At 59.0% G+C, this 115,343-nt stretch carries 99 protein-coding genes, 1 tRNA gene and 1 pseudogene (1 of these 101 running past the window's edge); 51 read left to right on the forward strand and 50 right to left on the reverse strand.

Annotated features, from left to right (window positions below; translation table 11 throughout):
• The first annotated feature begins 161 nt into the window (after positions 1–161).
• Complete coding sequence (locus L1071_RS12715) at positions 162–602, forward strand: low molecular weight protein-tyrosine-phosphatase (protein WP_246975432.1); 441 nt, start codon at positions 162–164, stop codon at positions 600–602.
• 162 nt (positions 603–764) lie between these two features.
• Entirely contained in the window at positions 765–1,691 is a 927-nt protein-coding gene (locus L1071_RS12720) for a LysR family transcriptional regulator (protein ID WP_246975434.1), read from the forward strand.
• Between the two features lie 63 nt (positions 1,692–1,754).
• Here L1071_RS12720 and L1071_RS12725 read toward each other — a convergent pair whose 3' ends face one another.
• The 5 genes from L1071_RS12725 to L1071_RS12745 all read right to left on the reverse strand — a co-directional run bounded on the left by L1071_RS12725 (position 1,755) and on the right by L1071_RS12745 (position 9,135).
• On the reverse strand, positions 1,755–3,317 hold the full coding sequence (locus L1071_RS12725) for an aldehyde dehydrogenase family protein (protein ID WP_246975437.1): 1,563 nt from the start codon (positions 3,315–3,317) through the stop codon (positions 1,755–1,757).
• Positions 3,314–4,216, reverse strand: coding sequence for an NAD(P)-dependent oxidoreductase (locus tag L1071_RS12730; protein WP_246975439.1), 903 nt, complete (start codon positions 4,214–4,216; stop codon positions 3,314–3,316). Before L1071_RS12730 ends, L1071_RS12725 begins: the two co-directional genes overlap by 4 nt.
• Before the next feature lie 176 nt (positions 4,217–4,392).
• On the reverse strand, positions 4,393–5,562 hold the full coding sequence (locus tag L1071_RS12735; protein ID WP_246975441.1) for a M20 aminoacylase family protein: 1,170 nt from the start codon (positions 5,560–5,562) through the stop codon (positions 4,393–4,395).
• Between the two features lie 28 nt (positions 5,563–5,590).
• Positions 5,591–6,889, reverse strand: a complete 1,299-nt coding sequence (locus tag L1071_RS12740; RefSeq protein ID WP_246975443.1) for a DUF3100 domain-containing protein — start codon at positions 6,887–6,889, stop codon at positions 5,591–5,593.
• A gap of 212 nt (positions 6,890–7,101) precedes the next feature.
• Positions 7,102–9,135: a right-handed parallel beta-helix repeat-containing protein gene (locus L1071_RS12745; protein WP_246975445.1), complete on the reverse strand. Its 2,034-nt coding sequence runs from the start codon at positions 9,133–9,135 to the stop codon at positions 7,102–7,104.
• A 500-nt stretch (positions 9,136–9,635) separates the two neighbouring features.
• Between L1071_RS12745 and L1071_RS12750 the strand changes: the two genes are divergently transcribed.
• From L1071_RS12750 to L1071_RS12860, 23 genes are all read left to right on the forward strand, one after another.
• Positions 9,636–10,991: an exopolysaccharide biosynthesis polyprenyl glycosylphosphotransferase gene (locus L1071_RS12750; RefSeq protein WP_246975447.1), complete on the forward strand. Its 1,356-nt coding sequence runs from the start codon at positions 9,636–9,638 to the stop codon at positions 10,989–10,991.
• A gap of 362 nt (positions 10,992–11,353) precedes the next feature.
• Positions 11,354–12,520: a polysaccharide export protein gene (locus tag L1071_RS12755; RefSeq protein WP_246975450.1), complete on the forward strand. Its 1,167-nt coding sequence runs from the start codon at positions 11,354–11,356 to the stop codon at positions 12,518–12,520.
• Between the two features lie 90 nt (positions 12,521–12,610).
• Positions 12,611–14,809, forward strand: coding sequence for a polysaccharide biosynthesis tyrosine autokinase (locus L1071_RS12760; protein WP_246975452.1), 2,199 nt, complete (start codon positions 12,611–12,613; stop codon positions 14,807–14,809).
• Positions 14,810–14,964: 155 nt separating this feature from the next.
• The gene (locus tag L1071_RS12765; protein ID WP_246975454.1) at positions 14,965–16,092 is read left to right on the forward strand and encodes a glycosyltransferase; all 1,128 of its coding nucleotides are present in this window, start codon (positions 14,965–14,967) and stop codon (positions 16,090–16,092) included.
• A 117-nt stretch (positions 16,093–16,209) separates the two neighbouring features.
• The gene (locus tag L1071_RS12770; protein ID WP_246975456.1) at positions 16,210–17,199 is read left to right on the forward strand and encodes a hypothetical protein; all 990 of its coding nucleotides are present in this window, start codon (positions 16,210–16,212) and stop codon (positions 17,197–17,199) included.
• Between the two features lie 74 nt (positions 17,200–17,273).
• Positions 17,274–18,236: an acyltransferase family protein gene (locus tag L1071_RS12775; RefSeq protein ID WP_246975458.1), complete on the forward strand. Its 963-nt coding sequence runs from the start codon at positions 17,274–17,276 to the stop codon at positions 18,234–18,236.
• 93 nt (positions 18,237–18,329) lie between these two features.
• Positions 18,330–19,475, forward strand: a complete 1,146-nt coding sequence (locus L1071_RS12780; RefSeq protein ID WP_246975460.1) for a glycosyltransferase — start codon at positions 18,330–18,332, stop codon at positions 19,473–19,475.
• 11 nt (positions 19,476–19,486) lie between these two features.
• Positions 19,487–20,506, forward strand: coding sequence for a polysaccharide deacetylase family protein (locus L1071_RS12785; RefSeq protein ID WP_246975462.1), 1,020 nt, complete (start codon positions 19,487–19,489; stop codon positions 20,504–20,506).
• Between the two features lie 172 nt (positions 20,507–20,678).
• The gene (locus tag L1071_RS12790; protein ID WP_246975464.1) at positions 20,679–21,824 is read left to right on the forward strand and encodes a glycosyltransferase family 4 protein; all 1,146 of its coding nucleotides are present in this window, start codon (positions 20,679–20,681) and stop codon (positions 21,822–21,824) included.
• Positions 21,824–22,945, forward strand: coding sequence for a UDP-glucose 4-epimerase GalE (galE, locus tag L1071_RS12795; RefSeq protein ID WP_246975669.1), 1,122 nt, complete (start codon positions 21,824–21,826; stop codon positions 22,943–22,945). The genes L1071_RS12790 and galE overlap by 1 nt, the downstream gene beginning before the upstream one ends.
• 264 nt (positions 22,946–23,209) lie before the next feature.
• Positions 23,210–24,304, forward strand: a complete 1,095-nt coding sequence (locus L1071_RS16275; protein ID WP_246975466.1) for a glycosyltransferase — start codon at positions 23,210–23,212, stop codon at positions 24,302–24,304.
• A gap of 258 nt (positions 24,305–24,562) precedes the next feature.
• Positions 24,563–25,885 (forward strand): lipopolysaccharide biosynthesis protein, encoded by a 1,323-nt coding sequence (locus L1071_RS12805; RefSeq protein ID WP_246975468.1) that lies wholly within the window; start codon positions 24,563–24,565, stop codon positions 25,883–25,885.
• 113 nt (positions 25,886–25,998) lie between these two features.
• Positions 25,999–27,768 (forward strand): hypothetical protein, encoded by a 1,770-nt coding sequence (locus tag L1071_RS12810; RefSeq protein ID WP_246975470.1) that lies wholly within the window; start codon positions 25,999–26,001, stop codon positions 27,766–27,768.
• Between the two features lie 188 nt (positions 27,769–27,956).
• Entirely contained in the window at positions 27,957–28,829 is an 873-nt protein-coding gene (locus L1071_RS12815; protein ID WP_246975472.1) for a decaprenyl-phosphate phosphoribosyltransferase, read from the forward strand.
• A complete protein-coding gene (locus tag L1071_RS12820; RefSeq protein ID WP_246975474.1) occupies positions 28,814–29,797 on the forward strand; it encodes a lysylphosphatidylglycerol synthase transmembrane domain-containing protein in 984 nt (327 codons plus the stop codon). Before L1071_RS12815 ends, L1071_RS12820 begins: the two co-directional genes overlap by 16 nt.
• Positions 29,794–31,095 carry an FAD-binding oxidoreductase gene (locus tag L1071_RS12825; protein ID WP_246975477.1) on the forward strand — a complete coding sequence of 434 codons (1,302 nt, stop codon included), beginning with the start codon at positions 29,794–29,796 and terminating at the stop codon, positions 31,093–31,095. The genes L1071_RS12820 and L1071_RS12825 overlap by 4 nt, the downstream gene beginning before the upstream one ends.
• A complete protein-coding gene (locus L1071_RS12830) occupies positions 31,092–31,847 on the forward strand; it encodes an SDR family oxidoreductase (RefSeq protein ID WP_246975479.1) in 756 nt (251 codons plus the stop codon). Before L1071_RS12825 ends, L1071_RS12830 begins: the two co-directional genes overlap by 4 nt.
• Entirely contained in the window at positions 31,844–32,482 is a 639-nt protein-coding gene (locus L1071_RS12835) for an HAD-IB family hydrolase (RefSeq protein WP_246975481.1), read from the forward strand. Before L1071_RS12830 ends, L1071_RS12835 begins: the two co-directional genes overlap by 4 nt.
• A gap of 9 nt (positions 32,483–32,491) precedes the next feature.
• Entirely contained in the window at positions 32,492–33,712 is a 1,221-nt protein-coding gene (locus L1071_RS12840; protein WP_246975482.1) for a hypothetical protein, read from the forward strand.
• Between the two features lie 276 nt (positions 33,713–33,988).
• The gene (locus tag L1071_RS12845) at positions 33,989–35,998 is read left to right on the forward strand and encodes a sensor domain-containing diguanylate cyclase (RefSeq protein ID WP_246975484.1); all 2,010 of its coding nucleotides are present in this window, start codon (positions 33,989–33,991) and stop codon (positions 35,996–35,998) included.
• A gap of 36 nt (positions 35,999–36,034) precedes the next feature.
• Entirely contained in the window at positions 36,035–37,279 is a 1,245-nt protein-coding gene (locus L1071_RS12850; protein WP_246975486.1) for an NAD(P)/FAD-dependent oxidoreductase, read from the forward strand.
• Between the two features lie 126 nt (positions 37,280–37,405).
• Complete coding sequence (locus tag L1071_RS12855; RefSeq protein ID WP_246975488.1) at positions 37,406–38,605, forward strand: ABC transporter substrate-binding protein; 1,200 nt, start codon at positions 37,406–37,408, stop codon at positions 38,603–38,605.
• 4 nt (positions 38,606–38,609) lie between these two features.
• Entirely contained in the window at positions 38,610–40,730 is a 2,121-nt protein-coding gene (locus tag L1071_RS12860) for a methyl-accepting chemotaxis protein (RefSeq protein ID WP_246975489.1), read from the forward strand.
• An 85-nt stretch (positions 40,731–40,815) separates the two neighbouring features.
• On the opposite strand, the gene L1071_RS12865 is transcribed toward L1071_RS12860, so the two are convergent.
• The 6 genes from L1071_RS12865 to L1071_RS12890 all read right to left on the reverse strand — a co-directional run bounded on the left by L1071_RS12865 (position 40,816) and on the right by L1071_RS12890 (position 49,094).
• Positions 40,816–42,387 (reverse strand): glycoside hydrolase family 43 protein, encoded by a 1,572-nt coding sequence (locus L1071_RS12865; RefSeq protein ID WP_246975491.1) that lies wholly within the window; start codon positions 42,385–42,387, stop codon positions 40,816–40,818.
• 46 nt (positions 42,388–42,433) lie between these two features.
• Complete coding sequence (locus L1071_RS12870) at positions 42,434–43,831, reverse strand: MFS transporter (RefSeq protein WP_246975493.1); 1,398 nt, start codon at positions 43,829–43,831, stop codon at positions 42,434–42,436.
• 50 nt (positions 43,832–43,881) lie between these two features.
• The gene (locus tag L1071_RS12875) at positions 43,882–44,775 is read right to left on the reverse strand and encodes an SMP-30/gluconolactonase/LRE family protein (protein ID WP_246975495.1); all 894 of its coding nucleotides are present in this window, start codon (positions 44,773–44,775) and stop codon (positions 43,882–43,884) included.
• A 77-nt stretch (positions 44,776–44,852) separates the two neighbouring features.
• Positions 44,853–46,259 (reverse strand): sugar porter family MFS transporter, encoded by a 1,407-nt coding sequence (locus L1071_RS12880; RefSeq protein WP_246975497.1) that lies wholly within the window; start codon positions 46,257–46,259, stop codon positions 44,853–44,855.
• A 44-nt stretch (positions 46,260–46,303) separates the two neighbouring features.
• Positions 46,304–47,041: a D-xylose 1-dehydrogenase gene (xylB, locus tag L1071_RS12885; RefSeq protein WP_246975499.1), complete on the reverse strand. Its 738-nt coding sequence runs from the start codon at positions 47,039–47,041 to the stop codon at positions 46,304–46,306.
• 205 nt (positions 47,042–47,246) lie between these two features.
• The gene (locus L1071_RS12890) at positions 47,247–49,094 is read right to left on the reverse strand and encodes a DUF3413 domain-containing protein (protein ID WP_246975501.1); all 1,848 of its coding nucleotides are present in this window, start codon (positions 49,092–49,094) and stop codon (positions 47,247–47,249) included.
• Between the two features lie 309 nt (positions 49,095–49,403).
• Between L1071_RS12890 and L1071_RS12895 the strand changes: the two genes are divergently transcribed.
• Positions 49,404–50,594, forward strand: a complete 1,191-nt coding sequence (locus tag L1071_RS12895) for an ROK family transcriptional regulator (protein ID WP_246975503.1) — start codon at positions 49,404–49,406, stop codon at positions 50,592–50,594.
• A 48-nt stretch (positions 50,595–50,642) separates the two neighbouring features.
• Here L1071_RS12895 and L1071_RS12900 read toward each other — a convergent pair whose 3' ends face one another.
• The 14 genes from L1071_RS12900 to L1071_RS12965 form a co-directional block, all read right to left on the reverse strand.
• The gene (locus L1071_RS12900) at positions 50,643–51,926 is read right to left on the reverse strand and encodes a TRAP transporter large permease (RefSeq protein WP_246975505.1); all 1,284 of its coding nucleotides are present in this window, start codon (positions 51,924–51,926) and stop codon (positions 50,643–50,645) included.
• Between the two features lie 12 nt (positions 51,927–51,938).
• Positions 51,939–52,406, reverse strand: a complete 468-nt coding sequence (locus L1071_RS12905) for a TRAP transporter small permease (protein ID WP_246975507.1) — start codon at positions 52,404–52,406, stop codon at positions 51,939–51,941.
• Between the two features lie 95 nt (positions 52,407–52,501).
• Positions 52,502–53,488, reverse strand: a complete 987-nt coding sequence (locus tag L1071_RS12910) for a C4-dicarboxylate TRAP transporter substrate-binding protein (RefSeq protein ID WP_246975509.1) — start codon at positions 53,486–53,488, stop codon at positions 52,502–52,504.
• Between the two features lie 38 nt (positions 53,489–53,526).
• Positions 53,527–54,663, reverse strand: a complete 1,137-nt coding sequence (locus L1071_RS12915) for a mannitol dehydrogenase family protein (RefSeq protein WP_246975511.1) — start codon at positions 54,661–54,663, stop codon at positions 53,527–53,529.
• Entirely contained in the window at positions 54,660–56,300 is a 1,641-nt protein-coding gene (locus L1071_RS12920) for a UxaA family hydrolase (RefSeq protein ID WP_246975513.1), read from the reverse strand. The genes L1071_RS12915 and L1071_RS12920 overlap by 4 nt, the downstream gene beginning before the upstream one ends.
• Positions 56,297–57,343 carry a zinc-binding alcohol dehydrogenase family protein gene (locus L1071_RS12925; RefSeq protein ID WP_246975515.1) on the reverse strand — a complete coding sequence of 349 codons (1,047 nt, stop codon included), beginning with the start codon at positions 57,341–57,343 and terminating at the stop codon, positions 56,297–56,299. The genes L1071_RS12920 and L1071_RS12925 overlap by 4 nt, the downstream gene beginning before the upstream one ends.
• Before the next feature lie 110 nt (positions 57,344–57,453).
• Positions 57,454–58,503, reverse strand: a complete 1,050-nt coding sequence (locus tag L1071_RS12930) for an ABC transporter substrate-binding protein (protein ID WP_246975517.1) — start codon at positions 58,501–58,503, stop codon at positions 57,454–57,456.
• Between the two features lie 106 nt (positions 58,504–58,609).
• The gene (locus L1071_RS12935) at positions 58,610–59,368 is read right to left on the reverse strand and encodes an ATP-binding cassette domain-containing protein (RefSeq protein ID WP_246975519.1); all 759 of its coding nucleotides are present in this window, start codon (positions 59,366–59,368) and stop codon (positions 58,610–58,612) included.
• A gap of 11 nt (positions 59,369–59,379) precedes the next feature.
• A complete protein-coding gene (locus L1071_RS12940) occupies positions 59,380–60,357 on the reverse strand; it encodes an ABC transporter permease (protein WP_246975521.1) in 978 nt (325 codons plus the stop codon).
• Positions 60,354–60,692, reverse strand: coding sequence for an L-rhamnose mutarotase (locus L1071_RS12945; RefSeq protein WP_246975523.1), 339 nt, complete (start codon positions 60,690–60,692; stop codon positions 60,354–60,356). Before L1071_RS12945 ends, L1071_RS12940 begins: the two co-directional genes overlap by 4 nt.
• Positions 60,693–60,726: 34 nt before the next feature.
• The gene (locus tag L1071_RS12950; RefSeq protein WP_246975525.1) at positions 60,727–61,506 is read right to left on the reverse strand and encodes an SDR family oxidoreductase; all 780 of its coding nucleotides are present in this window, start codon (positions 61,504–61,506) and stop codon (positions 60,727–60,729) included.
• Complete coding sequence (locus L1071_RS12955; RefSeq protein WP_246975527.1) at positions 61,503–62,363, reverse strand: amidohydrolase family protein; 861 nt, start codon at positions 62,361–62,363, stop codon at positions 61,503–61,505. The genes L1071_RS12950 and L1071_RS12955 overlap by 4 nt, the downstream gene beginning before the upstream one ends.
• Before the next feature lie 43 nt (positions 62,364–62,406).
• Positions 62,407–63,249 (reverse strand): fumarylacetoacetate hydrolase family protein, encoded by an 843-nt coding sequence (locus tag L1071_RS12960; RefSeq protein WP_246975529.1) that lies wholly within the window; start codon positions 63,247–63,249, stop codon positions 62,407–62,409.
• 138 nt (positions 63,250–63,387) lie between these two features.
• The gene (locus tag L1071_RS12965; RefSeq protein WP_246975531.1) at positions 63,388–64,128 is read right to left on the reverse strand and encodes an SDR family oxidoreductase; all 741 of its coding nucleotides are present in this window, start codon (positions 64,126–64,128) and stop codon (positions 63,388–63,390) included.
• A gap of 160 nt (positions 64,129–64,288) precedes the next feature.
• On the opposite strand from L1071_RS12965, the gene L1071_RS12970 reads away from it, so the two are divergent.
• Positions 64,289–65,044, forward strand: a complete 756-nt coding sequence (locus L1071_RS12970; RefSeq protein ID WP_246975533.1) for a FadR/GntR family transcriptional regulator — start codon at positions 64,289–64,291, stop codon at positions 65,042–65,044.
• 34 nt (positions 65,045–65,078) lie between these two features.
• Here the strand turns inward: L1071_RS12970 and L1071_RS12975 are convergent, their stop codons facing one another.
• The 5 genes from L1071_RS12975 to L1071_RS12995 all read right to left on the reverse strand — a co-directional run bounded on the left by L1071_RS12975 (position 65,079) and on the right by L1071_RS12995 (position 70,984).
• Positions 65,079–66,524 carry an FAD-binding oxidoreductase gene (locus tag L1071_RS12975; protein ID WP_246975536.1) on the reverse strand — a complete coding sequence of 482 codons (1,446 nt, stop codon included), beginning with the start codon at positions 66,522–66,524 and terminating at the stop codon, positions 65,079–65,081.
• Between the two features lie 35 nt (positions 66,525–66,559).
• On the reverse strand, positions 66,560–67,816 hold the full coding sequence (locus L1071_RS12980; RefSeq protein WP_246975538.1) for a TRAP transporter large permease: 1,257 nt from the start codon (positions 67,814–67,816) through the stop codon (positions 66,560–66,562).
• The gene (locus L1071_RS12985) at positions 67,813–68,295 is read right to left on the reverse strand and encodes a TRAP transporter small permease (protein ID WP_246975540.1); all 483 of its coding nucleotides are present in this window, start codon (positions 68,293–68,295) and stop codon (positions 67,813–67,815) included. The genes L1071_RS12980 and L1071_RS12985 overlap by 4 nt, the downstream gene beginning before the upstream one ends.
• A 101-nt stretch (positions 68,296–68,396) precedes the next feature.
• The gene (locus tag L1071_RS12990; RefSeq protein ID WP_246975542.1) at positions 68,397–69,461 is read right to left on the reverse strand and encodes a TRAP transporter substrate-binding protein; all 1,065 of its coding nucleotides are present in this window, start codon (positions 69,459–69,461) and stop codon (positions 68,397–68,399) included.
• 206 nt (positions 69,462–69,667) lie between these two features.
• Positions 69,668–70,984 carry an L-fuconate dehydratase gene (locus tag L1071_RS12995; RefSeq protein ID WP_246975544.1) on the reverse strand — a complete coding sequence of 439 codons (1,317 nt, stop codon included), beginning with the start codon at positions 70,982–70,984 and terminating at the stop codon, positions 69,668–69,670.
• A gap of 297 nt (positions 70,985–71,281) precedes the next feature.
• Between L1071_RS12995 and L1071_RS13000 the strand changes: the two genes are divergently transcribed.
• Both L1071_RS13000 and L1071_RS13005 read left to right on the forward strand, forming a co-directional pair.
• Positions 71,282–72,811: a UxaA family hydrolase gene (locus L1071_RS13000; RefSeq protein ID WP_246975546.1), complete on the forward strand. Its 1,530-nt coding sequence runs from the start codon at positions 71,282–71,284 to the stop codon at positions 72,809–72,811.
• Between the two features lie 82 nt (positions 72,812–72,893).
• Entirely contained in the window at positions 72,894–73,862 is a 969-nt protein-coding gene (locus L1071_RS13005) for a GntR family transcriptional regulator (protein WP_246975549.1), read from the forward strand.
• Positions 73,863–73,908: 46 nt separating this feature from the next.
• Here the strand turns inward: L1071_RS13005 and L1071_RS13010 are convergent, their stop codons facing one another.
• The 6 genes from L1071_RS13010 to L1071_RS13035 all read right to left on the reverse strand — a co-directional run bounded on the left by L1071_RS13010 (position 73,909) and on the right by L1071_RS13035 (position 80,172).
• Positions 73,909–74,817, reverse strand: coding sequence for an NAD(P)-dependent oxidoreductase (locus L1071_RS13010; RefSeq protein WP_246975551.1), 909 nt, complete (start codon positions 74,815–74,817; stop codon positions 73,909–73,911).
• A gap of 13 nt (positions 74,818–74,830) precedes the next feature.
• Positions 74,831–75,898, reverse strand: coding sequence for an Ldh family oxidoreductase (locus L1071_RS13015; protein ID WP_246975552.1), 1,068 nt, complete (start codon positions 75,896–75,898; stop codon positions 74,831–74,833).
• On the reverse strand, positions 75,895–77,400 hold the full coding sequence (locus L1071_RS13020; RefSeq protein WP_246975554.1) for a tripartite tricarboxylate transporter permease: 1,506 nt from the start codon (positions 77,398–77,400) through the stop codon (positions 75,895–75,897). Before L1071_RS13020 ends, L1071_RS13015 begins: the two co-directional genes overlap by 4 nt.
• 7 nt (positions 77,401–77,407) lie before the next feature.
• A complete protein-coding gene (locus tag L1071_RS13025; protein WP_246975556.1) occupies positions 77,408–77,875 on the reverse strand; it encodes a tripartite tricarboxylate transporter TctB family protein in 468 nt (155 codons plus the stop codon).
• Between the two features lie 13 nt (positions 77,876–77,888).
• Positions 77,889–78,866: a tripartite tricarboxylate transporter substrate binding protein gene (locus tag L1071_RS13030; protein ID WP_246975558.1), complete on the reverse strand. Its 978-nt coding sequence runs from the start codon at positions 78,864–78,866 to the stop codon at positions 77,889–77,891.
• Between the two features lie 172 nt (positions 78,867–79,038).
• A complete protein-coding gene (locus L1071_RS13035) occupies positions 79,039–80,172 on the reverse strand; it encodes an iron-containing alcohol dehydrogenase (protein ID WP_246975560.1) in 1,134 nt (377 codons plus the stop codon).
• A 214-nt stretch (positions 80,173–80,386) separates the two neighbouring features.
• Between L1071_RS13035 and L1071_RS13040 the strand changes: the two genes are divergently transcribed.
• The 4 genes from L1071_RS13040 (at position 80,387) to L1071_RS13055 (ending at position 84,343) form a co-directional block, all read left to right on the forward strand.
• Positions 80,387–81,292: a LysR family transcriptional regulator gene (locus L1071_RS13040; RefSeq protein WP_246975562.1), complete on the forward strand. Its 906-nt coding sequence runs from the start codon at positions 80,387–80,389 to the stop codon at positions 81,290–81,292.
• Positions 81,293–81,388: 96 nt separating this feature from the next.
• Positions 81,389–81,862, forward strand: coding sequence for a hypothetical protein (locus tag L1071_RS13045; RefSeq protein WP_246975564.1), 474 nt, complete (start codon positions 81,389–81,391; stop codon positions 81,860–81,862).
• A gap of 75 nt (positions 81,863–81,937) precedes the next feature.
• Positions 81,938–82,939, forward strand: coding sequence for an NAD-dependent epimerase (locus L1071_RS13050; protein ID WP_246975566.1), 1,002 nt, complete (start codon positions 81,938–81,940; stop codon positions 82,937–82,939).
• Positions 82,940–83,002: 63 nt separating this feature from the next.
• On the forward strand, positions 83,003–84,343 hold the full coding sequence (locus L1071_RS13055) for a UDP-glucose dehydrogenase family protein (protein ID WP_246975568.1): 1,341 nt from the start codon (positions 83,003–83,005) through the stop codon (positions 84,341–84,343).
• 99 nt (positions 84,344–84,442) lie between these two features.
• Here the strand turns inward: L1071_RS13055 and L1071_RS13060 are convergent, their stop codons facing one another.
• On the reverse strand, positions 84,443–85,519 hold the full coding sequence (locus L1071_RS13060; RefSeq protein ID WP_246975581.1) for a glycosyltransferase: 1,077 nt from the start codon (positions 85,517–85,519) through the stop codon (positions 84,443–84,445).
• 28 nt (positions 85,520–85,547) lie between these two features.
• Positions 85,548–86,252: a hypothetical protein gene (locus L1071_RS13065; RefSeq protein WP_246975583.1), complete on the reverse strand. Its 705-nt coding sequence runs from the start codon at positions 86,250–86,252 to the stop codon at positions 85,548–85,550.
• 148 nt (positions 86,253–86,400) lie between these two features.
• Between L1071_RS13065 and L1071_RS13070 the strand changes: the two genes are divergently transcribed.
• A complete protein-coding gene (locus tag L1071_RS13070; protein WP_246975585.1) occupies positions 86,401–87,813 on the forward strand; it encodes a mannose-1-phosphate guanylyltransferase/mannose-6-phosphate isomerase in 1,413 nt (470 codons plus the stop codon).
• Here the strand turns inward: L1071_RS13070 and L1071_RS13075 are convergent.
• From L1071_RS13075 to xdhA, 9 genes and pseudogenes are all read right to left on the reverse strand, one after another.
• Complete coding sequence (locus tag L1071_RS13075; protein ID WP_246975587.1) at positions 87,798–89,132, reverse strand: ATP-binding protein; 1,335 nt, start codon at positions 89,130–89,132, stop codon at positions 87,798–87,800. The genes L1071_RS13070 and L1071_RS13075 overlap by 16 nt on opposite strands.
• Before the next feature lie 14 nt (positions 89,133–89,146).
• A pseudogene (locus L1071_RS13080) lies at positions 89,147–89,497 on the reverse strand (response regulator); the annotation flags it as partial.
• A gap of 56 nt (positions 89,498–89,553) precedes the next feature.
• Positions 89,554–90,165, reverse strand: coding sequence for an SDR family oxidoreductase (locus L1071_RS13085; protein ID WP_246975589.1), 612 nt, complete (start codon positions 90,163–90,165; stop codon positions 89,554–89,556).
• Positions 90,166–90,263: 98 nt separating this feature from the next.
• Positions 90,264–91,490, reverse strand: coding sequence for an FAD-dependent urate hydroxylase HpxO (hpxO, locus tag L1071_RS13090; protein ID WP_246975591.1), 1,227 nt, complete (start codon positions 91,488–91,490; stop codon positions 90,264–90,266).
• A 47-nt stretch (positions 91,491–91,537) separates the two neighbouring features.
• Positions 91,538–92,920: a uracil-xanthine permease family protein gene (locus L1071_RS13095; protein ID WP_246975593.1), complete on the reverse strand. Its 1,383-nt coding sequence runs from the start codon at positions 92,918–92,920 to the stop codon at positions 91,538–91,540.
• A 138-nt stretch (positions 92,921–93,058) separates the two neighbouring features.
• The gene (gene guaD / locus L1071_RS13100) at positions 93,059–94,417 is read right to left on the reverse strand and encodes a guanine deaminase (RefSeq protein ID WP_246975595.1); all 1,359 of its coding nucleotides are present in this window, start codon (positions 94,415–94,417) and stop codon (positions 93,059–93,061) included.
• A gap of 52 nt (positions 94,418–94,469) precedes the next feature.
• Positions 94,470–95,348 carry a xanthine dehydrogenase accessory protein XdhC gene (xdhC, locus tag L1071_RS13105; protein ID WP_246975597.1) on the reverse strand — a complete coding sequence of 293 codons (879 nt, stop codon included), beginning with the start codon at positions 95,346–95,348 and terminating at the stop codon, positions 94,470–94,472.
• Positions 95,345–97,765 (reverse strand): xanthine dehydrogenase molybdopterin binding subunit, encoded by a 2,421-nt coding sequence (gene xdhB / locus L1071_RS13110; protein WP_246975599.1) that lies wholly within the window; start codon positions 97,763–97,765, stop codon positions 95,345–95,347. Before xdhB ends, xdhC begins: the two co-directional genes overlap by 4 nt.
• Positions 97,749–99,191, reverse strand: a complete 1,443-nt coding sequence (gene xdhA / locus L1071_RS13115) for a xanthine dehydrogenase small subunit (protein ID WP_246975601.1) — start codon at positions 99,189–99,191, stop codon at positions 97,749–97,751. Before xdhA ends, xdhB begins: the two co-directional genes overlap by 17 nt.
• 237 nt (positions 99,192–99,428) lie before the next feature.
• Here xdhA and L1071_RS13120 point away from each other — a divergent pair, with 237 nt between their 5' ends.
• The 3 genes from L1071_RS13120 to L1071_RS16230 all read left to right on the forward strand — a co-directional run bounded on the left by L1071_RS13120 (position 99,429) and on the right by L1071_RS16230 (position 100,805).
• Positions 99,429–100,115: a TetR/AcrR family transcriptional regulator gene (locus tag L1071_RS13120; RefSeq protein WP_246975602.1), complete on the forward strand. Its 687-nt coding sequence runs from the start codon at positions 99,429–99,431 to the stop codon at positions 100,113–100,115.
• A complete protein-coding gene (locus tag L1071_RS13125; protein WP_246975604.1) occupies positions 100,112–100,543 on the forward strand; it encodes a hypothetical protein in 432 nt (143 codons plus the stop codon). Before L1071_RS13120 ends, L1071_RS13125 begins: the two co-directional genes overlap by 4 nt.
• Before the next feature lie 127 nt (positions 100,544–100,670).
• Positions 100,671–100,805 (forward strand): hypothetical protein, encoded by a 135-nt coding sequence (locus tag L1071_RS16230; protein ID WP_281504592.1) that lies wholly within the window; start codon positions 100,671–100,673, stop codon positions 100,803–100,805.
• A 58-nt stretch (positions 100,806–100,863) separates the two neighbouring features.
• Here the strand turns inward: L1071_RS16230 and L1071_RS13130 are convergent, their stop codons facing one another.
• Together L1071_RS13130 and L1071_RS13135 are read right to left on the reverse strand one after the other, a co-directional pair.
• Positions 100,864–101,067: a hypothetical protein gene (locus L1071_RS13130; protein WP_246975606.1), complete on the reverse strand. Its 204-nt coding sequence runs from the start codon at positions 101,065–101,067 to the stop codon at positions 100,864–100,866.
• A gap of 145 nt (positions 101,068–101,212) precedes the next feature.
• Positions 101,213–101,289: transfer RNA gene (locus tag L1071_RS13135), tRNA-Pro, on the reverse strand.
• Between the two features lie 248 nt (positions 101,290–101,537).
• Here L1071_RS13135 and L1071_RS13140 point away from each other — a divergent pair.
• Positions 101,538–101,921 (forward strand): CidA/LrgA family protein, encoded by a 384-nt coding sequence (locus tag L1071_RS13140; RefSeq protein WP_246975608.1) that lies wholly within the window; start codon positions 101,538–101,540, stop codon positions 101,919–101,921.
• On the forward strand, positions 101,918–102,646 hold the full coding sequence (locus tag L1071_RS13145; protein ID WP_246975610.1) for an LrgB family protein: 729 nt from the start codon (positions 101,918–101,920) through the stop codon (positions 102,644–102,646). Before L1071_RS13140 ends, L1071_RS13145 begins: the two co-directional genes overlap by 4 nt.
• 122 nt (positions 102,647–102,768) lie before the next feature.
• On the opposite strand, the gene L1071_RS13150 is transcribed toward L1071_RS13145, so the two are convergent.
• Positions 102,769–104,214, reverse strand: coding sequence for an SLC13 family permease (locus L1071_RS13150; RefSeq protein ID WP_246975612.1), 1,446 nt, complete (start codon positions 104,212–104,214; stop codon positions 102,769–102,771).
• Positions 104,215–104,414: 200 nt separating this feature from the next.
• On the opposite strand from L1071_RS13150, the gene L1071_RS13155 reads away from it, so the two are divergent.
• The 12 genes from L1071_RS13155 to L1071_RS13210 form a co-directional block, all read left to right on the forward strand.
• On the forward strand, positions 104,415–104,882 hold the full coding sequence (locus tag L1071_RS13155; RefSeq protein WP_246975614.1) for a DUF2489 domain-containing protein: 468 nt from the start codon (positions 104,415–104,417) through the stop codon (positions 104,880–104,882).
• 21 nt (positions 104,883–104,903) lie between these two features.
• Positions 104,904–106,058 (forward strand): amidohydrolase, encoded by a 1,155-nt coding sequence (locus L1071_RS13160; protein ID WP_246975616.1) that lies wholly within the window; start codon positions 104,904–104,906, stop codon positions 106,056–106,058.
• Between the two features lie 262 nt (positions 106,059–106,320).
• Positions 106,321–107,202 carry an OmpA family protein gene (locus L1071_RS13165; RefSeq protein WP_246975618.1) on the forward strand — a complete coding sequence of 294 codons (882 nt, stop codon included), beginning with the start codon at positions 106,321–106,323 and terminating at the stop codon, positions 107,200–107,202.
• A 265-nt stretch (positions 107,203–107,467) separates the two neighbouring features.
• Positions 107,468–109,363 (forward strand): threonine--tRNA ligase, encoded by a 1,896-nt coding sequence (gene thrS / locus L1071_RS13170; RefSeq protein ID WP_246975620.1) that lies wholly within the window; start codon positions 107,468–107,470, stop codon positions 109,361–109,363.
• 37 nt (positions 109,364–109,400) lie between these two features.
• The gene (infC, locus tag L1071_RS13175) at positions 109,401–109,940 is read left to right on the forward strand and encodes a translation initiation factor IF-3 (RefSeq protein ID WP_343315931.1); all 540 of its coding nucleotides are present in this window, start codon (positions 109,401–109,403) and stop codon (positions 109,938–109,940) included.
• Between the two features lie 82 nt (positions 109,941–110,022).
• Positions 110,023–110,217 (forward strand): 50S ribosomal protein L35, encoded by a 195-nt coding sequence (rpmI, locus tag L1071_RS13180; RefSeq protein ID WP_040243463.1) that lies wholly within the window; start codon positions 110,023–110,025, stop codon positions 110,215–110,217.
• 52 nt (positions 110,218–110,269) lie between these two features.
• Positions 110,270–110,623 carry a 50S ribosomal protein L20 gene (gene rplT / locus L1071_RS13185; protein ID WP_040243460.1) on the forward strand — a complete coding sequence of 118 codons (354 nt, stop codon included), beginning with the start codon at positions 110,270–110,272 and terminating at the stop codon, positions 110,621–110,623.
• 294 nt (positions 110,624–110,917) lie between these two features.
• Entirely contained in the window at positions 110,918–111,937 is a 1,020-nt protein-coding gene (gene pheS / locus L1071_RS13190) for a phenylalanine--tRNA ligase subunit alpha (RefSeq protein WP_246975624.1), read from the forward strand.
• A gap of 26 nt (positions 111,938–111,963) precedes the next feature.
• On the forward strand, positions 111,964–114,345 hold the full coding sequence (gene pheT, locus L1071_RS13195; RefSeq protein ID WP_246975626.1) for a phenylalanine--tRNA ligase subunit beta: 2,382 nt from the start codon (positions 111,964–111,966) through the stop codon (positions 114,343–114,345).
• Between the two features lie 28 nt (positions 114,346–114,373).
• Positions 114,374–114,682: an integration host factor subunit alpha gene (gene ihfA / locus L1071_RS13200; protein WP_040243453.1), complete on the forward strand. Its 309-nt coding sequence runs from the start codon at positions 114,374–114,376 to the stop codon at positions 114,680–114,682.
• 162 nt (positions 114,683–114,844) lie between these two features.
• A complete protein-coding gene (locus L1071_RS13205; RefSeq protein WP_246975628.1) occupies positions 114,845–115,306 on the forward strand; it encodes a flavodoxin domain-containing protein in 462 nt (153 codons plus the stop codon).
• Positions 115,306–115,343, forward strand: the start of a protein-coding gene (locus L1071_RS13210; RefSeq protein ID WP_246975629.1) for a hypothetical protein. The gene runs 340 nt beyond the window's last position; the window shows 38 of its 378 coding nt (coding positions 1–38); its start codon is at positions 115,306–115,308; the stop codon falls past the right edge of the window. Before L1071_RS13205 ends, L1071_RS13210 begins: the two co-directional genes overlap by 1 nt.

Genomic DNA, 115,343 nt, shown 5'->3' on the forward strand with positions numbered 1-115,343 from the left:
GGTAATGAACGATATTTTAGACGGCTCCTTTTGGGGCCGTTTTCGTTTGTGGCCGGGGATGAGTGCGACCATGCTTGGCTGGCGAGGTTTTTCATCTTCCTGTTGGAGCGCCTTGGCGTCACGATAGGGCGTTGTGCAAAGCTAAATGGGGCTCGGCATTGATGTTCAAGCGTATTCTGGTGGTGTGTACGGGCAATATCTGTCGTAGCCCGGTGGCGGCGGCGCTGTTGCAGCGGGAGTATCCTGAACGAACGATTACCACCGCAGGGCTTGGTGCGCGCGTGGGCGAGGGCGTCGAAGCGCATTCCCGCGCATTGGCGGAGGCCGATCAGCCGGAACTTGCCAAGGCGCTCAAGGCGCACTCGGCACGCCAGATCGATGAGACGATGCTGCGCGAGTCGGATTTGATCCTGGTGATGACGGAACGCCAACGCCGCGCGGTGGGCGAGTTGTTACCCTCGGCATTCGGCAAGACCATGCTGTTCGGGCGCTGGCTGGCCAACCCTGAGATCTCCGACCCTTACGGCAAGAGCGACGAGGCGTTCACGCATATTCATAGGCAATTGGTTAACGCGGCCGAGGCCTGGGCGGGAAAGTTGTAGATCCGATTTCAAATAATGTTGTGATGAATGAATAACGGCCCCTTTTTGGGGCCGTTGTTGTTTGTGGGGCGAGCGTCGGTACCAGCGTGGCGATGACGGCGGTGCCTGACACTGAGATACTGTGGTTAGCGTTCCGCCAGGCAACCGATCGGGTTATGAGCAATGGATATTCCCCACCAACGGTTAGTGTACTTCCAGGTAACGATCGAGGCGGGGTCGGTACGTCAGGCGGCTGCGCGGCTGGACATTGCGCCGTCGGCGGTCAGTCGCCAGCTTTCATTGATCGAGGAGGCGCTTGGTGCGCCGCTGCTGGAGCGTTCGCGGCAAGGTGTGGTACCGACGTCGGTGGGAGAGATGCTGCTGGATTACTGCCGCAAGCGCGCGGCACTCGATGATAACTTCAGTGAGGCGCTGGATGCCTACCAGCGGCTGGAAACCGGTCATCTCTCGCTGACGGTCGGGGAGGGTTTCGTCGGGGATCTTCTCGATACGCCGTTGCGGACGTTTACCGAGCGGTATAGCGGTGTCCGTCTCGATGTGGATACGGGCAGTACCAGCGACATCATCGAGGCGGTAGTCGAAGACGAGGCCCATATTGGCTTGATGTACCACGAGCGGCTGCATCCGCAATTGCGTTTCTGGCATTCCAGCCGTCAGCCGCTGGTGGCGTTGATGTCGCCCGCGCATCCTTTGGCGGCTATCGAGAACGAATTGTCTCTCGCTGCGCTCAGCGAGCACTCCATGGCATTGTGGCGCACCGGCCACGGGGTGCGTCAGTTGGTCGATGAGGGCTTTCGCGAGGCGGGCTTGGGGCAGCACGTCACGATGCAGACCAATTCGCTTTCGGTGCTGCTGCATGCGGCCAGGTCGGAGCTCACCCTCACGCTGCTGCCGGCCTTTGCGGCTGCTCGGGAACTAGAGGACGGGGCGCTCGTGGCTCGCGCCGTCGATTGTGAACGCTTTCGTCAGGCGCATGCGCATATCATCACCCGGGTCGGGCGACGCATGCCGAAGGCAGGCCTGCAGTTATTGCGGCATCTCGAGCGCTGGATGCGGGCATTCAACTCGCGGCGGGGAACCGGCCATTGAAGTTGGCGAGAAACCAAGTTCATGACCGGCAGCCAGATGCGCCTGACTGCCGGTTTGTCGTCGTCAGCCCACGCCGCTGCCATAGCCCATGGCGACGCTGGCGGTAGGGGCGGTTTCCACCCATACGCTCTGTGCCACGGTGTATTCCTTGAGTCCTTCCAAGCCGCTGGAGCGCCCGAAGCCGCTGTCGCCGAAACCACCGAATGGCGACATGACGTTGATCGCCTTGTAGCTGTTGATCCATACCGTGCCCGCTCGCAGGCGAGCCGCGACGCGATGGGCGCGAGCCGGGTCCTGGGTCCAGACGGCGCCGGCCAGGCCGAAGCGCGTGGCATTGGCCATCCGTACGGCGTCTTCTTCGTTATCGAACGGCATGACGACCAGCACCGGGCCGAACACTTCCTCGCGGGCGATCGCCATCTCCTCGGTGACGTCCGCCAGGACCGTGGGTGCCAGGAAATAGCCCTCGGCTTCTCCCGGCAAGTCCGCCGGGCGTTGCCCGCCACACAAGAGACGCGCGCCGTGCTGGCGGGCCGTCTCGATCATAGAGGTGATGTGCTGATACTGCTTGGCGTTCTGTATCGGGCCCATCTGGGTCGCTTCGTCGCTGGGCAGCCCCACGTGGATCTCGCCCGCAGCGCGCGCCAGACGCTCGCAGACCTCTTCGAACGCCTCGCGCTGTACCAGTAGGCGAGACCCCGCGACGCAGCTCTGACCCGCGGCGGCGAAGATCGCCGCCTGGGCTCCGGCCACGGCATCGTCGAGCCGGGCATCGTCGAACACGATGTTGGCCGACTTGCCGCCCAACTCCAGCACGCTGGGCACCAGACGTGTGGCGCCGGCCTGGGCGATGCGTCGGCCACTCTCGGGGGAGCCGACGAATACCAGTTTGCTGATGCCGTCATGGCCGGTGAGTGCCGCGCCCGTGGTGGGTCCGACGCCGTTGACGATGTTGATCAGTCCCTTGGGCAACCCGCTGCGTTCCATCAGCATGACAATGGCCACTGACGAGAAGGGCGTCATTTCCGACGGCTTGAGCACGGCCCCGTTGCCGGCGGCGATCGCCGGCGCCAATTGCCAGGCACAGGTGAACATGGGCGCGTTCCACGGCGTGATCTGACCGACCACGCCATACGGCACATGGCGAACATAGTTGAGGTGCGAGGTGGGTACCGGAATCACCTCGCCGTGCTGCTTGTCGCACCAGCCGGCGTAGTACTCGAACATCTCGCGGACCTTGTTCACCTCGCCCCGGCAGTCGCGAATGGGCTTGCCCGCGACCACGCTTTCCAGTTGAGCGAGGGTCTCTTCATGGCCGCGTAGCGCCCAGGCCGCCATCGTCATGCGGCGGCCACGCTCGCTGGCGGTCAGCGACATCCATTCCTGCTGGCCGAGGGTGGCCGCTTCCACGGCGCTGGCCACTAGCTCGGCGCCGGCATCGAGATAACCGATCAGCGGCAGTCCGGTCACGGGGTCGAGCAGCTCGATACGCTCGCCTTGGCCGGGTGCCAATTCCCCCGCGACCCAGTTGCTCAGGGGCGTGTCGGCATTCGTGTCGGCCTGCATGCCCAGCGTGGCCAGCAGCTCGGTGACGCGCTCGACGGCTGTGGTATTGAGAGCGTTCATCGTGTTTCCTCCTGATTGGAGAAGGGGGCATCCGTTTGCGCCAGGGCCAGGATGGTGTCGGTGATACGATTGAAATCGGCACTGTCGGGTAGGCCGGCCGGATCGTCATGCCAGCGCGCCACGACCTGCTCCAGCAGCTCCAGCGGGAGCTCCATGTGGTGGGCCGCGTCGCGCGCCAGGCGTAGGTCCTTGCGCATCAGGCCGGTCGTGAACCCCGAGTCGAAGGCGTCGGAAAGAATCCACTTGGGGAAGTTGACCTCGCTGACGGCACTGCGCCCGGAGCCACTGTTCAGCCCGGCCAGGCAGGCCGCCGGGTCCACCCCGGCGCGGGCCGCCAGGGTGACCGCCTCGGCCGTGGTGAGCAGGTGGGCCGCGCAGAGATAGTTGTTGGCCAGCTTGACCACATGGCCGCTGCCCGCTGGGCCGACGTGGGTATAGCGCGCCGACATCGCCTCGAGCATGGGAGCGAGCCGCTCGATGGTGGCCGGCTCCCCGCCCAGCAGCATGCCGAGGGCGCCGGACGCCGCGCCCGCCGGGCCGCCGCTCACCGGCGCGTCGAGCCACTCGATGCCGGCCTCGACTACCTTCTGGGCTAGCTCGCGAGTGACGGCCGGATCGCTGGTCGTGGTATCGACGATGACGCTGCCCTTCGGGGCGAGCTGCAGGAGCCCGGGCGAGGCTTCGATGACCTCGCGGACATGGGTCGAGGTGGGTAGCGAGAGCAGGTAAACGTCGGCCTCGGGGAGGGTGTCCAGGCGCGTGACGTTCAGCCCGCGGGCCGCCAGGGAGTCCCGCGCCGCGTCGTATACGTCCGTCCCCGTGACGGCGAAACCGGCGGCATGCAGGGTCATCGCCATGTTGCCGCCCATCTGTCCTAAACCGATCACGACTATGTTCATGTCAACTCCAGATTTGTCGTTGTTGCGAAGTGTTCGTTCGAGTATTGGTTGTTTGCGTTGAGTCGTTTGTACCGAAAACGGGCATCGGGGCCCCGGGCCATGCCCCGCAAGGCATGGCAAAAATGCATGGAAAAACGTATGGCAAAAGCGTGCGGTCGTTGGGTGTGGCCGCCGTGTCAGCGTTTGTCCCGTTCGCACTCGTCTAGAAGCGTTCTCGCCAGCGCCGTCCAGTACGCCACCCCAATGGGCGCCAGGGCATCGTTGAAGTCGTAATGCGGGTTGTGCAGCGCCGCGCTGTCCTCGCCGTTGCCCAGCCAGATATAGGCGCCTGGGCGCTGCTGGAGCATGAAGGCGAAATCTTCCGATGCCATTGAGGGGGGCAGGTTGCGGTGGACCCGGTGAATGTCCGGCAGCGCTTCCAGCACCTCGGCACAGCGCGCGGCGTGTGCGGGAGTGTTGAAGGTGGCCGGATAGCGCGATTGGTAATCGATGTCGGCCTCCAGACCATGGAAGGTGGCCATGGCCGCGATCGCCTGCCGAAAACGTGTTTCGAGGTGGTCGCGCAGCTCGGGATCGAAGCAACGCACGGTGCCGCACAGCTCCACCGTTTCGGGCATGACGTTGTAGGCATCTCCGGCGTGAAACTGAGTCACGCTCATCACGGCGGTCTGGTGCGCTGGGGTTTCCCGGCTGACGATGCCTTGCAGTTGATTGACCAGTTGGCAGGCCGCCAATACCACGTCCTTGCCCAGGTACGGCATAGCGGCGTGGCAGCCGTGACCCGTGAGCGTCACGCGGAAGACATCGAAGGCCGCCATGACCGCCGTGTCGTGGACGGCGGCTTCGCCGACCGCCATGCCCGGCCAGTTATGCACGCCGTAGACGGCTTCCATCGGGAAACGCTCGAACAGGCCTTCCTCGACCATGACGCGCCCGCCGCCTTCGTTTTCTTCCGCCGGTTGGAAGATGAAATACACCCGGCCGGCAAAGTCGGGCGCTTGGGCGAGTGTACGAGCGGCGCCCAGCAGCATGGTGGTATGGCCATCGTGGCCGCAGGCGTGCATCTTGCCGGGCGTCGTCGAGGCATGGGCGACATCGTTGGCTTCGCGCACGTCCAGGGCGTCGATATCGGCCCGCAGCCCGATGGCACGTTCGCCGCCATGGCGACCGTCCACCCAGGCGACGACACCGGTGCCGCCGCCGAGGCCGGTGACCTTGTCGATACCGGCGTCCTCGAGAATCTCGACGATGCGCGCGCTGGTGCGATGTTCCTCGAACGCGGTTTCCGGCTGGCGATGGAAGGCATGGCGCCATTCGCGCAACAACGCGGGGGTGGTGGTCGTCATCAGGGTCTCCTTGTCTCCTTTCATGGCGTTACAAAAGCGCCTGGGCCACGATGGCCGAGCCGATGAAGGTACCCGTGAACACCAGCAGCGACACGATGATCAGCTTCCAGCCGACCTGGCGGAACATGGTGAACTCGCGGGGCGAGAGCGCCAGACCTGCATAGGCGAGTACCGGCGTCACGATGGCCAAAAAGCTCACGGATTGAAGCTGCGCCACGATCCAGGCGTTGCCGGGGAACCAGGGCAGGGTCACGGCGATGCTGACCAGCGATACCCAGGCCACGCCGGGCAGATAGAAGGGCGCGAAGCGCGTGATGAGAAGCCCCAGCATGGTCATGGCGTAAAGGATCACCATGCCCGGCAAGGCCTCCAGGAGGGAGCCGCCGTTGATGGTATTGCTGACCCAGGCCACCACGCATACCACGGCCATCACGATGGCGGTCTGGCCGAGGTGACGCTCGGGACGCTCTTCCTCGCTCGGGGCCGTGGCAACGTCAGGCTCGGCCGTCGCCTTGACGCCTGTGGATGTCGCCATGCGCCGGCCGGAACACCATTTGAAGATGCGTTCTGCCACCGGCAAAGCGATGAACAGCGAAATATACAGGCCGGTGGCGTAGGTCAGCAGGTTGCTGGCGCCGGCAAAGGCCAGTAGCTCATCGCGCATTTCCGGCAGGGCCCCGGCAATGGCGCCCGAACAGGCCGCGACCATGCTGCCACTGCCCACGCCGCAGGCCATGGCCAACGCGCGGGGATCGAAGATATCGAGCGTCGTCAGGTAACCGGCCATGAGCGCGAACCACAGGGTGCCGAACATGGTGCCCACGACATAGACCCCCATGACGCCGATGCCTTCGGGGCCCTTGAGTCCGTATTTGTCGGAGATGATGGCGATGTTGGGCTCGCGTGCGATGGAATACGTCGCGCCGATGGCTTCACGGCCCATCTTCAGCACGAGTACTGCAAACGGCATGGCGATCAGCATGGTGCCCAGGTTCCCCAACTCCTGCAGGACCAGGGCAGGCCCTGCGCTGAGTATCTGATCGATGGCAGGCCCGATCGTGGAGCCGAACCGAGCGATGAAGGGCATGATCGACAGCAAGATGATGGGCGCCGCTGCCGTACTCAGCTTCACCGGCATCAGCCGCGAGGTCGCCGAAAAGAGGTGAGGATTGACCAGCAGGCCGATGATGAATGCATAGAACAGCGGCAACAGCAGTAAACTGCCTGGCCCGAGGGGGATCTTGATGATGCCGATGGCTTCCGAGACCAAGGAGGCAACCGCCACCATGACGTGCAAGCGCCAGTCGAGGAGGAGGGAGAGTTTCATGGTGTTGTCCTGTTTTTGTAATAAACGGATTTGTAATTGCGGAAATGGTGCGGCAGTCGCCGGTGGACCCTGCCCATCCCCGTCAACTCGAGTATCGAAGTGGATAGTGTTCGAATAAAAGGAGAGAAGCGTTCTAATTAATAGCGGCCCCTTTTTGGGGCCGTTTTCGTGTGTGGGGTGGGGCGTTTGTGGAGCGAGATTTAGCCACGGTGTCAGCCGTCGGCCATAAGGCTGTCATCGTGTTCGAAGGCGCTGAGGGTATTGAGGGTGGCGTTTTTGCGATTGCCGTACCCGGTCAGCGCTGCTTGCGGTGGGCGCTGCAGGGTGCGTATCGCGGGGGTGTCGGTGGCGTGGCCGGTGTTCTCGAAGGTACAGTCGCGGAAGGTCAGGAAGTTGCTTTCAGGAGCGAGGAATACGCCGGGCGCAGCGTCTAGGGTAATCATGTGGCCGTGCTGGGCGAGGTCTTTCTTGAAGCGGCAACGTTCGAAGCGCACTACATGCCGTGCATTGCGCTTGTCGCTGTTGTGCAGGTAGAGATGCCCGCCACCGGGGGTGAAGTCGAACCGGCAGTGGCGGTAACGGTGATGCTGCGTGGTGTCGAAGATATCGAAGCGCGGTACGCCGTCACCGAGTCGGCAGGCGTCTACATCGAGCGTCTCGAAGGCTTTGATCCAGCCGGCGGGGATCTCGCAGTCGTTGAGGCTGATGCGTTCGGCCGGGACATGAAAGAGCCGTGCATGGGTGCCGCTCAGCGTGAAGTCGCGCAGGTGCGATTGGCCGATGAGTTTGCAGCCCACGGGAGCATCGGTGTCGCTGTGTCGGCTCTGGAAATTGGCAAGATGCAGCTCGCCTTTGAAGCCACCCGCCGCGACAATCGAGGCGTAACTAGCGCGTACGCTGTCATGGCGCTTTTCGTTGAATACGTGCCAGGTTTCGTCGAGGTGGCGGATATCGATGTGTCCGCCCCCTTCCAACGCCAGGGTGCTGCCACTGCGTCGCGCGCCACGTAGTTCCGTGGTAATGCGCTGACCGGTGAGACGGCTGGTAGGGAGCGTCATTTCGATACAAAATCCCTTGTCGACCGCGCGTGCCTGGCAGGCGTCGACGGCATGCCGCACGGGCACGTCGTTCAGGTCGCTGAGCAAATATCCTACGGCCGTGGTCTCGGCGATACAGCCGCGTAAGGTAAAGTGTCCGGTGCCTAGCGAGGGCGTGCGTCCGGTGGTGGCGACGAATCCATGGTGTGGGGTTTCGCGAGAGCGGCAGTCGATGAAGCGCACCGCGTGGCTATTTTCGGCCCAGTAGCCAGCGTTGTATTCAGCGTCACCATAATCGACGCTGGCGTGATGGCCGTTTTCGGCGAGGCAGTCGATGAAGTCGATGCGCTCGCTGAGCATGTGTTCCGGGCTCTCGCCGTAGGTGTCGGCAACGAAGCCGATACGCGTAAAGTCGCGTGCCTGGCAGCGTTCGACGAGGCCGTCATGGGAGTCGGCGATGAAGATGCCGTCACCGTAATTGCCACGTGCATGCTCAACAATGACATCGCGGAGCACGAAATTTCGTGCTCCAACGCGGAGACAGGCGAGAGGGGAGCGGCGGCAGATGACGTCGTGGACGGTGACGTCGTGGCCAATGAGGTCCAGAGGTAGACAGCCGGTAAAGGCGTCATAGTTGGAGACGCTCCAGCGCTCGGGATCGTCGCTGACATTACCCTCTAGGGTCATGTCGGAGAGAGTAGTGCCATCATCAATCTCAACCAGTGCACCGTAAGTGTCGCTGGTATAACGAATGATTGTTCGCTTGATGCCTGCCCCGGTCACGCGGACGCCCTTGAAGCGTAACCCGGTACCCGAAGAGGCGTAGTCGCCCTCAGGAAAAATGACATCACGCTGCTGGCTGTTGGCGGCCTGTGCGAGACGCTTCAAGGCGGCGTGCTGATCGCTGCCATCCCCGCGCGCGCCGAACATGCCGGGCGTCAGTGCGTCGTCGAGGCGTCGCAGAAAGCGCCCGTCGGCCTGGTCGTGGGCACGAAAGCAGGTACCGCCGTCTTCCTCGCGTTGTTCATTGGCGTACCAGATGAAGCTCCCCCCGCCGAGTGTTTCCCCCGCGTGGTACCCGGCGACCTGGATATGTTGTCCATCTTTAAGGCGGGCAACGTCCAGTGCCTGCATCTCGGCGATGGAGTCGGCATGCAGCGTCTCTGCTCCCTCCTGCGTTGTTTTTCCCTTCTTGTCTCTTTTTTCCATACCTGACGCGTGTTTTTCCATGCCGGCCGTGTGAGTCGACAATAGACCGGAGGCGGTCACGGTCAGTACAGCGCCCCCTTGGAGTAGGCGAGTTAAGAGTCGTCTTCTCGAAGTGTTCATGTGATCCCCCTGACATAATCGCCTAGCTTAGATGAGATTTCGTCGGGTGATACGGTGAAAGTTTTACTTCCCGGTGGCGTATTTTCCTCATGTTTATTTGTTTTAGGTTGTTTTTCGTTATTTGTGGTGAGTGCGTGATGAGGGATGTTGATAATGTTTAATGAGTCGGCTTGGTGTTGATTGATTATGGCGCTTTAAGTATAAGGTGCGACTGGCTTTTGACGTACGGTTTTGGCGCTTCGGCGTATGAATAATATGGGGTTCCTTAACTATTAAAACCGTCTGGAAGTGCAGGTGAACACTTTGTAACTTGTTTGGCGAAAACCCGATTTTACGCCTTTAAACGGGCGACACGGGACACTGGAAAGGTGGCGTCAATCATGTTCAATAAGCATAAAGTGTTCGAGCAACTGGAGCGTTCGACGTGGGGGGGAAGTGAGTCGGTAGTGCCGAGTGGTAAGGCATTCGATACGCGTTATGAGCGTCGCCACTCACGTTGGTACGAGCAGTGCCTGATGGGCATGCCGTTCCACTTCGTCGTGGGGCTGCCGGTGGTCTTGATGGCGCCGCCACTGATGATGCGCGGCGGAGACGTCTGGCGTGACATGGCGCCGGGGCTTGCCACCACGTTGTGGGCGGTGGGCGCGGCGTTTCTGGTGACGCTGTTCGTTTTGCATCGCATGACGCGTTTTCCCGGTACGCAGGCGTCAATGTATGTCGTGCCACTGGTCAGTGTGGTGTTCGCGGCGACTTGGGCTCTGTTGCTCGGCGCTGAGGGGTTTGATGAGGGCGTGTTGTGGGGCGGTTACGCCGCGAGCCTGCTGTGGTTTTTCCTCGGCTACGCGGGGGTACAGCGGTTTAGGCGTCCTCGCTTTGCCGTGGTGCCGTTGGGCGAGGCGAGCCAACTCGTCGAGCCTGAAGGGAGCGGGTTGTATCGACTCGAAGTGCCGCGCCTGGGGGCGCAGCGTATCGACGGTATCGTCGCGGATCTACGTAGCGACGCACTTAGCGAAGAGTGGATGCGCTTTCTGACCAAGTGCACGCTGAACGGCATTCCGGTGTATCAGATCAGGCAGATCGACGAGTCACGTACCGGACGCGTCAGGCTCGAGCACCTGGCGGATACGGAGCTGACTTCGTTGTTGCCGTCGCCGCTTTATAGCACTTGCAAGCGCGGCCTGGATTTGTGCGGTGCTTTGCTGCTGTTGCCGCTACTGGCGCCCATCATGCTGGCCACGGCTTGGGCCATTCGCCATGACAGCCCGGGGCCGGCGCTGTTCGTGCAATGGCGCATGGGGCATCGCGGGGTGCCGTTTCGTATCTACAAGTTCCGCAGCATGTATAGCGAGGGAGAGGGGAAGGGGTTTACGTCCGGCGAGGACGACCCGCGCATCACGCGCGTGGGCAAGATCATTCGCAAGTACCGCCTAGATGAGCTGCCGCAGTTACTCAATGTGCTCAAGGGGGACATGAGCTTCATTGGTCCGCGCCCGGAGTCGATGGACCTCTCGCAGTGGTACGAGAAGGACGTGCCGTTTTTCAGCTACCGCCATGTCGTCAAGCCGGGAATTTCGGGCTGGGCCCAGGTCGAACAGGGCTACGCGGCGGAAGTCGATGGCATGACCGTCAAGCTGCAGTACGACTTCTATTACATCAAGCATTTCTCTCTGTGGCTCGACGTGCTGATTCTACTGCGCACTCTGAAAACGGTGACGACCGGGTTCGGTGCACGCTGAGGTGTTCCCGCGTTAAACCGCGTCATTGTGTAGCGCCTCCGTCCTCGTGCGGGGGCGTTTTATTTAAAGCATGAGTTTTCTAATCCTGTTGTGGGATTAAGTTCTCGTTCTGGGTGAATGAGTTTGTTGGTTAAAAGGCGCGATTTAGCAACGAGTAAAATCCAATGTAAGCATTGTGTAAATTCAGCCTATGAAAAGTTACACAATGCATAGAATGAAATCCGCAAGAAGATAACTATGTAAGAAATAGAGGCGTTGAGAGATTCAGTGGTTATTGCCCGGGAGATGTGGTGTCGCTCCAGGGCGGTAGCGTGGGTAAAAGAATTTTAAACCCTAACAAAATGACGAGTGAGGGAATCGGCATGACTGCAAGCCGTATGGAATATCGTTCAGGATGGAGAAAGCCGCTACTGGGGCTTTCTTTCATGGTGGTGCTGTCGGGTTGTGCGTTCGCGCCCGGCAGCAATCTCGACTATGAAGCTGATTCGCAGGGAGAGGACATCTCCGACAATATCGAGGTCAAGGCAATTACACCGAGTCTCGTTAAGACGATGGCGGAGTCGAAAGACGATTTGCGCGACTCGTTGTTGGAGTACACCGAGAATGCGGTGCCCGAATCCGAGATCGATTACGACTACATAATCGGGCGCGGTGATGTACTTAGCGTCGTGGTGTATGACCACCCTGAGTTGACGATTCCCGCCGGGAGTGAGCGGAGCGCGGAAGAGTCGGGCAACGTCGTGCATTCGGACGGCACCATCTTCTATCCCTACATCGGCACGGTGGATGTCGCGGGACGCACCGTGCGCGATGTTCGTGGGGAGATCCAGCGCCGCCTGGAAGGCTACATCGCGCAGCCCCAAGTGGACGTGAAAGTCGCTGCCTTCAACGCTCAGAAAGCCTATGTCACGGGGGAGGTCGACAGTCCGGGAGCGCAGCCTATCACCAACGTGCCGCTGACTGTGCTGGATGCGCTCAGCAGCGTCGGTGGTCTGACCCAAGGCGGCGATTGGCATGACGTCGTGCTAACCCGTAATGGCGTCGAGCGGCACTTGTCGGTTTACAACATGCTGGTCAATGGCGACCTCGATCAGAACCTGTTGCTACAGGATGGCGACGTGTTGCATGTGCCGGTTGTCGGCAATCAGCAGGTCTACGTGATGGGCGAGGTCAATACACCGACCGCCGTGCCGATGCCGAATGCGCGCTTCTCGCTGACCAACGCCTTGTCTCAGGCCGGTGGCATCAACGAGAACAGCGCCGATGCTTCGGGTATCTTCGTGATTCGCCGCAATCACGATATCGACAGCGAAACCTACGCGACTGTTTACCAGCTCAACGCCGAGAGCGCGATCGCCTTTGCAATGGGGTCGGAATTCATCCTGCAGCCCACCGATGTGGTGTATGTCACCGCCGCGCCAATCGCGCGTTGGAACCGCGTCATCAGCCAGATCTTGCCCAGTGTGACGGCGATCTACGAGCTGTCGCAGGCCACACGTGACATCAAGGACCTCAACGACGACTTCTAAGACGTCATTGTTACGAGGCCGTCGCTAGCACCCATTGAAGAAGGCTGGCGGCGGCCCTCGATACCCACATTCTCATGGAGTGGGAATTCTATGAATCTCAATGTACCTGCCCCACAATCCAATAAAACCGACAATGGCAATGACATGGAGCTGGGGCGAATTTTAGGCCTCTTGTTCGACGCCAAGGGCTTGGTGATCAGCCTGATTGTACTGTTCGCGTTTTTGGGGACGGCGTATGCCTTCCTCAAGACGCCGATCTTTCAGGCCAAGTCGCTGGTCCAGGTGGAAACCAAGAGTCCCAATAACCCACTAGCGGATGCGTCGATGTCGATGCTTTCGCAAGCGCCACCGTCGCGCTCGGAGATGGAGATCATGAAATCGCGCATGGTGCTCGGCCGTGCGGTGGATCTGCTCAATCTCGATATCCGCGTCGAACCAGTACGCGTGCCGTTCATCGGCGGTTTTTTGCAGCGCCACCGGATCGCCGCGCCTGCGTTCGCTCAGGACTGGGGTTATGCCTGGGGCGATGATCACATTCAGGTCGCTGGTATGCCTGTGGCTAACGACTACTTGGGACAGACCTTCACTCTCGAAGTACTCGACGAGACCCGTTATGCCTTGGAGTACCGTGGCGAGCGTCTGGGCGAGGGCGTTGTCGGCGTGGAGGAAAGCTTCCTCGGCGGTGCGGTGGGCGTGGAGGTAGAGTCGATCGCGGCGACGCCAGGCGCGACCTTCACTCTGACTCATGCGCAGCGCGTGGTGGCCGTCGATCATCTACGCAATAATTTTGGCATTGCCGAGCGGGGTAATGGTACGGGGATTCTGGCCTGGACCCTAACGGACCCGTCGCCGGCATTGGCCGAGCGCATATTGGCCACCATCGGTGATATCTACGTAACGCAGAATATCCAGCGTCAGTCGGAAGAAGCGCGCAAGAGCCTGGAGTTTTTGAACGAGCAAGTGCCCGAGGTGCGTGGCGAGCTTTCCAATGCCGAGCAGCAACTCAATGCCTATCGCTCGGAGCACGATAGTGTGGATATTTCCATGGAGACCCAGTCGGTGCTCGACCGCGTGGTTAATCTGGAAAGTCAGCTCAATGAGTTGGAGTTCTCTGAAGCGGAAATATCGCGACGTTTTACGCCCAGCCACCCGACCTATGCGGCGTTGCTGGAGAAGAAAGCACAACTGAAGAAGGAACTGACGTCTCTGGAAGATCGCATCAACGGTATGCCGGAAACCCAGCAAGAAGTGTTGCGCATGCAGCGCGATGTTTCCGTTAATCAAGAAATTTATGTGCAGTTGCGCAACAAGGTGCAGGAAATGCAAATCGCGGAGGCCAGCACAGTGGGTAATGTGCGGGTGCTGGATGAAGCGGAGCCATTTCCGCAGCCGGTGGCGCCCGACAAGATGATGATCATCGCTTTGGCGACGTCGCTGGGGGCAGTGTTCGCGGTGGCTTTGGTGATGCTACGGGCGATGTTCAATCGCGGTCTGGAAAGTCCCGATCAGCTCGAACAACTGGGTCTGCCGGTCTATGCCATCGTGCCCAAATCGGACGACCAGGGCCGGCTCAGTCGTCGCATTCGCCGGGGAGGACGCTCGCAGAGCGTACCGGCGGGATTGCTGGCGTGGCATCGGCCGCTGGATATCTCCATTGAGGCGTTACGTAGCCTGCGCACCAGCCTGCATTTCGCGATGCTTGATAGCGCCAACAACCGTTTGATGATTACCGGGCCTAGCCCAGGCGTGGGCAAAAGCTTTATTGCCGCCAACCTGGCGGCGGTGTGTGCCCAGAACGGTCAGCGCGTGCTGGTGATCGACGGCGACATGCGCAAGGGCCAGATGCACAAGATATTCAAGGGACCTTCCGAGGATGGCTTGAGCGAAGTGCTGGCCGGACGGCACACCTTGGCGGAGATGGTGCGTCCGGTAGAAAGCGTCGAGGGGCTCGAGTACCTGGCGCGCGGTGTCGTCCCGCCAAATGCCTCGGAGCTACTGGCCTCGTCGCGTTTCACCGAGTTACTGGCCACAGCTAGTGAGCGTTACGACTTGGTGATCGTCGACTCGCCGCCGGTGCTGGCGGTAACCGACGCCACGGTGATTGGCAAGTGCGTGGGAACGACCCTGATGGTGGCACGCTTCCAGGTCAATCCGCCCAAGGAAATCGAGCTCGCTATGCGGCGCCTGGATACCAGTGGGGTGCGCGTCAAAGGGGCCATTCTCAATGGCTTGGAGCGCAAGGCGGCTACAGCATACACCTACGGCTATTACAACTATTCCTATCGTTAAAGGACGCCTTTCGGTGATGACGCCCGGCACTGATCGGGCGCCTTACGAGCGCCACCTTGCTTTGGCTGGGGCACGGCGGTTTATACCGTTAGTGTATTTCTTCTGAACGTGGCAAATGTGCGTGGAATGGTATTTGCCAAGCGACGGACGGTGAAATGAGAGACAGAGACGACGATAAACGGATTGCGGTGTTCCTGCCTTCGTTGGCGGGCGGTGGCGCTGAGCGCGTGATGGTAACCCTCGCCAATGGATTCGCGACCCGTGGTGTGCCAGTTGATCTTGTCGTGGTCGCCGCCGAGGGGGCGTATCTGGCGGATGTCTCGCCGCATGTGCGGCTGGTGGAGCTCGGCGCCTCGCGGGTGCTGTTCAGCTTGCCGGCACTGGTGCGCTACCTGCGTCGCGAGCGCCCGTATGCCTTACTCTCGGCGCTCAACCACGCCAACATTATTGCCCTTTGGGCACGCAAACTGGCCCGTTCGGGGACACGGCTGGTGGTGTCGGAGCGCAATACGCTGTCTCGCGATGTGTCGAGCGGTCGTTTCAAGCGAGGGTTGCCGTGGTTGATGCGTCTGAGTTACCCCTCAGCGGACGCTATCGTTGCGGTCTCCAGCGGGGTGGCAGATGACCTTGCGCAGACGGTGCGCTTGCCGCGCGAGCGGATCGATGTCGTCTATAACCCCATCAACACCAAGCTGGCGCAGTTGTGCGAGACGCCGTTGACACACCCTTGGCTGAAAAGCGGCCAGCCGCCGGTGATTGTCGCGGCGGGGCGGCTGACCGTACAGAAGGATTTCGCGACCTTGATAGAGGCCTTCGCCGAGGTGCGCAAGACGCATGCCGCGCGCTTGGTGATTCTCGGCGAAGGTGAGCTGCGCTCTGATCTGGAGGCGCGTATCGACGAACTGGGAATCGGCGATGATGTGGCGCTGCCGGGGTTCGTCGACAACCCCTACCCGTGGATGCGCAAGGCATCGTTGTTCGTGTTGTCTTCAGCGTGGGAGGGCTTTTGCAACGTGTTGGCCGAAGCCATGGCATGCGGCACGCCGGTAGTGAGCACGAATTGTCCCAGCGGCTCGGCGGAGATCCTCGAAGACGGAAAGTGGGGGCGACTGGTGCCGGTCGGTGACGTATCGGCATTGGCGAGGGCCATATCCGAGACGCTCAATGACGAAACGCATCCCGATGTGCGCCACCGTGCCCTTAGCTTCAATTTGCAGCAGGCGCTCTCCGGCTACCTGCATGCGCTGCGGGTGGCGCTGCCGAAAGAGCATCGCTGTGAATGATGTTCAATGCATGTTGGTACTCGAGCTCGGCCAGGCATTCAAGCTTATTTATACGTCATGTGGCGCCAGTCTATTTGAGTTCAGGCGCGTCAGCACTCCAGTAAGTTGAGGCAAACGATGAAACTACTAATACCCACTGAAGGCTCGTTTGGTTACAAGACCATGTGTCTAGTCCTGGCGGGTATTTATGCCTGGTTTTTGATGGGGCTAGATGTCGATGGCTATCTCGATCGGGCCAATTATCTCATCTACGCTCAGTACTCTGACGAAATATTTGTGAAGTATGCTGCTGGCAGTCTCAAGACGATTCTCACTAACGAACCGGTTTGGCTGCTATTCAATATCTGGGCTTCTAAGAACTTTTCCCCGGAAGATACCCTCCGGATAATCATTTTTTTCTCATCGTTTTTGATTTCGTTTCTAGTATTGAGAAGCTACCCGAAGTACGCCTTCTTCTTGGTTCTTTTTATCCTTATGCCGCAGGTCTTGAAGAATAATATTATTCACTTGCGACAGGGAGTAGGGGTTACTTTGTTCTTTCTCGGCTGGTGGTGTCGTTACTTGCCGCTGCGTATCTTCTTCATCGGGTTGGCACCATTGGTCCATGCATCCTTTTTCTTCATCAATGCCTTGTTTCTTCTCAATATTGCCTTCTCGACGTTTGGCATTTCGACCGTGTGGCGTGTGGTATACACCCTGGGCGTGGGCGTTGTACTGGGCGCGTTAGGGATCTGGCTGGCCGGTACGCTCGGGGCACGGCAAGGCGGTAGCGATGAATACAGCGCCATGGGCTCGGGGGGCTCAGGGTTAGCATTTATCTTCTGGGTCGTGTTCTCCGTAATCTTCTTCATGGAGGGAAAATCATTTCTCAGGAACAACTTCTTTGCGGCGTCGATCCTGGTGTTTTATCTCTCTACGTACTTTCTTCTTCCGGTCACGGCACGTGTTTTCGAAAGTGGCATGCTGGTCGTTTTGTTAGCGTCACTGGGGTTGACGGACTGGCGTCGTTACGCAGCCTATGGATTTTATACCTTTTATTTCTTCATGCAGTGGTATCCGGTGCTGGGAATTCCCGGTTTCGGCTGGGCCGCCGAAGTCAGAATGTAAGATTATAATGTATAATAAATATAATACATTGGCGTTTCGATTTTAGGGTCGGGCAAATTAAGGGGGAGTGGAAAATGCAGCGTAATGTTTCGTTGGATGTGCTCAAGTTGACATTGGCCGTCATCGTGGTGATTTCACATGCCCAGGTTTTGATGGGATATAGCGAATTGGGCTATCAACTGACGGTGGAGGGGCTATTTCGGATCGTGGTGCCGATTTTTATGATGGTTAGCGGTTATTTTTTTATGAGCGTGATTCGCACAAAGTCGCTTGCTAGCTGGCTGAAAAAAGTAGTATCGATGTATCTCTTCTGGATGCTGGTGTATGTGTATTTTTGGCTTGATATTCCGGTGACGACGCCGTATGAGATTTTGAGATTACTGCGCGTTGCGGTCATGGGTTATCACCATCTGTGGTTTCTCTCGGCCCTGATTGGGGCTGCCATCTTACTGTACATGCTTCGCAATCACTCCATGAAAGTTCTTCTGGTATGGGCGGTGATGCTCTATGGCATAGGCGTTTTCCTTATGTATGCCGGTAATTACGATCTATTTGCCGGCAGCAGGTTGGACGCGTTGCTCCTTGAAGGCTGGCCCTATCGCAACTTCTTATTTTTCGGCTTCCCTTTCTTCTGTATCGGATATCTGCTGCGGTCTTGGGAAGGGATACGTCAGCTAGATCGCCGTTATTACGCGATCTGGAGCCTTGTGGGTGCGCTCCTGTTGCTGGGGGAATCCTATCTCAATTATGTCAGTCTCGAAGGGCTGCCACATTTCGATATGTACCTGAGCCTCCTGATCGTTTGCCCTGGGCTTTTCCTGTGGGTGTCGTCGCTTCATCTCCCTGGCGACAGCACGTCCCTGGCGTATTACGCGACGGCGCTGTACTTCATTCATCCGCTTTTCATCTCGTTGTTCGAGGCGCTCTCCTATCGGCCCGGCAACATGCTGGCGTTGTTGGCACTGGCATCGTCGCTGCTTGCCGTGATGCTGCTCAAAGGAAGCCGCAAGCGCTTGGGATTTGCCTTCGGTGGGTGAGGCAGCCATCGAATCGCTGGCGCTTGTTCAAGATCATATCCGCTGTGCCTGGGCGCTCTCGGGCATCGGCCAATTGAGAGGATGCAATCGCTTATGCTAGCCAAACCGCTGAAGGTCTTACATGTCATCACCGGCTTGACCGATGGTGGTGCCGAGGACTCGCTCTACCAGCTTTGCAATAACGACCGCCACAACGTTCACCGAGTGGTGTGCTTGATGGATGCCGGGCAATACGGCCCGCGTTTCAATGCGGCAGGGATCGAGGTCGTGTATTTGGATATGCCGCGTGGCCGCGTGACACCTACCGGTTTGTGGCGGCTGTGGCGCATCATCCGAGAGTTTCAGCCGGACGTGGTACAGACCTGGATGTATCACGCCAATTTGGTGGGCGGTGTCGTGGCTAGGCTGGCGGGCGTCAAGGCCATATGCTGGGGGATTCACAACAGCAACCTGATGCCGGGTGCCACCAAGCGCAGCACGATCTGGGTCGCCAAGGCGTGCGGCGCTTTGTCCCGTGTAGTGCCGAGCCGCATCGTAAGCTGTTCGCAAAATGCGGTGGAGGTGCATCGCAAGCTGCGTTATGCGGCTATGAAATTCGTGGTCGTACCCAATGGCTACAATCTGTCTTTGCTCACCCCTGACGCCGAAGCCAGAGCGCGCGTGCGCGCAGACTGGGGGCTCGATGACGATATGCCTTTATTCGGCATGGTGGCGCGCTTCGATCCGCTGAAGGATCATGCCAACTTGATCGCTGCCTTGGCGCAGCTCAAGGGCCTGGGCTGGGACTTTAGGTGTGCGTTGATCGGCGCGGAGGTGGATGCCGATAACGCTGAACTGGTCCAGCTACTGGAGGACTATGGCGTACGCGAACGAGTACTGTTAGTCGGGCGACGAAGCGATATTCCTGCGGTGATGAACGCGCTCGATGTGCATGTGCTGTCGTCCCTTGGTGAGGCATTCCCTAATGTGTTGTCCGAGGCAATGGCCTGCGGCACGCCGTGTGTGTCCACCGATGTCGGCGATGCTGCCTTCATTGTCGGCGATACCGGATGGATCGTGCCCCCCAGTGATACTCGTGCCTTGGCAGATCATCTGGCCCTGGCGCTGGATGAGCATGCTGATATGCCGACATGGCAAGTGCGTAAGCAGCGCGCGCATCAACGTGTCGTCGATTCCTTCAGCGTACAACGCATGATCGACGGTTATAGTGATTCCTGGCATCAGGCGTGCCACGTATGAGCGCTAACTGGATGACTTATTTAGCCCGATCTGAGGGCGAGCCGCTGCGTCCGCCGGCCTTCGTGATATCTCTGGACTTCGAATTGCACTGGGGCATGTCGGATATCGTGACCACGCCCGAGCACCCGTATGTGCGGCAATTGCTTGGTGCGCGCCGTGCGATACCGGCGATGCTTGATCTCTTCCGCGAACGCCATATCCGTGCAACCTGGGCCACGGTGGGCTATCTATTCGCTGAGGACCGCGAAACGCTGACGCGTTTCTCTCCCGTGCGGCGTCCGCGCTATACCAATCCGGCGCGTGATAACTATCGGCAGGAGATCGGTGATGATGAGGCAAGCGATCCACTGCATTACGGACGTTCCCTGATCGATCTGATCGCGCAAACACCAGGTCAAGAGGTAGCCTCGCATACCTTTTCGCATTACTACTGCCATGAAGATGGCCAGACGCCAGAAGACTTCAAAGCCGATCTCACGGCGGCGATGGCCATTGCCGAGCATGCTGGGCATCGCCCTCGTTCGTTGATCTTGCCGCGCAATCAGGTCGACGAGGCCTATCTGGCACCGATGCGTGAGGTGGGTTTTCGCTGTTATCGCGGCAATCCACAGTGTATGGGCTCCTCCCGGCATCAGCGTGACACGATTCCTCGGCGTGCGTTGCGCCTGTTGGACAGCTATAGCAACTTGACAGGCCATCACGGCATCAAGTGGCGTGACCTCAAGGGTGACCCGCTGAATATTCCGGCCAGCATGTTTTTGCGCCCGCGCCGTGGGGTGCCGCAACTGGATGCCTTGCGACTAAGACGCATCAAGAAGGCGATGCGCCGTGCTGCCAAGCGTGGCGAGATATTTCATCTGTGGTGGCATCCGCACAACTTCGGTCAGGCTACCGATGCTCACCTGCGTGATCTCGCCGCCATCATCGGCTATTTCCAGGTTCTTTCCATCGAATACGGCATGCGTTCTATGTCGATGAACGATGTACTGATGCGTCATGAGCAGGCCTCGGTGACAGCCCCATCGACCTAGCTCTCTAGGCGCTAGCCGCCCACGCGCCACTCGTCTTCACGACACTTGATCATTGCTTGCCAACGCGCTTTCGCGTGAGGGCCGGGGCCCTGTGTCTCTAAAAACGTGTCTTCAAGAACGCGTCTTAAAAGCATGCCCCACAGACGATCTCCACTGCAGAGGAGTTGTTTTCATGAACGATAAAACGATTGTACTGGTCTCCAACACGTCCTGGTTCCTCTATAACTTCTGCCAGGGGTTGTTGAAGGCGCTTGAGCGGCGTGGCTTTCGCGTGGTGTGCCTGGTGCCCGACGACGACTTTTCGCAACGCTTGCTCAATGAGTTCGACGTCACCCTTCACAGCATGCCCATGGACGGCAAAAGCACCGGCCCTGCACGGGAAGGAAAGTGCCTGTTCTGGTTGTACGGGCAGTTGCGCGAGTTGCGCCCGGCTTTCGTTTTCAACTTCACGATCAAGGCCAACCTCTATGCGGGCCTGGCGTGTCGCGCCCTGAGAATCCCGTATGCCAATACCATCACCGGCCTGGGGACAGCTTTCCTGCATGACAGCCACTTGTTTCGCCAGGTACGACGGCTCTATGGCGTCGCCAATACCGGGGCAACACGAGTGTTTTTCCTCAATCCTGATGACCGCGCGCTCTTCGAACGCCAAGGCATGTTGCAAAAGGTCGACTGGGCGATGTTGCCCGGCGCAGGGGTCGATGTGTCGCGCTTTGCGTTCACGCCGCTGCCCCAGGAAGGACCCTTCACCTTTGTACTTATCGCTCGGTTGCTGGGCGACAAGGGTGTGCGTGAGTACGTCGCGGCGGCCGAGCAGGTGCGCAGTGACCATCCCGAGACACGCTTTTTGATTGTCGGCCCAAAGGGGGTCAGCAATCGCACGGCTATTGGCGATGACGAGGTCGAGACCTGGCATGCGCGGGGTGTCGTCGAATACGTCGGCGCTCAAGACGATGTGCGCCCTTGGATCGCTCAAGCGCATGTGCTGGTGCTGCCGTCCTATCGCGAGGGCATGCCGAGCACGGTGCTGGAAGCGGGCGCGATGGGGCGGCCGACTATCGCTACCGATGTGCCGGGGTGCCGCCATGCCGTGGCCGATGGCGAAACCGGTTGGCTGTGTCGCGTCAAGGACGTCGACTCGCTGGCGGCGCGCATGCGCGCGTGTCTGGTAATGACGCCCTGGGCACTTTCCCGCGTAGGCGTGGCGGCACGTCGACGCGCCGAAAAGGAATTCTCGCAGGACATCGTCGTGGCGGGATATCTGGCCTGCCTGGAGGCGGGCTTGATGAATCACCAACGCGTGAAAATGGAGGCATGATGACGATATTAGTGACGGGCGGCGCGGGTTACATCGGTTCGCATATGGTGCTGCGGCTCATGGAGGCCGGCCACGACGTGGTCGTGATCGACAACCTCTGCAACGCCTCGCGCGAGTCGCTGGAACGCGTCTCCCAGTTGACCGGCAAGGAAGTGACCTTTATCGAAGGCGATATACGTGAGCGTTCGCTGTTGGATTATATCTTTGCGGACTTCGCGATCAGCGATGTATTGCACTTCGCCGGGCTTAAATCCGTGGGGGAGAGCGTCAACGAGCCGTTGGCGTATTTCGAGAACAACGTCGCGGGGACCATCACGCTGTGTCAGGCCATGATGGCGGCGGGGGTTCATCGTCTGGTGTTCAGTTCTTCGGCGACGGTCTACGGTGATGCCACGCGCATGCCGTTGAGCGAGAGTGCACCCACTGGACAGCCGACCAACGCCTACGGGCATTCCAAGCTGATGGTCGAAGAAGTGCTGCGCAAGTTGGCGCGCGCCGATCCGCGCTGGTCGATCGCGCTGCTGCGCTACTTCAATCCTGTGGGCGCGCATCCCAGCGGGCTCATCGGTGAAGATCCATCGGGCACGCCCAATAACTTGTTGCCGTTCATTTCCCAGGTGGCGATCGGACGCCTGCCGGCGCTGTCGATTTTCGGCGCCGATTACCCCACCCCGGATGGCACCGGGGTGCGCGACTATATCCATGTCATGGATCTGGTCGAGGGGCATCTGGCGGCGATGAGGGTGCTGGCGAATCGCCCCGGGGTGAATGTCTGGAATCTGGGTACCGGCCAGGGTTATTCGGTGCTCGAGATGGTGCGTGCCTTCGAGATGGTCTCGCAGCGCGACGTGGCGTATCGCATCGTACCGCGCCGCGATGGGGACATCGCCGAATGCTGGGCTGATGCGTCGCTGGCTGCGGATGAGCTTGGCTGGAAAGCCCAGCGTGGCTTGACCGAGATGATCGCCGATACCTGGCGCTGGCAGTCGCGCAACCCTGACGGCTACCCCAGTAAACGCGTGGTGCGACGCGACAGTCTCGGCAAGCCTGGCGGCTTGGCCAACGCCTTGCCGAAGATCTACCTCATTGATACCGCACGCGCCAACCGCGCTGCATCGTAACGACCTCACCAGAGAAGTCCGAACGCGGTCATTCAGCTGCGCTCTGATACTTGTAGTTCGTGTGGCATGAATAGTGACGCCATCCAATAGATAAGGTAATCCTGCTGCTTACAAATAAATATTAAAGTTTATTAAATTAAAGATGGCTGCGGCAACCTAGGTCACCTGGGTAAGTAGTGCCACATGATGATCTTACAATTCGGTATATGCGCTGCTAAACGATGAGGTGGGCTTTTGATGTTATACAAATTAAAGGAATAAGTCGTGAAGATTTGTATTGTTACACCCTCGTTTGCAGGTGGGGGAGCCGAAAGAATAGCTGTCAATTTGGCAAATTTTTACACTAAAAATGGGTTAGATGTCTGTCTGGTAGTCTTTGAAGGAGTCGGTCCATATCGTAGGCAAGTCAATAGCTCCATCAAGTTGATTGATCTTAATGTTAAGCGATTACGCTATGATGCTTGGTTGAAGTTGCGAAAAGTAATAAAGGATGAATCTCCAGAATATATACTATCTGTTATGAGAGGAGCAAATATCTTTATCGGACTAGCTCTTCCGATAATTAATAACATAAAAGTTTTGTTTCGTGAAGCTAATACAATGGAAGCCGTCAGGCGTGAACCCTGGCGTCGTAGGTTGATTTACAAGTGTCTTATGAGGTTTTCTTATCGACGTGCAGATATTGTTATTGCAAATTCTATAGATACCAAAAAAGATCTGATCACTAATAAGATCGTGCCGGAAAGCCATGTGAAAGTTATTGGTAATCCGGTGATTAATGATGATTTAAATGAAAGGGCTAGAGATGTTTTATGTCATGACTGGTTGTCTTCCTCTGATATTTGCGTTGTTTTGCACGTTGGTCGTCTTGATGTTCAAAAAAATCAAGCGCTTTTGTTAAGTGCGTTTTCTTTGGCTGTCAAGTCGGTTCCTGACATTAAGCTTGTTATTCTTGGTGAAGGTGAAGAAAAAAATAATCTAGAAAAACTGGCAAGTGAGTTGGGTGTTAAAGATAGCGTTGATTTTGTTGCCTTCCAAGATAATCCCTACCCATATTACAAGGCTGCAGATTTGTTTGTTTTGTCTTCTGACTGGGAAGGCTTTGGGAATGTAATAGTGGAAGCATTGGCATGTGGCACGCCCGTTATAAGTACAGATTGTCCAGGTGGACCAAGCACCATACTTGCTAATGGCAAGTATGGTGTATTAGTGCCTTGTGGTGATGCGGAACGACTTTCATCGGAGATAGTTAAACATGTAAGTAACATTGGTGCGTGGAGCTCAGAAGAACTTAAAGTGCGTGCCAATGAGTTTACAGTTGAAACTGTCGCAAAAAAATATTTGGAAGCAATTCGTTAGCTCTTGTTTTTATGCTTTTGAATGACTGTGCAGGCTGTCCTGTTGGTTCAGGTCTTGTGGTGCGTTCTCCGTTCAGCTCGATACGGACAGAGCCGTTGCAGGCGGCGTTCAGGGATCGTCTTTCACCTATGGCGAGTGGTTCTTCTGAAGCATGTTTTGGTAGGAAAATGCTGATTCTACAAGATAAAAACACTCGGCATCTTATTTTCTTTCGCAGCCCCTTGAGTCAGGCGGGCTTTCTGATAGGCAGAGATACGCATGCTTAATCTAGTTATTACATTGCGACAGAAAACCCATGAAGTATGGCGCAGCCGCTTTGTAAGAAGCGTTGCTGTCGTTGCCACCGGAACGGCAGGAGCGCAGGCGATCACGATGGCTTTTGCACCGCTGATTACTCGCCTTTATGGTCCTGAAGCATACGGTGTGCAAGGTACTTTTATTGCAATACTGGGTGTGGCAACTCCTTTCAGTGCGCTTGCCTATCCGATTTCTGTCGTTTTGCCACGACGAGATGAAGAAGCCATTGGGCTTCTACGATTGAGTGCCTATATCTCCGTCTTTATTGCGACTTTAATGGCTGTTGGCTTGTGGTTATGGGGAGCTGTAGCTATTTCGCTGTTGGAAATAGAAAGCGTGGGCAGGTTAATCTACTTGCTACCCGTGGCGATATTGTTCGCTGCCTGGATGCAGATGGCTCAGCAGTGGTTGATACGCAAAAAAGAATTCGGAGTGATTGCTCGTTCCGCCTTAGCAAATTCAGGAGTACTGAATAGTGCCAGGGCCTTGCTTGGCTTCGTTCACCCCACCGGCTCTGTACTCATTGTGTTGGCATCTTTGGGAAGTATATTGCACGCGTTGCTGATGTGGATAGGAATTCGGAAGCGCACTACGATAAATCGCAGTGAACCTTTAGAGGCCCCCAGTCTGGGGATCATCGAACTGGCTCATCGCCATCGCGATTTTCCACTGTATAGAGCTCCACAGATTACGATCAACGCCGCATCGCAAAGTTTGCCGGTGTTGATGTTGTCTGCTTTTTTTGGTCCGTCCGCTGCAGGATTCTACATGCTCAGCACAATGGTGATGGGGATGCCGACTGCTTTGATTGGCATGGCTGTCAGTGATGTTTTTTATGCGCGAATTACGGAAGCGGCCCATAATAGTGAGGAAATTTCTAAACACATCTTGCGAGCTACAGGTGTGCTAGCTGCAATTAGCATCGTACCCTTTTCAATTGTTGTATTGTTTGGCCCTTGGATATTTAGTTTGGTGTTTGGAGCTGAATGGGGTGTGGCGGGAGAATATGCTCGATGGTTGGCTTTTTTCTTCTTTTTTAATTTAGTCAATAAGCCAAGTAACGCCGCAGTTCCTGTTTTGGGTATTCAGCGTGGTTTGCTTTTTTATGAGGTCTTAAGTACCGGTGGGAAAGTGGCTGGTTTTTTGCTTGGGTTCTATTGGTTAAATAGTGACATCTGGGCAGTCGCAATATTTTCTATCATTGGTATTTTTGCTTATAGCGGAGTGATGCTGTGGATTTATTTGTGTGCGGTGAGGTGGGACCGTGATGCAAGAAGAAGTTAATAAGCCGTGCTATTAAGTCCCGAGGTAAGTTTATGGCCCTCCGATGACAAATTATCTATAGGGGTTAACCCTGCATTTAAGTAATAAATACAGCACCAACAAGGAGAAGTCCCATGTCCAAAGTGTTATACGCCTGCAGCCGAAACTCTTGTTTCAATGCCAGTACCAAAGAAAAGCTATATGACGTTTGTAATCATCTTGTTCCGGATAATATCGCGGTACCTAAACCTCATGTAGTACGTGTCGAAGATGATTTGGCATATGCTGTATGCATGGATAGTGGTGCCCTCCAAGAGTCGGGGGTGAGCTTGCTTCTGGGGTTTTTGTATGAAAAAAATAAAGTTAGTTGGGATAAACCAAGAACATGCTATCCAGATGGTAATTATGCCTTATTTAGGGTCGATGAGCTCGAGCTTGAAGTGGTAAGCGATTGTGTTGGGACCAGAACGGTCTGGTATTACCATGATGAAGAGATTTTTGTTGCATCAACGTCGCAACGCGCAATAATCATGTTTCTTGGAACATTTGAATTTGATGAAAGAGTGATTCCGTGGATGCTATCGACAGGCTCGCTGGGTCCGCAGCTTTCTTGGGATAAAAGGATTAAGCGCCTGCCGGTCGATAGTTATTTATCGCTTGATAAGAAATCATGGCTTGCTTCTATCACCCAAACTCCCATTAATTTTTCTGTGGTCGATCGTAAGATGGCAGACCATGAGAAGTTATTGGCTGATTCGATCGGTCAAGCTGTAGAGTCTTTTAAGAAAATCGATTTTGAGCGATGGGTGCTGCCGCTATCCGGTGGTTATGATAGTCGCGGAATCTTGTTGTTTATAAAAAATACCATAGGAGCTCCAGATAATCTGAAGGCGATCACGTGGGGCTTAGAGAAATCGCAGTATGAAAAAGGCAATGATGCCTATGTGGCTAAGGAACTGGCTCGTTCCGTGGGGATTCAGCATAAATATTACCATACAGATGTTTCTCCAGAGCCGCTCGAAGTGGTTTTTGACCGATTCCTTTTTTGCAGTGAAGGCCGTGTTGATCATATTGCTGGGTACATGGATGGTATGGATATTTGGAAAAAGCTCCATGATGAGGGGGTGCATGGAGTCATTAGAGGTGATGAAGGCTTTGGAGAGTACCCAGTCTCATCGGAATTGAACGTTAGGAACTTAGTCGGTTGTGGTTTGTGTTCCGACTACAAAAACTTGTCGCAAATTGCTGATGAGTTTGGGTTTCCCCCTCAGGAAATGCCAGTTGAGTTACTCCAGAAAGAAGGGGAAGCATTTTACGCATGGAGAGATCGGCTTCACCAAGAGTATCGTATTCCTACCGTTCTTGCGGCCCTGTCTGATATCAAATGTTCGTATTTAGAGCAAATAAACCCTTTGCTTTCCAGGTCAGTTCTGGATGCCGTTAGAAGCTTCCCGGATGATCTTAGGACGGATAAATATTTGTTAAAGAATATCGTTGAATCTATGGAGCCGAGGGTTCCATTTGCCGTTAAGGTCGCAAATGCTAGCCCTAAAGATATACTCCGAGATAAAGGGTGTGTCGACCTTATGAAATCAGAGATAAACAGTAATTATTCGGCTGGTTTGTTCGGAGCTGGCTTTGCAAATAGAATTATCAGCGAAATAAAAGTTGGGAATGATAAGCCAAGAAGATGGGATGTGAAAGGACTGGTAAGTTCGCTTTTACCTACCTCAATAAAGAGCCGGCTGCGTAACACGGTAGCTCGTCGATCGGTCGATGGTAATGTTCTTGCGTTTAGAGTTTTTATGATTATAAAAATGCATAAAATGTTAGTCTCTGACTCTTCGAGAATGTCTAACTTGCAACACCGTGCAATAGACGAGGCACGCACTGCTAGTAGTTAAATACTAGCCGGATCCTGAGGTAAAGATCTCTATTGATTTTCCGGAGTGAGGTGGGCTGCTTTGTAAGGCTCTGGGTAATTATATTTCACGCAATAATATTGAGACTATTTATTGTGAGCGAATTTATAGAAGTTAGGATGCGAATAATTAAAATTATAAATCAATATGCCGTAGCGGGGTTTCTGTATATGCGTTCGCTTATAAAGTTGATAAGGCCACACCAGTACCTCAAGAATGGTTTTGTGCTAGTCGGGCCATTATTTGCCCATCAGTGGGATTTTTTCACACTCTCTCAAGCGCTGTTGGCCTTTCTGGCGTTCTGCTGCATGGCTAGTGCGGTTTATGTACTCAACGACATCATGGACATCGAGGCGGATCGAGCCCATCCGGTGAAGTGTCGTCGTCCCTTGCCGAGTGGTGCCATTTCCCCCCGTGCGGCCAAACGACTGCTTGGTGGGCTGATAGCTGCATCGATGATGCTAGCAATGTTGGTTAGCGGCTGGGTCACTCTGTTTGTAGCAACTTATTTTGTAATCAACATCTTTTACTCCTGGCGCCTTAAGCACATCGTGATCCTCGATGTATTCTTGATCTCGTCCGGCTTCATGCTGCGCATTCTGGCCGGCACGGTGGGGTTAGGCATCGCGCCGTCCGCGTGGCTGCTGCTGTGCGGTTTGATGGTCACATTGTTCTTAGGCTTCTCCAAGCGACGCGCCGAACTACTGATGCTTGAAAGTAACGAGCACTGCAACGGAGGGCTGACCCGCCGTGTGTTGGATGATTATAGTCCGGCCATGCTCGAGCAGTTCATTGCTGTCACGGCTGCATGCACGGTGCTTGCCTACGGCCTTTATACTGTTTCCCCAAAGACGATCGCCCAGCATGGAAGCGATGGATTGATCTACACCTTACCCTTCGTGGTGTATGGCATCTTTCGCTATCTTTACCTGCTGCATCAAAAGTCCAAAGGCAATGATACGGCCAAGGACCTGGTTATCGACCGCCACCTGTTGGTCACGGTCGTCGGCTGGGTAGGGTCGACCCTATGGGTACTAACATGATGGTGAGGGTCAATTACCTGGAAGGGTGGCGGCTGCGGGCGTTGATCCTCTCCATTGTGGCAGCGACTGCGGGCTATCTGGCGTTTTCCCTGTGGGGAGGCTGGAATGAGGTGGTAGCCGCCTTCGTGCAGATTGGCTTGGTAGGCACGCTAATCGCTCTATGCTTGTCGCTGATGAACTACGCCCTGCGGTTCTGTCGCTGGCAGCTCTACTTGTCGCAGCTGGGGCATTGCGTGGCTTGGCCGCCGAGCCTGCGAATCTATCTCAGTGGCTTTGCTCTGACCACTACGCCCGGTAAGGCGGGGGAGGCTTTCAGGGGCGTACTGCTCAAGCAGCGTGGGGTACCGTTTCCGGCGACCTTTGCTGCCTTCATCAGCGAGCGCCTTTCCGACCTCGTGGCCATCGTGTTGCTCACCCTGGTAGGGCTGGCCCAATACCCCCAGGCGCGGGGCATCGTGCTCGCTGGTGTGCTGGGGATTGTGGTGGTGCTGATCTGCCTATCGAGCCAAACCCTGCTGGACCGGCTGCACCGTTGGGCCTCGGCTCGCCAGGGCAAGCTGATGGCCTTGGTTACCCATGTCAGCGAGATGCTGGGGGGCGCGCGCCGCTGCCATCGTCCCGGCCTTTTAGGCGTAGCCACCGTGATCAGCGTGGTCGCCTGGGGCGCCGAGGCACTGGCTTTCTACTGGATGCTGGGCTGGCTCGGTGCTGACATCTCACTGTCGTTTGCCATTTTCGTTTATGCGCTGTCGATGCTGGCCGGCGCGTTGAGCTTCCTACCGGGGGGGCTGGGGAGCGCTGAAGCGGTGATGGTTTCGCTGCTGGTCCTTAAGGGCATGACCATGCCCGCCGCTATCGCGGCGACCGTATTCATTCGCCTGGCAACGCTGTGGTTTGCGGTGATGATCGGCTTGGTGGCCCTGATTCATAGCCGTCATGGTGAATCATCTGCAGAGGAGACAGCATGATCGCTCCACGTTCATGGAACCGTCTGCCGCGTGTGGCTCCCGACGCGGTCCATGCGCTGACCCAACGCTCCGCTGGCGTTCCGGACAGCCTGCCCAGGCCGTTACTGGCCCACGGTAATGGACGTAGCTATGGTGATGTATGCCTGACCGAGCAGGGCACGCTGCTGCTTACCCGAGGGTTAGACCGATTCATTGAGTTCGACCCGCAGCAGGGTGTGCTGCGCTGTGAGGCGGGCGTCACCCTGGCCGAGCTCCTCGCTCTGGTGGTGCCACAAGGCTGGTTTTTGCCCAGTACGCCGGGGACGCGCTTGGCCACGGTGGGTGGCGCCGTGGCCAACGACGTGCATGGCAAGAACCACCATGCCGTGGGCAGCTTCGGTCATCACGTACGCGCCTTGGAGTTGTGGCGCAGCGATGGCAGCGTCATCGAATGTCGGCCCGAGGACGGCAACGGCTGGTTTTCGGCGACTATCGGCGGTTTGGGCCTGACAGGATTGATTCGCTGGGTCGAACTTCAGTTGATCCCTATCCAGAACCCTTGGATGTGGATCGAGTCGCAGCGCTTTGCCAACCTCGAGGAATTCTGGGCAATTAACCGCCGTGCCGAGGCCCAATGGCCCTATACCGTGGCCTGGATCGACTGCCTGGCCAAGGGCAAGGCGCAGGGTCGAGGCATCCTGCTGGCTGGCCAGCACGCGTCGGCACAGGCGGAGCTGCCGGCGTTCAAGGAAGGCGGTAAGCGTATTCCCGTCGACCCACCGTTCTCACTGGTCAACGGCCTGAGCCTGCGAGCCTTCAATACCCTCTACTACCGGCAACCGGTGAAGCCCCAGGGGGCATTGACCCACTATGTGCCGTACTTCTACCCGCTGGATGCCATTCAGGACTGGAACCGCATCTATGGGCGGCGTGGCTTCTACCAGTACCAATGCGTGATCCCGCCTCGCGAGGCCGAGGCGGCTACCGCGGCGTTACTCGATACCATTGCAAAGCGCGGGGAAGGCTCGTTTCTCGCCGTGCTCAAGACCTTCGGAGGCAAGCCCTCGTTGGGGATGCTCTCGTTTCCGCGCCCCGGTACCACCCTGGCACTGGATTTCCCCAATCGGGGTGACAAGACCCTGCGCTTGCTGGCAGACCTGGATGCCATCGTGCGTGAGGCCGGCGGCACCCTCTACCCCGGCAAGGATGCCCGCATGCCCGCGAGTCTGTTCCAGTCCGGCTATCCCGAGTGGGAAGCCTTCAGCAACTACGTCGACCCCGGTTTCTCTTCCCGATTTTGGAAACGTGTGACCTCATGAACTCTCTCAAACGTGTGATCCTCTTCGGCGCGACCTCCGCGATTGCCGAGCAGACAGCCCGGCAACTGGTCGCCCAGGGTGCCTCCCTCTACTGTGTGGGACGCAATAATGACAAGCTCATGGCCCTGATCGATGACCTCAAGGTTCGGGCCAGCGACCAACAGCAGATCGATGGGTGTGCGGCTGATCTAACCGACAGCGATCAACATGCTCGACTTATCGATGCTGGCGAGCGAGTGCTGGGCGGCATCGATGGCGTGCTGATCGCTCACGGTACGCTGCCGGACCAGCAGGCCTGTCAGTCGGACGCCGACTTGACTCGCCAGGAGATCGAAACCAACGCCCTGAGCGTGATCAATCTGCTGACCTTGCTCGCCAACCAGCTCGAGCAGCAACAGCACGGCGTGATCGCCGTGATCAGCTCGGTGGCCGGCGATCGGGGGCGGCAGAGCAACTATGTCTATGGCGCCGCCAAGGGCATGGTCACGTTGTTTCTCCAGGGCCTACGCAACCGGCTGGCCAAGAGCAATGTCGACGTGGTCACCATCAAGCCCGGTTTCGTCGATACCCCTATGACCGCCGAGCTCGATAAAGGTGGGCCGCTGTGGGCCAAGCCCGAGCAGATCGCCAAGGGCATCATCAAGGCCATGCAGAAGGGCAAAGGCGAAGTGTACCTGCCGTGGTTCTGGTGGGGCATCATGCTGATCATCAGGCATATCCCTGAAGCTATCTTTAAACGGATGTCGTTATGAATCAGCTTCCTGAGTTCGATACTCGTCCCGTCGCATTTTTTGACTTCGATGGCACCTTGACGACCGGGGATACTTTGATGCCGTTTCTCAAGTTCGTCGTTGGCAAACCGACCTATTACGCCAAGCTTGCGCTGCTGAGCCCAGTACTCGGTGCTTATTATGCGAAGATACTGCGTAACGATATTGCCAAGCAAATCGTGCTCAAACAGTACTTAGGGGGATGCCACATTGATGAACTCTTTGCCCTGGGAGAGCGTTTCAGTGAAGAAGTGATCCCCACCATGCTTCGCCCAGAAGGCATGGAGCGTCTCAGGTGGCACCAGGCCCAAGGGCATGAGTGCGTACTGGTGAGTGCCTCGATGAATGTTTACCTGAAGTCTTGGGCTAAGCGAGAGCGTTTTTCGGCGGTGATCTGCACAGAGCTAGAAGTTGGCAAGAAGGGCTATGTATCAGGGAAGATTCAGGGAAAGAATTGTCATGGGGAAGAGAAGGTTAGGCGAATAATTATTTCTAAGTTGGATAGTAGAAGATTGACATATGCGTATGGGGACTCTAAGGGAGACTTGCCTATGCTTAAGTTGGTGGATCATGGGTTTGTTTTCGAAAGGGGAGTTTTTTCTGTTTCTTCTATTTAGGTGGGAAGAGTGGATATTAAATCAAATGCTTGGGATGTTAGGGATGTCGGAAAAATAAGTTTATTTCTGGCGTGTTCTTTTGTGGCGCTGATTGTCTGGGTCAGGTCGAACCCCCATCTTTTTTTTAATGGTACGAGTTACTTGAGTGATTGGAATTATACTCATTACCTTTTTAATTATGACGAAGGGTTTGTAAAAAGAGGGATTGTCGGGGATTCTCTAAAGACCCTTGTAGGCCATGTTTCATATGATTTTGTTAATTTTTTCTCATATATATCCCTTGGGGGGCTTTCCTTTTTGTTTTTTTTGTTTGTTTCGAAGCCTTACGTAGATTATGGGAGGAGGTTTGGTGCCTTTTTACTCTTGATCTTTGCTGCTACTTCTCCTGCGACTTTGCAGCACTTTGCTTTTGATGTTGGAAGGTTTGATCTGATCATATATATAGTTTTTATACTGATCATCTTGTCGATAAAATTTCTTGCTGAAAGAAGTGTTTATGCAACTTTTGCTATTGTTGTTGCAGGGCTCTCTTTGTCAGTCTTATTGCATGAGGCTGCACTTTTTATGATACTGCCTCTTTCTCTTGTTTTTTGGAACTACATTGACCCCTCTAGGAAGGGGGTTGTTTGTCAGGGTGTTAGTTTTACAGTCATATTTTTCATGACATTTTTGGTTTCTACGCGTGGAGAATATAGTGCGCTTGGGTTTGAAGATCACCTGGAAGCCTTGAGAGGTGTTTATGGTGATAGGGTGATGAGTAGTTCTCTTGTTGTTATCCATAACTCTTCTCTTGAAGAAAATGTCAGTAGAACAATAAGGCTTGGCCTTAGTTTTCCACGCATAGTACATCATGGGGCTCTTATTTTCTTCATGATGCCTTTTGCGTATATGATGTATAAGCTTTACATGTCAATACGTAGCCAGGTTGATATAAGGGTTAAGCTTATTTTTATAGCATCATTATCTCCTTTAGCCCTTTATCCCTTGGGTCAGGATCATTTTAGGTGGTGGTCATTGGCTATCACAAATATTATATTGTCAATATGCTTTGTTGTTTTGAGGGACAAGGTTATTCGGGAAGGTGTACTGTCATTTTTCGAAGATAGGGTGAGGTTAGTTGCCTTTGTTGTATTGTTTGGCCTTGTTTCTGGTCCTTTGGGTGTTACAGAAAGTTTTGATGTGGTTGTGTATGCAGCAAAATTTGTAGGATCTATTATTCCTGGTTTATAGAATAACTACAGCACTCGTAGTGTTCATGTGCTCCACCATCTTGACGGACATCTTACCCTTCAACCGTGTCTGCCCCTGACGCCGGTGCCTCGTGCACCGGCGTTTTTTTGTCATCGCCTTGGCGTGGTACTACCAGCCGGGATGAAAATCCTACTGCGCAAAGGGGCTGTGAGGCGCGCGGGGTTTGCGCGCTGGAGCCGCTGGGATACGCTTGTCGCCTATCATTCAACAATGACACGGGGCCGGCAAGGCATAATGCGAACATGGCTAAATCGCATGAGGCGACTATCCAAAACGTTGCTACCCAAAACGCTACTGGGGCGCTTGGTCCTTGGCACCGGGGTGGGGTGGATTGTATTGGTCATCGCCATCCTGTGGGTGTCGCTGCGTGGCGGCAGCGATCTCGCCGAGGAGATCAATCGGTCGCACCTGGATTACGAAGCCTCGCTGATCGCGCGCGATATTCAGCAATCCATTTCGTTGCGACTCGATACGCTTAATACTATTGCCTCCTCGCAAGCGGGGGCGCTGCAGGGCGATGTACCGCTGACCGAAGACAGCGACGACGACGTGCAGGCGCGCTTGAGCGACCACACGGCGCTGCTGGAGTTATTCGATTCGGCATTCGTCGTCGATGCTGAGGGGGATGTCATGGGCTTCACGCCGTCACTGCCGGGCGCGGTGGGCTTGAATGTGGCCGACCGCGAGTACTTTCGCTTCGTTCAGCAAGTGGGGCGCCCCTTCGTGGGTCGCCCGATCATCAGTAAACTCCACGATAGCCGACCGCTGGTAGTGATGGGAGTCCCGCTTACGGATGCGCAGGGCCATTTCGAAGGCATGCTGGGCGGCGTGGTCAATCTGCGTGACGGGCGCTTCTTCCTCGACCTGCGCAGCCTGCGCATCGGGAAGCAGGGCTATGCGGTGTTGATGACCAGTGATGGCACGGTGCTTAGCCATCCCGATAAGTCCCTGATCATGCATCATATCCCTTCCACGCTGGAGAGCCCGGTGCTGGCGCAGGCATTGGATGGCTGGCAGGGGACGGGTACCGGTCGTCTCATTGACGGCGAGCCGGCGTTGATGAGTTATCATCAGGTCTGGGAACCGGACTGGATCGTGGGGGTGTTCCTGCCGCAAAGTCAGACGCGTCAGCCGATTATCGATTACGTGCGGAGCCAATGGTGGGTGGCGGTGGCCGTAGTGCTATCGATGCTGCCCTTGTTGTGGTGGTTGTTGCATCTGGGGCTTTCGCCACTGCGGCGACTGGCGCGTCAGATCGCGCAGGTGGGGCGAGGAGAGATCCCGCGCATTTCCCTGGATACCTCGCTGGAGGAGTTGCAGCGTATCGCCCAGACCTTCAATACGGTGGAGTATGAGCGCAATCGCGAGCGTTCGGAGCGACGCAGCCGCCAGGCTTATCTCGATGCGGTGCTGAGCTCGTCGCCGTTGCCGATGTTTCTGGCCGATCTCGGGGGGCGCATCAGCTACGTCAATCCGGCCCTGGAAGCTTTGACGGGGCTGTCGGCGGCGTCGTTCCGGCATCGTGCCTGGTTGCGCCGCCTGCATCCCGAGGACCGCCCGTTGCTGTTTGCGCTATGGCGCGATGCGGTGGACGGTGGCCATGAGCTGCATCGCCAGTTGCGCTTTGAGTGCGGCGATGGCGGCATGATGTGGCTGGAGCTTTATACCAGCCAGGTGATGAACGGCGAGCAGCCGCAAGGCGTGGTGGGCTTCGTCAAGGACATTACCCATCTACGCGCGCAGCAAAAGCGTCAACTTTGGGAAGCCGAGCACGACCCGCTGACCGGGCTGCTCAACCGGCGCGGTTTCGAGCGGCGTCTCGAAGAGACCTTCCAGCGTTTCCGCGAGCATGGTGAAACGGCGTCGTTGATCCTTTTCGATCTGGATAGCTTCAAGCCGATCAACGACGAGGGCGGCCACGCCCTGGGCGATGAAATGCTGCGTGCGATCGCTCGGTGTCTGGAAAGTTGTGTGCGCCGTGACGATCATCTGGCGCGTCTGGGCGGTGATGAATTCGCCATCCTGTTGCCCGGCTGCGCCAACCCACAAGCCATGCGTATCGCCGAGGAGGTGCGCCACGCCGTAAGCGAGTTGTCGGTGCTACGCAAGGACAAGCGCTACCGTGTCACCGCGAGCCTGGGTATTTCGTGCCTGAGTGCCGATGACAGCGATGCCCAGGCGATGGTGAAACGCGCCGATGCCGCGAGTTATGACGCCAAGGCTCAGGGCAAGAACCGCATGATGAACGACGCGCGTTGCCTATGACGCCGCGCCCGGTGCGAACATGAAAGAGGAGCGACGATGAAGCACGATACCTTGGTGTTGGGCGCGGGCATGGTGGGCGTCGGTGTGGCGTATCATCTCGCGCGACGTGGGCGCCGGGTGGGGCTGGTGGATCGTCGCGCGCCGGGTCGTGAAACCTCCTACGGCAATGCCGGCATCATCCAGCGCGAGGCGGTGGCGCCGCATGCCTTTCCGCACGATATGCATACCCTGCGCCGTGTACTGGGCAACCGGGGCGTGGATATTCGTTACACGCCACGTGGGGTGATGCAAGCGGGGCGCGCCTTGTGGCAGTACTGGCAGCACAGCGCGCCCGAGGCCTATGCACGGATCGTCCCCGAATATGCCTCGCTGATCGAACTCTCGATCACGGCGCATGCGGAGATGATCGCGGCGGCGGGGGCCGAGGAGCTAATCCGCCGCGATGGGTGGATGGAAGTCTTCCGTACCCCGGGGGCGCTGGAAGCACGATTCAGCGAGGCGCGAACGCTGGGCGAGCGTTTCGGCCTGACGCATGACGCCTTGGACGCGCGTGAATTGCGCGCGCGGGAACCCGATCTGGATGCCCAGGCCATCGGCGCCGTGCATTGGCGTGACCCATGGAGCGTAGCCGATCCCGGTGCCTTGGTGGCGGCCTACGCGCGGGCCTTCGAGGCTGAGGGTGGAGAATGCCTGCAAGGCGAGATTCAGGCGATTGCACGCCATGGTGAGGGCTGGCGCGTGACCACGGACACCGGTGTCTTCGAGGCTCGCGATATCGTGCTGGCGCTAGGGCCCTGGGCGGATGAGTGGCTGGCCACGCTGGGCTACCGCCTGCCGCTGTTCGTCAAGCGTGGCTATCACATGCATTACGCCACGCGTGACGAGGCGACATTGCACCATTGGGTGCTGGATGCCGAGACCGGCTATCTGCTGTCGCCGATGCGTGCGGGCATTCGTCTGACCACCGGCGCGGAGCTGGCGCCGCGCGATGCGCCGCCGGGATATGCCCAGCTCGAGGCGGCGGAAACCGCGGCGCGGGGCTTGTTCCCGCTCGGCGAGCGCCTCGAGTCGCGCCCCTGGAAAGGCGCACGCCCGTGTACGCCGGACATGAAGCCCATCATCGGCCCGGCGCCACGCCACAAGGGATTATGGTTCGCCCTCGGCCATGCCCATCAAGGCTTTACGCTAGGGCCGGCGACTGGACAACTCCTCGCCACGATGATGGAAGGCGAGGTGCCGGCCATCGAGATGGGGCCTTTCCGCGCCGAACGTTTTTTGTAAGCGTTAGCGGGCCAAGTTTCTCGATTCAACTTTTCTGATCTACTGCCGATAAGTGACTGCATAAGGTCGTGGGCAAACCGCTGGGTACCCGCGATAGCACGCATCACTATCAAGAGGCAGGGATACATGAAGGTGCAATATAGGTGGCTGGCGGCCGGAGTGTCGCTGGCGGGCGTATTATCGCTCGCGTTGATGGCGACGCCGGCGATGGCGGAGGTCAAGGTAGGGATGGTTGCGCCCTTCAGCGGGGCGGCGTCATCGCTCGGCGAGGGGATGCGCCAGGGCATCGAGGCGCGTTTCGCCGAGGCTAACGAGTCGGGCGGCGTGCATGGCGAAACGCTGACGCTGGAAACACGCGATGACGGTTATGAGCCGCTGCGCTCAGCGAAGGCGACACGCGAGCTTCTGGAAGACGACGATATATTGGCGATGCTGGGCAATGTCGGCACGCCCACCGCCATCGTCAACCTGCCTATCCTACTCGAGCATGAGATGCCGCTGATCGGGGCGTTCACCGGCAGCGGCGTCTTGCGTCAGTCTCCGCCGGATCGCTATGTCTTCAACTATCGCGCGAGTTACGCCCAGGAAACCGCGACGATGATCGAAGGCTTGCTGATGGCGGGTATCGCTCCCGAAGAAATCGCCTTCTTCACCCAGGCCGATGGTTACGGCGATGCCGGTTACCAGGGCGCGTTGCGCGCGTTGGCCAATCACGGTTATTCCCGCCCTGAACGCTTGGCGCATGGACGCTATACGCGCGGCACGCGCAACGTTCATCGCGGCCTCGCCAATGTCTTGCAAGCGCCCGTCACGCCGCGTGCAGTGATCATCGTGGGCACCTACGGACCGGCGGCGGATTTCATCCGCGAAGCCCGCAAGGACTTGCCCGATGCGTTGTTCCTCAATGTCTCCTTCGTGGGCAGTCAGGCCCTGCTCGATGAGCTCGGCGAAGAGGCTGAGGGCGTGATTGTGACTCAGGTGGTGCCGCCGTACGAAGCCGATTTGCCGGGCGTGAAGGCGTACCGCGAGGCATTGAAAGCCGAGGATGACAGCGCCGGCGGCGATTTCGTCTCGTTGGAAGGATATCTGGCGGCGTCGCTATTCATCAAAGGGCTCGAGGCGGCTGGCGCCGATGCCGACCGCGAGGCGCTCGTCGATGGCCTGGAAGGTTTGGGCGATGTCGATCTCGGTATTGGCAAGTCACTGACGTTAGGCTCCAAGGATCATCAAGCGAGCGATTCCGTGTGGGCCACGCGTATTCACGACGGCCAATTCGAGCTGATCGATTGGTTCACCCTGCTCGATGACGGCGCGGCCAAGGAGTAACCCCATGAAAAAGAGTTTGAGCCTACGGGCGATGTTGATCGGGTTATTCGTGGCGGCGGTGCTCGGCGCGTTAATTCCCGCGGCGGCAGGGTTCTTGTCCAACCAGCGGTTGATCGAGGCACAGCATCTCTTCACCGATGAGATATTGCCCCAGCAGGCGGCGAGTCGCGCTATGAGCGATGCGTTGACGCGTTACCGTCAGCGTCAGTCGGATCTGCTCGCCGCCAACAGCGAGGCTGCCTTCGATGAGGTCGCCGATCAGGCCGAGGCCGATGAAGCCTTCACGGCGGGGCGTGAACGTCTTGCGGCATTGACCGGCGATGATAACCAGGCGTTGTTCGAGACACTGGATAGCGATTACGCCGACTTGCGCCAGGCCGATACCGCGCTGGAAGAGGTGCGGCGTGAGGACGTTGCATTGACCGTCTCGATGCACGCGCGTATCGCCGAAATGCAGGAAAAGATCGCCGAAGTATTGACCGACGCCGAATCGATGGCGGGCCGTGCGACTCTCGAGGATGTGCGTCAGCAGCGTGCCTTGATACGGCGCATCCAGACGATGCAGGACGATGGGCTCTCGATGGTGCCGATGTCGATGCTCGATACGCTGACGGAGCAACGTGCCAACATCGCGGGGCTCAGCAGCGACGTGCAGATGCTGGTCGCCCAATTGGCGGATCAGGGACGTCAACTGATGCAGGTCGATAGCCACGATGCGTTGGTCGATCTGCGCTATAACCAGATCGCTCAGCAGATTTCGCGGATCCACCAGGCGTTGGCGAGTATCGAGGGCGCGGTAGGAGCGACTTCGGCACAGCAGCAAAGTGCCGGTCAGTTAGAAGACGTGGTGACCGAGCTGAATGAATTGATGCTCACGGGCGACAACGGCGTTTATGCATTGCGCGATCGTCAGCTTGGCTTGCGCGAGCGCTCTCAAGAGGCTTTGGCTGGCGTTTCCGAGGCAATGGACGGTATGGGCGAGAGCCTGGAGCGCGTCGAAGCCTATGCCGCCGAGCGCGCCGATGAGGCCGCCGAAAAAGCCGCCGCGACGGCGCAGGCCGGGCGCGTATTGCAACTGGTGGTATTGCTGATCGTAATCGTGATTCTGGCGGCGGTTGGCTGGCGCGTGATGACCCGGGTGCTCAAGCCTATCGGTGAAATGCGTCGCCAGATGGAAAGCATCAGCGGGGCGGCGGGGCAAACCGGTGACTTGTCGATGCGCTTGAAAGTGCGCCACGGCGATGAAATCGGGCATACCGCACAGGCCTTCAACCAGATGATGGTGACCTTCGAGCGGCTGATTGCGCGGATTCGTGACGGGGCCGAGTCGGTGGCCTCCAGCAGCCGTCAGATCGCCTCGGGCAACCAGGATCTGGCGCAACGCACCGACGAGCAGTCTTCGTCGCTGGCTGAGACGGCGGCGAGTCTCGAGGAAATTACGGCGACCGTGAAGCAAACTGCCGACTATGCTCACCAGGCGCGGGACATGAGTCATGGTGTCGGGCAGCGCGCGCGTGAAGCTGGCGACGTGGGGGACCGGACACATAACGCGATGCAGGAGATTCGTGAGTCCAGTGCCAAGATCTCCACGATCGTCGAGGCGATCGACTCCATTGCCTTCCAGACCAATCTGCTGGCCTTGAACGCCTCGGTGGAAGCGGCCCGTGCCGGCGAGCATGGCCGTGGTTTCGCCGTCGTCGCCGACGAAGTGCGTCGTCTTGCCAGCCGCAGTGCCGACGAGGCCGAGCAGATTCGTCACCTGGTCAAGGACAGCGTGACCAAGGTGGGCGAGGGCGCTGAGCTGGTCGAGGAAACCGGTGGACATCTACGCGAGATCGTCGAGAGTGTCGACAAGGTGTCGCAGTTCGTCTCCGAGATCGCCGAGGCCACGCAAGAGCAGTCGACGGGGATCGACCAGATCAATCAGGCGATTGCCCAGCTCGACCAGGTGACCCAGCAAAACGCTTCGTTGGTGCAGGAAGCCTCCTCGGCTAGCCTGTCGCTGGATGAACGAGCCAACGACATGCATGTGCTGGTGGGGCGCTTCAAGGTCAGCAACGCGGCCTACCAGGAAGACGACGACACGGACGACAGTGCCTCGCCCAAGGCGCTGCCGACCGCCTGAACGTGGGCTGATAGATAAACGACGGCCCCGCTGCCAAGGCAACGGGGCCGTTTAGGTATCCATTATTAGTTCCTACGCCGATTATTTACTGCGCCGGTTGATAGTTAAAATAGGCGAAATCCGCTGCTTTTGCTTGCCCACTGAGGTCTTGTGCACAAATGCCGACAAAAGCGCCCGTAAAGCGAATGTAATCGGCATCATCGTCCGATAAATGACTTATATCCAAAGAAGTACCAACCTTTGTCCATGCCGTGTCATGGGTGGATACAAAAAACTGCACATGACTATTCTCTATCTCGGCCCTTAGGTAGGTTAGGCCGCCAGGAATGTGAATGTCGCTTTCTAGAGGTTCATTGTATTGGCCGTGTGTTGATTCAATGATGCCGATACATTTTCCGAGTCTTTCATCATGCGATATACGAAGATAGACGTAGTCGGCGGTATCATAATATAGAATCAAGCCTGACATTTGTTGAAAGGTATCCGGTTCGAAATCTACCGCTGTTTCCACTACAAGGTGTAGAGTGGTTAGCCGCCTGGCAAGAAGGCTTTGATGATGCGTGGATTGCATCGACTCTCGCCCCTTGAGGCGCAAATGGCCGGGACGATCACTTAGCGATATCCATGTTTCGCTGAAAGGTTGTCGTAAAGAGTTCCAATAGCGTTTAAGGTCTGTTCCTGAGAAGTCATCATAGTCATTCTCATGGTGGACTGGGCTTATGGGTATTTTGGGTGAGTCGACTTGAGCTTGTGGAAAAGGACCACCTTCAACGCGCAACCAGCCATCGTCAGTCCAATAGCATTTTTGCAGCGCCGTTTCGCGTCCCAAGATGCATTTCTTATCGATAATAGGACGTGCACATAGATGAGCCATATACCATTGGCCATCTTGAGTTTCCACGAGGCTACCGTGTCCAGATTTTTGTAGTTTCTGCTGATCTAGCTGATCGGAAGTTAGTATTGGGTTCGTGGGGTCGACTTCATAAGGGCCAGTTAACGAAGAGGCTCTGGCCATGGTCACGGCATGCGTATACCAAGTACCACCTTCCGCCGTCATGAGATAATAATATCCGTTGCGCTTGTAAATATGAGGTGCCTCGGTGATACCTAAATCGGTTCCCTTGAATATATTGTATACCTTACCCACCAGCTGGCGTCGTTCGGGACTATACTCTTGCAGAGCTATTCCTGCAAAAGAGGCTTTTCCTTTGCGGAAGTCCCATATCATATTGAGTAGCCATTTAGTGCCATCGCTGTCGTGAAAAAGTGACGGATCAAACCCGCTACTATTCAAGTATAGAGGGTCAGACCATGGCCCTTCGATGTCGGTTGCTGTTACAAGGTAGTTGTGTGCGTCTTTGAAAGCACCTTTGCGACTCTTGACATCAGTATAGATGAGGTAAAAGACGCCATCATCATAGCTTAGACAGGGAGCCCATACACCTCCTGAATCGATATTGCCTACCATGTCGATCTGGGCTTTGCGCGTTAGGGCGGCAGGCAGTAACTGCCAGTTAACAAGGTCGCGAGAGTGATGTATTTGCACTCCAGGAAACCATTCGAATGTCGAGGTGGCAATATAGTAATTGTCCCCCACTCTAAGTATTGAGGGGTCGGGGTTGAATCCAGGTAGTATTGGGTTCGTTATGTTCTCCATGGTAAATCTCCTGGCTAATAAAGCGTCTGGGGTGATGATGATAGAATCACGCGTTGCGCTCTTTTAATGCTTGGATAATTTTTGGATACTCTTTGTCAAGATTGTAAAAAAGCATCAATAAGATCATTAGAACGCTTATGCCCAGAGGGATGTAGATGAAAAGGTAATGAATTGCCAGGAGAGCCGATTCGGATTGCTCTCCACCACCGCCTACGTAACCGCCCCATGATAATACCCAGCCGATTAGCGCGGTACCGAGACCGCTACCGATTTTGATGCCCATACTACCACCGCTATAGACCATGCCCTCATTTCTGATGCCCGTTTTCCATTCACCATATTCGATGGTATCACCGAGAAGTGCGAACATGCTTCCATTGATTGGCGCTTTGCCGATCCCCCTTATGACAGTACCGGCGATAATGAGCGCTACGCTGCTAAGGTCGATTAGCATGATCAGATAACCTACTATCGTAATTGCTTCCCCGACGATTATGGCATTTCTCTTACCAAAGCGTTTGGTTATGGGTGGGACGAAAATCATGCCGGCTAGGATAAAAGCAATATAAGCAGTGGTTACGATTCCTACTAGCCAAGTATTGTCTAAAATATATTCTGAATAATAAACTACGGCCCCAGAATTTAGGCCGTTGAAAACATAGGTCATTAGGATAAAGAGTGTTGCCAAAGCCCAGTACTTGTTTTTCGAGAGGGTAAGCAAACTTTCTTTAAGAGGTACGGTTTCACGCTTCTGACTTTCTGGGTTTGCGTTAGTGGACTGTATGCGTTCTCGTGTGGTCTTGAAGCAGAATATAAAAAGTACTGTGCCAATGGAGCCAAATATAAAGAAAGTTAAGATCCAGCCCGGTTGTTCTCCACCAAAGGCGTCAGCCAGAGGTAATGTCAGGTTGCTGACAATTAAAACGCCAATGAGTGCCAGGCTCATGCGGAAGACGTTCAAGAGAGAGCGTTGGTATTGATCTTGTGAAATTAGGGAGTTGAGTGTGCCGTAAGGCACATTGAGGCCTGTATAAATAAGGCAGGCAACATTGTAGGTGATGGCTATGTAAACGATTTGCCAAAAAGGGTCCACATCAGGCACGGCAAATAAGAGAATCGCCGATATCGCGAAAGGAACGGCAAGCCACAAAAGCCAAGGCCTTGCCTTACCATGTCTGGATGTTGTTTTGTCTATTATATAGCCCATGGCAATATCGGAGAAACCATCGAATGCTCGTGAAAAAAGCATGATTGAACCGATTACGCCTGCGGCAATACCAATGACGTCGGTGTAATAATAAACAATGAAAATACTCATTGCTTGCCAGATAAAATTGCTGGCTAAGTCGCCTGACCCATAACCGATTTTTTCGAGTAAACTTATGCTGTTATCAGAAGTTTGTGTCTCGCTTTGAGTAGCAATTGTTTGTGAGCTTGATGACATGAAAAACCTCCCTGAGGATCATGTTCGATCTAGGAATGGCAAGCGGTAGCCTACTTTTGAGAGGCGAAGGTCGGTGCAGGCAAGCCTTTTGCCTGAGTATCGATGGCGAATAGTGCACCGGCATCGGGTTGTCCGGCCAGAGCGTCGTCGTCGAGTCCCTTGCGTGCGGTGGTGATGTAAAGAGTGGAAAGCTCGGGCCCACCGAAGGTGCAACTGGTGATGTTGGCGACGGGCATGGGGATTTCTTCGCGCAGTTGGCCTTGGCTGTCGAATATGCTGATACGCCACCCGCCGAATTGGCAGACCCAGAGGTTGCCGTCGCGGTCGGTGGTCATGCCATCGGGGCAGCCCTGATCCTGATGAATGCGGATGAAGGGCTCACGATTCGAGAGATTGCCATGTTCATCCACGGCGAACCGATAGATGAGGCGTTCCAGCGTGTCAGTGTGGTAGAGCCAGTCGCCCTGAGGCGAGAGCACCGGGCCGTTGGTGACGACGTAACCACTGTCTTGGCGTTGGCAGTCGCCGTCGGGACGCACGCGATAGAGCGAACCGCTGGTGTGGCCCTCGGCGTCGTCCATGGTGCCGCACCAGAGATTGCCGCTGGTATCGACGACGGCATCGTTGAAGCGGTTGCCGGGAAGCTCGGGCTCGGGCGTCAGCCACTTTTCGAGCTTACCTTCAGGCAGGTACAGGCGGGCGATGGCGTGTCGCAGCGTGACGATGAATCCACCTTCGGCGTGACGATGCACACTGGTGATTTCCTCGTCGAATTGCCAATGATGAACGCCCGCAGCGTCGAAACGCTGCAGGCGATGGCCTTTGATATCCACCCAGTAAAGCGCTTGTTCCGCCTCGTCCCATAACGGCCCTTCACCCAAGATATTGTGTGCCGGATAAACGACGTGCGGTGTTGCCTTTGGGGCTATGAGTGTCGGCATCATGATTTCTCCTTGGAGCTAAATGGCGCCAAAAACGAAAAACCGGTGCCAGAGTTTTCTCCGACACCGGATGGCTACCATTATGCGTAAGCCATGTCCTCGAGCTCACGACCCTTCGTTTCGCGGATGAACTTGACGACGAAGAAGATCGAGATGACCGCACAAATGGCGTAGAAGCTATAAGCGCCGGTCAGGCCGATGGAGGCGAGCATGATCGGGAAGGTCATGGTAATGGCGAAGTTGCTGACCCATTGGAACAGACCCGCGATCGCAAGCCCTGAACCACGTACCTGGTTGGGGAACATCTCGCCGAGCATGACCCACATGACCGGGCCCCAGGAGCTGTTGAAGAAGAACACATAAGCGTTGGCGGCGATCAGCGCGAGCACGCCATTGCCTGGGGAAAGGTTCAGGCTGCCGTCGACCATCTCGGCGGTGGAGAAGGCATAGACGAGAATGGCGAGTGTGATAGCCATGCCCACGGAGCCGCCCCACAGCAGCGGCTTACGCCCAATGCGGTCGATCAAGACGATGGCGCCGAAGCAGGCCGCGATACTCACCGCGCCACTGATGACGTTGATCAGCAAGGCATCGCCTTCGGAGAAGCCCACGGCTTGCCAAAGGACGGCACCGTAGTAGAAGACGACGTTGATCCCCACCAATTGCTGGAAGACGGCCAGTCCGATCCCCACCCAGACCAGGTTGATGACCTTGCCGGTCTTGGGATTGATCAAGTCGCTGAAGCGCGGCTTGCGCTGCTCAGATAGAGAATTGCGGATCTGAGCCAGGCGCTCTTTAGCGTCGCTATCGTTGTAGATCATGTGCAGGACGCGTTCGGCACGCTCATCGCGACGGGCACTGACCAGGTAGCGCGGGCTTTCCGGAATGAACAGCAGCGCGACCAGGAAGATCGTCGCGGGGATCAATTCCATCCAGAACATCCAGCGCCAGGCGGTAAAGCCGAACCACAGCTCAGAGGTGGAGGAACCTGCGGTATTGGCAAGCAGGTAATTGTTCAGAAACGAGAAGAACAGCCCGCCGATGATGGCGATCTGCTGGATGGTAGCGAGACGGCCACGCAGGTGTGCAGGGGCGATTTCGCTGATGTAAGCCGGTGCCATGACACTCGCGGCGCCCACGGCCAGACCACCCAGAATCCGGTAGATGACGAATTCCATCGACCCACCGGCGACACCCGACCCCCAGGCGCTGATGATGAAGAAGACGGCGGCGACGAGCAGCAGGGTGCGACGCCCGTACTTATCGGCCAGGCCACCGGCAAAGAATGCACCCACCGCACAACCCAGCAGCATGGAAGCGACATTGAAACCGGTGCCGACGCTGTCGGAATTGAACGAGGATTGCAGGCCATCGACGGTGCCGTTGATGACCCCGCTGTCGAAGCCGAACAGGAAGCCGCCGATAGCGGCGACACAGCAAGTGAGAAAAACGATCAGGGAACGTTGCGAATCGCTGTATGTTGGCATGATGTGCTCCGTTGTTGTTGGTGACGGGCGCCAGTGGCTAGGACTTACAGCCAGCCGGCATCGACCCAGTAGTTGTGAGCGGTACAAGCAGACGCGTCATCCGAAGCCAGAAACAGCGCCATGGCAGCCACGTGATGAGGGTGAATGCGTACCTTGAGCTTTTGCTCTTCGACGATCTGCGCCTCGTCCTCGGGGCTGTACCAACGCGATTGGCGTGGCGTCTTGACGTTGCCGGGGATGATGCAGTTGACGCGGATGCCGTCGCCGCCCAGATCGCTCGCCAGGGCCCGGGTCAGGCCTTCGATACCGGCCTTGGCGGTTTCGTAGAGCAGTATGTCGGACTGCCCCAGGTGCCAACTGATCGACCCCAGGTTGATGATCGACCCGTGGCCTTGGCGACGCATGGCGGGCGCCACCTCACGAGCGGCGAGCACCAGGTGTCGCAGGTTGACGTTCATGCGGTCTTCCCAGTATTCGGGCGTGACGTCCTCGAGCTTATGGCGGTCGTCGTTGGCGGCGTTATTGATCAGCACGTCGACGTCACCGATGGCGCTCAACGTGGCGCGGAGCTGGTCGGGCTGGGTCAGGTCGCAGTAGTGGAAATGCGGCGCACCACTGCATTTCTCGACCAGCTCGTTCGCGAGCGCCTCGGCGACATCCAGGAAATGGACGTTCGCGCCCTGATTGACGAAGGCCTCGACCAAGCCGGCGCCGATGCCGGAACCGCCACCGGTGATGACGACCGTCTTGTCCTTGAGACTGGGGTAAATTGCGGAACTCATGCAGGCCCTCTATTGCATTGGAAGCAGGTAATCGCTGGAATGACGCGCTTAGTTAACAGATTTAACTAAGTGAATGATCGTTCAGCGGAGGGATGATTTCCATGCGACCATGGTCATAGATGGACGTTGCGGAGTGCTGCTGGTGGGGAGACGCCACATGGTGCCCATGTGGCGAAGACGTTTGTTGCAGAGTTCGCTATGGTTTTCAGCGATAAAAGCGTGACATGGCTTGAAGCGCTTCGTTGAGCATGGCGGCGGGAGGTTGATAGTTCGGCGCCGGCTCGAGTTCTGTTGTCATGGTCTCGAAGCGCCCTGTGGGATGAGTTACCACGAGGTGGTCGTCGGTGACCATAGCGTAGTTCATGTAGCTACCGGCGATCATCCAGTCACGCTTGCGCTGGGATAACAGGCCATTGCCCATGGCATAGGTCTTGGGTGGGGTGGCTTGGCAGCCCAACGCCTGCATGAATGACGCAGGGATATCGGCATGGGAGGTGCGATAGGAGATTCGTTCCGCGCGCTTGTCCGGCCAATGGACGACCATGGGCACTTGAAGTTGCGCATCGCTGTAATTGCTGCCATGACCCCAGTAGCCCTTGCTGTTGTCATTGAATTCTTCCCCGTGGTCCGAGGTGATCATGACGATGGTGTCCTCCAGAACTCCGCGCTGTTTGAGATCTTTCAATACACGGCCCATCAATTGGTCGACATATTGCACCGAGGTCTTGTAGCGGTTGAAGAAGGGCGCCGGATCGAAATCATCATCCAGAGCTAGGCGGTTGATCGTTTGCCAATAAGGCTTGATACGCGGAAAATCGGGCGGCACGTCGTAGCCATGTACCGACTTGTAGAAGAGAAAACCGAAGAAAGGTGATCCTTGTCGATCGCGCTTTTGCAGAAAATCGAGCCAGTCGTTAGTAATGAGTCGATCCCGCTGCCATGCCTCGTCGCCGGGTGGGTTGAGGCGAATATCCGCGATGCTGGCAAAGGCGGTGCGGTCGAAAGCAGGGCTGATCAGCGTCGCTGCCGAGAGGATTTCGGTCTGATAATCCAGGTTCTGGAGGCGGCGTATCCATATGGGGGCTGTTTGGCTGCTTTCGTAGGCATCCCAGTAGGTCGATGGTAGACCGTAAAAGAGACTGAAGCCGCCGGCCTTGCTTGAATTGCCCCCGCTGTAATGCTGGGTGAATGTTTTGGCCTCGCGATTGGCGAAGCGCATGGTATTCGGCATCCAACGTGGATCGAGCATATCGGCACGCAGCGCGTCGACGGCGATCACCAGGATGTTGGGCCGCTCGGCGGGCGTTTTGCAGTTCAAGGGCTGGGTGGGGTAATCGAGCCTGCCCGAGCCTTCGGCACGCCCCAGCCTGGCAACGGATTGAGCATCCCGATTGGCGCTGGCATCGACCCAGCCCTGATCCTTGAAAAAGCGTTTGGCGGTCGTCGCATAATAAAGCGGAACGTAACGCGTCAAGGTGGTAATGCGCGTGTTGTAGTTGGCATCGGCCCAGGCGTGCCAACCATGCGCACCGAGCTGAGCGGCAAACAGAACGGCGAACCCGACGCCTAGCCAGCGTGCCCGCGGGCGAAAGCGCGTCAGCAGCCAGGCGATGGTGCCTTGTACCGCCAACATGACAATCAGCGCCCCGCTGGCGAGCGTCCATTCCAGCCAGGAAAAATCGAACGTATGCGCGCCTGCCTTGATGATCGTGTTCAGCACGAACCCTGACAGATGAAAGCGGTAAAGAGAGAAAACTGCGATATCGATGACTAATAAAAATTGTCCTAACGTTGCAATGACAATAGCGGCAATCATTAGCCATCGTTGTTTGAGTATCAGTCCCAGAAGAACCAAGGGCAGACCGATAAGCCAAGTCAATAGCGCGTATTGGCCGATATAGGTAAGCGTGATGTAGGCTGCGGAAGCGGGCCCTTCGATGGGCATCCAGACAAAGAAGCGAGTGGCCAATAGGCACGCCAAGGGCACATTCGCGAACAAGAACCAGGAAAGCCAATTGAGTCGTTGATAAACAGTGCGGGGGAATACGGACATCAAGAAAGTACCGCGGGCATCATTGGGGTGGTTATAAAAGCGTCATTTGTTGGTAATGGACAGCAGTTTTGCTTCGGTGTTCGGCGCGCCAAGCGTAACCTTTTGTGCTTCATGATTGAAGACACTCAGGACCGTGAGTCATTAAGTATTACCTGCAATATGCCGCGGATAAGTAATGGTCAGGAAGGCGTAGGAACAGTGCGGATCAAGCGTCGCGAAAACCGTTTTTGCCGATAACGGCAGTGGTGGAAAATAATTTGGTATATTGCCTGTTCCTACCCAATTATCAGCGAGGCACCTTGTATTGCCATGGTTAGTCCCTTTGCCCCTCAAGCCGCCGGTGATCTTAACTTTCTCAAGAAGCTCAATCGCAGTTCGATCCTGGCGACCGTGCGCCGCTATCCCGGTGCGACACGTGCCGATATCGCGTCGCGAACTCAACTGACCAAGGCGACAGTAGGGAGTGTGGTGCAAGCGCTTCTAAAGCGTGGCTGGCTGCGTGAAGGTGAGCTGCAGCCGCGTGGTGGTGGGCGCCCAGGGCGGGCGCTGTATCTCGATGACACCCATCATGTGCTGTTGGGGGCGGATATCGGCGTGAGGGGGCTACGTATCGTGGCGTGCACTCTGGGCGGCGAGGTACTTCTGCAGCGTTATGTCAGCCAAGCGCCTACCAAACCCGACGAGACGGCGGCACATTTGGCCGAATTGATACGTGCCATGCGGCACGATCCGCTGATTGCCGACCGCCATTGCCTGGGGTTGGGCGTGACGGTACCGGGGCCGGTGTCGCCCGAGCATCCCATTTTGCGGCTGGCGCCCAATCTGGGGTGGATCGATGTCGCCTTTCTCGAGGTGCTTCGTCCGTATCTGCCGGAGTTCGATGGTATCTGGCTTCTGGATAACGAAGCCAACGCTGCGGCCTTTGGCGAGTTCTATTTCCACGACGGCATTCCCCCCGAGTCTATTGTTTATATCAGCGCTGCCAGCGGTATCGGTAGCGGTCTGGTGACCGGCGACAATTACCCCTTGGTACTTCGCGGCATGCAGGGCCTGGTGGGCGAAATTGGTCACACCATCGTGCAGCCGGGGGGGCTTTATTGCCACTGTGGCAATCGTGGCTGTGCCGAAACCTTGGTCAGTGGTTGGGCGATTCGCGCCGCATTGGGCATCGACGATGCCGAAAGCCTGGATGCGGCGATAGCGGCGCGGGGCGATGATCCCGACGTCAATGCTGTCCTGCGGCGTGCCGGTGAAGCCTTGGGCACCCTGATGCTCAACCTGCATCACACGCTCAACCCGGCCATGTTGGTGCTCGGTGGATCGCTAATGCATCTAGGCGAGCGCCTGATCGAGCCGGCACTGGCCTACTTCGAAGCCCATCAGAATGACTTGCTGCGCGGGACGCAGCGCGTTCCCATCAAGGTGATTCACGACAGCACCTTTACCGCCGCGCGGGGGGCCGCCGCCGAGGTCATGGCCAAGGCGGCGTTGGAGGCGTGAGGCTGACTGTCCCGGCGTTAAGACTGGTGTTAAGAAAAGTGCCTGTGTTCAGAAAATCAAGTTGGGCAGTGTCATCGATATGGCAGGCACGAAGGTCACCATCAACAGTATGCCGACCAGTAGCAGCCAATAAGGCATGATGGCACGGATGAAGTCGGGCACCCTGACGCCAGTGATACTGCAGGTGGTAAACATTACCGTGCCGAGGGGCGGCGTGATCGTGCCGATGGACGCATTGAGGATGAAAATAATCCCGAAATGTACCGGGTCGATGCCGAACTGGGCTGCCACGGGCGCCAGCAAGGGCGATAGCACGATGAGAATGGCGTTGCCTTCCAGGAACATGCCGAGCACCAGCAGGATGACATTGGCGAGGAGCAAGAATGCCACGGCGCTACCCACTTGGGATGAGAGCAACATGGCGATATCTTGCGGGATGTGCTCCCAGGTTAAAAAGCGCGCGAATCCCGACGCTACGGCGATGATGAACAGGACGTTGACCGAGGCGAACAGCGATTCCCGCGTGGCCACCGCGACGCTGCCCACGTTCATTTCCTTGTAGACGAACATTCCCACGATCAAGGCATACAGTACCGCCATGGCGCCGGCTTCGGTCGGTGTGAAAACGCCGACACGAATACCGCCAATGACCACGACCGGTAGCAGCAGGGCGATGATGCCGGCGCGCGTCACGCTGACCCATTCACGCCGCGAGACCCGCTCCTTGCGCGGCGGTTGATAACCTAGCCGACGGCACTGACGCGATACCAGCAACATCATGCAGACCGCCATCAGGACTCCTGGCACCACACCGGCCAGGAACAAACGACCGATCGAGACGTTGTTGACGTAGCCATATACGATCAGCGCGATTCCCGGTGGGATGGTCGAGGTCACCAATGAGGAGGCGGCGGTGACGGCGGTGGAAAACGGCTTGGGGTAGCCGCTTGCCGTCATGCTGGGCACGAGCAGCTTGGCGTTCATGGCGGCGTCGGCGATGTTCGAGCCGGAAAGCCCGCCCATGAAGGTACTCAATAGCACGTTGGCCTGTGCCAATCCGCCATGCAGGCGTCGGGTCATGAGTTCGGCCAGTTTCAACAGGCGGTCGGTAATGCCGGAGTAGTTCATGAATACCCCCGCCATGATGAAAAACGGGATCGCCAGCAGCGAGATGGACTCCAGCCCCCCAGCCAGGCGCTGAATGAGCAGCATGGTGGGCTGGTCGGCGCCGAACAGGAAATACAAGAACGTCGACAGGAACAGTGCGAAGGCGACAGGGGTGCCCAGCACGAAAAGAAGCAAAAGCGCTGCGAGTGCTATGCCTACGGCCATGGGTAGTATCCTTTAGGTATCGCGAGCCAGACGAACGAGGCAGTGGTAGGCCATGACGACGGCACTGACCGGGATGGCGACGTGGATCCACATGTACGGAATCTGCAGCATGGGAGTGCTACGGAAATTGGAATAGGGCAACAGTTGCAGCCCCCAGTAGCCGAGCACGATGGCGGCGATCAAGACCATGCCGACATTGAAGAGTCGCTCGTTCCAGCGCGCGAGCGTTGTCGGGAGTTTTTCCGACAGCATGCCGATGAGCACGTGTTCGTTGCGACGCACCAAGGCGCTGGCGCCGAGGAAGGTGGCCCATACCATCAGAAGCTGCAGGACCTCTTCCGTCCAAGCCAGGGGAGTGTTCAATATATAACGCATGAAGATATTGCTGATGGCGACGAGAAAGATCGCGAAGAGTGCCGCGCTGGCCAACACTTCATCGAGTCGCATGATGCGGTCGATCCAATGGAATACGCGTTTCATTTGAGGCTCCTCGGTCACGGCAACTCACGGTGTTGCCGTCCGTGATACGCGTGCCGACGCCACTGGTTTGTGTGGCGCCGGCGGTCGTTCAACGCTTATCCGTTGATGATCTGGCGAACCTGTTCGTACAGGCCGTCGCTCCACTGCGGGAAGGCAGCGGGAATCTGTTCTGCAGCACGCTCGCGGAATGGTTGCGTATCCACTTCGTGGACCTCGACGCCGGCATCCTTCAGTTTCTGCAGGGCGATGTCGCTTTCCTTCTCGACCAGTTCACGCAGATGGGCGGCCATGTCTTGCCCGGTGTCGGTCAGGATCTGCCGGTTTTCCTCGCTGAGCTGGTCCCAGAACGCCTTGCCGGTAACGAACGGCGCCACGGTGTTCATGTGCCCGGTCAGGTTGAGGTGCTTGACGACTTCGTGGAACTTGCCGCCGAACAATACCGGTGTGGGATTTTCGACCCCGTCGACCATGCCCTGGGCCAGTGCTGGATAGACGTCACCCAGCGACATGGGGGTCGGCGTAGCGCCCATCGAGCGCATGGCCTCGACGTACATCGGTGAGTTCTGCACGCGGATTTTCACGCCGTCGAGTTCTTCGGGCGTTGTGGCGGGCTCGCGAGAGAGCAGGTGGCGCGTGCCGTACACAGTGTTGGGGATGACGATGTGATAACCGGCATCCTCGACCTTCTGGCTTTGCTCGGCGAACCACTCGGAGTCGAAGACCTTGAGTTTGTCGTCGAAGTTATCGGCTATATAGGGCGCGTCGAGCACCGACAGATCGGGCACCGAGCTCATGAAGTTGCTGTAGGCGGTGATCGTAATGATTGGCGAGCCGAAACGCGCCTGCTCCATGACGTCCGTCTCGGAGCCGAGCTGGCTGGCGGGGAAGGCGCTGAGCGTGAGTTCGCCGTCGCTGGCTTCCTCGACGTTTTCTGCCCATTCCTTGACGGCGACATCGACCGGTTCGCCCGGCTGATTACCGTAAGCCACGCGGATCTCGGTGGCGGCCTGGGCGAGGTTCAAGCTGCCGAGGCCGGCGATGGAGAGGCTGGTGGCGATGAGCGTGAGTTTCTTGAAACGCATTGTCGTGCTCCTTGATTGTTGTCGATCGTGCGGTCGGGTTATCGGGAATGCGTCGTGGATTGTGCGCTCGATATGGCGTCATCGAGTCGCGGCGTGGCGATGCCTCGTCGGCGCGCCGATTCGATCACGGGTTGCAGGCGTCGCTGGCACTTAGTGGGGTGGTGCTGGGCGATGTCCTGCAGGGCGTGATTGAGATAAGGGTTGGCGAAACGCTCGAGCGTCGCGTCGCGATAGGCCTCAAGCTCGGAACGCTCGAGGTGTTCCGCCAGGGTGGGTAGGACTTCTTCGTCGAGTACCTGGCGCAGTTCCGCTGCCCATTCCGGTGTTTCCATGGCTTCTCGCACGAAGCGGATGCCCGAGTGCGGTTCGCGTTGCCAACGGTGAACCAGATAGGTGTGCGCCAGGTTGAGAATATGCAGCTTGCGCATTTCGTACGCAGCCAATGACGCGACACGCTGAACATCCGGATGCTGGCAGGGCAATTCGAGACCGGGCTGGTCTTCGATGGCCCAGAGTGCGTAAGGCTCGGCAACGGCACCGACCGGCTCCAGCGCCGCCGAAACGATGCGGTCGACGAGGGTGTTGACCCATAGACAACGGCTCGTCAGCCAGGCGTCGAAGTCGGCATCGGCGTAGTCGCGCTGCGCCAGCTCCTGCACCAGGGCCAGGAGCTGTTCGCCATTGCGGCTGACCAGCTCGCAGGGCAGTACGGTCAGACCATCACGCCCCGCGCTATAGCGCGCATGCAGCAGTTTGGTGAGCTTGGCCGGAAAGCTCTCGGGAACGGCCGCTAAACTGCTGTCGTCATCGACTTGGTAGCCATTATCCCCAGTATTGGAGACCACGAAGCGCGCATGCTCGATGAATTGCTGCTCGAGTTCGGGCCACTGCTCGTCGGCGATCAGGCAGTCGGCGACGCTGGTGATGGTCTCGCGGGTGTCGATGTCTTGGCCGTCGCGGCGACCGCGAATGACCAATGGATAATGGCGGTGCGCGTGCAGGTCGCGTGCTTTTTGTTTGCCGGCTTCGCGCGGGGAGGTCTGTACCACGAGGATTCTGTCGCGTGTGTGTCCGGCTTCACGCGAGGCATGCACGAACGCGGCGACATGACCCAGCAAGAAGCGACTGGTGCCGAATTGCACGATACCGGCGTCGGCGAGCGATGGCGCTGTCACAGGGAGACTCCACGTTTCCAGGGAATGAAATCGAGCTGCGAGAGGCGCATGGCCTTGGTGCGATAGCGCCCCGAGGCGGTATCGATGCACAGGTGCAGGAGTTCATCGGCGAGCTCGGCGATTTCCGCCTCGCCCCGGATGATGGGGCCGGCGTCGAAGTCGATGACATCGTGCATGCGCCGTGCGAGCTCGCTGTTGCTGGATAGTTTCAAGACCGGTGCGATGGGGTTGCCGGTGGGCGTGCCGAGCCCCGTGGTGAACATCACCAGGTTGGCGCCGGAGCCGACGAGGGCCGTTGTGGATTCGACGTCGTTGCCCGGCGAGCAGAGCAAGTTGAGGCCCTTGCGTACCTGGGGCTCGGTGTAATCCAGCACGTCGACGATGGGGCTATCGCCGCCTTTCTTGGCCGCGCCGGCGGACTTCATGGCATCGGTGATCAGGCCATCGCGGATGTTGCCGGGCGAAGGGTTCATCGAGAAGTGCGCGCCCACCGAGGCGGCATGCCGCTGGTAGGCCTCCATGAGCTGCTGGAAACGCGAGACGGTGTCTTCATCGCGGCAGCGCGCGAGCAGTTCATGTTCGACGCCGCACAACTCGGGGAATTCGCTCAGGATGCCGCTACCGCCCAATGCCGCCAGCCGGTCGATGACGGCGCCCACCAAGGGGTTGGCCGAGAGTCCGGAGAACCCGTCCGAGCCGCCGCATTCGACACCGATGGTGAGCTCTGAAAGAGGCGCGGGACGCCGTTCGACGGTGTTGGCGGCCTTGAGACCTTCGAAGATGCTGCCCAGCGATTGGCGGATCAGTTCGGGTTCTGTGTCGGTGGCCTGCTGCTCGAAATAGTGGACTGGGCGCAACCCATCGGGGTCGCGCTTGGCCACAGCCGATTTGAGCATCTCGATCTGGGCCTTCTGACACCCGAGACTGAGGACCGTGGCGCCGGCCACGTTGGGATGGCAAATGTAGCCAGCGAGCAATTGGCAAAGCGCCTGGGCGTCATCGTCGGTGCCGCCGCAGCCCAGCGTGTGAGTCAGGAAACGTACGCCGTCGACATTCGGGAACGGCGACGCGTCGGGTTTCGGGGCCGGGGCTGCCTGCGTTTCACCGTGCAGCATGCGGCGCGCCATGTGCTTGTAATCCCGGTAAGGGTCATCGCCGATGGCGTCCTCGACACACTGACGCAGTACCTCGATGTTGCGGTTCTCGCAGAATACCAGGGGGATGACCAGCCAATGGTTGGCGGTGCCCACGCGGCCGTCGGGGCGGTGATAGCCATCGAAGGTTTGCCCGGTGAAGGCACTGACATCGGGGGCATCCCAATGTTCGCGGTGGCCTTGAGGCTTGGCATTGGCGGTGGAATGCTCGACGTTGGAGGTGGTGATGGCCGCGCCTGCAGCGATGGGCTGAACGACGCGCCCCACGGTCACGCCATACATCACGATGAGTTCATCGGGCTGCATGGCGTGCAATGTGAACTTGTGCTTGTGCTGTACGGCTTCGGACAGTCGCAGTCGATGGCCGTTGTCGTCGATCTCCATGCCTTCGGGCAGGTCGCGCAGTGCTACACGCACGTTATCGTGGGCATGGACACGCAGACTGGGCTGCTGAAGCTGGTCGGAGGCGATGGTCTGGGTCATGCCTGGCCTCCCTGAGCGGTGGCGTCATCCAACGTGACCATTGCCTTGACCACGCCACTGCCGGGCGCGCACCAGTGGGGCATCAACGTCGGCAGATCTTCGAGTCGACCCCGGTGGGTGATCAGCGGCTCGGTGAGGATGTCGCCACTGGCCATCAGCCGGGTGACGGTCTCGAAATCTTCCCGCGTTGCGTTGCGGCTCCCCAGCAGCGTCAGCTCCTTCTTGTGAAAGTCCGGGTCGCTGAAGGTGATGTCGGCCTTGACCACGCTGACCAGTACATAGCGCCCGCCGTGGCCGACGAAATCGAAACCGCGATTCATGGCATCGGGGTTGCCGGTAGCGTCGAATACCACATCAGCTAGCGCACCGTCGTTCATCGCTTCGATCTCAGCGGTGACATCGTCCTCGACGGCATGCCACACCGCATCCGCACCGAGCTCGTCGCGGCACAACGCCAGGCGGTCACGATCGGTATCGATCATGACCACCCTAGCGCCACGGCTTCTGGCGACCTGCAGCACGCCGATGCCGATCGGCCCGGCGCCGACGACTACGACAAGTTCATCTTTCTCGATTTGCCCACGACGCACCGCATGCGCGCCGATTGCCTGACATTCGACCAGGGCCAGGGCTTCCGCCGATAGGTCCGGCACCGGTACGAGGTGCGAGGCGGGTACGTTGAGCAACTCCGCCATTCCGCCGTCGCGATGGACGCCGATCACCTCGAGCTGTTGGCAGCAGTTGGTGCGGCCCTGACGGCAGGCCCGGCATTCTCCGCAGTGCAGGTAAGGAATGACATAGACTGTCTGGCCGATCAGGCCGGGATCTATATCGTCGGCTGTGGCGACCACCTCGCCACTGAGTTCATGACCCAGCACACGCGGATAGGTGAAATAGGGTTGATTGCCGCCGAAGGCGTGAATGTCAGTACCGCAGATACCGATGCGACGGATCGCCAACAGCGCTTCGCCGGGCGCGCACTCGGGCGCCGGCCGGTCGATGATGGACATCTCTTTGGGTTGCGAACAAACGACGACTTGCATGAGTCCGTTCCTCGGTGGGTTATCGTATGAATGTATCTAGTTAAAGGACTAAAGGTCTGGCCAATGAGCAGACACCCAGCTCCGGAAAAGAGCTGAGTACCTGCTATCGGTTAGTTGCTGTCCGTCGAATCGGCGCTTCCGGTCGGCGCCAGATAGGGCGTCAACTGGCGCTGCTTGGGATCCAGTAGCCCGGTAAAGTCGGGTTCGTCGACGCTATCGGTCGTGGCTACGTGAACGCCCGTATCGACGCTTCTTGGCAGTGCGACCCCTTGAGAGGCGGCATAAGCGAACCACACGCCGGAGTAGCCCATCATGTAAGGGTCCTGAACGACGAGGGAATCGATCACGCCCTGGCGCAGGAAATCCACTTCGAGTTCGCTGGAGTCGAAGGCAACCAGACAGACGTCGTCGGCAGCATTCTGTTCGGCGAACGCGGTACCGGCACCGTCTCCCATGAGCTGATTGTCGGCGAAGATACCTTTGAGATCCGGGTAGCGATTGAGGAGATCAAGGGTGTCGTTCATTGCCTTGGCGGTATCGTTGTTGGCCACCCGGTTATCGACGACCTCGATATCCGGATACTGTTTCATGGCGTCCAGGAAGCCATTGTCGCGTGAGACCAGCGACTCACCATTGGGGTTGGTGCGCAGGTAGGCCACCTCTCCTGAGGCATTGCCGCTGCTCTTCTCGATGCACCCGGCCAATGCATGCCCCGCGCGTTGACCGGCAGCGAAGTTGTCGGTGGCAATAAGCGATGCGTAGCGATCCGTATCGACGCCGGAATCGATGATCACCACGGGTATACCGGCATCCGTTGCGGCTTCCACCGGGCCTGCGAGGGCATCATTGGAAACTGGCGCGAGGACGATCGCCGACGGTTGACGGCTGACCAGGTTTTCCATGATCGATATCTGTCGCGCAACCTCGGTTTCGTTGGCTGGGCCTAGCTCCTCGATCTGGATGCCTAGCTTGTCGGCGGCTTGATGGGCGCCGTCGAAGACGGCCTGCCAATAGGAGGCTGTCGTTGCCTTGATTACCACGGGAATGGTGATGTCCTGATCCTGGGCCTGTGCTGAACTACCCATCAGCAGGCCCGTCGCGGCGGTAAACGCGAGTGCGACGGGAGTGAGACGATGTGAAATTGGCGTGGACTTTAGCATGTTTGTACTCCGCATATTGTGAGGTGTTGTTGGGTCTTGCGGTTGTCCTGCATGCACTTGCTTGTTGATTATGATCGCCTGCCATGATGGTAACGAGTGAGCGCTGTCAGGCGGCGTGGCCCTGGCGTTCGCTGTAACCTGTCATGTATTTGATCAACTCTTCCTGCGTGGTGTCGTCGGATCGCGTGACATGCACGATGCGCCCGCGATGCATCACCGCGATCCGATCGGCGACTTCGAGAATCTCGACCAAGTTATGGCCGATGTAGATGACCCCAACGCCCTTACTGGCCAGCATCCGCGAGAGCTTGATGACGTTCTCCCGTTCCATGACGGCCAATGCGGCAGTGGGTTCGTCGAGAATCACGACCTTGGCATCCCAGTAGAGCGCGCGAGCGATGGCCACTGCCTGGCGTTGGCCGCCGGACAGTCCGGCTACCGTGCTGGCCCCGTCGGGAATTTGGCTCTCGATGCTGTCGATGAGTCGCTGGGTTTCTTGCTGGATGCGCTGACGGTCGATGACCGGTAGCAGGCCGAGCCAGCGTCGTGTCGGTTCTCGGCCCAGGAAGATGTTGGCGCCGACGGAGAGTTCATCGGCCAACGCAAGATCCTGATAGACCGTTTCGATGCCGGCCCCCCGAGATTGCTTGGGCGATTCGAAATTGATCGGTTTTCCGTCTAGAGAAATATCACCGCTATCGCGCCGATGGACACCGGAAATATGCTTGATCAGAGTGGACTTACCTGCTCCGTTGTCGCCCACCACGGCCAGGACTTCACCGGCTTCCAGGGTCAGGTCGACGCCGCACAGAACCTCCACGGCACCGAAGCGTTTCTTGAGCGAGCGGACTTCGAGTAGTGACATGATTGGATCCCCTATTTCATGCCGCTCTGGCGGCGTTTGTGCAGGTTGTCGACGTAGACGACGGCGGCAATCAGTACGCCGGTCGCCACCATTTGCCAGAACGAGTCGATACCCAGCAGGTTGGCCGCGTTGGCGATCGTGGCGAACAGCAACGCGCCGATGAAAGTACCGAGCACGCTGCCACGTCCGCCGAACAGGCTGGCGCCCCCGACCACCGCGGCGGCAATGGCATTGAGTTCATAGGCGACGCCCGCGGTAGGGGAGCCGATGCTCATGCGAGCCATCAGCAGCATGCCGGCGATACAAGCGGTGACAGAGCTCACGATGTAGGCGAAAAAAACGATTCGCTTGATATTGATACCGGCACGCCGGGCGGATTCATGGTTGCTGCCCATGGCGACCATATAACGACCGGTTCGTGTACGGCTGAGGATGAAGTGTAGAACCAGGCCAATGACTAGCATGCTCCAGAACAGCGAGGGAATGCCCAGCCATTCAGCACGTGCGAAGGCGGAGAGTGCTTTTGGCAGCCCGAACACACTGGTCCCGTCGCTGACCAGAAAGGCGCCGCCGCGGAAGGCTTGCAGACCGGCCAGAGTGATGATGAAGGCGGGGATCCCCAGTCGATAAACGGAAAAGGCGTTGAGCGACCCGATCGCTACGCCGAGTACCAGCGTCAACGCAATCGCGATCGGAATGGGCAGCCCCATGGTCAGCAGTGTGGCGCAGACGACGCCTGAGAGTGCCACTACTGAACCCACCGATAGGTCGATGCCGCGTATCAAGATCGGGAACAGCACGCCGAAGGCGATGATGCTGTCGATCGAGACTTGGCGCAGGATATTGACCACGTTGTTGGAGGTTAGAAATGTCGAGGTCGAGATAGACATTACTATCCACAACAGAAGGGTAAGACCTAGCACCAGCGTTTCCACCGGCAAGCCCCACTTCCGCAAATGGCGGGTTTTCGTGGCAGCGGGGATCTTCATGCGTCTTCCAGGCGATAGATTGGCGTCATGAGTTGCCATTTATTGTTCTCCTCTGTCCAAGGCGTCGGGCGCTGGTAGCGCCACATCTCTTCTTCCCACCGTTGCACCGTCGGGCTGTCTCGCTCGGCGGCGGCCATCGCTTCGAAACTGAACCGGTCATCGTCGGTTTCCATGACCATGATCAGTCGTGAGCCCAAGCGCAAAATCTCGAGCCTTTCCACACCACAACCGCGCAGATGCGATTCGACTTTTGGCCAGACTTTCCGATGGCGATGTTCGTACTCGGCAATCAGTGCTTCATCTTCGATCAGGTCCAGTGCTAGGCAATAGCGCATGCGAACAATCTCCGTTAGATCGATTAGGGTGCGATCAGGTGGCCGTCATCGCACGATCGAGATGAACGTAACCGCCGTCGACGGACAGCCATTGCCCGGTGGTATGCGAGGCCCGGGCCGATAGCAGAAACACGGCGGTGTCGGCGATTTCGCAAGGTTCGGTCATGCGCTGGCCGAGCGGAATCGATCCGTTGATCGACTCAAGACGCTGCTCAGTGTCGTCGAAGCTATCAATCCAGCGACGATATAGCGGCGTCATAACCTCGGCGGGGATCACGGCATTGACGCGAATACCGTCGGCGGCGAGGCTGACCGCCCATTCCCGGGTCAGCGCTAGCTGCGCACCCTTGGCGGCGCTATAGCCACTGGTGCCGCCCTGGCCGGTTAAGGCTGTTTTCGAGGCAATATTGACGATAGAGCCTCGGCTGATCCGAAGATGGGGCAGACAGAAATGCGCCATGGCGTAGTAGTGGAGCAGGTTTCTTTGGAGCGACGCCTGGAAGTCCTCAATGCCAGCTTCCAGACTCACCCGGTCGTTGACGCCTGCGTTGTTGACGAGACCATCGAGGCGACCATGGCGATCAATTGTATGGGCAACTGCGACTTGGCAGGCGCTCTCGTCTGTCAGCTCCGTCGCGATGAATTCGACCGTGGCGGATTGGCGGAGGCTAGCTAGCCACTCCGCTGGAGGCTCGTCTCGCGCCACGATGACTGTCGTGGCACCTTCAGCGGCCAACGCCTCACTGATTGCTGCGCCTATACCCGATGCGCCGCCGGTCACGATAAAGACCTTGTCTTCGAGTTCCAGATTCATGTGGGGGATTCCTCCGAGGTTGGCTCGATTGCGCGCAATCCATACAGATGCTGCGCGTTGAGTCCGAACAGCTTGCGTTTGTCGAGCCCGCGTTCTCCTGCCCAGTCATCGATCAGCGCAAAGACATCGTGATAGCTGCCGGCAACGAGACAGACCGGCCAGTCGGAGCCGAATAAAAGCCGACCTTCGCCAAAGATTTCCAGCGCCACGTCAAGGCAGGGCCACAGTTCGTGAGGTTGCCAGTGTTGCCAATCGGCTTCGGTAACCAGTCCGGAGAGCTTGCAGGCGACATGGGGCAGCTCGCCGAGCCGCATGAACTCGCGACGCCATGCATCGAGTTCACTACCCTTTATGTTGGGTTTGCCGAGATGATCGAGAATCAGGGTGTGCTGATCGCACGCCGCGCAGAAATCGTAGGTTGCTGGGAGATGGGCTGCCGTGACCAGTACGTCGTAGCTGAATTCCCGGTGTTGCAGTGTCTGAACGCTGCGTTGCACGTGCTTGGAACGTAGATAGTCACTGGGAGTCGCTTCGTCCTGAATCAAATGGCGGAAACCGCACAATCGGGGCGATTGCCAGCGACTCAGCTGCGCTTCCAAATCGTCGGCTTCGGGATCGATCCAACCGACGACGCCGACGATCGAAGCATCCGTTTCCGCCAGATCGAGTAGAAAATCGGTCTCATCGAGCCGCGGCCGAGCCTGCACGGCGATCGTGGCATCGATGCCGCATGCGTGGCGCGCGGGCGCGAGATTCTGCGGCAAGAAGTCCTGCTGGAGGCAGGCCATGTTTTTGCCGATCCATGGAAAGTCATCTACCTGGTAACGCCAGAAGTGTTGATGGGCATCGATTCGCATGGCTTTGAGTCCCCGTCAGTCCCGTGGATCAGCGATGGTGGAATCAGCTCTTGACGCAGCGTTGCTGCTGTTCGCCCAGACCTTCGATCCCTAGACGCATGGTCTGACCGGACTTGAGGAAGACCTGGGGCTTCTGGCCAGCGCCCACGCCGGGCGGTGTGCCGGTGGAGATGACATCGCCGGGCTGCAGGCTCATGAAGCGGCTCAGGTATGCCACCAGATAGGGGATCTGGTAGACCATGGTGCGGCTGTTGCCGTCCTGGTAGCGCTTGCCATCGACTTCCAGCCACATGTCGAGCGCTTGGGGATCGGCGATCTCATCGCGGGTCACCAGCCACGGGCCGAGCGGGCCGAAGGTGTCGCAGCCCTTGCCTTTGTCCCAACTGCCGCTGCGCTCGAGCTGGAATTCCCGCTCGGAGACATCGTTGATAACGCAGTAACCGGCGACATGATCCATGGCGTCGGCCTCATCGATATAGCGCCCTGGCTTGCCGATGATTACGCCGAGTTCGACCTCCCAATCCGTCTTCTGAGAGTCGCGGGGGATTTCTACGTCATCGTTCGGGCCGCAGATGGCACTGTTCCATTTGTTGAAGACGACCGGCTCCGGGGGCACTTCGGCGCCGGTTTCGGCAGCGTGGTCGGAATAGTTGAGGCCAATGCAGATGAACTTGCCGACCTGGCCGACGCAGGGGCCGAGACGGGTGTCGGGGGCGACTTCCGGTAGGCTGGCGAGATCGATCTTGGCTAACTTTGCAAGGCTCTCGTCGGAGAGCACCTCACCTGCGATGTCGTCGATCTGGCCTGAGAGATCGCGTACGATGCCGTTGACGTCGATGATGCCGGGCTTTTCCTGGCCTTTTGGGCCGTGACGTAGCAGTTTCATGCGATTTCCTCTTATGTATCCGTTAGCGATTTGAGTCTGATGGTCAGCTACGAGCGTTGCGCCGGTTTCGGGGCGCTATAAACGACAGCTACGAGCGCTGCGCCGTTTCCGGGGCGCTGATCGTTACGAAGGCGGTGATCAATTGGCCCAGCCGCCGTCGATCAATTGCGCGGTGCCGGTGATGAAGGCTGCTTCGTCCGAGGCGAGAAATGTCGCCAAGGCCGCGACTTCTTCCGGACGTCCGAGCCGTCCCATGGGCTGACGGTCGATGAAATCCTGAAAGACCGCCGCTTTATCGCGCCCTTGTTGCTGGGCCTGGGCCTCGATGCGCTGATGCAGTGAGGGCGACTCGACGGTGCCGGGGCAGATGGCATTGCAGCGGATGCCTTGCGTCATGTAGTCGGCCGCGACCGACTTGGTCAAGCCGATGACGGCGGCCTTGGTGGTGCCGTAGGCAAAGCGGTTGGGAACGCCTTTGAGACTGGATGCCAGCGAGGCCATGTTAACGATACTGCCGCCGCCTCGATTGAGCATGCCGGGGAGGAAGGCCTGAATCATATGGAACATGGCGGTCACGTTGAGGCCGAAGCTCTGCTCCCAGGTGGCATCGTCGCATTCCAGTATCGAGCCGCCCGGCACCATGCCGGCGCAGTTGAATAGAATATCGAGCTCGCCAAGTTCATTTGCCAGCGTGTCAATTTCAGCGCGGTGCGTGACATCCAGTCGGTACACTTTGGCATCTTCGAGGTCGGTGAGCAGGCTGGTATCGATATCGGTGGCAATGACGTTGGCGCCCTCGGCGAGGAAGCGCTCTACCGTGGCGCGACCGATGCCTTGCCCCGCTGCGGTGACCAGTGCCCTCTTGTTTTGAAGTCTCATGGTGTGGCGAATCCCTGCTGAACGTGGGAACATAGCGTGGCCAGCCATTCGAAGATCCAGAGGCCTGACCAATGGTCAATTCATCATTGCTGCGCTGGGTCCCTGTGGCAAGTCAATTGCCATCAACTTTAGTCGCAACGCAGTGCGGAGAGACGATGCGATGCCGATTCAAACCATTCGCTCACAGCGCCTGTATCGACAGATCGCCGATCAGTTGCAACAACTGATTCGCGACGGTGAATTTCCTCCGGGGACGCTACTGCCCCCTGAGCGTGAACTGGCACAGCAATTAGGTGTCAGCCGAGCGTCGGTGCGTGAGGCGCTGATCGCCCTGGAAGTCGTGGGCATCGTCGAGGTGCGCGTGGGGCATGGGGTATTGGTCAAGGAAATCGATGCCATGCCGCCGGGGTCGGTGATGCAAGCCGCCGCGCGCAAGGAGCCATGGGCGCTCGACCCTGAGTTCGCCAGTGAGATCGAGCTCAATCTCGACGAGGAAATACCCCCGTTTTCCCTATTGCAGGCGCGACGTTACCTGGAGCCCGAGAATGCGGCGTTGGCGGCGATGAACGCCAGTGACGAGGACTTGGATGCGATTCGTGCGGCATTGACGCGCAACATCTACGATAACAATCACGGAGGGGGGAACCTGGCGGGGGATCGGCTATTGCACATCCGCATCGCCGAAGCCTCGGGCAACGCGGCTTATGCCTTGCTGATCAAGCACCTGCTGGGGCACCAGTACGGGGTCATGTTCCGGCGCCTGCAGGAGCTATTCATGGAGACGGGCATGGCACAGCGCTCACAGGAAGACCACGAGCGCCTGGTGGCGGCGATCGAGGCGCGTGACCCCGCAGCGGCGAGACAAGCCATGGAAGTCCACCTCGATCATGTGCTGCGGGTGTTTTTCGCGGAGTAGCGGTCTTGTTTCCCAGATAACGGGACACCTAAGATCAACGCGGTAAGATACGGCCGGCGGCCATTAGCCCCTCCGGGTCGAAGAGCTGCTTGAGACCTTTCAAGAGCGTGTATTCGGTCTCGTCCAAATCTTCGAGGAAAGGCACCTGTTTGACGCGCCCGATGCCGTGTTCGGCGCTGATGCTGCCATGGTGGGCGTCGACGAGATCGAACAGGACACCTTCCAGCTCATGCAGTAGGGCCTTTTTGGCTTCGAGATCGAGATTCGCGGGCGGCAGAAGGTTGAAGTGCAGGTTGCCGTCGCCGATGTGGCCGTAGGCGATGACCTGTGTCTCCGGCGAGTGCTGTGCCATGGCGTGATTGGCGGCGTCGCAGAATGCCGTCAACGACGAAATGGGCAGCGAGATATCGGTGCGCAGGTGTTCACCGCGCATCTGTTGGCCTTCGAGCATGCTTTCACGGATCTGCCATAGCTGGGCCGCCTGCGTCTCGCTGCTGGCGAGGACGCCATCCAGTACATTCCCTTGATCCGACCCTGTCTCGAAGAGATGCTCGATCATCGTGTCGAGATCTGCCGGGCCGCTGGCCGAGACTTCCATCAAGACATAGACCGGGTGTGCTTCGTCGAGTGGGTCGGGGAGATCCGGCGCGGCTTCGAATGCCAGTTCCATGCACACACGAGGAATCAACTCGAACGCCGAGAGCAGGTCGCAGCAGCTACGCCGTGCCTGGGCGTAAAGCGCCAAGACCGAGGCGATATCGGGCACGGCGATCAGTGCAGTGCGGCTGGTCTGCGGTCGAGGGGCGAGCTTGAGCACGGCGCCGGTGACGATGCCCAGCGTGCCTTCGGCACCGATGAACAACTGCTTGAGGTCGTAACCGCGGTTGTCCTTGTGCAGGGCATGCATGCCGTTCCACAAGCGTCCGTCGGGCAGCACGACCTCCAGCCCCAGTACCAGTTGGCGCATCATGCCGTAGCGCAACACGTTGAGCCCACCGGCGTTGGTGGAGACGTTGCCGCCTATCTGGCAGCTCCCTTGTGCGCCCAGGGCGAGCGGGAAGTAGCAATCCGCCTCTTCAGCGGCATCCTTGACGTTCTGCAGGATGCAGCCGCTATCTACACTCATGCTGAAATTGATGGGATCGAGGTGACGAATTCGGTTCAGCCGCTCGAGGCTGATCATTAGTTCACCGCGCTCGGGATCGGGTTGCGCGCCGCCGACGAGACCTGAGTGGCCTCCCTGCGCCACCATGGGAATCTGGTGGCGATGGCAGAACGCGACGATGTCGGCGACCTGTTCGGGAGTGCCAGGGCGAGCGATCATCCAGGGATCGCCGCCCTTGTCGCCGGCCCAGTCGGTGGTATAGCGCGCAAACTCCGCGGGGTCATCGATGACCCCGCTGCTACCCAGCAAGTCGCTGAGAAAGTCGTGCAGTTCTTGCGTGGCGATGGGCATGGTGATGTCTTGCTCCACTGTCATATCACTTGTGCTAGAGCGCTACTTATACCAGAGCATTACTTATACCAGAGGACCAGGCCGGGGAAGGCCAGGAACGCGATAAGCAAGGCGACCAGCGTGAAGTAGTAGGGCAACAGGCTCTTGACCAGTTCTTCGAGCTTGACCTTGCCGACGCCGCAACCGACATAGAGCACGGTGCCCACTGGCGGTGTGATCAGGCCGATGCCGAGGATGAACGACATCATGACACCGAAGTAGACCGGGTCGATGCCCAGTTTGACGACGACCGGAGTCATCAGTGGCGCCAGAATGACCATGGCCGGCGTAAGGTCCATGAAGAAGCCGACGACCAGCAGGAACATCGTCAGAATACCCAGGATGAAGTACTTGTTCTGGGACAGCTCCGAGAGCATGACGACGATCTCTTGCGGGATCATATTGGCAGTCAAAAGCCATGCCAGGACACTGGCAAACGCCAACAGCAGCAAGACCACACCGGTCAAGCGGCCGGTCGTCACACACAAAGAGAAGAAGCTCTTCAAGGTGAGGCTGCGATACACGAACATCGACACCGCCACGGCGTAGAGCAGGGCGACTGCGGCGCTTTCGGTAGGTGTGAAGACACCGCTCAAGATCCCGCCGACGATGATGATCGGCAGCAGCAACGCGAGTATCGAATCCTTGAGGGCGGCGATGAGTTCCTGGAAGTCGAACGGCTGCGCGGCGCCGGTCTTCTTGGACTGGAAGTACGTCGCCAGGGCGAGACCCAAGGTGATCAGAATGCCTGGCACGATCCCGGCCATGAACAGTTCTGAAATCGAGGTGCCGGTCACGACCCCGAAGAGAATCATCGGAATCGACGGCGGAATGATGATACCCACTACCGAGGCGGCGACGACGATAGCGGTGGCGCGTGGCCCCGAATAGCCGTGCTCTTTCATCGGGTTGATCATCATGCTGCCCACGGCGGAGGCGTCCGCCACGGCGGAGCCGCTGATGCCACCGAAGAACATCGAGGTCAGCACGGTCACCTGGCCCAAGCCGCCGGCGACGAAGCCGACCATGGCGCTGGCCAGGCGTACCAGACGCTTGGCGATACCGCCCGAACTCATGACCTCGCCGACGAGAATGAATAGAGGGATAGCCAACAAGGGGAATGAGTCAAGCCCGTTGACAGCTTCCGATACCAGCGAGGAGAGGCCGTAATCGGCGAAGTGAAAGATGAACAGGCAGATCGCGGCTAAGCCAAACGAGATCGGCATGCCGATCACGATGCAAGCGAACAGCCCTAAGAGAATGCTCCATAGGATCATGCCGCACCTCGCTTGAAGACTTTGTAGAGAAAAATGGTATTACCGATGATGGTGAGTATTGCCATGACCACCATCGCGCTATTGAGGACGGTCTTGGAAATGCCCAGGAAGGGGGTCGTTCCAACGTAGCCTGAAATGAGGTTGTTGAAACCGATTAAAATACTGATACAAACGGCATAGATGATCGCTGCTGCAACCGAGGCGAATATCTTTTGCAGTACGGGAGGCGCCTTGTCCTTGAACAGCGTCACGGCGACGTGTTCGTTGGTCAGACTGGCGATACCTGCGCCCAGTAGCACCATCCAAATGAAGAACAGGCGTGAGATTTCCGCAGCCCAAGCAAAAGAGTAGCTGAATAGAAAGCGGCCGAAGACGTTCATCGAGACGGTGACGACCACGCCTATGACGAGGAGCCCGATGATGACGTCCAGTCCACTTATCAGCTTGTTCAAGTAGGCGTTACCCGAACGTGACTTCATGAAGCCTCCAGGGAGGGGATGCTTATCGTGTTGGTTCCAAAAGCAGGGAAGGGCGTGGCCGACCTTCCCTGCGGAGTTGTGCTACTGATGATGCGGGGTGCTTATTCTTGCTCTTGCTGCACCTGTTCGCGGATGTCGTCGATCAGCTCACCGCCGATATCCTCGCGCCAATCTTCATAGACCGGTTCCAGCGTGTCCTGGAAGACCTTGACCTGGTCGCTGCTGAGCTCGGTGATCTGCATGCCTGAATCTTTCAGGTCCTGCTTGATCTGATCGTTCAGCGTACGGCTGACGTCACGCTGGTAGTCGCCCATCTTGGTGGCGGCGTCGCGAACCAGCGCTTGATAGTCTTCCGGCAGACGGTCCCAGAAGCGAGCAGAGACCAGCGTGATGAACGGCGTATAGACGTGGTTGGTTTCGGTGGCGTAGTCCTGAACCTCGTTGAACTTGGACGACTCGATGGTGATCCAGGGGTTTTCCTGACCATCGACGACACCTTGCTCAAGCGCCGTGAAAAGCTCGGCGAAGGACATTGGCGTGGGGTTGGCGCCCAGGGTCCGCCAGATATCCAGATGGAGCTCGTTTTCCATGGTGCGGATCTTCAGACCATCGAGATCTTCCGGCTTTTCGACGGGATGCTGGCTATTGGTCAACTGGCGATAGCCGTTTTCACCCCAGCCGATGGCAACCAAGCCTTGAGAGGATGCATCTTCGAGCATTTTCTGGCCGATTTCGCCGTCAAGCACGGCATCCGCCATTTCCGGCTTGGGGAACAGGAACGGCAGGTCGAAGACCGCGAATTCCGGGAACATGTTCACCAGCGGCGAGGTGGACGGCATGGTCATTTCCAGCGTGCCTGCCTGCAGTGCACTGGTCGCCTGGCGGTCATCGCCCAATTGGGCACCGGGGAAAAGGTCGACCTGGATGTGGCCATCACTGCGTTGCTCGACCATCTTCTCGAAGTACTGAAGACCGCGATATTGCGCGCCGGATTCCGTGGTACCGATGCTGAATTTGATCTTGAAGTCGCCATCGGCTTGAACCTTGTCGCCTGTGACGTCCGGCAAGTCAGGCATTTCGGTCGCCGCGGAGGCACTCAAGGCGGTCAAGCCGAGAAAGGCGCCGCCGACGACCGAAACAAAGCGTGTCGTTGTGGTTGTTGTCATCCTGTCCTCCTGGAACTGATGGTTAGTGCTGGCATGTGTGTCACGAATGACACCGGTATCATTGCAACCTGCACCAGAAACCCTTGCTTACTGATGGGTCACACGATGTCCTTGGCAGACGCTGTGTCTGCTCTTGATCATCTTAATGTTGAACATACACCTAGATGCCCCCCTTTGAGACTTCATCGTTAGTCGTAGATGGCCAATTAATTTTCGTTGGAAGGCGTTTTCCAGGCCTCTCCCTCGGGATAACGATGACGCTCGAGAGAGTCGTCATGCAGGGTGATGCTGTAACCGGGAGCCTCCGGTACTTGATAGCGCCCCTGGTGAATGCGCACTGGATCGACGAAATGCTCGTGGAGGTGGTCGACGTATTCGAGGATGCGACCGTCCAGCGAGCCGGAGACCGCGATATAGTCGAACAGCGAAATGTGCTGCGTGTACTCGCACAGCCCTACGCCACCGCCGTGCGGGCAAACCGGTACGTCGAACTTGGCGGCCATCAGCAGCACCAGTATCACTTCGTTGAGCCCGCCCAACCGCGCGGCATCGATCTGGCAATAGTCGATGGCGTCGGCCTGCAATAGCTGTTTGAACATCACGCGGTTATGGCAGTGCTCGCCGGTGGCGACGCCCATGGGGTCGAGACGGCGACGAATTTCGGCATGGCCGAGGATATCGTCGGGGCTGGTGGGTTCTTCGATCCACAGCGGATCGAATTCCGCCAGGTCGCGCATGTTGGCGATGGCTTCATCCACTTCCCACATCTGGTTGGCGTCCATCATCAGCGCGCGGTCCCAGCCGATTTCATCGCGCAATATGCGGGCGCGCTGGCGATCCTCTTCGAGGTTGCCGCCGACCTTCTGCTTGAAGTGCGTCCAGCCTTCGGCCAGCGCTTCGCGCGCCAGGCGACGCACCTTCTCCTCGGAGTAACCGAGCCAGCCGGCGGAGGTGGTGTAGGCGGGGTACCCCTCGATGCGCATGTGCGCTTCGCGTTCGGCCTTGCCGGCCTCCTGGCGCTTGAGCAAGGCAATGGCTTCCTGCGGGGTGAGGGCGTCGGTGACGAAGCGGAAGTCCAGGCATTGGACCAACTGCTCGGGGGACATGTCCGCCAGCAGCTTCCAGACCGGCTTGCCTTCGCGCTTGGCCCATAAATCCCATACGGCGTTGACGATGGCCGCTGCCGCCAGGTGCATGACGCCTTTTTCCGGCCCCAGCCAGCGCAGTTGGCTATCGCCACTGGTCAGATCGCGCCAGAAGGTACCCATGTCGGCGGTGATCGCCTCCAGCTCGCGTCCCACGATGCGCGAGGCCAGTGCCTCGACGCCCTTGACGCAGACATCGTTGCCGCGGCCGATGGTGAAGGTCAGGCCATGGCCCTGGTGCGTGTCGTCGGCATCGGTGGTCAGGGTTACGTAGGTAGCCGAATAATCCGGCGCTTCGTTCATCGCGTCCGAGCCGTCGAGCTGACGCGAGGTAGGGAAGCGAATATCTCGCGTTTGAAGGTGGGTGATCGTGGTCATGATCCAGTGTCCTGAAGAGAGAGCGGTCTGCGCCGCGTCAATGAGTGTTTTTCAGAATCAGACTAAGGCGAACTAGCAATAACAGGCCAATCGCAATTTTGTTGTGCTGATTTCTTCTGGTTATCGCGTGGTGAGAGATCTCGCGGGACCGCTTTGGGTGCGATAAGATTTTAATTGAACATTGTGTGCAATATTCAATAAAGTGAGCGTAAAGCCAGTCCCACAAAAAGCCAGTCCCAGAAATCGATGCGTCCCTCCTCCGTGGCGGCGAGGCGTGTCCTTGTCAGCGAGGTCCTCATGCAGCTCATCAATACGACACCGCCGGTCATCCGACTCAACGCGGCCGATAACGTGGGCGTCGCCACGCGTGCCGTCCCGGAAGGTCTGCCGCTGGGGGGCGACGAGTGTGTGGCGCGTCACAATATCGATGCGGGGCACAAGGTGGCACTGACAGCGCTCGCCGAAGGCGACAAGGTCATCAAGTACGGTCAGGTCATCGGTCGGGCGAGCCGCGCTATCGCTGTCGGCGAGCACGTGCATACCCACAATCTCGCCATGCTCGAGCGCGATACCTCGCTGGAGGGTTTCGAACCTTTTCCGCGCACGCCGGTGAGCGATTCGGAGCGCACCTTCATGGGCTATTACCGTGCCAATGGGCAGGTCGGCACGCGCAACTACATCGGCATCCTGTCCACCGTGAACTGCTCGGCGACCGTGGCCAAGGTCGCCGCCGAACGGCTCAATGCGGAGGGTGATATCTCGGCCTTGGGGTTCGATGGCGTGGTGCCGATCACTCACGGTTCGGGCTGCGCGATGAATACCGAGTCCGAGGGATTTGCATTTCTCGAGCGCGTCATCGCGGGCTATGCGCGGCATCCCAACTTCGCGCATGTGGTGCTTATCGGGCTAGGTTGCGAAACCAACCAGGTTAAGCAACTGGTCGAGAAGTCGGGGCTGGAGGAGGGGGCGCGCTTGGCCTACTTCAACATTCAGCAGGTCGGCGGTACTCGGGCGAGCATTCAGATGGCCTGCGACAAGGTGCTGGAGATGGCGCGCGGGCATGAGCGCGATGTGCGCCGCCCTGCGCCGCTCAAACACTTGAGTGTAGCGTTGCAATGCGGCGGTTCGGATGGTTACTCGGGTATCACCGCCAACCCGGCATTGGGCCACGCCGCCGATCTGATCGTGCGTCACGGGGGCAGTGCAATCCTGAGCGAAACGCCGGAGATCTATGGCGCCGAGCATCTGCTGCTGGATCGCGCGGTGGACGTGGACGTCGCGCGCAAGCTGCTGGATCGCATCGCCTGGTGGAAGCATTACACCGAGATCAACGGTGCGGAACTCAACAACAATCCTTCTCCAGGCAACAAGGCCGGAGGCCTGTCGACGATTCTGGAAAAGTCCCTGGGGGCGGTGGCCAAGGGCGGGGCATCGAGCCTCAATGATGTGCTCGAGTACGCCGAACCGCTCAAGGTACCGGGCTTCAATTTCATGGACAGCCCCGGTTACGACCCGGCCTCGGTCACCGGGCAGATCGCCTCGGGGGCGACCGTGGTGTGCTTCACCACCGGACGTGGCTCGGTCTCGGGGTTCAAACCGGCGCCATGTCTCAAGCTGGCCACCAACACGCACATGTATGAGACCATGGAAGAAGACATGGATCTCAACTGCGGCGCCATCATCGACGGTGAGGTTTCGGTAGAAGAGATGGGCGAGGTGATCTTCGAGCGTATCATCGCCGTCGCGTCCGGCGATGCCAGTGCCAGCGAATCGCTGGGGTATGGCAGCAATGAGTTCGTGCCCTGGATGGTCGGCGCGATCACGTGACGAACGCCGCGCTGCCATCACGCTCAAGAGCGCTCGAACCACGCGTGTGCGCACAATAATCTCGGAGGAGTACGCCAGACGCATGGCCAGATCGTTGAAGGATCAACTTTATCGGGTAGTCCGCCAGGCCATCGAGGATGGGCGTCTCGAGCCAGGATTGGTGCTGCTGGAAGGACATCTCGCCGAGCACTTCGCGATGAGCCGTTCGCCGGTGCGTCAGACCCTGGCCCGTCTTCACGAGGAAGGATGGATCTGTCGTTTCGAGGGACGCGGTTACCAGGTCGGTGCGCAACCCGGCGACGCGGTGCGCCGCTCGCTGGGCAAGGGCGATTTTCGCGCCTCGCGTATCGAGCGCACGGATACTTGGCGCGCGCATGCCGAAAGCGTGGAGCGCGACGTGGTGCTGTGCTCGATGAAAGGACGCTTCGAGCTCAACGAACTGCAACTGGCGCGCTCGTTGTCGGTGAGCCGGACCCTGACGCATCGCATCCTGCTGTATCTGCAGAGCATCGGGGTGGTCGAGAAGGTCAAGTACAGCAGTTGGACGGTGGTGCCGCTGGACGACACGCGCCTGCATGATCTTTACCAGGCACGCCGTCAGCTAGAGCCGTTCATGATGACCCGTGCCGCCGAGACGTTGAGCGATGCGGACATACAGCGTTATCTGACGCGTCTGGACGAGGCCGCGCGCGATTATCCTCAGGTGCCCAGCGCATTGCTCGATGCCCTCGAGAATGACCTGCACCACGAAGCGCTGATGTGCGGCAACAACGCCGAAATCATGACCATGTTGCGGCGCACGCGGCCGATTCTATTGATCAGCAAGCATCTGCTGGGTTCGTCGATCGAGCTGCCCAGTGTAGCGCCGTTCTTCGACGAGCACCGGCATGTGTTCGAAAAGGCCCGTGACCGTCACGGCGACGCGGCGGGGCGAGCCCTCGAAGAACATCTGGCACGCTCCGAAGCCCAGGTTCAGGCGCGTCTGGCCGATTTTCGCGATGCGGGCAAGATGGCGGTGCCAGCCTATCTGCGCGAGGTCGCGTCTTCCTGAGTGCTCGACAAAACAACCTGCCGCCAGCTTAACGGCTCGGTGCCGATTAGCGCGGACTTTCGCCGTTGCGCCGACGCAGCTCGCGGATCAGGGCGCTATGGTCCAGCTCGCCGTCGCCGTGCGCGACCAGATCCCCGAACAAGCCATCCACCAGGCGCGATACCGGAAGCTCGAGCGATAATTCGTCTGCGAGCGCTTGGGCGGTTTGCGTGTCCTTCCATTGCCATTTGGCGGGCCCGCCGGGGCGGAAGTCTTCCTTGAGCATGCGTTCGCCATGCACCTGCAGAATCGTCGAGTCGGCGAAGCCGCCCAGCAAGGCCTCGCGTACCTTGGCGGGATTGGCGCCACCGCGTTCGGCGAGCAGCAAGGCTTCGGCCACCGTGGCGATGGTGTTGGCAACGATGGTCTGATTGGCCAGCTTGGCGAGTTGACCGCTACCGGCGGGGCCGACATGCACGTCGCACCCGAGGGGCGCGAACAGCGCCTGCGCTTGTGTGTAGGTGGCGGCTTCTCCGCCGACCATGATCGCCAGCGTGCCGTCGATGGCGCCGCGCTCGCCGCCGGACACCGGTGCATCCAGATAGCCGACGCCTGCTGCTTCGGCGGCTTGGGCCTGGCTTCTGGCGGTCTCGACGGGAATCGAACTCATCACCACCAGAATCGCACCGGGCGCCATGTGGGCGATGACACCGTCGGCGCCCAGCAAGATGTCGTCGCATACCGGCCCCGAGCTGAGCATGACCATGACGAGGTCGGCGCCGGTGGCGGTATCGTTCGCCGAATGGGCGATTTCGATGCCGTGCTCGCGTAGTGTCTCTGTCTTGTCGGGCGTGCGGTTCCAAGCGCGGACTCGATGGCCCGCCTCGGTGAGGCGTCGCGCCATCGGTGCGCCCATGAGGCCGGTACCGATGACGCCGATGGTTTTGGTGTCGGGATTGTCCTGGTCGTGTGTCATCTTATGTCTCCGGTCATAGGCCTAGTGCGCGGCTCAATGTCCCGTCTGCCAGCGTCGAGTCGGCAACGGCCTGGCGCAGCGCGTCGACGACATCATCGGGCAGGGGGATTCCCTCGCGTAGATACCACTGACGCTTGGCGAGGCCGGACTGGCCGGGTAGGCGTACCGCGACATCCGGATCGGCACGCTCGGACTCAAGACAGCGTTGGGCGAGAAAGTCGGTTTCCTCGACGAAGGCATCGGTGCCGCCGAAACGTGCTGGATCGATGACCATTACAGTGGTTGAGGCGCCCCATTGGGTTGGGGCGTCCTTGCGCCCGAAACCGCCGAGAGCCGAGGTCAGTGCCTCGATCATCAGCCCCAGAGCGAATCCCTTGTGGCCGAAGGCCTGGCCGCCGAGTGGCAGAATGCTGCCGGGGGGCGTGGTGAAAAAGTCCTCGGGGTCGTCGCTGGCGGTACCGCGATGCGTCAAGATCGCCGGATGCATGAGCTTACCACCTGCGGCACGGGTCTTGTTGACGGTGCCGTTGGTGATGCTCGACATGCTGACATCGATCAGCATGGGATTGTCGCGACCCGGGATGCCGATGGCCAGCGGATTCGGCGTATATACGGGGGTTACGCCGCCGTAGGGCGCGACCGAGGCCACGGACGGGTCCGAACTCAGCACGATGGGCACCAGATCGCGTTCGACAAGGGGGCGCAGATAGGCCGCCAGGCAGGCGATGTGATGGGAGCGCTTGAGCGTAACGATACCGATCCCGAATCCTTCGGCGGCTTGTCGTGCATGTTCCAGCGCGCGCCTGACCAGGTACGGCCCCAACACATAATGCCCGTCGATCACGGCGGCCACGGGGCTGCTTTCCGTCATCTCGAGCGTGTCGGGGTTGCCGCTGGCTTTACCGGTCTTGAGGTCCTTGAGATAGCCATTGGCGAGCTTGATGCCATGCGTGTGGTGACCGAGGAGATCGCCCTCGACCAGTACGTCGGCGGTGGTGTCGGCGACCTCTCGATGAGCGCCGGCCTCCTCGAAGAGGGCCGTCAAAAGCTCATGAAGTTGTGTAGCAGCATAGGTGGTCATGGCGTCCTCGGTGATTGTGTGCCGCGGTAACGGCGATAGAGGCGAACAAGCACCGGCAGCAGCCAGATCAGGATGACCATGGCACCCAGGCCCGCGCTGATTGGGCGCGAGAAGAAGCTGAGCAGGTCGCCGTTGCTCTTGAGCATCGAGCTCATGAAGTTGTTCTCCAGCGTGCCGCCGAGCACCAGGCCGAGGATGGCCGGGGCCATGGGGAAGTCGTTGCGCGCCAGGATGAACGCGACCGAGCCGGTGATCAGCATGATCCAGACATCGGTAATCGTATTGTTAATGGCAAAGGCGCCCACGATGCAGAAGCACAGAATGATCGGCATCAATATCTTGCGCGGGGTCAGGATGAAGACCTTGGCCGAACGAATGGCGATATAGCCGATGGGCAGCATGATCAAGTTGGCGATGAAGAAGACGATGAATAGGGCATAGATGAGACCGCCACCGTCCATGAAAATGGTGGGGCCGGGGTTCATGCCTTTCATGTACAACACACCGATGACGATGGCGGTAATCGAGTCGCCGGGAATCCCGAAGACCAGCGCCGGTACCCAGGCGCCACTAAGGCCGGAGTTGTTGGCCGAGCTGGCATCGACGATGCCTTCGATGTGGCCGGTGCCGTAGGCGTCTCTGTTTTTCGATCGGCTCTTGCCCATGGCGTAGGAAATCCAGGCGGCGATATCTGCACCCGCACCCGGTAGGGCGCCGATCAACGTGCCGATCGAACTCCCCCGCAGCAGGTTGCGCCAATAGCGTCCGAGATGCTGGGGAACGCTGCTGAAGACCTTGTCCTTGTGCACGGCGGGGACGTTGCGTCCTTCGTTGCGAGAACCGTAGAAGCTCATCAGCTCATTGAGTGCGAACATGCCGATCATCACGGGGATGAAATTGACGCCTGCCATCAGATCCGGAATGCCGAAGGTGAAGCGTGGGGCACCGCTCATCATGTCGAGGCCGACGGTGGAAAGCAGCAAGCCCACCATCAGTGACAGGAAGGCTTTGGTCTTGGGGCCGATGGAGATGAAGATCGAGCAGCTCAAACCGAGCAAGGCCAGCCAGAAGTACTCGTAGGAGCTGAATTGCAGGGCCACCTCGGCCAGGGAGGGTGAAACGAACACCAGCACCAGGGTGCCGAATAACCCGCCGAACATGGAACATACCAGGTTGGTGCCCAGCGTTTCGCGTGCGCGCCCTTGTCGTGCCAGCTGATGGGCTTCACCGACATAGGCGGCCGAGGCGGGCGTTCCGGGAATATTGAGGTAGGTGCCGGGAATGTCGCCGGCGAAGATCGCCATGGCGGATGTGGTGACAATGGCCGCGATGGCGGGTGTCGGGTCCATGTAGAAGGTGATGGGGACCAGTAGCGCAACCGCCATGGTCGCGGTCAGCCCGGGTACGGCGCCCACGAAGACCCCGAATATGGCGGCAGCGGCGATGACCAACAGCGTCTGAAAATTGAAGACCAGCGCCAGGCCTTGCAGAAATGCATCCATGACTTACTTACCCCCAGACGCCCAACAGTCCCTCGGGGAGGGGAATGAGCAGGTAGCGAGAAAACGCCAGATCGATGACCAGTGCCGCGACGATAGAAACGCCAAGTGCTATCCATAGCGGTGTGCGCCTTGCCAGCATCAATACGAACATGATCGCGGCGAGACAAAGCAGGGCGCCAAGCCAATCGCTGGCGAGAATATAGAAAACGATGGCAAGTGCCGGCAGTAAAGAGAGCAGCATGTTGCGTAACTGCTCGCGGTCCATGCGCCAGGTGATGCCGTGTGCGACGCCCTTGAGAGCCCCGATATGGCCGATTGCGAGAACCAGGCCGCCGAGCATGAACCCTCCCCCGATGAGGGAGGGAAACAATGAAGGCCCGTATTGCAGGCTCGACATGGTGGGGAACCCTTGGGCCACGACATAGACGATGGCGCCTGCCACTATGAACGCGAGGCCGAGCAGGAAGTCTTTCATCGTGGCCCCCGGGTTATTTGGCTAGGCCGACTTGTTCGACGATCTTGCCGAAACGTTCGTCCATATCCGCCATCAACTGACCGAAGTCTTCGGCATTGCGCCATTCGGTGCCGAAACCTTGCTTGGCCATGAAGCCCTGATAGGTATCGCTGTTGTAAGCGGCCTTCAGTGCGTCTTCGAGCGTCGCGACGGTCTCGGGATCCATACCCTTGGGACCTGCGATGCCACGCCATTCGCCGATCTGATAGTCGCTTCCGATGGCTTCTTGCACAGTGGGGACATCGGGGAAACTATCCAGGCGTTCGGGTGCCATGATCCCCAGGCTGTTGGCACGTCCGGCTTCTATCATCGAACGGCCTTCTGGCACTGAGCTGGGGACGATGTCGATGCCGCCGGCGGCGAGTTCGGTCATCGCGGGCGCCGCGCCTTGGCTGGGAATCCAGGTGACGCGGTCGGGTTCCATGCCTTGGTCCATCAAGAAACCGGCGAATGCCAGGTGCCAGACGCCCCCTTGGCCGGTACCGGAGGCGGTGTAAGTACCCTTGGGTTGCTCGTCCACGGTTTTAACCAGGTCTTCGAGGTCATCGAAGGGACCGTCGGCGGCCACTTGAACGCCCGCGTAGTCGTAGTTGATCTGCGCGATGGGAGTGTAGTCACGGTAGGTCAGATCGGTGAGGCCTTGCCAATGCATCATATTGATCTCGCCCGTCACCAACCCGAGCGTGTAACCGTCGGTATTGGCGCGGGCGATGGCGCTGTGGCCTACCACGCCGCTCCCGCCGGTGCGGTTGACGACGTTGACCGTTGCGCCGAGTTCTTCTTCCAGCGCCTTGCCGATGGTGCGCGCGGTGGCGTCGGTACCGCCGCCAGCGGCCCACGGCACGATGATGGTGATGGGTTTTTCGGGGTAGTCGGCGAGGGCCGGGCCGGCGATGGCGGTGAGCAACACAGCGATGCTGGCGAGTCCGGCTTTATTGTGCAGTTTGAGCATGATCGATCCTTGTTATTGGCGTGTCATGACGTGTTGTCGTGCACGGGATGCGTCTTTCACGTTAGTCCTTAATGAACATTGCACGCAATATTCATTTGTCTAGACTTTAGTCTAGAGAGTGAGTTAAATCTCCTATTTATTCAGTTAGTTAAAAGATTTTCTAAAGCGATCTTCATAGCGCCTCCAAGAGCATGCGCTGAAAATCGTCGTGCGACGGGGGGCGCGGGTTAGTGGCGGTGGAATGGTCCTCCAGTGCCCATTGGGCGACCGGTGCCAGACGTTCCCGCGTGACGCCCATATCGCTCAGGCGCATGGGCAAGCCCAGGTCGATGTTGAGTTGAGTGAAGGCGTCGGCGACATCCGTACCGGGGGCCAGCCCCATCGAGTCGCGAAGCCGGGCGAACTTGTCGCCGCAATGATCCTGGTTGAAGCGCAGCACGATAGGCATCAGCAAAGCATTGAGCGTGCCATGATGGAGTTTGAGATCGTGAAAGCCGCCCAGTGCGTGGGAAAGTGAGTGCACTGCACCGAGCCCTTTCTGGAATGCCAAGGCGCCTTGCGTGGCGGCCATCAACATCTCTCGGCGTGCTTCCAGGTTGCTGCCGTCGCTGACGGCAGTGCGGATATGCCGTGTGGCGCGTTGCAATCCATCCAGGGCGATAGCGTCGGCGGGCGGATTGAAGCGCGGGCTGAGAAACGTCTCGACGCAATGCGCGATGGCGTCCATGCCGGTGGCCGCGGTCAAGTGCGGTGGCAACGATAGCGTCAGCAGTGGATCGCAGATCGCCACGTCCGGGATCAAATGCGGCGACAGAAAGCCAAGCTTGCGTTCGTCGCGCATGCTGATCAGGGCCGCGCGTCCGACCTCGCTACCCGTACCCGCCGTGGTGGGGATGGCCACCAACGGCAATATCTGGCTGCCGATGCGGGCCGCGCCGCCATCGATTACCGCATATTGCCGCAGCGGCGCCGGATGGCTGGCCAGCAGGGCGACGCCTTTGGCCAGGTCGATGCTCGATCCGCCGCCCAGCGCGACGATGCCATCGCAGTCATGCTCGCGGTAATACGCCACGGCCTCCTCGATGGCGATTTCGGTGGGATTGGCCGGCGTGCCGTCGTAGACCGGGGCCGGGCGTGTACCGCCGATGGCCTCTTGAACGCGCGTGACCAGGCCGCTGGCAGTGAGCCCGGCGTCGGTGACGATCAAGGGCGTGGTGACACCGAGCTGGGCCAATTCGTCGGCCAGGTCCTCCAGGGCATCGTCGCCGAAACGTATCTTGGTGAGGTAGTTGATGATCGCACTCATGCTGCGCTCCCTTTGTGCCCTGGGGCGATCAGGGCAGTGATTGTTGTTGAGCAATGCGTGATGTCGTTGCGCTTAGGCTATGGCCGCATTGAAATCACAATCCAATCGAAGTTTATGGCATTGTGATTCGCTCAGGTTATCGGAAAGGGCAATCATGACGGCGGACAAGCTTTCACATACACATCTTTGTGCCTGGTTGCGTTTCAAGCATTTGATGTTGCTGACTACTTTGGCCGAGAGTCGCAATATGCATGCCACGGCGCGGACCATGCATTTGAGTCAGCCGGCGGCGAGCAAGATGCTGCGTGATTTGGAGGCGTACTTCGGTTTCGCGCTTTTCGAGCGTTTGCCGCGGGCCATGCAGCCCACTGAGCTGGGCGAGCAGGTCATTCGCCATGCGTGGATCCTGCTCAACGACATGGAACGCCTGGTGGATGACATCAATGACCTGCGTGAAGGGGGTTATGGTCAGTTGCTGATCGGCGCGATCGCCGCTGCCGCACCGGAGATCCTGCCGGCGGCCATCGCGCGGCTCAAACGTGATCGGCCGCGTCTTTCGGTAAGTCTGCAGGAGCAGACCAGCGACCGCCTGCTGCGCGAACTGGAGCACAAGCGCCTGGATGTGGTTATCGGGCGTTTGACGCATGTCAGCCAGCACAACGTGTTCGACTTCGAGCCGCTACTGGATGAGCCGCTGCGGGTCGTGGTGCGCCGCGAGCACCCGTTGACGCGCCTTGATCATGCCCCGGGACTGGACGAACTGAGCCAATGGCCGTGGATACTGCATCCGCTGTCGAGCCCCATGCGGGGCGTGTTCGAATCGGCCCTGGCGGAAGAGGGTATCGCTACGCCCGCCAATGTGGTCGAAACCACGTCGATTCAGGCGACCCTCCAATTGCTGCAGTCCTCGGACATGCTGGCGGTGTTGCCACGCTCGGTCATGCGGCGGCCGCTGGCGGGCGGGCAATACGTCGTGCTCGAACGTGTGATCGGCAAGCCGCTGGACTACTACGGCATCATCACACGCCGTCAGGAGCCGCACTCTGCCGCCGCCGACGAGCTGATCGCGCATCTGCGACAGTTGGCCAGCGAAGCTCAGGGGGTGGAGCTCGATAACTGAATGCAGGCGTGTTACCAGACGCTCGAGTGAGCCTGAACCACGGGGCTATCGCTGGTATCCTTAGTGATATTCTTCTTCGAAAGACAACGGGATTCCATGGCCTCGCTTTCCTTGTTCCTTTCCATATTGATTTCTGCGGTGGCGCTGACAGCCGCCTTTACCATGCTGGTCTATCGCTGGATGGGGCGGCGTGCGTCGTCTTCCGATAAGCCACAGGGCAAGTCACGCAGCAAGTCACATAGCAAGAGCGCACCCAAGCGTGCCAATGCCGCTTCGCGCAAAGGTGCCTCGCGGGCCGGTGCGAAAACGCAGAAGCAGCCGGCTTCCCGTCCTCAGTTGTCGTTCCCACGCTTGCCGACATGGCTGCGTGCCAGCCTGCCATTGGGAATGATGCTGACGCTGATTGCGGCCGTGGGCCAACTGGCCCTGCAGGGCATGCACAATGCGCATCAGGTGGTTGCCAACGATCCGCGCTTGTTGTCGCTGGAAAACGTGCTCGACGGTCTTTCGTTGCTCGCCCTGGTGCTCTTGTTCGTGGGTATTCTCGCCTGGCTTGCGCCTCGTCAATGAAGTGCGGTGCATGGATCGGCCCGTCCCCAGCGCCATGCTATAGTGCGCGCCATCACAGGAGAGACCGGTAACCCCATGAATATTCTGATTACGGGCATGGCCGGGTTCATCGGTCATGCCGTGGCCAAGCGCCTGGCAACCGATGGCCACACTATCGTCGGCATCGATAATCTCAACGATTACTACGACGTGGCGCTCAAGCAGGCGCGCCTCGACGATCTGGCTGCATTGCCCAATGTGCGCTTCGCGCGCATCGATCTCGCCGATCAGGCGGCCATGCAAGCGTTGTTCGCCGGCGAGCGCTTCGATCGCGTCATCCACCTCGCCGCGCAGGCCGGGGTGCGCTATTCGCTCGACAATCCGCATGTCTACGCGCAGTCCAATCTCGTCGGTCATCTCAATGTGCTGGAAGGCTGTCGCCAGCAGCAGGTGCCGCATCTGGTCTATGCCTCATCGAGCTCGGTATACGGTCAGAATGCGCATGTACCGTTCTCGACCGCCGATGCCGTGGATCATCCCATCAGCCTCTACGCCGCGACCAAGAAGTCCAACGAGCTGATGACGCATAGCTACGCGCACTTGTATGGGATCCCGACCACGGGGCTGCGCTTCTTCACCGTCTATGGCCCGTGGGGACGCCCGGACATGGCGATGTTCAAGTTCACCCGGGCGATTCTTGCCGGCGAGCCGCTGCCGATCTTCAATCACGGCGAGCTGTCGCGGGACTTCACCTATATTGACGATATCGTCGAGGGCGTGGTGCGTATCCAGGATGTGATTCCCCAGGGCGATCCCCAGCGGCAAGCGACGGCGCCGGATCAAAGTACCGCACCGTTCGCACTCTACAATATCGGCCACGGCAGCCCCGTGGCATTGATGGATTTCGTGCGCGCCCTGGAGCGCGTGACCGGGCGTACCGCGCAATGCGATTATCAGCCCATGCAGCCGGGCGATGTGCCGCGTACCTGGGCCGATACCGAGGCGCTTTTCGAGGCGGTCGGTTACCGTCCCACGATCGAGGTCGAGGAGGGCGTGGCCCGCTTCGTCGACTGGTACCGCGCGTTCTATCAAGTTTGATGCCCGCTCGGGTTTGGCGCCTACGCTTTTTTTGACGACATGACACGTAAAGGACGACATACGATGAGAATCAGCATCTTCGGCACGGGGTACGTAGGCTTGGTCACCGGGACCTGCCTGGCGGATGTGGGGCACGATGTCATGTGCATGGATGTCGACGCCGACAAGATCGCACGCCTCGAGCGTGGCGAGATTCCCATTTACGAGCCAGGGCTCGACGCCATGGTACGTCGCAATGTCGAAGAAGGGCGTCTGCGTTTCACTACCGATGCGGCGTTCGCCGTCGATTTCGCACCATTGCAGTTCATCGCCGTGGGCACGCCGCCGGACGAAGATGGCAGCGCCGATCTACAGTACGTCCTCGCCGTGGCGCGCAGCATCGGCCAGCACATGGGCGACGACAAGGTCGTCGTCGACAAGTCGACCGTTCCGGTGGGGACGGCAGACAAGGTGCGCGATGCCGTCCAGGGCGAGCTTGACGCCCGGGGCTCTTCGCTGACCGTCGATGTCTGCTCCAATCCTGAATTCCTCAAGGAAGGCGCCGCCATCGAGGACTTCACCCACGGCGCACGGATCATCATTGGCACCGATGCCGAGCGCGTGCGCGAGACGATGCGTGAGTGCTACGGTCCCTATAACCGTCACCATGAAAAGCTGATGTTCATGGATATCCGTAGCGCCGAACTGACCAAGTACGCCGCCAACGCGATGCTGGCCACCAAGATCAGCTTCATGAACGAGATCGCCAATATGGCCGAACGCCTGGGGGCGGATATCGAACAGATTCGTCGCGGCATTGGCAGCGATCCGCGCATCGGCTACCACTTCATCTATCCCGGTTGTGGCTACGGTGGTTCCTGCTTTCCCAAGGATGTGCAGGCGCTGGCACGCACCGCCGGCGAAATCGGCTATCACGCCGAGTTGCTCGAAGCCGTCGAGGGCGTCAACCAGCGTCAGAAAGCCACGCTGTTTACCAAGCTTGCTCAGGCATTCGATGGCGATCTCAGCGGCAAGACGATTGCCGTGTGGGGGCTGGCCTTCAAGCCGAATACTGATGACATGCGCGAGGCGCCCAGTCGTGCCTTGATGGAAGCGTTGTGGGCCGCAGGGGCACGCGTGCAAGCCTTCGACCCGGAAGCCATGGGTGAGTGTCGGCGGATTTACGGCCAGCGCGACGACCTCGCCTTGGTCGAGAATCGTGAGCAGGCCGTGGCAGGTGCCGATGCCCTGGTGATCTGCACCGAGTGGAAGGCGTTTCGCAGCATCGACTTCGCCTGGCTCAAGCAGACGCTGCGCATGCCGGTGGTGGTCGATGGGCGCAACCTGTTCGACCCGCAGGCGGTCAAGCGCGCGGGCTTGCTGTACTTCGCCGTGGGCCGGGGCGATTCATTGCAGTCGGCGTGAATCGGACCAGCGGAATATACGAGTCAGTTGGATATGCAAACGGCGCCTCGCGGGGCGCCGTTTTACGTGGCTGTGTTTGTCTCATTCGAAGCGAGTCGATTACTCCGCCAAGGCTTCGAACTGCGGTAGCACGGTTTCCTTCAGAAACGGGCGGTAATGCGCCTCGGTCACGCGGACTGGATGGGCGTCCATGCGCGCGATGGCGTCGGCCAGCGCCGTTTCGTCCTCGCGCGGGACCAGGAAGTCGGCGAGTTCCCCCGAGAGGATTTCACGCGGGCCGGAGGGGCAGTCGACACTGACCACCGGGGTGTCGAGCAGCAGCGATTCGATCAGTGCACGTGGCAGGCCTTCCGCGTCCGAGGTGAGGATCAAGGCCTTGGCGTGGCGAATGAAGGGGTAGGGGTTGGTCTGGTAGCCGGGCAGGAGGACGCGTTCGGTGAGGCCCATGTCCTCGATCATGGCGCGTAGCCTGGCTTCTTCATCGCCCTTGCCTTTCCCCAGCAGCATCAGTGGTGTGGTGACGCCACTGGCTTTGTAGGCGCGCAGCAGCCGATCATGGCGCTTGCGCGGCTCGAAAGTGCCGACGTTGATCAAATACTCGCCCCCGGGAATAGCCGCTGGCTCCTCGGCCATGCGCAGGAAGGGGGCACGCTCGTAAGGGTTGTAGATGGCGCGAATCTCAGCGGGCTGGAGCCCGATGACCTCGAGCAGGTTGTCCTTGACGCCTTGGGAGACGGCGACGATGTTGCGCCCGTTATAGAAGCGATGCACCTTGGCAAAGGCCTTTGCGCGCTTGTTGGGATCGCTGAATTTCGCCGAGATATCGCTCTTGATCCAGAACCACAGGTTGGGAAATGTCAGATGACGGGTGATCTTGTCGCAGGAGCAAGACAGCACGACATCCGGAGCAAAGGCGCTTAATGCGCGTGCGATACGCGCGGCTTGCCATCTTTCCATCCATACGGTGGAAAATAGCTTGCTGAAGCGATTGATGACCCCGAGATTCTCGATCTCCAATCCTTCCGGAAGGCGGTGTTCGATCTTGTCGCGCAGGATGAATACCTTGACGACATGGCCGCGTTGACGAAGGCCGTCGGCGGTGTAAAGCAGCGATTTCTCCGCGCCGCCGCCGTATAGATCGGCAATGACGAAGGCAAAGCGTTTGGGCGTTGGCATGAATATCTTCCCTGGTACGTGCTAATCCCTATAGCGCGAGTTGGCGAATCAGATACGCTTCGGCGAATGCCCGATAACGCTCGCCTTGCAATTTCGTGGGGCTGAGCATGGCAATAATGGTGTTACGACGCTGTTCGGCATCTTGCGGAAGGCGTTTGACGTGGGTGTCGATCCAGACGATCTCGCCTGCATTATTGAGCAGCAAGTTGCCATAATGAAAGTCGCGATGGTAGTAGCCGTGACGGATCAAGGCCACGGCGTCGTCACACACGCGACGTAGAAACACGAGGCGTGCCTCTTCGTCCTGGCGGCGAAAGTAATCCGCGCCGGACTCGCCCCGGTCGAGATACTCCATGGCGAGCAGCGACCCCAGCGGATTGAAGGGGTTGAGCGCGACGCCGACGCCGCGACATTCGATGGCGCGCAGCCCGGCTTGGCGAATGCAGGCATTGGCTCGCCATTCCTTGAGAGCATCGAAACCGCCCAGCAGGCGTTTCTCCAGGATGTCGCGAATCCACCATTTGAAGGGCTCGCGTTGCGCCGTGTACTTGTCGGCCACCAGCTTGAACAGCGTATTCGACGTCGCATCGAGAAAGAAGCAACTGCTGCCCACTGCTTCCATTTGCTGTGTCGTGCCGGGTTGCGACAGCGCGAGGCGGGAAGTGAACGCAAAGCGTGTGCGCATGTAATACCAGCGCGCAACACCATTGAGCGAGACACGATACAACGGCATGAGTGGCGATCCGCCTCGTCCGGGAAACAAGGCGCTAATCCTCGGGAAGCGGGGGGAGGTTGTCAAGACGAGGTCATGACAGGGCTGGCGCCTATCGTGTCGGCTGGTTACCGTACGCTTAGTGATATGCCTTGATGAGGACGATGCCATGCTGACGCCCGTGATTCTCGCTGGCGGTAATGGAACCCGCCTGTGGCCGCTGTCGCGTCGCGATACGCCCAAGCAATTCCTGGCGCTGCTGGGCGAGCAGAGCCTGCTGCAAGCCACGCTTTTGCGCCTGGAAGGGCTCGAGGTGGCACGTTCCATCGTCGTCTGCGCGGACGCCCATCGCTTTCTGGTCGCCGAGCAGTTGCGTGAGATCGGCTGCGAGGCGGATATCGTGCTTGAGCCGGAAGGGCGCGACACTGCGCCGGCGATTGCCCTGGCGGCGCTATGCCAGCAGACGCGCCAAGACAGTGCGGGCCGTGACGCGCCCATGCTGGTATTGCCTTCCGATCATCATCTCGAAGACGTGGCGGTTTTCCACGAAGCATTGCAGACGGCGCTGCCGACGGCGGGGCGAGGTGACTTGGTGACGTTCGGCATCGTGCCGACGCGAGCGGAAACCGGCTATGGCTATCTGGAGGTCGCCGACGTCACGACGGGGTTGCAGCCGCTTGTACGCTTCGTGGAAAAACCGGATGCCATCCGCGCACGCGAATTTGCCAATGACGGCCAGCATCTCTGGAATAGCGGCATGTTTCTGTTGCGTGGGGATCGCTATCTGGAAGAGCTGAGACATTGGCGGCCCGCCATGCATGCCTCAGTAGAAAAGGCCTGGGCCGGGCGCGGGACAGATCTCGATTTTCTACGCCCGCAGGCGGATGCATTCGCCGAATGCGACGCCGAATCCATCGACTACGCCGTCATGGAACAGACCCGCGTCGGGGTCGTCGTTCCTCTGACGGCGGGATGGTCGGATGTCGGCTCCTACCAGGCGCTATGGGATGTCGCCTCGAAAGACGATGACGGCAATCTGTTGCGCGGTGACGTCATCGCGGAGGATACGCAAGACGCCTGGATACAGTCGCAGTCACGTTTGGTGGCGGCGCTCGGCATCTCGGATCTCGTGGTCGTTGAAACCGCCGACGCCGTGTTGGTGGCAGATCGTCACCGCGTTCAGGAGGTCAAGACGCTGGTCGCGCGTCTGCAATCGCTCGGGCGTCAGGAGGGCATCGCTCATCGGCGTGCCTACCGCCCGTGGGGCAGTTACGAATGCGTCGAGCAGGGCGCACGCTTTCAGGTCAAGCATATTCGTGTACGCCCCGGTGCCCGCCTGTCGCTGCAACGCCATCATCATCGCGCCGAGCACTGGATCGTGGTCTCGGGCACGGCGCGTGTCACCCGGGGAGACGAGACCTTCCTGTTGGGTGAGAACCAATCCACGTACATCCCGCTGGGCACCCCCCATCGTCTGGAAAACCCTGGTCGCATCGAACTCGAACTCATCGAGGTGCAAAGCGGCGCGTATCTTGGCGAGGACGATATCGTGCGCCTTGATGATGACTACCGGCGTGGCTGATGGGATATCTCCCAGACGATGGTGGCCTCGAGTCCATGTTCAGGGCGGTTGCGCAGCTGGAGTGTCGCCTGCTGGCGCTGGGCCAGTTCGACGACGATTGAAAGCCCCAGGCCGCTACCGGTGGTGCGTTGGTCGGAGGCGCGACGGAAACGTTCGGTGACTTTCTCGAGCAGTTCGTCGGGGATGCCGGGGCCACTGTCGCGCACGCTCAATTGGGCGATGCCTGACGCGGTCTCGCTTAGTTCCACCTCGACATGGCCACCTTCGGGCGTGTAGCGCAGGGCGTTATCGAGCAGATTGCGGAACAGGATGCCGACTTCGGTCTCATCGGCATGCACGCGCAGTTGTTTGAGTCCTTCGAGCGTCAATTGCTGCTGGCGCTCATGAGCGAGAGGCCACAGGTCGGCCATGAGTTCTATGACGATGGGGTAGAGGTCGATCGGGGTGGTGTGGTTATCCGGTGTGCGATCCAGTCGCGCCAGCACCAGCAGTTGTTCAACGACACGTTGCAAACGCTCGACGCCGGTATATGCCTTTTGCAACGATGCGGTCTCCCCGGCCTTGACGTTGTCCAGCTGGATACGCAGCGCGGCTAACGGGGTACGCAATTCGTGGGCGGCATCTGCGGTGAAGCGACGTTCGCGTTCCAGGGTTTCGCCCAACCTTTCGATGAAGTCGTTCAATGAGTGATGCAGTCCCTCGAGTTCGCGGGGAACGTCGAGCTCGATATGCCGAAGATCACGAGCATGCCGCCCTTTGACCTGGTCGGAGAGGCGCTGCATGGGACGCAAGCCACGGCGGATGATACGGTTCATCAGCCATAGCATGACCGGCAACAAAATCAGCAAGGGAATGAGGTTGTTCCAGGTGATGCGTTCGACGATCTCGCGCTGGAAATTGCCGCGTTGGCCCATGCTGATCCACAGGTTGTTGCGCTCGTCGAACATGCTGAAGACGCGCCAGCGGTGACCGGCGTAGTCGACCCAGCGGAAGCCTTCTTCGTCGGGGGCGGGGAAAGTGGCATCTTGTGTCCATTTCCCCTGGAGCAGGCGTGGTGTCTTGTCGGGCTCCCAGAATCCCAGCGCGAGTTTGCGTTCTTCCTCGTGATAGAGCTTGGCCGGCGTGCCGTCATCGCCTTCGAGCGCGACGGGCCGGCCATCGCGATAGGTGCGTGCCGGATAATCGGGAATGTCGAGACGGTTGGCCAAATTGGCGAGCGTGGCATCGCTGGCGTCGTCCGGTAGCTGACCGGCGACGATGCGGCTGTGTAGGCTGAGCTGGGTGTCGAGCATTTCTTCCAGCTCGTGATCGGTAATCAAATACGAGGCGAGCACCGCCACATGACGCGTAGGCGCGCGAGTAATTCCTGCAGATCGAACGGCTTGAGCACGTAGTCGTCGGCGCCGGCATCGAGGCCACGTATACGTTCCTCGACGGCGTCACGCGCAGTAAGGATGAGAATCGGCAGTGAGGAGGAAGCCTTGCGTAGGCCTTCGAGCACCGCCATGCCATCCATGTCGGGGAGACCCAGATCGAGGATCATGGCGCTGAACGCTTCGTTTTGGGCAGCTTCGATAGCATGATGGCCTTCGCTGAACCAATCCACCGTATAGGCTTCGCGGGTGAGCGCGGTCTTGATGCCATCGCCCAGCAGGGGGTCGTCTTCGACCAAGAGTATACGCATGGAGCCTCCTCGGCATTGGCGCCAGCGTAGCATGCTGCGTAAAGCTTAAGTCTTTCTTAAAACGTGTTGAAGCCATCGACCGCTGCGCGCCGACGCTGGCTGGCATGCATGTAGTCTCGCCATCGGGCCGCAAGGGAAGGGCGATGGTGTCGTTCGATGGCCTGTATCACGCGGCGTGTGGCGTGGTGCAGTGCCGCCAAGTGATAGACATGTGGAATGTCCTCGGGCGCCAGGTGTGAAAAGCGGGCGCGCCTCGGGGAGGGGGCGACGCTAAGTGCGAGTCTGTCCGGCCGCGACGCCTCCCGGACCCGCGAGACACATGGGCGCCGTGACCGGGCCTCGCTTGTCGTGACGAGGCCGATATCGACGTGCAGCGCGCCTTCGATGTTGAGGGCATCATCCGAGCCGGGCGATCGCACATGAATCAGCATCTCGATGCCGGCACGCGCCGCGATCTCTTGGCATTGCTGGCGTTGCTGCAGGGCTGATGGTGAGGCCACGATGGGATGAATACGCGTCGGCACGCCGCGCACTTGTCGTTCGAGTGCGGTCTGGTTTTCGTCCAGCGTCCATAACAGGGCGCCGCGTGGTAGTAACCAATCGATGAGAACTTCCGCGAAAGGTGTATCGGCGCCCGTGATGAGAATGCGACGTTGCGACCAATCCATGAGATACCTGCCGATGGCGGGGATGAAATAATCGCAACGCTCGCACGGTAACGCTTAAGAGAAGCTTACGTTGTCTGCGGAGATTTCAGTCTCGACGTTTAGCCCAGTGGCCCGCCGACAACGGTCTTCTTGAGTCCTGCGAGGATGGCGTCGCCATCTTCGTGGGCGAGTTCGTCATACCAGGCGCGGGTCTGCTCGGGGTCCAGGCCATGGATCATCCCCGCGCGCTTGCGTGCACGGGAGACGATTTCGCCGACGCGCTCGACACGCGCGGCATCGTAGTGCGTCAGTGCCGTGGCAATCGCCGTCGAGGTGTCGGTGTGCGCATCAAGGGCATGCTGTACGGCCTCGGCCAGCACCCAGGCATCTTCCATGGCCTGACAGCCGCCCTGGCCGAGATCCGGCGACATGCCGTGCGCGGCGTCGCCGAGCAACGCCACGCGGGGCGCGGTGAGCGTATCGAGGGGTGGAATATCGTGGATTTCGAGGCGCGCCATGCGCTGAGGATCGAAGCGCTCGATCAAGGCGTGTACCGGCTCGGCCCAGCCGGCGAAATACTCGCGCAGTTCATCGCGATAGTGCTGCGGATCGTTTGGCGTGCCGGCGGGCAAGGGCACGTCGAAGAAACAGTAGAATTCCTGCGTGCCCTGGTCGTTACCGCCGCTGCCCATAGGCATCAACGAGACGCGTTTGGCATCGCCGACGTATTGGTCCCAATTGTGGAGCGGCGCCAGATCATCGTCAGCGGGCACACGCACGTTCCAGTTGACGTACCCCACGTACTGGCGCTCCACGGCGTGCCCGGTGAGCTTGCCGCGCAGCCGTGAGTGCGTGCCGTCGGCGACTACCAGCACGTCGGCGTCGAGGCTGCCGCCATCCTCGAAATGTGCCGTGACGCCGTCGTCCGTCAGCGTGTAATCGTGGCAACAACGCCCGAGCTGGATATGCGCGTCACCCACTGCCTCGAAGAGTGTCTGCTGCAAAGCGGCGCGCGCGATGGGGCAGGCGCGCTGCCCGACGTCTTCGAACAGCGGCGCGAGACTGAAATCGGTCAAGGTCTGCCCATGATGGGTGAGATAGCGCATGCGGGTCATCTCGCCGCTGAGCCGCTCGATGGTGTCGCCGAGCCCCAGGCGGTGCATGATCTTGACCCCGTTGGGCCATAGAGAAATGGCCGCGCCTATCGGGCGTATTTCTTGGACACGCTCGACGACGGTGACCCTGTGGCCCTGGTGTTGAAAGGCAAGCGCGGTACTCAGGCCGCCCATCCCCGCGCCGACGACGAGAACGTGCAAGGGAGGCGTGTGTTGTGCTGAGCGAGACATGGCGAACTCCTTCGATCGATTGTTATGGGTCACGAGATCGTTATGGCTTACGAAGACTGATTGGGTGCCGTGGCGCGTGGCGTTGCGTCGGCGGGCTCCTCGGCGTTCCCGGTGCTGCCGGGCAGCAACAGGGTGCATAGGATGGCGGTCAACCCGCCGGTGGTGATCGGCGAAGAGAAGATCCGTTCGGCGGTCTCGGGAAGCCCGGTGAGAGCTTCGGGAACGAGCTGGACGCCGAGCCCCATGCCCAGCGACACGGCGATGGTCATGATTGTCTTGCGGGTCATCGTCTGATCGCTGAGGATGCGGATGCCGGAGACGGCGATCAGGCCGAACATCAAGGTCGTCGCGGCGCCGAGCACGGGGCGTGGAATGAACTGCAGCAGAGTGCCGAGGGCGGGAATGAGGCCCAGCAACAGCAGGATGACCGCGACGTAGCGCCCCACATGGCGACTGGCCACACCGGTCAACTGCACGACACCGGTATTCTGGCTGAAGGTAGTGTTCGGAAACGTATTGAACAGTGCGGCGATCAAGGAGTTGACGCCATCGGCCAGCACGCCGCCGCGTATCCGGCGTTGATAGACTGGGCCGCTGACGGGCTCGCCCGAGGCGCGTGACGTGCCGGTGAGATCGCCTACGGTCTCGATGGCGGTGACCAGGAAGATGAACGCCACGGGGATGAAGGCCGTCCAGTCGAAGCCGATGCCGAAGCGCAGCGGCTGCGGCAGGGCGAACCATTCAAGTGCCTCGGGACGACCTTCGAACTGGCCGGTAAACGCGGCCACGAGACAGCCAATGACGAGCCCGAAGAACACCGAGCCGATGCGCAGCCAAGTGTGTCGGGACATCTGACAAGCCAGCACCACGATGATCACCAGCGCCGCGAGGCCCAGGTTGGTGAGGCTGCCGAAATCCTCGGCGCCGACCCCGCCGGCCATGTCGGTGACGCCGACCTTGACCAGCGAGAGGCCGATCAAGGTCACGACCACGCCGGTCACGGTGGGCGTTATGATGCGCTTGAGGCGATGCAGCATGCCGCCGAGGGCGATCTCGATGAAACTGCCCACGGCACAAACGCCGAGCAACGTCGCGATGACGGCCTCGTCGCTGGCGCCGCCGGCACGCGCTGTCTCGCCGGCGGCAATCAGCGCGGCCACGAACGAGAAGCTCGTCCCCTGAACACTCAAGAGCCCCGACCCGAGCGGCCCGAGGCGCTGGGATTGCACCCATGTCGCCACGCCCGAGACGAACAGCGCCATACTGATCAGATACGACATGTACTGGTCGAGCCCCAAGGCACTGCCGACGATCAGGCTGGGCGCGATAATCCCCACGAAGCTGGCAAGGACGTGTTGTACGGCGACGAGTAGCGCGGCCAGCGGCCCGGGGCGATCCTCGAGTCGGTAGAGGGGTTGATCGACTGACATGGCTTGGCTCCTTGTGCCCGATCGTGCGGCGGGCTTTATGTATACAAAATCATGCTGCAATGCATAAGCAATAGGAGTGCCAAGTGTGTGCCATCGCCAGGCTCGCCGCATGCCTGGGCGCTGGCGAGGATCGATGCTTCATGAATGTGCGGCTGCGCGCTCCATTGGTGCTCCACGGTGATCGCGTGCATCACGTTGGTGCACTAGGTCGCCATCGGCCCAGGTGGCGTACACGCAGCGGTCATCACCCAGCATCATCAGCGCGAAGAGCCGCTCGCCGAGTGATTCGGCCACTTGGGTGCGACGCGCCAGCAACGGTGTAGCGGCCATATCCAGCACCACCAGGTCGGCTTCGTGCCCCGCTTGTACGCGACCGATGCAGTGATCGAGGTGCAGCGCCCGAGCATTGCCCAGCGTAAGCCGATAAAGTCCCTGCCAGGCGGTCAGCGGCTGCCCAAGCAAGGCGCCGACCTGATACGCGCCTTGCAGCGTCGTCAGGCCGCATACCCCGGTGCCGGCCCCCACGTCACTGGCTAGCGAGGTGACGACGCCGGCGTCACGGGTGGCGAGGCGATCGAAGAGCCCGCTGCCCAGAAACAGGTTGGACGTCGGCGAGAAGGCGATATTGGCGCCGGCATCGGCGAGCCGCGCGCGCTCGTCCTCGGAGAGATGAATGCCGTGCGCGTAGGTGCTGTGCGGGCCGACTAGTCCATAACGTTCGTAGACGGCAAGGTAGTCACGGCATTCAGGGAATAGCTCGGCGACCCAGGCGAGTTCGCCTCGGTTCTCCGAGAGATGGCTTTGTAGATACAGGCTTTGGTCGTTGCGCAGCACGCCCCCCACGGCATCGAGTTGTTCGCGACTCGATGTCGGGGCGAAACGCGGCGTCAGCGAATAGGCCAGACGATCCTTACCGTGCCAGTCGGCGATGAGCCGCTCGCTATCGCGGATGCCACCGGTGGCGGTGTCGGTGAGCGCCTCCGGGGCGTGGCGATCCATCAGGACTTTGCCCGCCAGCAAGCGCAACCGGCGCTTGCCGGCGGCACTGAAGATGCTGTCCACCGATCCGGGGTGCGAGGTGCAGAATACTTGAGCGGTGGTCGTGCCGCCGCGCAGCATCTCGTCGAGGAAGCGCTCGGCGACGTCTGCGGCATGGGCGCGTTCGGCGAAACGGCATTCGGCGGGGAAGGTGTAGTCGTTGAGCCAGTCGAGCAGTTCGCGGCCGAACGAGGCGATGATATCGAGCTGCGAATAATGCACATGGCTGTCGATGAAGCCGGGCATGATCAGCTTGCCGCGGTAGTCGACGAGCTCGATTTTCTCGGGCACATGCGCAGCGAGGGCGGCAAAGTCGTCGACAGCGCGAATGCGGCCATCTTCTACCCACACGGCGCCATCTTCCCAATAGTGCAAGCTATCAGCTTCCGGGGTCGGGGCTTCGCCGGGATCGGCATTGAAGGTCAGCACGGCGCCGCGTAGCAATCGGGAGTGGGTCATGGAAACGCTCTTGTAAACGGAAAATGACGAAAACAGTGCTCTGCTATCGGCCTCAGAGGTGCACACCTTGGCCAGTCGTCTGGCGCCAGGTGGTGGGCGTCACTCCACGCTGTGACGCGTGGGTCTCGGCCGGGGCAAAGGTCAGTAATTCGGCGGCGATGGCCAACGCGATCTCATAGGGCCGCTTGCCGCCCGCACCGGGGATGCCGATCGGGCAGCGTACCCGCGCCAGCGCGTTCGTGTCGTGCCCGGCATCGCGCAGGGGACGCTGGAAACTCGCCCACTTGCTTTGCGAGCCGATCAAGCCGATGGAGGCTATGCCGGCATGGTTGAGCAAGGCGTCGACGAGGCGGCGGTCCTGAGTGTGATCATGGGTCATGACGAGCGCATGGACACCATGCGGCAGGCTTTCCAGGGCCGTCTCGATGGCCGGCGTGATGGCGTTCTCGTCGAGGCAACGGCAATCGACGCGTGGCGAGGGCGCGAGTGCCGCGAAGGCGTCGGCACGACTGTCAAACCAATGTATTCGCCAGGCAAGCGGTGTCAGCAAGGGCACGAGTGCTTGCGCGACGTGGCCGGCACCGAATATGGCGATGTGCTGCTCGGCGCCCGCGAAGCACTCGAACAGCAAGCTGACATGACCGCCGCAACACTGCCCGCTGCGGCCGCCCAGGGGAAAGGCTTCGAGACGTGGCGTGGTTGGCTGCTCGCCACGCGCGCTGGCGGCGAGCATGTCGCGTGCGCAGGCGATGGCCTGGTACTCGAAGCGACCGCCGCCGAGCGTGTCGTGGCTGGTCTCGGCGGTCACCACCATCTTGGCACCGGGCTCGCGCGGCGTGGAGCCTTCGGCACCGACCACGCTGATCAGCACGTGAGGCGCGGCCTCGCCTTGCAGACGGTGCAGGGCGCTGTGCCAGGTCTCGGCGCTCATTGTGGTGTCTCCGCTGGTGTCTTCGTTTCAGCGGCCTGACGCAGGGCCTGTGCGACGAAGAGTACGCGTTCCGGCGTGGCCGGTGTATCCAGCGCGGGGCTCACGCGATAATCGGCGAGGCTCGATAGTGCGTCGCGTAGCGCCGACCACACCGAGATCGCTAGCATGAAGGGCGGCTCGCCCACCGCCTTGGAGCGGTACAAACTGGCCTGCGAATTGGGGTGTCCCTCGAGCAGCGAGACGCGAAAGTCGGGTGGTGTATCGCCGATGGTGGGAATCTTGTAGGTCGCCGGCCCGTCGCTCAGCAGGCGACCGGAGGCGTCCCACTTGAGCTCCTCGCTGGTCAGCCAGCCCATGCCCTGAATGAATCCGCCTTCGACCTGGCCCGTGTCGATCGCCGGGTTCAGCGAGTCGCCGACGTCGTGCAGGATATCCACGCGGGTGACGCGATATTCGCCGCTCAGCGTGTCGACGACGACCTCCGAGACGGCCGCACCATGGGCGTAGTAGTAGAAGGGGCGCCCCTGGCCGGCGGCGCGGTCGTAATGAATCAACGGCGTGGCATAGAACCCCGTCGCCGAGAGCGACACGCGCCCCAGATAAGCGGCCTGGATGAGCTCGCCCCAGGCGATGCGGCGCTCGTTCTCGCCGTTCTCGCCACTACCGGCGACCAGCTCGCCGTTTTCGAGACGCATGCCTTCGCGATCGAACTGCTGATCTTGAAAAAAGTGTTCAGCGGCGAAATCGAAAAGCCGCTCGCGCACCTGGATGGCCGCGTTGCGGGCCGCCATGCCATTGAGATCGGCGCCGCTGGAGGCGGCGGTCGGCGAGGTGTTGGGCACCTTGTCGGTGCGTGTGGCAGTAATACGCACGGCGCTATTGTCGAGCCCCAACTCACGCGCCACGACTTGCCCGACCTTGGTGTGCAACCCCTGGCCCATCTCGGTGCCGCCGTGATTGATCATCACGCTGCCGTCGGTATAGATGTGCAATAGCGCGCCAGCCTGATTGAGGTGCTTGGCGGTGAACGAAATGCCGAATTTCACCGGGGTCAGCGCCAGACCCTTCTTGAGGATCGTGCTCTGGGCGTTGTAGGTGCGGATGGCGTCGCGTCGTGCCCAGTAGTCGCTGTCGGTTTCGAGCCGCGAGACGACTTCGTGCAGCAGCGCGGTCTGTTCGACGTGTTGTCCGTAATGGGTGACGTCTCGGTCGGGACGATAGAGGTTACGTTTGCGGATCGTGAGTGGGTCTTCGCCCAGGTGCCGTGCGATATCGTCCATGGCGCGCTCGACGATCATCATGCCCTGGGGGCCGCCGAAGCCGCGAAAAGCGGTATTGGACGGATTGTGCGTCCGCGCGGGAATCCCGGTGACCCGGGCGTCACCCAGCGAGTAGGCGTTATCGGCATGGAACATGGCACGGTCGACGATGGCTTCGGACAAGTCCGGCGAGTGGCCGCAGTCGCCGATGGTGGTGATCTCGCCTCCCAGCAATATGCCCTGGGCGTCGACTCCCAACCGATAGCGGTTATGAAAGGGGTGGCGTTTGCCGGTGGCGCGCATGTCATCGCCGCGCGGTAGACGTAGGCGAATGGCACGCCCGGTACGGCGGGCCAGCAGCGCGGCCAGGCACGCCCACGGTGCGGCCTGGGTTTCCTTGCCGCCGAAGCCGCCGCCCATGCGACGTACTTCCACGGTTACGGCATGCAACGCTACGCCCAGCACTTCGGCAATGAGTTTCTGCACTTCACTGGGATGCTGGCTGGAGGTATGCACGGTGACGCCGTCGTCCTCGTTGGGCAGTGCCAGACAGGCTTGGCCCTCGAGGTAGAAGTGCTCCTGCCCACCGACGAATTGTTCGGCCTCGAGCACGTGAGTGGCCCCGGCAAGCGCCTGTTGCCAGTCACCGCTTTGCTGAACATGCGGTGGGCGGACCCATTCCTCGGCCTCGGCGGCGGCAACAGCGTCGAGTCGTGCGGGCTGAGCATCGATCTCGACCTCGGCAAGTGTCACGGCGCGGCGGGCTGCCTTGAAATCGGTGGCGGCCACCGCGAACAGTGGCTGCCCGACATAGCGCACCTCGGCATCGGCGAGTAGCGGGTCCCCCGGAAACACAGGGCCGACGTCGGTCTTGCCGGGGATATCGACGACGGTGATGACGTCGACGACGCCAGGGGCACGGCGTACCGCGTCGAGATTCATCTGCGTGAGTCTGCCGCATGCGGTCGGGCTCAGTCCCACCGCGACATGTAGTGCATCCGCCGGCGCGGGTTGATCGTCGAGATATCGCGCACGGCCGGTGACATGCAATGTGGCGCTGTCATGCGCGGGCGCATGGCGGGCGGGCGTCTGTGCTGCGGGGCGCTCGGGTGTTTCTGGGCCTACCGGTGAACGTGAGAGATCAGTGAGCGTACGCATCGAGGCAGACCTCCTGGGTAGCGTCGTGGTCGATCGTCAGGCGCAGGCGTTCGAGTAGATTGGCCGCCGCGAGCTGGCGGTAGGCGGCGGAACCACGCACGTCATCGAGCGGTTTGAAGTCGCGCGCGAGGGCTTGGCGAGCCGCATCGAATGTCGCCACATCGGGGGCTTTTCCCTCCAGCGCGGCTTCGGTGGCCTGGGCACGCCGTGGTGTGGCATCCATGCCGCCGAAGGCCAGGTGAACATCGCGCAGGCAGCCATTTTCCTCGCGCCAGGCAAAGGCGCCGAGCACTGCCGAGATATCGTCCTCACGGCGCTTGGAGAGCTTCCAGACCTCGAGATGTGGGTCGCTTTCGGGGCGCGGCAGAAAGATGGCGCGGATGAATTCACCGGGCTCGAGGGCGGTGCGCTTGTAATCGAGAAAGAAGGCCTCCAGAGGCAGCTCCCGGGCGCCGTCGGGGCCTTCCAGCGCCAGTTGGGCATCGAGCGCGAGCAATACCGGTGGCGTGTCGCCGATGGGTGAGGCATTGGCGATGTTGCCGCCCAGAGTGCCGCGATTGCGGATCTGCGCGGAGCCCAGGCGCCGTAATAGCCGAGCGAACGCGGGGTAAAATTCGTCGAGCAGCGGTTCGAGGCGCGCGTAGGTGACGCTGGCGCCGATCCACCAGCCGTCGGGCGTCTCGTCGATTGCCTGCAATTCGGCGACGCGGCTGATGTCGATCAGGGTCTCGAAGGCTTCGAGCCGTTGTGTGGCCTCGAGCCACAAGTCGGTGGCCCCGGCGACCAGGCGCGCTGCCGGATATTGGCGACGCAGCGCGTGCAGGGCTTCCAGCGTGCTTGGTATGGCATAGCCGGTGGTCTCGAGCGTGTTCTTCAAGGCCGCGACATCGTTGTCGAGCCTTGGGTCATCCGCCCAGGCCGGGCGCACGTCGGGTTGGTCGGCCATGAGGCGTGCGGCCTTCTGGATGGGCCGGTAGCCCGTGCAACGGCATAGATTGCCGCCCAGCGTTGCCTCGAGGCAGGCATCGTCCAGCGCTATCGGTGACTGGCGCTGGCGCTCGTGAAGCGTGAACAGTGACATGACGATGCCGGGGGTACAGAAACCGCACTGACTGGCATGGCATTCGACCATGGCCGCCTGGACGGGATGCAAGGCGTCGCCACGCGCGAGCCCCTCGACGGTGACGAGATGGCGGCCCTGTAGTTGATGAGCCGGGGTGATGCAGGCATTGGTGCTGTGATAGTGCAGGCGGCCGTCGCGGTCGGGCTCGCCGATGGCGACCGTGCACGCGCCGCAGTCGCCCGAGGCGCAGCCTTCCTTGGTGCCGGTTCGCTGTAATTCGTTGCGCAAGAGCTCCAGAATACTGGTCTCCGGCGCTAGCGAGGCGCAGCATTGCGCTTCGCCATTGAGATAAAACTCGATCATCGGAGTGTCCATCGGGTTGTCGTTGTGGTCCGAGGCGCGCACTGCGCATGTCGATATGACCATTCGGTCAACTCTGTTAAGCCTTGATCAAAATGGCGCGTATGACAAGTCCCCTTTGCGCTTGTTTGTCGTGCACCGAGGTGTGCTAGATGATCGGTACCATAGGGCGTTGGTGTGCGTTGCACTGGCGACACTCGCTGGGGCAGACTTTCGTACCGGCAGATGAAGAGAGTGGCCATGACATCGATGAATTCGCCCGAGTTGGGAACGCGGGCGCGCAATGAAAGCGTGATTCTCGAGGCGGCTGAACGCGTGTTCGCGTGCCATGGTTATCGAGGCGCGAGCGTGCAGGCCATCGCCGAAGCGGCAGGGCTGCCTAAATCCAACGTACTGTATTATGTGGGCAGCAAGCGCAAACTGTACGTGACGTTGCTCGAGCGTATGATGGCTCGCTGGAACGCCATGCTAGACGACATCGGCGAGGACGATGATCCGGGTGAAGTGCTGGAAGGCTTCATTCGCAGCAAGATGCGTCTGACTCGGCAACATCCCCAAGGCTCTCGGTTGTTCGCCGCCGAGGTACTTCAGGGCGCGCCTTTTCTACAGGAATACTTGCACGGCGAACTGCGCGAGTGGGTGCGAGCGCGGGCACGTGTCTTCGAGCGCTGGTCGGAAAAGGGCTTGATGGACCCCGTCGATCCGGTGTGGCTGATCTTCTTGATCTGGTCGGCCACCCAGCACTATGCGGATTTCGAGGCGCAGATACTGGGCATTACCGATCAGGCGGCGCTCGGGGAAAGCGATTACCGTGCGATCACCGATTTTTTGTGCCATGTCATTCTCAAGGGATGTGGCGTTCGCCCGTCATCCGATGTCGACAGCGAGCGTCATTACCAAGTTATCCAGGGTAAGGAGACAACATGAAACTTTGGGGCATCTTGCTCCTCGTCAGCGGCGGCTTGCTCGACGATTCATCGTCGCTGCCGGCGCAGCCCCCCGATACGCCAGGGGCGATCACGGCGCAGATCGCACGCGATCACTTGCAATGGACGTCGGCGACCGATGAAGAGATGTATCTGGCTCAGGCGAGCGTCAGAAAGTTGCTCAAGTATCCCGCCACTGCAGTTTTTCGCGATGTTCGTGCTGTCGGCCCTCGCGTCGGTGGGCCGTCCAACCGCGTGGTCTGCGGGCAGGTCAATGCGCGTTGCGAACGCGGCGATTACCTGGGATATCGCTTGTTCGTGGCACGTCAGGGCGCGCAGGCGGCTATTATGTCGTCGAGTCTGCATCGCAGCGGATGGGACCCTAACGCCGTGGCAGCGGCCTTGATTGAGTGGCAGAAGATGGCATGACCGATACTGGGATGCATGGGGCTGTGTGCATCAGGATGCGTTCAGCCCTATGTAACTCAGATTCTGTACGAAAACTGGCTGCGCTCGCCGACTTGTCGTCCAGAATTTAATGCTTTTTGGAGATGCCATGAAGGAACTACCCGGAGCACTGCTCGGCATTATGGTCGGGCTGGTCGCGTGGCTGGCGGTGGGCAATGTGCTGGCGGGCGTCATTGCTGGCATCGCTGGCGGGATCGTGTGGGATCTATGGCGCCATCGGTAGAGACGGGGGGGCGTGCATTGAAACGGCTTGGTAGACACTGCCAAGCCGTTTTCGGTGATCATTCCACGCTAGGGTCGTCGTCCTTTTCGCCTGACTTGACCTCGTTGTCGGACGTCTTCATTCGCTGACGTTCGGCTTCGGCATGTTCCATGCTTTGGTAAAGCCCCAAGCTCACTCCTGTGTCGCTATCATAGACTTCATAGCGGATGTCATCCGCGTTAGAGCCGGTGATTTTCCGTATCTCAATGGCGTCATGCAGCATGTGTTGGACCTCGCTGGAATTGCGTTAACCGAACGTGGGACTCGTCATGCTGACGAGTGTTCCCGACCATCACCACCATGATGCTAACACAACAAAAAACCGCCGCTATGGTTGACCCATAAGCGGCGGTTTTTATTCAATCTTTTGGTCGGAGCGACTGGATTCGAACCAGCGACCTCTGCAACCCCATTGCAGCGCGCTACCAAGCTGCGCCACGCTCCGTTAACGTTCTGTCGGAAGGCTTTAAAACCGGTGCCGCCCGTGGAACGCTGCGTATACTACCTCGGCTTCCGGGAAATGAAAACCCTTGATAGCGCTTTTTTTTCAACTGCTTGCCAGTGCCCGGTGATGATGAATGTCCGACGATGAAAGGTATAAGGCAGTGTGGTGACCGCTATCAACTGAGGTGTAGGGCGGCATGGATTAGACGAAAGATGTAGAATGTGGCCGTTTCATGTGGAGATGACACAATGCCTCTAATTGCCGGAATGAGCGTGCTGCTGGGGTGTCAGTTTCTCGGCGAGATTCTGGTTCATGGGTTCCAGCTTCCCGTGCCGGGACCCGTCGTGGGCATGGTAGTGCTATTGGTCGGGTTGATGATCAATGGACGCGTGCCCACGGGGCTGCGCACGAGTGGTGAAGGACTGCTGCGCCACTTGACGTTGCTTTTCGTGCCTGCGGGGGTTGGCATCATGGTGCATTTCGATCTTATCAAGGCGGACTTCTGGCCCATCGTCGTCACGCTCGTGGTGTCGACCGCCTTGACCTTGGCCGTCACGGCAAAAGTCATGTCGTGGTTGACGCGCTCGCTGCCCAGAGACCCACGTGACGACTGGCAGGAGGAGCGTTCATGAGCGTTCCTGTGCTCGATCAGCTCTGGGTGTATCTCTCCGCCAGCCCGTTATTGCACTTGCTGGTGACGTTGCTCGCCTTCATGGCGGCGAGTTACCTCAATCGTCTCCTGGGGGGCACGCCTTTCCTGCACCCGGTCGTGCTCACCATCGTGATGATCATTGCCTTTCTGATGCTGACGGATACCGATTATGCGACGTACTTCGAGGGCGCTCAGTTCATTCATTTCCTATTGGGGCCCGCGACCGTTGCCTTGGCGATTCCCTTGTATGACTACCGGGAGCGTGTCAGGCATATGTTGGTGCCGATATTGCTCAGCTGCGTCGCGGGGATCGTGACGGCGGTGACGTCTGCGGTAGGTGTCGCGATGCTCATGGGGGCCAGTCGCGAAATCGTGCTGACGCTGTCGCCCAAGTCGGTGACATCACCCATCGCGATGGGGATCGCCGAGAAACTGGGTGGTATTCCGTCGTTGGCGGCAGGAATGGTGCTGATCACCGGCTCTCTCGGGTGTGCTCTGGGACCTGTTGTTTTCCGCTTGCTCAAGGTGCGCGACCCTAGTGTGCAAGGCTTTACCATGGGAGTGGCAGCGCATGGGTTCGGGACGGCCTATTCCTTTTCGTCGATCGGTGCCGTGGCGGGTGCCTTTGCGGGACTGGCAATGGGGCTGACGGGCCTGCTGACAGCTTTCATCCTGCCGCCTTTGGTGCATTTGTTCGGTCTTTAATTTTTTATACCGTTATCTATTGATTTCTTCAAAGCCAAGAAACCGATAACCCAAATGGCAACGTCCGGTGGGGCGTTGCCATACGTTGACTGTTAATATTCGTGATCGCTTATTCTATGAGGTCAAGCCCATAGCAGGCGCAGCAGTGTGACGGTGATCAGTGTGATCAGTAGCGTGCCGACGATGTTGAGTAGAAAGCCAGCGCGAATCATCGACTGAATCTTCATATGGCCCGTCGCGAACACGATGGCATTGGGTGGGGTCGCAACCGGCATCATGAAGGCACAGCTGGCAGCAATGGCGGCAGGGACCGTGATCAGTAGCGGGTCCATGTCCAGCGAGATGGCAAGCGCACCGAGAAGCGGCAGGAAGGCTGCTGCCGTGGCCGTGTTCGAGGTGACCTCGGTCAGGAAGATGATGACCAATACGATGATGCCCACTAGCATCAACAGCGGGAACACGCTGAAGATCGAAAGTTGTTGAGCGATCCATTCGGCTAGGCCGGAGTTCTTGATCATTCCTGCCAACGCGAGCCCGCCGCCGAAGAGCAGTAGCACACCCCAGGGGAGTTCCTTGGCGCTGTCCCAGTCGAGCAGCGCGCCGCGTGCCTTGTCTCCACTAGGAACGAGAAACAGCCCAATACCGGCGGCCAGAGCAATGGTGGTATCCGATAGCCAGTCGAGCCCGACTTGATTCAAGAGTGGGCGCAGCATCCAGGTGGCGGCGGCAATGAGGAAGATCAGGCCGACGCGGCGCTCGGCGGCGGTCATGGTGCCGAGCGATTCGAGTTCGCGGCGAATCATTTCTCCGCCATCGTCGCTTTGCTGCAGATCGAAGCCCTTGTGGGTCAGCCACCACCATGTCACGGCCATCATCACGATGCTGACCGGCAAGCCGATGGTCATCCATTGAGCGAAGCCGATATCGATGCCTTCGCCGGAAAGATATCCCGCGAGCAAGGCATTGGGTGGGGTGCCGATGAGCGTGGCGACGCCGCCTATACTGGCGGAATAAGCAATGGCCAGCAGCAGGGCGGTGGCGTAGCGCGAGACTTCACGTGAGTCGCCATCGCCCAGCAGGCTGACGACGGACATGCCGATAGGCAGCATCATGATGCTGGTGGCCGTATTGGAGACCCACATGCTGATGAAGCCCGTGGCGATCATGAACCCCGCGATTTGCTGGCGTGGTTTCTGACCGACGATGCTGAGGACTTTCAAGGCGATGCGTCGATGGAGGTTCCAGCGCTGCATCGCGATGCCCAGCAAGAAGCCCCCCAGGAAGAGATAGATGATAGGGTCGGCGTAACTGGCTGCCACGGAATCGAGTTCGTCGATGCCCAGCACAGGAGCGAGCACCATGGGCAGCAACGAGGTCGCGGGGATGGGGATGGCCTCGGTGGCCCACCATGTGGCCATCAGCAGTGCAAAGCCGACACATGCCCATGCCGGTGAGGACATGCCGGCTGGCGCGGGCACGACCAGGCATAGAATGACCCATAGTGGCCCCAGCCATAGTCCGATTTGCGCGGCGCTGAGGCTGCGGCTGTCGTGAGTAGTCTCGCTCATGAATTGCCTCCTTGAAGGCGGCGAATGATTAATTGGCTTACGATGTTCGTCATACTACTAAGGTATTAAGACTCGGTAGCTTAGTCATTGGTCTAAGATACTGGTTCGGCCTTTACGGCATGGCTTGTTGCAACGCGACAAGCTCGGTAATGTCCGCGCTCGTTGCCGGTTAACTAAACGTATTCGATTGAGGTGCGACCATGTCCGTAGTGGTGGGCTGGAGCTTGGTGGTGTTAGCGGTGCTGGTCGTCGCTGGTTTGGTGGGATATGCATGGCGGTTGTGGCGAGAAGTGCAGCGCCGAGAGGCGGCACAGAGGGAGGAGCTCGCGCGGGCGCATCGCAATTGCCTCGAGAGCCTCGAGGCAATTGCGACGGCCATGCTGGGCGACCAAGTCGACTTGGTAGAGGGGGCGCTGCGCTGCAAGGTGTTGCTCGATATCATCGATCCCGCATTGCTTGAACGCGAGGATTTCAACGTCTTTGCCGAGATTTATCGGCGCACGGAGCATTTGCATACGCATTCGTCACGCCAGGACCTGTCGGCCAAACAGCGCTTCGCGGAGGATCGCGAGCGTATCGCGCTGCAGGAAGAGCGCTATGCGGCCCTTCACGAGGCGGCGCGCCAGGTGCTGGCATTCAAGCGCGAGTGGCCGCAAGGCTGGCAGTGAACAATGACGCAGGAGAAAGGCATGGAAGATCGGTTTATGTCGCTTGATCCCACGGAAATTCGCCACTGTTTGCACGCTCAGCCGGAGTTATCGGGGCAAGAAGTTGCTACGTCGCAGCGCATCGTCGAATGGCTTGAGGAGGCCGGAGCGACGCGCATCGTGACAGGCTTGGGAGGGCATGGCGTAGCAGGTGTTTTTGCTGCTGATCGTCCCGGGCCTCGGGTGATGTTTCGTGCCGAGCTCGACGCGCTTCCCATTGACGAGACCGCAGAAGTGGCATGGCGGTCAAGGCGCGAGCAGGTGGCGCATAGCTGTGGTCACGATGGTCATATGGCGACATTGCTCGGGCTGGCGCAGCGTTTGTCGCAAAAGCCGCCAGAACGTGGCGAAACGGTACTGCTTTTCCAGCCTTCCGAGGAGACGGGGCGAGGTGCAAGAGACGTCGTCGAATCGTCACGTTTCGAGGAGGTCGCGCCGGATCATGTCTTCGCGCTGCATAACTTGCCCGGTGAGCCGCTAGGTGAGGTGTCGGTACGGGCGGGGGCGTTCACGTGCGCCTCGCGAGGATTGATCGTACGTCTCAATGGGTTGTGCAGTCATGCGGCACATCCCGAGCAGGGGCGTAATCCAGCCTTGGCAATGTGTCGGATCCTGCAGGGGTTGAAGCGCCTGCCTCAGCAATTGCCGGATGATCAAGGGTTGGTCATGGTGACGCTGATTCATGCGCGCCTGGGTGAAGTCGCTTTCGGCACGTCGCCCGGGCAGGCTGAAGTGATGGCCACTTTGCGCACCGAAGACGATGCGATGATGCGTGCCTTGGCGGAAGCGGCGGTATCGCTGGCCCGGGTCGAGGCCGAAGAAGATGACTTGGGCATCGAAATCGACTGGTGCGATGTCTTTCAAGCGACCCATAATCATCCACGTGCCGTCGAGGCAATTCGTGAGGAGACGGGTGCCTTGGCGTTACCGTTGCGCGAGTTGTCCGCAGCGCATCGCTGGTCGGAAGATTTTGGATGGCTCGCCGCGCAAGGCGAGGGAGCGTTGTTGACCTTGGGCAGTGGCGAGCAATGCCGGCCATTGCACCACCCTAGCTATGATTTCCCGGATGCCATGCTGATACCAGGCATCGATTTGTTTGAACGGCTGGTCAGGCGCTACCAGGGAGCCGTTGGATAGTCGTACAAGCTTGAGGTACTAAAGATGTCGTTTGTGCTTTTGGTTTGCAACAAAGCCGATAATGCATAATCATGAAGGGGCATTCATCCGTAGAAGCGCTGGTGAAGGGTGAAGTACTGGCTGAACGAAAGCCTTTGTGCTTTCTTTTTTGATAAAAGATAGGCGAAAAAGCCTTCCTCCCACCGGGAACCGCTTCTATACTCGGACCCCGCTGGGTAACGTCCCGTTACGACTAGCGCTGTGTTAAGAAGGAGTCTTACATATGAAAAAATCTACGACTGGCTTGCTGCTCGGTTCTGCATTGATGGTCGGCCTTTCTGGCTGTGCCACGTCGGGTGCTCAGTCCACGTCAAGTTCCGATGATCAAGCATGGTATAATTCACCGTTCGTCTGCGGCCTGGCCGGCGGCTTGATCGGCGGTGGCATTGGCTATGCATCGAGCAGTGACTCGGACGAAGATACCGGGGCTGCACTTGGCGGTGTCGGCGGTGCGACGGCCGGTGCTCTGCTGTGCGCTGATTACTCCGACAAGGAAGTGGACAGCGATGGCGATGGCGTTCCCGATGACCGCGATCAGTGCCCCAACACGCCGGCTGGCGTTGCGGTAGACGCCCAGGGTTGCCCGCTTGATAGCGACGGCGATGGCGTTCCGGACTATAAGGACGAATGCCCGGGAACACCGGCAGGCGTTGACGTCAACGCTAAAGGCTGCCCGCTTGATAGCGACGACGATGGCGTTCCGGACTACCAGGATCAGTGCCCGGACACACCGGCTGGCGAAGAAGTCAATGCGCTAGGCTGCCCGGCAGACTTGGTGCTGCGTGACGTGAACTTTGAGTTCGACTCCGCCACGCTCACCAGCGATGCGGAAGGCATTCTCGATGGCATCGCCGAGAAGCTGGCTGCTAACGAGAGCGTCAATGTTCGTCTGGAAGGTTACACCGACTCCGTCGGTAGCGCTTCCTATAACAAGGAGCTTTCACAGGAACGTGCTGATTCAGTGAAAGACTACTTGGTCTCGCAGGGCGTCAACGGCGATAACGTCTCTACCATGGGTTACGGCGAAGAAGATCCCGTCGCGACCAATGAGACGAAAGCAGGACGCGCTGAAAACCGTCGCGTTGAAATGGGCGAGCAAGAATAACGATTGCTCGGTCCATGATCGAAAAGAGGCGCCTTCGGGCGCCTCTTTTTGTTTGTGTCGCAGGCATGACTGGACGATATTTCTCGGGCTTGCTAGTGTTCGCAGTTCATTGTTACATGCGTTTGCCTTGCAGCACATCCAAGGTGCGGGCGACATATGCACGTGATACATAAGGGGAATCAGGCTGATAGCGTTCCCATGGTTTTTATTTTCATCGTTTCATGTGGTCCCTAGTATGGGCCACCACTGAATAAAGGGATCTTGCATGCCCATCGTGACACTGCCTGATGGCAGCCAGAAAACATTCGATTCGCCCGTAACCGTCATGCAACTCGCCGAGTCCATAGGCACGGGGCTAGCTAAGGCCTGTGTGGCGGGAAAGATAGAGGGTGTTGCCGTCGATGCGGCCGATCTAATCGAACATGACGCCGAGGTCAGTATTCTGACAGCGCGCGATCATGAAGGGGTGGAAATTATCCGCCACTCCTGCGCTCATCTTCTGGGGCATGCTGTCAAACAGCTTTACCCTGACGCTAAAATGGCGATTGGGCCGGTCGTGGATGATGGGTTCTATTACGATATCGATTTCGGCCAATCGATATCCCCGGACGACCTCGAAGCGATGGAAAAGCGCATGAAAGCGCTGATCGAACGTGAATACGATGTCGTTCGTGAATACGTGACGAAAGAGCAGGCCCTGGCGACCTTCGTTGAACGTGACGAACCTTACAAGCAGGAAATCGTCGAAGGTATCGCCGATGGTGAGACCGTTCGTCTCTATCATCATGAAGAATACATTGATATGTGCCGTGGGCCGCATGTCCCGAATACGCGGCACCTGAGGGCCTTCAAGCTTACCAAGCTGGCGGGCGCCTATTGGCGGGGTGATGCCACCAAGCCCATGTTGACGCGCATCTACGGTACGGCGTGGCCGGACAAGAAAGCCCTGAAGACTTACCTCCAGCGCCTGGAAGAGGCCGAGAAGCGCGACCACCGCAAGCTGGCCCGCAAGCTCGACTTCTTTCACATGCAGGAAGAGGCGCCGGGCATGGTGTTCTGGCACCCTCGTGGCTGGACACTCTGGCAAACCGTTGAACAGTACATGCGCAATGTCTATAAGGACAGCGGGTACCAGGAAATTCGTTGCCCGCAGATCATGGATGTTTCGCTGTGGCAGAAGTCTGGCCACTGGGACAATTACGCTGAGAACATGTTCTTTACCGAATCGGAAAAGCGCGAGTATGCGCTCAAACCGATGAATTGCCCTGGCCATGTGCAAGTCTTTAATTCCGGTCTGCGTAGCTATCGTGAGCTACCGGTGCGCTATGGTGAATTTGGTGGTTGCCATCGCAATGAGCCCTCGGGTGCCTTGCATGGCATCATGCGTGTTCGTGCCTTTACCCAGGACGATGGCCATGTGTTCTGCACCGAAGCGCAGGTCGAATCGGAAGTGACGGCCTTTCACCGCCAGGCGCTGGATGTCTATCGTGATTTTGGCTTCGATGAAATCGCCGTCAAGATTGCGTTACGTCCCGAGAAGCGTCTGGGGAGTGACGAGAATTGGGATCGCGCCGAAGAAGCGTTGCGTAACGCTCTGGGGCGTTGTGACGTGCAGTGGGAAGAACTTCCTGGTGAAGGGGCTTTCTACGGGCCTAAAATCGAATATCATATGCGTGACTGCCTGGGGCGCGAGTGGCAGGTGGGCACGATGCAGGTCGATTTCATGATGCCGACTCGTCTGGGGGCGCAATATGTGGCCGAGGACGGGTCACGTCAGGCACCGGTCATGCTGCATCGCGCCATCGTGGGGTCAATGGAACGTTTCATTGGTATCCTCATTGAGCACTATGCGGGGGCCATGCCGTTGTGGCTGTCGCCGCTGCAAATAGTGGTCCTGAATATCACCGATGCCCAGCGTGATCACGCCGAGTCGGTATCGCTGCGTTTGCAGAAACTCGGTCTGCGTGTCAAGACAGACTTGAGGAATGAGAAGATCGGCTTTAAAATTCGCGAACATACGTTGCAGAAGGTCCCCTATCTCCTTGTGGTTGGAGATAAGGAAGTCGAGGCCGACTCGGTAGCCGTGCGTACGCGCGGCGGCGAAGACCTAGGCAGCATGACGGTGGACGCTTTCATCGACAAGGTGCAAGCCGAGCGGTAATAGCGACATCTTCCAAGGCAAAAGTGGAGACGGAACCATCAAGAGAAGCAACCCAAGAGGGCGCCCACAGGAAAAGCGCCCACCAATGAACGAGCGGATTACCGAAGATCAAGTTCGCTTGATCGCAAGCGACGGCGAACAGCTTGGTATCGTGCCGACTAGCGATGCCTTGGAGCGTGCCGAAGCGGAGGGTATGGACCTCGTACAGATTTCCAATGCCGACCCGATCGTTTGCAAGATCATGGATTACGGCAAATTCATCTTCGAGCAGAAAAAGCAGAAAGCTGCTCAGAAGAAGAAAACCAAGCAGATCCAGGTCAAGGAAGTCAAATTCCGGCCCGGTACTGACGAGGGCGATTATCAGGTGAAGTTGAAAAACCTGATTCGTTTCCTCGAAGCGGGCGACAAGGGCAAGGTCACGTTACGTTTTCGTGGTCGTGAGATGGCACACCAGGACATCGGCCGTAAGCTGATGGAACGGATTGCTGCGGACCTCGAAGACATGGCGGCTGTCGAATCCTTCCCCAAGATGGAAGGTCGTCAGATGATCATGATCTTGGCGCCCAAGAAGAAGTGATCCGTTGGCGGTTGAACGGGCAGTCGGCGCCGCCGACTGCCGGCCCCGGGTTTTCTGAAGAAACCGAGTGGAGTTTCCCCTCATGCCGAAAATCAAGAGTAACAGCGGCGCTGCGAAGCGCTTCAAGAAGACTGCCCATGGCTTCAAGCACAAGCAGTCTTTCCGCAGTCACATCCTGACCAAGAAGTCGACCAAGCGTAAGCGTCAGTTGCGCGGCATGAAGCAGATTCACGATGCCGACAAGCAACTGGTTCAACGCATGCTGCCGAACCTCTAAGTACTTGTATTCAAAAGTACAGGTTGTCGATTTTAAACGTCAGGAGTAAGTCATGACTCGTGTCAAGCGTGGTGTCGTCGCTCGTCGTCGACACAAGAAGATTCTGAAGCAGGCCAAAGGCTATTACGGCGCACGCTCTCGCGTATTTCGCGTTGCCAAGCAGGCGGTCATCAAGGCAGGTCAGTACGCCTATCGTGACCGTCGTCAGCGTAAGCGTCAGTTCCGTGCATTGTGGATCGCGCGCATCAACGCGGCATCTCGTGCCAACGGTCTGTCCTACAGCCGCTTCATCGCCGGCCTGAAGAAGTCCGGCATCGAGATTGACCGCAAGGTACTGGCCGATCTCGCCGTCCATGAAAAGTCTGCCTTTGCCGCGATCGTCGATAAGGCCAAGGCTGCTCAGTAATGGCCGGGTGAGACGTTCTTCATGAGTGTCTCATCATGCGCATGAAGCCGCAGGGGGAGAGCAGCCGCTCTTCCCCTGTTTTTTTGTCTGGGCCATCACTTTATATGCGATGGTCTATCATGGGCACTTAGGGAAATGCTGAATAAATAGACGAGGGGGATGAAGCGCGAGGCGCATGGAACACAGAACACGAGACATAACATGGGGTTAGGCGAGTGTTCGAGTACCACGCAACGACGCGATTCGCTCGTGTAGGCATTTATGCAGCGTTTCCTCAGCATCGGAGCTAGACGGATGGACCACCTCCCACAACTGGTCGCCGAGGCTCGCGCCGCCATCGAGCGCGCGCAGGATGTCCAGGCGCTCGACGAGGTTCGAGTACATTTTCTGGGCAAGAAGGGCGAGATTACCGCGCTTCTCAAAAGTCTTGGTCAACTACCGCCGGAGGAGCGCCCCAAGGCGGGTGAGCAGATCAACGAGGCCAAGCAGATATTATCGAACGAGCTCGAGGCGCGTAAGCAAACGCTTAAAGATGCCGAGCTCGATGCCCGCTTGGCACGTGAGCGAGTCGACGTGACCCTGCCTGGTCGTGGTGAACCGACAGGTGGTTTGCACCCGGTCACGCGCACGCTTGAGCGTATTGAATCGCTGTTCGCGCATATCGGTTTCGATGTGGCCGTAGGTCCCGAAATCGAAGACGATTATCATAATTTCGAAGCGCTCAATATTCCCGCGCACCATCCGGCGCGTGGCATGGCCGACACCTTCTATTTCGATGCTTCGCGCTTGTTGCGTACGCATACGTCACCGGTTCAGGTGCGTACCATGAAGGAACAAGCGCCGCCGATCCGCATCGTCTGCCCGGGGCGCGTATATCGCAGCGACTCTGATCTCACGCATACGCCGATGTTCCATCAGGTGGAAGGCTTGTTGGTCGATGAAGGTGTCAGCTTCGCTGACCTCAAGGGCACCATCGAGGACTTTCTCAAGGCCTTCTTTGAGCGTGAGACGCTTTCCGTGCGCTTTCGGCCGTCGTATTTTCCGTTCACCGAGCCCTCCGCCGAGGTCGATATCCAGTGCGTGATGTGCGGCGGTGACGGCTGTCGCGTCTGCTCCCATAGTGGCTGGCTGGAAGTCATGGGCTGCGGCATGGTCCATCCCGAGGTCTTTCGTCATTCGGGTATCGATGCTGAGCGTTATACGGGGTTTGCCTTCGGCATGGGGGCTGAGCGCTTGACCATGTTGCGGTATGGCGTCAACGACCTGCGGCTGTTTTTCGAGAACGACTTGCGCTTCTTGCGCCAGTTCGGCTGATCTGCGACTAGGACACAGGAAGAAACATGAGATTTTCCGAAACATGGTTGCGCGATTGGGTGTCACCCGAACTCACGACGCAGGCGCTTGCTGACCGGATCACGATGGCCGGGTTGGAAGTCGACGCCATCGAGGCGGTGGCCGGCGATTTCGAGGGCGTCGTCGTCGCCGAGGTGGTCGCCAAGGAACCTCATCCCAGTGCTGACAAGCTTAATGTCTGCCAGGTCAATGATGGTGGCGATGAGCCGGTGCAAGTGGTGTGTGGCGCTCCCAACGTGGCGGTCGGGCAGAAAGTACCTTTCGCTCGGGTGAACGCAACGCTGCCCGGTGACTTCAAGATCACGAAAGCCAAGCTACGTGGCGTGGAATCGCGTGGCATGATTTGCTCAGCCTCCGAACTTGAGCTGGAAGAAGGCACCTCGGCGGGCATTTTGGTGTTGTCCGGCGAGGCGCCCATTGGCGCCTCCCTGCGCGATTGGCTGGCGCTGGACGATCATGCCATCGAGGTGGATCTGACGCCCAATCGTGGCGATTGCTTGAGCCTTAAGGGGCTGGCGCGTGAAGTGGGTGTATTGAGCCGTCTGCCGGTGACGGCGCCGGAGACCGACATGGTTCCGGCGGCGCATCAAGCGTCGTTCCCAGTGCGTGTCGAGTCGCCGTCGAAGTGTCCACGTTATGCGGGTCGCATCATTCGTGGCGTCGATGTTTCGGCGAGCACACCGCTATGGATGACCGAGCGCCTGCGTCGCAGCGGCGTTCGTGCGATCGACCCGGTCGTCGATGTCACCAATTACGTGATGCTCGAACTCGGGCAGCCGATGCACGCCTTCGACTTGGCGCGCTTGAATGACGCCATCGTGGTCCGCGAGGTGCAAGACGGGGAGCGTTTGACGTTGCTCGATGGTCAAGACATTGCCCTGCGCGAGGGTACTTTGGTGATCGCCGATGAAAAGCAACCGTTGGCTATTGCCGGGGTCATGGGCGGCGAGGCCTCCGGCGTCAATGCCTCGACGCAGGATATTTTCCTGGAGTCAGCGTTCTTCTCGCCGCTGGCAGTCGCGGGACAGGCACGCTCTTATGGCCTGCACACCGATGCATCGCATCGTTTCGAGCGGGGTGTCGACCCGGAATTGGCGCAAGTCGCCATCGAGCGGGCTACGCAGTTGCTGCTGGATATCGTCGGAGGTGAACCCGGGCCGGTGACTGACGTCATGAGCCCAGAGCATTTGCCGCTGGGTCATGAGGTCGTCCTGCGCCGTGAGCGTCTCGATCAATGCCTGGCACTGGTCATGGCCGGTGACGATGTCGTGGATATCCTGTCTCGCCTGGGCATGCGCGTCGCTGCCATGGATTCAGGATGGCGGGTGACGGTGCCTAGCTGGCGCTTCGATATCGCGCTCGAGGAAGACCTTATAGAGGAACTGGCGCGCATCCATGGCTACGACCAGGTTCCCGTGCGGCGTCCTTCCGCGCGTCTGAAACTAAGTGCTTCCAACGAAGCGCGTCAGCCGCTGGCACGTCTACGTCGGCACTTGGTGGCACGCGGATATCAAGAAGCGATTACCTACAGTTTCGTCGCGCCCGAGCTGCAAGAGACCTTGACGCCGGGCGCGGTGGCCCCTTATCTGGCCAATCCCATCTCATCCGATATGTCGGTCATGCGGGCGAGTTTGCTTCCTGGGCTGGTCAAGGCGTTGAGTCACAATCTCAACCGTCAGCAAGCACGTATCCGCCTGTTCGAAACGGGGCTCGTGTTCCGTGGCGAGCTGGATGATCTTGAGCAGGTGGCGATGCTCGGCGGTATCGTGTGTGGGCCGAGACAACCAGAAGGGTGGTCTTCTTCTCGCGAGAGCGTCGACTTCTTCGATCTCAAGGGTGATCTGGAAAGCCTGATGTCGTTGACCCAGCAGCCTGGGGCATGGCGTTTCGATGCTGGCGAGCATCCGGGGCTTCATCCCGGTCAGACAGCGCGCATTATATGTCACGGTCGTCATGTGGGCTGGATCGGTGCCCTGCATCCCGGTGTTCGTGCCAGCTTGGGCATCAAGACCAATGCTTTTGTATTCGAGCTGGAATTGGAAGCCTTGACCCAGGGCGAACTGCCGGCCTTTGCGCCTCTGTCGCGGCATCCGGATGTGCGTCGCGATCTGGCGTTGGTCGTGAGTGACGAGGTGCCGGTCATGGCCTTGATGGACGTCATGCGCGAGCAGGCCGGAGAATGGCTGGTCGACATGCGATTGTTCGATGTCTATCAGGGCGAGGGGATCGAAAAAGGCCACAAGAGTCTTGCCTTGGGCTTGACCTGGCAGCATCCTTCGCGCACGCTCAATGACGATGAAATCAATCAGTTAGTCGATGCCATCGTCGGCGAGGCGAAAATGCGCTTCGCGGCGGTCCTGAGGAGTTAATCCTATCAGCCGTTACGAGGATGAGAGCATGGGGGCGCTGACCAAAGCGGATTTGGCCGAACATCTGCATGCTGAGCTGGGTTTTTCCAAGCGCGAAGCAAAGTCGATGGTCGAAGCCTTTTTCGAGGAAATCCGCAGCTGCCTACGCGAAAACGAGCAGGTCAAACTGTCCGGATTCGGTAACTTCGATTTGCGCGACAAGCGTGAACGCCCGGGGCGTAATCCCAAGACGGGAGAAGAAATCCCTATCTCGGCGCGTCGTGTGGTGACGTTCCGTCCTGGACAGAAGCTCAAGGCGCGGGTCGAGGATTTCGACGACGCGGACGTCATTCACTGACGCTGCAGCGTTCCGCCCATGCGATGACACAATCTCGAGTAATCTCGGGTACTTGCGAGTGCTCGGGGTTGTGTCGTTCATATTCATTCGAGACGCTAACGACGTGTCATGTATGTGCTAACATGGCGCGCACATTTACCGTTAAATCGACGACTGAACTGCATGCCAAGCATCAAAATCTTCGTAGGCACCATGTACGGTGGCGCCCTGGACGTTGCCGAGCAGGTGGCTCCGCTTTTCGAGCAAGTGGGCTATGAGGTGGCGATCTTAGAACAGCCCACCCTCGGTGATCTCGAGCCCTTGCCCGATCTCGCCTTATTCTGCGTTTCCACCACCGGTAGCGGTGATTTCCCTGGTAATTTTGTGCCCTTCGCGCGCGACCTCCGTGAATCGCCCCCTGCGCTGACTCAGTGTCGCTATGGGCTGATCGCTCTGGGAGATAGCTCCTACGGCGAGACGTTCTGCGGCGCGGGCCGCGCGCTGGATGCCTTGCTGGAAGATCTCGGCGCTCAACGTTTGGGCGATCGTCTGGAAATCGACGCCATGGAGACCTTCATGGCCGATGATGCTGCCATTCCCTGGGTCGAGTCATGGATCGACGAGCAAGGGTTGCAGGCTACGTGATGAGCGACATGACGGCGTCTCCTTCCGCTGCACGCCT

Source organism: Chromohalobacter sarecensis (assembly GCF_023061135.1).
GTDB classification, from domain to species: domain Bacteria; phylum Pseudomonadota; class Gammaproteobacteria; order Pseudomonadales; family Halomonadaceae; genus Chromohalobacter; species Chromohalobacter sarecensis.

Bases quoted from the DNA above. Each gene is read 5' to 3' on its own strand.
- L1071_RS12715 (WP_246975432.1), top strand. From the start codon at position 162: ATGTTCAAGCGTATTCTGGTGGTGTGTACGGGCAATATCTGTCGTAGC.
- L1071_RS12720 (WP_246975434.1), top strand. From the start codon at position 765: ATGGATATTCCCCACCAACGGTTAGTGTACTTCCAGGTAACGATCGAG.
- L1071_RS12725 (WP_246975437.1), bottom strand. From the start codon at position 3,317: ATGAACGCTCTCAATACCACAGCCGTCGAGCGCGTCACCGAGCTGCTG.
- L1071_RS12730 (WP_246975439.1), bottom strand. From the start codon at position 4,216: ATGAACATAGTCGTGATCGGTTTAGGACAGATGGGCGGCAACATGGCG.
- L1071_RS12735 (WP_246975441.1), bottom strand. From the start codon at position 5,562: ATGACGACCACCACCCCCGCGTTGTTGCGCGAATGGCGCCATGCCTTC.
- L1071_RS12740 (WP_246975443.1), bottom strand. From the start codon at position 6,889: ATGAAACTCTCCCTCCTCCTCGACTGGCGCTTGCACGTCATGGTGGCG.
- L1071_RS12745 (WP_246975445.1), bottom strand. From the start codon at position 9,135: ATGGAAAAAAGAGACAAGAAGGGAAAAACAACGCAGGAGGGAGCAGAG.
- L1071_RS12750 (WP_246975447.1), top strand. From the start codon at position 9,636: ATGTTCAATAAGCATAAAGTGTTCGAGCAACTGGAGCGTTCGACGTGG.
- L1071_RS12755 (WP_246975450.1), top strand. From the start codon at position 11,354: ATGACTGCAAGCCGTATGGAATATCGTTCAGGATGGAGAAAGCCGCTA.
- L1071_RS12760 (WP_246975452.1), top strand. From the start codon at position 12,611: ATGAATCTCAATGTACCTGCCCCACAATCCAATAAAACCGACAATGGC.
- L1071_RS12765 (WP_246975454.1), top strand. From the start codon at position 14,965: ATGAGAGACAGAGACGACGATAAACGGATTGCGGTGTTCCTGCCTTCG.
- L1071_RS12770 (WP_246975456.1), top strand. From the start codon at position 16,210: ATGAAACTACTAATACCCACTGAAGGCTCGTTTGGTTACAAGACCATG.
- L1071_RS12775 (WP_246975458.1), top strand. From the start codon at position 17,274: ATGCAGCGTAATGTTTCGTTGGATGTGCTCAAGTTGACATTGGCCGTC.
- L1071_RS12780 (WP_246975460.1), top strand. From the start codon at position 18,330: ATGCTAGCCAAACCGCTGAAGGTCTTACATGTCATCACCGGCTTGACC.
- L1071_RS12785 (WP_246975462.1), top strand. From the start codon at position 19,487: ATGACTTATTTAGCCCGATCTGAGGGCGAGCCGCTGCGTCCGCCGGCC.
- L1071_RS12790 (WP_246975464.1), top strand. From the start codon at position 20,679: ATGAACGATAAAACGATTGTACTGGTCTCCAACACGTCCTGGTTCCTC.
- galE (WP_246975669.1), top strand. From the start codon at position 21,824: ATGACGATATTAGTGACGGGCGGCGCGGGTTACATCGGTTCGCATATG.
- L1071_RS12805 (WP_246975468.1), top strand. From the start codon at position 24,563: ATGCTTAATCTAGTTATTACATTGCGACAGAAAACCCATGAAGTATGG.
- L1071_RS12810 (WP_246975470.1), top strand. From the start codon at position 25,999: ATGTCCAAAGTGTTATACGCCTGCAGCCGAAACTCTTGTTTCAATGCC.
- L1071_RS12815 (WP_246975472.1), top strand. From the start codon at position 27,957: ATGCGTTCGCTTATAAAGTTGATAAGGCCACACCAGTACCTCAAGAAT.
- L1071_RS12820 (WP_246975474.1), top strand. From the start codon at position 28,814: ATGGGTACTAACATGATGGTGAGGGTCAATTACCTGGAAGGGTGGCGG.
- L1071_RS12825 (WP_246975477.1), top strand. From the start codon at position 29,794: ATGATCGCTCCACGTTCATGGAACCGTCTGCCGCGTGTGGCTCCCGAC.
- L1071_RS12830 (WP_246975479.1), top strand. From the start codon at position 31,092: ATGAACTCTCTCAAACGTGTGATCCTCTTCGGCGCGACCTCCGCGATT.
- L1071_RS12835 (WP_246975481.1), top strand. From the start codon at position 31,844: ATGAATCAGCTTCCTGAGTTCGATACTCGTCCCGTCGCATTTTTTGAC.
- L1071_RS12845 (WP_246975484.1), top strand. From the start codon at position 33,989: ATGAGGCGACTATCCAAAACGTTGCTACCCAAAACGCTACTGGGGCGC.
- L1071_RS12850 (WP_246975486.1), top strand. From the start codon at position 36,035: ATGAAGCACGATACCTTGGTGTTGGGCGCGGGCATGGTGGGCGTCGGT.
- L1071_RS12855 (WP_246975488.1), top strand. From the start codon at position 37,406: ATGAAGGTGCAATATAGGTGGCTGGCGGCCGGAGTGTCGCTGGCGGGC.
- L1071_RS12860 (WP_246975489.1), top strand. From the start codon at position 38,610: ATGAAAAAGAGTTTGAGCCTACGGGCGATGTTGATCGGGTTATTCGTG.
- L1071_RS12865 (WP_246975491.1), bottom strand. From the start codon at position 42,387: ATGGAGAACATAACGAACCCAATACTACCTGGATTCAACCCCGACCCC.
- L1071_RS12870 (WP_246975493.1), bottom strand. From the start codon at position 43,831: ATGTCATCAAGCTCACAAACAATTGCTACTCAAAGCGAGACACAAACT.
- L1071_RS12875 (WP_246975495.1), bottom strand. From the start codon at position 44,775: ATGATGCCGACACTCATAGCCCCAAAGGCAACACCGCACGTCGTTTAT.
- L1071_RS12880 (WP_246975497.1), bottom strand. From the start codon at position 46,259: ATGCCAACATACAGCGATTCGCAACGTTCCCTGATCGTTTTTCTCACT.
- xylB (WP_246975499.1), bottom strand. From the start codon at position 47,041: ATGAGTTCCGCAATTTACCCCAGTCTCAAGGACAAGACGGTCGTCATC.
- L1071_RS12890 (WP_246975501.1), bottom strand. From the start codon at position 49,094: ATGTCCGTATTCCCCCGCACTGTTTATCAACGACTCAATTGGCTTTCC.
- L1071_RS12895 (WP_246975503.1), top strand. From the start codon at position 49,404: ATGGTTAGTCCCTTTGCCCCTCAAGCCGCCGGTGATCTTAACTTTCTC.
- L1071_RS12900 (WP_246975505.1), bottom strand. From the start codon at position 51,926: ATGGCCGTAGGCATAGCACTCGCAGCGCTTTTGCTTCTTTTCGTGCTG.
- L1071_RS12905 (WP_246975507.1), bottom strand. From the start codon at position 52,406: ATGAAACGCGTATTCCATTGGATCGACCGCATCATGCGACTCGATGAA.
- L1071_RS12910 (WP_246975509.1), bottom strand. From the start codon at position 53,488: ATGCGTTTCAAGAAACTCACGCTCATCGCCACCAGCCTCTCCATCGCC.
- L1071_RS12920 (WP_246975513.1), bottom strand. From the start codon at position 56,300: ATGACCCAGACCATCGCCTCCGACCAGCTTCAGCAGCCCAGTCTGCGT.
- L1071_RS12925 (WP_246975515.1), bottom strand. From the start codon at position 57,343: ATGCAAGTCGTCGTTTGTTCGCAACCCAAAGAGATGTCCATCATCGAC.
- L1071_RS12930 (WP_246975517.1), bottom strand. From the start codon at position 58,503: ATGCTAAAGTCCACGCCAATTTCACATCGTCTCACTCCCGTCGCACTC.
- L1071_RS12935 (WP_246975519.1), bottom strand. From the start codon at position 59,368: ATGTCACTACTCGAAGTCCGCTCGCTCAAGAAACGCTTCGGTGCCGTG.
- L1071_RS12940 (WP_246975521.1), bottom strand. From the start codon at position 60,357: ATGAAGATCCCCGCTGCCACGAAAACCCGCCATTTGCGGAAGTGGGGC.
- L1071_RS12945 (WP_246975523.1), bottom strand. From the start codon at position 60,692: ATGCGCTATTGCCTAGCACTGGACCTGATCGAAGATGAAGCACTGATT.
- L1071_RS12950 (WP_246975525.1), bottom strand. From the start codon at position 61,506: ATGAATCTGGAACTCGAAGACAAGGTCTTTATCGTGACCGGCGGCGCA.
- L1071_RS12955 (WP_246975527.1), bottom strand. From the start codon at position 62,363: ATGCGAATCGATGCCCATCAACACTTCTGGCGTTACCAGGTAGATGAC.
- L1071_RS12960 (WP_246975529.1), bottom strand. From the start codon at position 63,249: ATGAAACTGCTACGTCACGGCCCAAAAGGCCAGGAAAAGCCCGGCATC.
- L1071_RS12965 (WP_246975531.1), bottom strand. From the start codon at position 64,128: ATGAGACTTCAAAACAAGAGGGCACTGGTCACCGCAGCGGGGCAAGGC.
- L1071_RS12970 (WP_246975533.1), top strand. From the start codon at position 64,289: ATGCCGATTCAAACCATTCGCTCACAGCGCCTGTATCGACAGATCGCC.
- L1071_RS12975 (WP_246975536.1), bottom strand. From the start codon at position 66,524: ATGACAGTGGAGCAAGACATCACCATGCCCATCGCCACGCAAGAACTG.
- L1071_RS12980 (WP_246975538.1), bottom strand. From the start codon at position 67,816: ATGATCCTATGGAGCATTCTCTTAGGGCTGTTCGCTTGCATCGTGATC.
- L1071_RS12985 (WP_246975540.1), bottom strand. From the start codon at position 68,295: ATGAAGTCACGTTCGGGTAACGCCTACTTGAACAAGCTGATAAGTGGA.
- L1071_RS12990 (WP_246975542.1), bottom strand. From the start codon at position 69,461: ATGACAACAACCACAACGACACGCTTTGTTTCGGTCGTCGGCGGCGCC.
- L1071_RS12995 (WP_246975544.1), bottom strand. From the start codon at position 70,984: ATGACCACGATCACCCACCTTCAAACGCGAGATATTCGCTTCCCTACC.
- L1071_RS13000 (WP_246975546.1), top strand. From the start codon at position 71,282: ATGCAGCTCATCAATACGACACCGCCGGTCATCCGACTCAACGCGGCC.
- L1071_RS13005 (WP_246975549.1), top strand. From the start codon at position 72,894: ATGGCCAGATCGTTGAAGGATCAACTTTATCGGGTAGTCCGCCAGGCC.
- L1071_RS13010 (WP_246975551.1), bottom strand. From the start codon at position 74,817: ATGACACACGACCAGGACAATCCCGACACCAAAACCATCGGCGTCATC.
- L1071_RS13015 (WP_246975552.1), bottom strand. From the start codon at position 75,898: ATGACCACCTATGCTGCTACACAACTTCATGAGCTTTTGACGGCCCTC.
- L1071_RS13020 (WP_246975554.1), bottom strand. From the start codon at position 77,400: ATGGATGCATTTCTGCAAGGCCTGGCGCTGGTCTTCAATTTTCAGACG.
- L1071_RS13025 (WP_246975556.1), bottom strand. From the start codon at position 77,875: ATGAAAGACTTCCTGCTCGGCCTCGCGTTCATAGTGGCAGGCGCCATC.
- L1071_RS13030 (WP_246975558.1), bottom strand. From the start codon at position 78,866: ATGCTCAAACTGCACAATAAAGCCGGACTCGCCAGCATCGCTGTGTTG.
- L1071_RS13035 (WP_246975560.1), bottom strand. From the start codon at position 80,172: ATGAGTGCGATCATCAACTACCTCACCAAGATACGTTTCGGCGACGAT.
- L1071_RS13040 (WP_246975562.1), top strand. From the start codon at position 80,387: ATGTTGCTGACTACTTTGGCCGAGAGTCGCAATATGCATGCCACGGCG.
- L1071_RS13045 (WP_246975564.1), top strand. From the start codon at position 81,389: ATGGCCTCGCTTTCCTTGTTCCTTTCCATATTGATTTCTGCGGTGGCG.
- L1071_RS13050 (WP_246975566.1), top strand. From the start codon at position 81,938: ATGAATATTCTGATTACGGGCATGGCCGGGTTCATCGGTCATGCCGTG.
- L1071_RS13055 (WP_246975568.1), top strand. From the start codon at position 83,003: ATGAGAATCAGCATCTTCGGCACGGGGTACGTAGGCTTGGTCACCGGG.
- L1071_RS13060 (WP_246975581.1), bottom strand. From the start codon at position 85,519: ATGCCAACGCCCAAACGCTTTGCCTTCGTCATTGCCGATCTATACGGC.
- L1071_RS13065 (WP_246975583.1), bottom strand. From the start codon at position 86,252: ATGCCGTTGTATCGTGTCTCGCTCAATGGTGTTGCGCGCTGGTATTAC.
- L1071_RS13070 (WP_246975585.1), top strand. From the start codon at position 86,401: ATGCTGACGCCCGTGATTCTCGCTGGCGGTAATGGAACCCGCCTGTGG.
- L1071_RS13085 (WP_246975589.1), bottom strand. From the start codon at position 90,165: ATGGATTGGTCGCAACGTCGCATTCTCATCACGGGCGCCGATACACCT.
- hpxO (WP_246975591.1), bottom strand. From the start codon at position 91,490: ATGTCTCGCTCAGCACAACACACGCCTCCCTTGCACGTTCTCGTCGTC.
- L1071_RS13095 (WP_246975593.1), bottom strand. From the start codon at position 92,920: ATGTCAGTCGATCAACCCCTCTACCGACTCGAGGATCGCCCCGGGCCG.
- guaD (WP_246975595.1), bottom strand. From the start codon at position 94,417: ATGACCCACTCCCGATTGCTACGCGGCGCCGTGCTGACCTTCAATGCC.
- xdhC (WP_246975597.1), bottom strand. From the start codon at position 95,348: ATGAGCGCCGAGACCTGGCACAGCGCCCTGCACCGTCTGCAAGGCGAG.
- xdhB (WP_246975599.1), bottom strand. From the start codon at position 97,765: ATGCGTACGCTCACTGATCTCTCACGTTCACCGGTAGGCCCAGAAACA.
- xdhA (WP_246975601.1), bottom strand. From the start codon at position 99,191: ATGATCGAGTTTTATCTCAATGGCGAAGCGCAATGCTGCGCCTCGCTA.
- L1071_RS13120 (WP_246975602.1), top strand. From the start codon at position 99,429: ATGACATCGATGAATTCGCCCGAGTTGGGAACGCGGGCGCGCAATGAA.
- L1071_RS13125 (WP_246975604.1), top strand. From the start codon at position 100,112: ATGAAACTTTGGGGCATCTTGCTCCTCGTCAGCGGCGGCTTGCTCGAC.
- L1071_RS16230 (WP_281504592.1), top strand. From the start codon at position 100,671: ATGAAGGAACTACCCGGAGCACTGCTCGGCATTATGGTCGGGCTGGTC.
- L1071_RS13130 (WP_246975606.1), bottom strand. From the start codon at position 101,067: ATGCTGCATGACGCCATTGAGATACGGAAAATCACCGGCTCTAACGCG.
- L1071_RS13140 (WP_246975608.1), top strand. From the start codon at position 101,538: ATGCCTCTAATTGCCGGAATGAGCGTGCTGCTGGGGTGTCAGTTTCTC.
- L1071_RS13145 (WP_246975610.1), top strand. From the start codon at position 101,918: ATGAGCGTTCCTGTGCTCGATCAGCTCTGGGTGTATCTCTCCGCCAGC.
- L1071_RS13150 (WP_246975612.1), bottom strand. From the start codon at position 104,214: ATGAGCGAGACTACTCACGACAGCCGCAGCCTCAGCGCCGCGCAAATC.
- L1071_RS13155 (WP_246975614.1), top strand. From the start codon at position 104,415: ATGTCCGTAGTGGTGGGCTGGAGCTTGGTGGTGTTAGCGGTGCTGGTC.
- L1071_RS13160 (WP_246975616.1), top strand. From the start codon at position 104,904: ATGGAAGATCGGTTTATGTCGCTTGATCCCACGGAAATTCGCCACTGT.
- L1071_RS13165 (WP_246975618.1), top strand. From the start codon at position 106,321: ATGAAAAAATCTACGACTGGCTTGCTGCTCGGTTCTGCATTGATGGTC.
- thrS (WP_246975620.1), top strand. From the start codon at position 107,468: ATGCCCATCGTGACACTGCCTGATGGCAGCCAGAAAACATTCGATTCG.
- rpmI (WP_040243463.1), top strand. From the start codon at position 110,023: ATGCCGAAAATCAAGAGTAACAGCGGCGCTGCGAAGCGCTTCAAGAAG.
- rplT (WP_040243460.1), top strand. From the start codon at position 110,270: ATGACTCGTGTCAAGCGTGGTGTCGTCGCTCGTCGTCGACACAAGAAG.
- pheS (WP_246975624.1), top strand. From the start codon at position 110,918: ATGGACCACCTCCCACAACTGGTCGCCGAGGCTCGCGCCGCCATCGAG.
- pheT (WP_246975626.1), top strand. From the start codon at position 111,964: ATGAGATTTTCCGAAACATGGTTGCGCGATTGGGTGTCACCCGAACTC.
- ihfA (WP_040243453.1), top strand. From the start codon at position 114,374: ATGGGGGCGCTGACCAAAGCGGATTTGGCCGAACATCTGCATGCTGAG.
- L1071_RS13205 (WP_246975628.1), top strand. From the start codon at position 114,845: ATGCCAAGCATCAAAATCTTCGTAGGCACCATGTACGGTGGCGCCCTG.